The following is a 115343-nucleotide window of genomic DNA, read 5'->3' on the forward strand; positions in this document are numbered from 1 at the left end:
CGCACCGTGGGCGGCGCGATGAGCTGGGGAGAGCCCAAATCGCTGGCCCCCTTCCCCGCCGAAAGCCCGTTCTTCGGGCTGGCCGTACCCTCGGACGTCACCGTCAACAGTCAGGTCATGGCACAGCCTGACCCAACGCTGGCCGCGCGCGTAGCGGCGCAACTGTCGGATGGCACCCCGCTGGTCACGCGCAAATCGGTGGGACAAGGCCAGATCGTCCTGTTCCACGTCACCGCCAACGCCGAATGGTCGACCCTGCCGCTGTCGGGCCTCTTTGTGCAGATGCTGGAACGGCTGGCGGTCTCCTCCGCTGCCGCACAGCCAGAGATTGAGGATATGGAAGGCACCGTCTGGCAGCCGATCCGCGTGCTGGACGCCTTTGGCCGCCCACGTGAGGCCGGCACCCTGCCCGGTGTCGATGGTCCCGCCCTGATCGAGGCCCCACTGGGCCCCGATCTGCGCCCTGGCGTGTATCAGGGCGAGGATCGCAGCCTTGCCCGCAACGTGGTGACAGCGGACACAGAACTGACGCCGATGATCTGGCCCGAACGCATCCCGGTGCAGGGCATCACCCGTCCGCAGGAGAAACCCTTGGCCGGTTGGCTGCTGGCCGGGGCGATTGCGCTGCTGCTGGCCGATGTGATCGCCTCACTGATGCTGTCGGGCCGGTTGCGCGGCGCGGTGTCGGCGGGTGTCGTTTTGGCGGCGCTGATGCTGGTGCCGCAGGACGGACAGGCGCAAACCGCCGAGGAACGCGCCGCCATCGCCGCGACCTCGGAGGTGGTTCTGGCCTATGTGATCACCGGCGACGACACGGTCGACGACTTGTCCCTTGCCGGGCTGCGCGGCCTGTCGGAGACGCTGTATTTCCGCACCTCGGTCGAACCGAACACGCCTGTCGGTGTGAACCTTGAAATCGATGAACTGGCCTTTTACCCGATGATCTACTGGCCGATCACTGCCAGCCAGCCGACACCGTCCCGTGAGGCCTATGCCAAGCTGAACACCTATCTGCGCACCGGCGGCATGATCGTCTTCGACACCCGCGATGCGGACATCGCCGGGTTTGGTGCGGCCACCCCGGAAGGCCGCAAGCTGCAACAACTGGCCGCCCCGCTGGACATCCCCCCGCTGGAGCCGGTGCCAGAGGACCACGTCCTGACGCGCACCTTTTACCTCTTGCAGGATTTCCCGGGCCGCTACGTCGGGCGCGAGGTCTGGGTAGAGGCCGCGCCGCCGGATGCCGAACTGATCGAGGGCATGCCGTTTCGCGATCTCAACGACAACGTGACGCCAGTGGTGATTGGTGGCAACGACTGGGCCTCGGCCTGGGCGATGGACGACCGGGGCAACCCGCTGGTCCCGCTAGGCAGCGGCTTTACCGGCGAACGCCAGCGTGAGATCGCCTACCGCTTTGGTGTAAACCTTGTGATGCATGTTCTGACCGGCAACTACAAATCCGACCAGGTCCATGTCCCCGCCCTTCTTGACCGTCTGGGTCAATAAAACTGGGCCAATAAGCGAGAGCAGAGATGAACGGACAGATCGTATTCGACCCGCTGCTGCCTTGGGCGGTGATCGCCGTACTGGCCGCGCTGGCGCTGATCGGCACCGGGCTGGCGCTGTGGCGCGGGCTATCAGGCTGGGCGCTGCGCTTTCTGGCAGGGGTCGTACTGGTCGGCGCGCTGGCACAGCCCTCCTACCAGGTTGAGGACCGCGCCCCGCTGGCCGATATCGTGTTGATGTTGGTGGATGAGACCGCCTCGCAGATGCTGGCCGAACGGGCGCAGATCACGGCAGAGGCAGCCGACACGATGGAGGCGCGCCTGCTGGCCCGCCCCAACACAGAGGTGCGGCGCATTCCCGTACCCGACGGCGAAGGGGACGCGGGGACGCTGTTGATGACCGCGCTGTCCAACGCCTTGGCAGAGGAACCGCGCGGACGGATCGCGGGTGTTGTTCTGTTGTCCGATGGCCGTCTGCATGACCTTGAACGTGCGCCCGACCTGCCCGCGCCGATGCACCTGCTGCTAACAGGACTAGAAGAGGACTGGGACCGGCGGCTGATCGTGCGCAACGCCCCCGCCTTTGCCATCCTTGGCGAAGAGGTCGAACTGACCCTGCGGATCGAGGATGATGGCGCGGCGCCGGGCGATCTCAGCACGCAGATCCTGATCTCGATCGATGGCGCGGCGCCAGACACCTTTACCGTTCCTATAGGCGAGGATCTGACCCTGCCGATCACCCTGCCCCACGGCGGGCTGAACGTGATCGAATTCACGGTGCCCGAGGCCGAAGGCGAGTTGACCGACCGCAACAACAAGGCCTTGGTGCAGATCAATGGCGTGCGCGACCGGCTGCGGGTGCTGTTGGTATCGGGCGAGCCGCACGCCGGTGGGCGGACATGGCGGAACCTGCTGAAGTCTGACTCCAGCGTCGATCTGGTGCATTTCACCATCCTGCGCCCTCCGGAAAAGCAGGACGGCGTGCCGGTGAACGAACTGTCGCTGATCGCCTTCCCGACGCGAGAGCTGTTTCTGGAAAAGATCAACGACTTCGACCTGATCATCTTTGACCGATACAAGCGGCGCGGCATCCTGCCTGCGATCTACCTCGACAACGTGCGCAACTATGTCGAGCAGGGCGGCGCGGTGCTGGTGGCTGCTGGACCTGACTTTGCCTCGGCGGATTCGATCTATCGTTCACCTCTGGCGGATATCCTGCCAGCAGAGCCAACGGCGCGGGTGGTGGATCAGGGCTATCGCCCTGCCGTTACCGAGCTTGGCCTGCGTCATCCGGTAACCTCTGGCCTGCAGGGGGCGGACACATGGGGCCGCTGGCTGCGCCAGATCGAGGTGGAGCCGATCAAGGGCGATGTGGTCATGTCCGGCGTGGATGAGCGGCCCTTGCTGGTGCTGGACCGTGTGGGCGAGGGGCGCGTGGCGCTGCTGGCTTCGGATCAGGCGTGGCTGTGGAACCGTGGGTATGAGGGCGGCGGGCCGCAACTGGACCTGCTGCGGCGGCTGGCGCACTGGATGATGAAAGAGCCGGAGCTGGAGGAAGAGGCGCTGTGGGCGGAGCCTGCGGGGCAATCCATGCGGATCATCCGGCGGACGCTGAATGAATTTGTCGGCTCTGTGACGGTGATCACGCCCTCGGGCGATGAGGTTGAGGTGCCGTTGGAAGAGGTCAGCCCGGGGCGGTATGAGGCGATTTATGATGGCCCGGAGATCGGGCTGTATCGACTGGAAGAGAACGCTCTGTCTGCCGTTGTGGGCCTTGGCCCCTCGGCGCCGCGAGAGTTTATTCAGACCATCGCCAGCGGGGCTGCCTTGTCGCCGATGATCGAGGGCCTGCGGGGCGGGGTGATGCGGCTGGAAGAGGGGTTGCCCTCAATCCGAGAGGTGCGGGCCGGGCGGCCTGCGGCGGGGCGGGGATGGATCGGTCTGACCCCGCGCGAGGCCTATCAGACGCTGGATGTGAGGCAGACGCCTTTGGCCCCGGAATGGTTGGTTCTGCTGCTGGCCGCAGGGTTGATCGTGGGGGCCTGGCTGCGTGAGGGGCGGAGCTGACGGCCTTGGGTTTGGGAGGTGTGCCGGGCTGAAGCCCGGCCTACCGCTCGATAGGGATTTGGTCGTATGGGTTTTGCGGTGTCCACGCGTGGACAGCATCACGCACACGCAAAATCAATGGGTTACAGAGACGATTTAACCATTGGTTAGGAAACGACCCGCAGCAGATCCCGGTGAGACCCGGCGAGCGAGCGCCTAGATCACGGCAGCGTCAGAACCTGCGTGTCCTCTGCCCATCCATCGACTGAACATCTGGCGCGGATCATCACCTGTTCCGTTCCTTCGGGGATGCGGATGCCCGATTGGGACCGGGTAAAGGGCTGTTCCGTTTCATGCGGATGCAGCAACACGCGGGTTGCCAGCACCCGGCCCTCGGGCAGTTCCACTCGCCAGCCATCGGCGTAGTGGTCCCATCCGGTGTCCGGATGGCGCAGCGTGACGGAGACGGTCCAGACGTCGCCGCTGCGTTGGGCTGTGGCGCCTTCGATCTCGGGCGCTTCGGCAAAAAGCGGGGCCGCAAGAAGCAGCAGGGGAATCACATATCGCATGAAGTCAGCCTATCAGAGGGTTCGGAGCCAAGGCGATCCCGAAGAGCCGCCCTCGGGGATGTTGTGGCAACACAGCGGATGGTCGCTGGCGTCCAGCAGCACGGCCCGCGAGTGTGATGCAAACTCTCGCCGCAGAACCACCGACAGCGTCACCAGCGTGGTCAGCATCAGAACCACCGGCCCCAACAACCAGCCCGCCGCCGCGATGCCGAAATAGACCGACCGCAAGCCACGATTGTAGCTGCGCCCGCCGGTCACGTTGATCTCACCTGCCTTGCGCGCGCGGGCCAAAGTCACCGGATTTTCGGGGTCTTCGGGAACCGCAGCCATCAGCACCGAGGTGTAGCCGAACAGCCGATGCGACCAGACGAATTTCAAAAAGGCATTGGCGACGAACATCAGCATCAACATCAGCTTGATCTCAAACACCACCACCGGGTCTACGTCGGTGCCGAAGTCCTGCGCCACGCCACGCAACTGGTCCGCGTTGCCCATCAGGGCAAACCCGCCCCCGATGGCAATCATGCTGGCCGAGGCGAAAAAGGCGGTGCCCTGCCGCAGGCTGGCGACGATCTGCGAATCAAAGATGCGCGGTTGGCGGGTGACAAAGACCGTCATCCACGCACGACGATAGTCGGCCATCAGGAAAGAGGTGGATGGGTAGTTTTTCGGCGGATTCTCGATCACGCGGGAGGCCCCGGCCCAAGACAGCACCAGAAACACCAGCGCGGCAACATCCCAGACGGTAAATCCGGCGGTTAGAGTGTCCCAATCCATCAAAACGGTTTCACCACGACAACCCAGAGGATCGCAATCACGCCGACCACGCTGACCTCATTGAAGATACGCAGATACATGTCGCTTTCGCGGAATTCGCCGCGTTGGGCGCGGCGCACCAGACGCCCGGTCCACAGGTAGTGCCCCGCCAGCAGCAGCACGAGCGCAATCTTGACGTGGGACCAGACCGGAAAGCCCCAATCCCACGCCAGCCACAGCCCGGTGATCACCGCGATGGCCGCCAGACCAGCGGAAAAGCGGTACAGCCGATAGGTGAGATCGCCCAGCGGGCCGTTTTCGCCCAGCTTTGCGTGTTCCCGCTTCCAGTAGATCAGCGCGCGCGGTACGGCAAAGATGGAGGTCATCCAGCCCATGACGCACAGAAGATGTATGATCTTGACCCAATTCATGTCCGCACCTGACCCCTGCGACGCTAAAATGGCAAGATGCCGCGCCGCACTTGGCGGATTCGCTGTGGTGTAATGGCAGTTTTGGTTATATATTCTTACCAATCACGCGATATCGCCGCGCGCAGAGGAGAGCCCCATGCAGATGCCCGAGCCGAACAGATCCGTCCTTGCCCGAAAAGACCGGATTGTCGAGCGGTTGCGCAGCGTATTGCCCGCCGACCGGGTGATTTCCGATGAGGCAGAGACCCGCGCCTATGAATGCGATGCGCTGACCGCTTATCGCTGTCCACCTTTGGCCGCCGTATTGCCGTCCACGACCGAGGAAGTGTCGGCGGTGTTGAAGGTCTGCCATGAGGAGGGTGTGCCGGTGGTGCCGCGCGGGTCCGGCACATCGCTGGCGGGGGGCGCGCTGCCGACGGCGGATTCGGTGATCCTGGGCGTGGCGCGGATGAACGCGGTGCTGGAGGTCGATTACGCCGACCGCATCATCCGGGTGCAGACCGGGCGCACCAACCTGAGCGTGACCGGTGCGGTGGAAGAAGAGGATTTCTTTTACGCGCCCGATCCGTCGTCACAGCTTGCCTGCGCGATTGCGGGCAATATCGCGATGAACTCTGGCGGTGCGCATTGCCTGAAATACGGCGTGACAACCAACAACCTGCTGGGCGTGACCATGGTGCAGATGGACGGCACGGTGGTCGAGATCGGCGGCGCGCATCTGGATGCGGGCGGGCTGGACCTGCTGGGGCTGATCTGCGGATCAGAGGGCCAGTTGGGCGTAGTGACAGAGGCAACGCTGCGCATTCTGCGCAAGCCCGAGGGAGCGCGCCCGGTGCTGATGGGGTTCGATTCCAACGAGGTGGCGGGGGCTTGTGTGTCCGACATCATCAAGGCCGGTGTCCTGCCGGTGGCGATCGAGTTCATGGACCGCCCCTGTATCCGCGCGACAGAGGAATTTGCGCAGGCCGGATACCCCGATTGTGAGGCGCTGTTGATTGTCGAGGTCGAGGGCAGCCCGGAAGAGATCGACGAACAGCTGGGCAAGATCCTTGCCATTGCGCGGCGGCACGATCCGGTGGAACTGCGCGAGGCGAAAGACGCGGATGAGGCGGGGCGGATCTGGCTGGGCCGCAAGTCGGCCTTTGGCGCGATGGGAAATATCAACGATTACATGTGTCTGGACGGGACGATCCCGGTGAATGAGCTGCCGTTTGTGCTCAAGCGGATTGGCGAGATGTCCAAGGAGTTCGGGCTGGACGTGGCCAATGTGTTCCATGCGGGCGACGGCAATATGCACCCGCTGATCCTGTTCGACGCCAATAAGCCCGGCGATCTGGAACTGTGTGAGCAGTTCGGGGCGGAGATCCTGAAGCTGTGTGTCGAAGTGGGTGGCTGCCTGACCGGCGAGCACGGCGTGGGCATCGAAAAGCGCGATCTGATGCTGGATCAATATGCGCCGGCGGATCTGGAGGCGCAGATGGCCATGAAGGATGTGTTTGATCCCGATTGGCTGCTGAACCCGGCCAAGGTGTTCCCGCTGACCTCATCCGAGGCGCGGCGCGTGATGTGGATGGCGGCCGAATGAGGGGCGATTTTTCTACGAAACATCGGTGGGGGCGCTGCCCCCGTCGCCTGACGGCGACCCCCCCGGGGGTATTTGAACAGAGAAGAAGCCAGGAGCGTGGCGCATGAGACCTGAGAGCGAAGCGGAACTGGCGGAGATGATTGCCGGGGCGCGTGAGGCGTTTCACATTCGCGGTGGCGGGACGCGGGCGATTGGCGTGACCACCGCGCCACAGGTGTTGGAGACCGGCGGTTTGGCGGGAATCACCCTGTACGAGCCGGGGGCGCTGACGCTGGTGGCGCGGGCGGGGACGCCGCTGGTCGAGATCGAGGCGGCTTTGGCGGCGGAGGGGCAGCGGTTGGCGTTTGAGCCGATGGATCATCGCGGTTTGTTGGGGACGCAGGGTGTGCCGACGATTGGCGGCGTTGTGGCCGCCAATGTCAGCGGGCCACGCCGGGTGCAGGCCGGGGCCTGTCGCGATTTCATGCTGGGGGTGCGGTTTGTCGACGGCACCGGGACGGTGGTGAAGAACGGCGGGCGGGTGATGAAGAATGTCACCGGCTATGATCTGGTCAAGTTGATGAGTGGTTCGTGGGGCACTTTGGGTGTGTTGACCGAGGTCAGTCTGAAAGTGTTGCCGCAGCCGGAGACCGCCGCCTGTGTGATGATTGACGGATTGAGCGAGGCTGAGGCGCAGGAGGTCATGAGCCGGGCGATCACCTCACCGTTCGAGATCACCGGCGCGGCGCATGCGCCGGGGGATTCTGGGGACGTGCCCCTGACTCTGTTGCGGATCGAGGGATTTGCCGGATCGGTCAGCTATCGTCTGGGGCGCTTGCAGGAGATGTTTGCGGATCTGTCGGTGCGGGTGGAGACGGACCCGGACCGCGTGGCGGCGCTGTGGCGCGGGGTGCGCGATGTGGAGATGATGCAGGGCACTGGCGGCGATGTCTGGAAGCTGTCGCTGCGGCCCAGTGCTGCGCCGGGGCTGGTGGCCGAACTGCGGGCGCGGCATGAGGTGTCCCGTGTGCTGTATGACTGGGCCGGTGGGCTGGTCTGGATCGAATGCGTGCCGGGGACGGACCTGCGGCCCGAGGGCCTTGCGGGCCATGCCACGCTGATCCGCGCCTCAGAGGAGACACGACTGAGCCTGCCTGTGTTCCAGCCGGAGCCGCCTGCGGTGGCGGCGCTGACACGGGGTATCCGCGCAAGGTTTGACCCGAGGGGCATGCTGAACCCCGGGATCATGGCCTGATGGGGCATCCCGCGCTTATCGCCTTTGTCGTGGCCTTTGTGGCCGGGCCGCTGGTGGTGGCGGCGTTATTGCGCCTGTCCGCCACACTGCCGGTGCTGGTGGCGCTGTCGTTGACGGTGATCGGCGCGGCGGCTCTGGCGGTGGTGTTTCAGGGCCGCAGCCCGCTAACTTCACTGATTTTCTTTTGGTTTGGCTGGGTTGTGGCCGTGGCCGTGGCCATGGTGGCACAGGCATTGCGCCGCCGCCTACCCGGTCGCACGACCCGCCGCCTGACCCTTTTGGGCGCGCTGCTGGCGGCCCCCCTCCCCTGGTTCGGCCTTGCCACGGCCCAAATGATGGACTGACATGCAGACGAATTTTACCGACGAGCAACTGAAAGACGCGGGCACCGCGCGCGCCAACCAGATCCTGCGCAGCTGTGTGCATTGCGGGTTCTGCACCGCGACCTGCCCCACCTATCAGGTGCTGGGTGACGAGTTGGATAGCCCGCGTGGGCGTATCTATCTGATCAAGGACATGCTGGAGAATGAGCGTGTCCCGGACGAAAAGACGGTCAAGCATATCGACCGCTGCCTGTCCTGCCTTGCCTGCATGACCACCTGCCCGTCGGGGGTGCATTACATGCATCTGGTCGACCATGCGCGGGAGTATATCGAAAAGAACTATGACCGCCCGTGGCACGACAAGGCGCTGCGCTGGATGCTGGCCAAGATCCTGCCCTATCCGGGGCGGTTCCGGTTGGCGCTGCTGGGGGCCAAGATTGGCAAACCTTTGCGCCGCTTTGTCCCCGACGCGCGGCTGCGCGCGATGCTGGAAATGGCACCGGACACCATCCCCCCGGTCAGCCGCAACGACGACCCGCAAAGCTTTGCCCCCAAGACAGAGAAAAAGATGCGCGTGGCGTTGATGACGGGCTGTGCGCAAAAGGCGCTGAACACCGACATCAACGATGCCACGATCCGCCTGCTGACGCGGCTTGGCTGTGAGGTGGTGGTGGCCAAGGGCGCGGGTTGTTGCGGAGCGCTGACCCATCACATGGGCAAAACCAATGAGAGCCATGCCAGCGCCGCCAAGAACATCCATGCCTGGACAGCAGAGATGGCGGGCGACGGGTTGGATGCCATCGTGATCAACACCAGCGGTTGTGGCACCACGGTCAAGGACTATGGCCACATGTTCGCCCAAGATCCGCTGGCCGAGGATGCCGCCAAGGTGGCGGGCAAGGCCATGGACATCAGCGAATTGTTGTCACGGCTGGAGATCCCCGCAGGGGCGCCCAAGGGACTGCGCGTGGCCTATCATTCCGCCTGCTCATTGCAACACGGGCAAAAGGTCAAAACCGCCCCCAAGGATCTGCTGAAACGGGCGGGTTTTGAGGTGGTTGAACCTGCGGACAGCCATCTGTGCTGTGGCAGCGCGGGCACCTATAACCTTATGCAGCCAGAGATTTCCAAGCAGTTGAAGGCGCGCAAGGTGCAGACCTTGGAGGCGAAGGAGCCCGATGTGATTGCCGCCGGGAACATCGGCTGCATGATGCAGATCGGTGGCGGGACGCAGGTGCCGATTGTGCATACCGTCGAGCTGCTGGATTGGGCCACCGGCGGTCCCAAACCACGATCGTTGACATGACAAGAACAGACTGTCTTTAAGGCAAGTTTGCCACATTTCTGCCTAGATGCCGTGCGTATTTACATGCAGCTTTTGAGGGAGTTTTCGTGCGATTTTTTCTAGTTTTGTCTCTCTGGCTCTTGGGCAGCGCCGCAAGCGCCCAGGGCCTGTTCAGCATGGATTCGGCACAGGACGGGCGCGGCTGGGAGGCTGTCGGGCGGATTGAAATCGCCGACGCCGCCTTTTGCACCGGGGCGCTGATTGGGCCGCGTCTGGTTGTGACGGCGGCGCATTGCCTGTTTGACCCTGACACCGGACTGCGCGTGCCGGTGAACGAAATGCAGTTCCTTGCCGGTTGGCGCAACGGGCGCGCGGCAGCCTATCGGCGGGTGCGCAAGGCGGTGCCGCATCCGGGGTTCGCCTATGGTCAGGAGGCAAACGCCGACAGGGTGCGCCACGATCTGGCCCTGATCGAGTTGCAACACCCGATCCGCAACACCACCATCACCCCGTTCAACACCGACATCGGCCCCGAGACGGGCGATACCGTCGGCGTGGTGTCCTATGCCCATGACCGGTCCGAAGCGCCGTCGTTGCAGGACACCTGCGCGGTGCTGGCGCATCAGGACGGGATGCTGGTGCTGTCGTGTTCGGTAGATTTTGGGGCCTCCGGGTCGCCAGTGTTCCGAATCGGGGCGGACGGGTTGGCGCGGATGGTGTCGATCGTCTCGTCCAAGGCAGAGGCCAACGGCGCGCCTGTTGCGCTGGCCACCCCGTTGCAGGGGCCGCTGGCGGATCTGCGCGATGCGCTGTCTGCGGACCGCGATCCGGGCGCCGGGCTGGACCGGCTGACCGCCGGGACGCGGCGTGAGACCGGCGCCAAGTTTGTGCGGCCTTGAGGCGGCTGGCGGTCCTTCTGCTGTTGGGGCTTGCCGCCCCAGCTGCGGCACAGACCGCCTTTGATGTGATGGACCGGCGCGGCGAATTGCTGGGCTGGGAGGCGGTCGGGCGGATCGACACCGGACGTAGTTTTTGCACCGGGACGCTGATCGCGCGCGATCTGGTTCTGACAGCCGCGCATTGTGTGTTTGACCGCGACGGATCGCAGGTGCCTGCCGAGCGGATGCGGTTTCGCGCGGGCTATCATCTGGGCACTGAGATCGCGGCGCGGGGCGTGCGGCGCTATGCGGTGGCCGAGGGGTACAGGGACGGCGGCGGACAGAAATTGAGCGGGCGGATGATTGCAAGGGACCTGGCGCTGTTGCAACTGGACCGCGACATTCACGCCGCCGAGGCGGACCCGCTGATCGTTCATGACGCCCCGGTCGCCGACAGTGCCGTCAGCGTGGTGTCCTATGGCAAGGGGCGCGCCGATGTGATGTCGCGGCAGCGGCGCTGTGACCTGACAGAACGCTTTGCCGGCGGTGTGCTGGAGTTTGACTGCGACGTGACCTTTGGCTCTTCGGGGTCGCCGGTATTGGTCAAGGTGGACGGGCGGTTGCGCATCCTGTCGGTGATTTCGGCCATCGCGCCGAACCCGTCAGGGGAAAAGCGGGCCTATGGCATGGAGCTGTCCGATCATGTGGCGCGCCTGCGCAGCCGTCTGCGACGCGAGGAGACCCAGCCGCAGGCCGGGACCGGCGCACGCCGGGTGCATGTCGGCGACCGCAGCGGAACCGGCGCGCGATTTGTCCGGCCCTGAGGGTCTTGAAACCGCGCCTGCGCTTTCCAAATTCTAAGTCATCGGGACGCCTGCAACAGGGTCCCGGTTGATCAGGCGCCTGTCCCCGATGGGAAGGCGCGCAGACCCAAGGTATCGCTCAACGGAGGATTCCATGCGACATTTCGATTTTGCCCCGCTCTACCGTGCCACTGTCGGTTTCGACCAGATGGCTGACATGATGGACCGCGTTCTTGCCAATGAGACCGCACAGCCGGGCTATCCCCCCTACAACATAGAAAAAACCGCCGATGATGCGTATCGCATCTCTATCGCGGTGGCTGGCTTTGCCGAAGACGAGCTGTCCGTCGAGGTCAAGGAGCAGGCGCTGGTTGTCTCTGCCCGCAAGGCTGAGGCCAGCGAAGAGGCCAAGGCGTTCCTGCATCGCGGCATCGCCACGCGCGCGTTTGAACGCCGGTTCCACCTTGCCGATCATGTGCGGGTGCAGGGGGCCATTCATGAGAACGGCATGCTGCACATCGACCTCAAGCGCGAGATCCCCGAGGCGCTGAAGCCGCGCCAGATCGCCATTGCGCGGCCACAAAGCGCAGTGGCCGTCCAAAAGGATGTGGTGGACGCCGAAACCATCAACTGACGGCTATGCGCGGCGTTGGCTGCGCCACATCAGACGCAAGGCCCCGGATTTTCCGGGGCCTTTTTTGCATGAGCGATTGACTTTGATCGCCGGGTGTCCATGCATTCCCGTATGGATTGGCGCTCTGTTACCTTTGACTGGAACCGCGCGCGGGCCTTTTTGGTCACCGCCGAAGAGGGATCGCTGTCAGCGGCGGCCCGAGCCCTTGGCATGACGCAGCCGACACTGGGCCGGCAGGTGACCGCGCTGGAAGAGGAACTGGGCCTGATCCTGTTCGAACGCGTCGGGCGGGGTCTGGTGCTGACGCAGGCGGGCACCCAATTGATGAGCCATGTGCGCGCCATGGGCGAGGCAGCGGTGGGCGTGTCGCTGGCCGCCTCCGGGCAGGCGCAGGCCGCGTCGGGGCATGTGGCAGTGACTGCCTCAGAGATCTATTCCAGCTGGCTGTTGCCACAGATCGCCCTCCGCCTGCGCAAGGTCGCCCCCGGCATCACGCTGGAGGTGGTTGCCTCAAACGAGATCCGTGACCTGAAACGCCGCGAGGCGGATATCGCCATCCGCAATGCCCGCCCCGAGGAACCCGACCTGATTGCCAAGATGGTGGGCGAGGACGAAGGTGCCTTTTATGCCACCCCCGACTATCTGTCCCGGCTTGGTCCGGTGATCGACCCTGCGGATCTGGCCGGCGCAGAGTTCATTGGTTTCAAGGACAACGACAATTTCATCGCCGCCCTGCAAAGGCGCGGGATCGCGGTGACACCCGCGCATTTCCCGGTGCTGGCCTCATCCCATGCGGTGCATTGGGAAATGGCCCGCGCCGGTGTTGCCATTGGCACCGCACCGTGCGGGTTGGGCGAAACGACCCCGGACATGCGGCGCGTGTTGCCCGATCTCGGCTTTCGCTTTCCCGTCTGGCTGGTGGCGCACCGCGAATTGCGCACCAGCCCAAGGGTCCGCATCGTTTGGGAGTTGCTGGCAGAAATGCTGCCCGCGCTCTTGCGGCGACCGGAGTAAAAGCAGGGGCGTCATGCCCTAGGCATGCATGCAGCATAACCCCCCGGGGATATTCTTGGACAGAAGAAACTCGGGGGCCGGACGTGGAAAGACGCCCCGCGATTGGTCGCGGAGCGTCGATTGATGGTCGTCAGTTTTGGGCAAGCAGGATTTACAGCTTGCCGAAGGACCAGAAGAACGTCTCACCCGAGCTGTCGTCGACACCGTCGTTGTCGGTGGAGACCCAGACGGTTCCGTCAGCGAAGATGGCCAGACCTTCGATCTTGTCCACGATGTAACCGCCATTGGCTGCCAGATCGGGGATCAGGTCACGCACCAGTTCCTTGGTGACAACCGGCAGGTCGCCGCCCAGTTCCGCCGGGACCATGTCAGAGGCGGGGATGCGGTAGATCTTTTTGGTCACGGCATTGGCGCCGATCTGGTTGTCGCGTTCAACCACATAGACAAAGTCGCCGTGCGCGGTGATTTCCGACAGGCCGACCCAGCCAGTGGCGGGCTCTGCCTTGGCGTAGTGAACAGCCCCCCATGCACCAGTGGCGGTGTTGTAGGACACCAGTTTGACGTGGTTCTTGGGGTCGTCTTTCCACTCGCGCTGAATGGCCATCCACAGAGTGTCGCCGATCTTGGTGACGCCCTCAAAACCGTAGCGGAGCTCATTGGCCAGCAGGGCTTCGGGCAGCATGACCTTTTGGGTGATCTCGCCGGAGGCGTCGACATGGTAGAGAGCGTGGGGAATGTCGTGGTCTGTGCGGCCCTCGGAGGCGATCCAGAAGCCGCCATTGCCGTCCAGCGTGATACCTTCCATGTCCAGCTTCATCGCCGGGGCACCATCGCGCAGGACCGGCAGCGCGGCGGTGATGCGGGCCGGGGTCTGCGTGGTGTCGACGGTGAAGATGGTGGGCTGGTTGCCATAAAAGCTGTCGTTGACGAAGTAGACGATGCCGTCCTCACCCGCGACCATGCCAGAGTTCGCACCCCAGCCGATCAGCGTATCGGCACCCGCCGAGGTCAGCTGCGGATAGGCCGCCGGGGCATCCTGATACGCATAGATCATGACGTGGGCGCGGACGCCGCCGTCTTCGATCAAATCCGCCTCATTGGCGGTGACAAAGAGGTTGCGACCCGGGATGGCGATGGCCCCTTCGGGGGCGACGCCGGAGGGCAGCAGCTGTTTGAACACCGGGTTGGTCGGGTCGGTGGTGTCGTAGACCGATACGGTCGACGCGCGTTCGCCCAGCACAAAGGCGTAGGGCGTGCCGTCGAACACGGCAAATTCCATGCCTTCGGGTTCCACGCCTTTGGCGTCCGAGCGTTTATCCGGGTAGTGTCCGGCCTGAATGACGGCGGTTTCATAGTCAGAGCCGGATTCGAAAACCACGGTGCCGTCTTTCGAGAACACGGTGATGGAACGTGATCCGCCGTCCATGTCGCCCTCATTGGCGGTCATGAAATGGGTATCGTCGAGCCATTGCACGCCGTCAGGCTCACGCAGGCGGCCCATCTGTTCGCCGGTAAACATCAGCGAGGCGCGGTCGTCGTCAATGTCGATGCGGGTCAGATCAACGGCCCCGGCCGAGAAATGCGACATCACGGTGCCGTCGGTGCCGATCACAACCATGTGGTTGTTTTCCTGCATCGTGACGACGATTTCGCCCAGCGCGTTGACGTCGACAAATTCCGGTTCGGGATCGGTCGGGGCAACATCGGCAAGGCCGGTCACGTCGATTTTCTGGATCGTGTCGCAGGCCATGACGCCGTTGTCGACCATGACCTTGGACACATAGCCCGCAGGCATCTGCGGCACGCGGCCGTCACCCAGATCTTCGTCCCGTTCGTTTTCGATGGCGACAACCACAAAGGTGCCTGCGTCGTCATGCGCGGTCGAATCCGGCTGGCCGCCCAGATCGCAAGATCCGGTGATCTGGCGGGTGCCAAGGTCGATCGACAGCAGCTTGCCGCCGGGGGCGGTGTAGGAGGCAGAGGTGTTCACACCGACATAGGCGGTGGACCCGATCACGGTGACGGATGTCGGCTCTCCATCGAGGGCGATGTTGCCCAGCGGCTGCGGGTTGGCCGGGTCGGTGATGTCGATCAGGCCGACCACGCCCAGCGGGCTGTCGGTGTAGATCAGCGTCATGCCGTCGCCCGATGCGGCGATGATTTCGGCCGAGGTTTCGCGCGCGGTGTCCTCACCGGCCGCCATGTTCAGCGGCGTCGCGAAAGACGCGATACGGTTGAAATTCATGTCTGCGGCGGCGGAGGAGGCCGTCAGAGCCAATGCGCTAGTCAGGCATAGAGTGCGAAATTGCATGGGGCGTCCCTCTTGTATGGTTGAGGGGGGAGTGACGTGGGGGCGTAACATCTGCGTGACGTTCTGGTGACGGTAATGTCAAACTGGCCACCGGACCGGAAAAGAGCGCGCCATGTGTGCCGTGTTCTTGGTGATTGGGCAGGGGTAAAGCAAAGCCCCCCGCGCCGCACACGGAGGGCCATAGGCCCCGGGTCAGGCCCGGGGCGCGTGGGTCAGTTTTTCAGGCTCTCGGTCAGGCGCATCAGGGTGATCGCCTCTTGCCGATAGCCGAAGGGGTCATCGCCCTTGGAGGCCTGCGCCAATGCGATGGCGTCGCCCATGCTCCAGTCGCCGATCAGGTCGGACCCGCGCAGGATCTGGCCAAAACCGGCGATGGCCAGCGCCCAGTTGCCTTCGGCCAGCGGGGCAGCGTCGGCGTTGATCGGGGTTTCAATCAGCTTGCTGCTGTCCTCACCCGGCGTTTTGTAGCGCAGGCGCAGGAACCCCAATTCGCCGGTCTCATCGGCCACCGGCTGGGCGTCGCCAGCGGCATAGCGCAGCGGGTCCGTCATGCGGGCAGGAGAGCCGACGGGCGTAATCGCATAGATCGCCGTCACCTGATGGCCCGCGCCGATCTCACCGGCGTCGACCTTGTCGTTGTTGAAGTCCTCACGTTTTAGCGCGCGGGTCTCATAGCCGATCAGGCGGTATTCGGCGACCAGCGCCGGGTTCCATTCGACCTGGATCTTGACGTCGTTGGCGATGGGCACCAGCGCGCCGGTCAACTGGTCCACCAGCACCTTTTGCGCCTCGGCCAGCGTGTCGATGTAGCTGGCAATCCCGTTGCCGGTCTGCGCCAGCGCCTGCATGGTCGCGTCGTCCAGATTGCCACGGCCAAAGCCGAGAACGGACAGGTAGGTGCCCTCATCCCGCTTGTCGGCGATGAACTCCTTGAGCGCGTCGGGGTCACTGATGCCGACGTTGAAATCGCCATCGGTGGCAAGGATCACGCGGCTGACGGCCCCCTCTTCGCCATCCTTGGCCATCTTGGCGGCGGTGGCATAGGCCTGTTGCAGACCGGCCTGCCCGGCGGTCGATCCACCTGCGTGCATCGACTCTAGCGCGGCAAGGATGGTGTCACGCTCTGTCGCCTTGGTCGGCTCCAGCGCGAGGCCCGCGCTGCCCGCGTAGGTCACGATGGCGATGGTGTCGTTTTCACCCAGTTGTCCCAGCATCAGCCGAAAGCTCTGCTTCAAGAGCGGCAGCTTGGTCGGGTTGTTCATCGAGCCGGAGGTGTCGATCAGGAACACGAGGTTCATCGGCGGACGTTCGTCCGGCAACATGCCTTGCAGGCCAATGTGGACGATCTGTGTCCCGTCCACCCACGGGCTGTCCGACACCCCGACATGGGTGGCAAAAGGCGCGTCGCCCTCTGGCGCGGGGTAGTCGTAGGTGAAATAGTTCACCATCTCCTCGATCCGCACGGCACCCTCGGGCGGCAGCATGCCCCGGCTGAGAGAGTTGCGGATCATCGACCACGACGCGGTGTCCACGTCGATGGAAAAGGTCGACACCGGCGCCTCTGCCGTGACCTTGATCGGGTTGTCCTCTGCGTCGGGGAAGGCCTCTGTGTCGGGCTCGGGGCGGACGATTTGATCGGGGACGGGGATCGGCAAGGGACGGGTGGCGGGCGCGCCGCCCTCAAAGCTGAACACCCCGGTTTCAAGGCTGACCGACGGGGCCGCCCCCGGTGAGGCAGGCGCCGGTGCGCGCATCCGCGATGCCCCGGCTGGCGCCATGGGTTGCGGCGACGGCGCGACCATCGGACGCCCGACCTTGGCCGCACCGGCATCGGCGGCGCGTCTGTTCATCACAACCGGCGCGTCAAAGGCAAGGTCCAGCGTTTCCTCCAGCGCTTCGGGCTCCACCGGGGTCTGTGCTGGGGCAACGACAACACGGTCGTCAGCTTTGACATCAGGCTTGGCGACGGGTTCTGCGACGGGTTTGGCGTCCGGTTTGCTGGCCGGGATCAGGGTGACCTCTGGCGGCTGGCTGTTTTGCAATACGGGGATCAACGCCACCATGGCGACGGCGGCAATCGCCGTGGTTGCGGTCAGAAGTCCGCGATTTGAAATCTTGGCAAACATCAGTTTGGCTCCTCTGAAAATGCCCGCCTTTTCGGTGGGCTCAGAGGTCTGACGCGCCAGATCAGCCGTTTCTTGGGCGCGGTCGAAATTTTTCATCGCCAGCGCGATGGCGGCGGCACGCTTGTCCGGATCAGGCCCCGGCAGGCCCGCGTCGAATGCGCGCTTGAGATCGTCCAGATCGTCGCTCATGCCTCGGCCTCCTGCATCGCCTTCAGTTTCTTTTTGGCCTCCGAGATCCGCCAACTGACGGTCCCCTCGGACACCTCCAAAATCTGCGCCGCCTCTGCATGGGTCACCCCATCCAGAACCAGCGCAAGGGTTTCGCGCAGATCGACCGTGAGGCGTTTCATCGCCTCCATCAACCAGTCGATCCGCTCTGCCGTCTCCGAGATTTCGGCCCGGCGCGCCAGTTCCCAGTCACCCCAGCCATCAGCGGCGCGGGTATGGGTACTGTGACGCCGGAACCTGTCCCGGGCGGCATTCACCGTGATGCGATACAGCCATGTGGTCAGCTTGGCCTCTCCCCGATAGCTTTGCAGCTTGGCGGGCAGGGCGGCGCAAATGTCTTGCGCCAGATCCTCGGCCTCTGTCCGGCTGCCGGTGAGTTTTACCGCATAACCATAGACACGGCCGTAAACCCGGCCCACCAACAGGGCAAAGGCCTGCCGGTCACCGTCTGCCGCCGCGCGGGCAAGGGATTCGTCGCTAACTTCCATGCGCATCACATGAGTGAGACGCAGCCCGATCCGCAATCCTTGGATACCTTACCTATTTTTTCGCGTTTTTTCCGCGCCGCCGAAATCTGCGCCCGTCTTTTGCGCTTTTTCTTGGTCCAAATACTCAATCCAACCGCGCCACAGGCGGCTCAATCCGACAATAGGCGGGCCACCATCGCACTGTCCGGATCTGCCAAGGCGTCGATCACGTCGAAATGGTGTTTGCCTGCGTCCTCCACCAGATCGCACTGCCAGACCTTGGACAGCTTGCGCGCCTGATCCAGAAAGGCGGGGCGCTCATCGCTGCCAACCCAGACCGTCACCGGGCAGGCCGGCGGCGGGGTGTAGATCGGGCTTTCGGCGCGCGCCTCGGCCTCATCAATGCGCAGGTCCGCATTCATCGAGGTCTGCATCAGGGGTCGCAGGTCCGACAGCGGTGAGATGGGCAGGATATGCGCCAGCCGCGTCGCCACATCCGGGTCCAGCACCGCACCCATGCGCGCCGCCAGATGCCCGCCTGCAGAATGCCCCGCCAGCCGGATCGGTCCCGGTATCTCTGTCGCTGCTACCGTCACCGCACTGGCGACCTGCCGGGTGATGTCGGAAATGCGCACCCTGGGGCAAAGATCATAAGACGGCATCGCCACCGCCCAGCCGCGCGCGCGCGCACCCTCTGCCAGATGCGACCAGCTCGAACGATCAAACCGCAGCCAATAGCCGCCGTGGACAAACACCACCAACCCCTTGGGTGCGGTATCGGGCAGGAACAAATCCAGCGCGGCCCGCGTTCCATGACCATACATCAGCCCAAGACGCGCCCGCCCCGCCACCGACAGCCTTTGGCGATAGGCCTCGGCAGCGGCGGTCCAACGCGGGGGATAGGCATCGCTATCGGGGATATGGGCAGCATTGGCGTAGGCGTCGTCAAGGTCCATCGTTTTCTCCATTTTGGCCCTATACTTCCCCTGCAACGGGTGTTTTGCCTTGGGCAAGACCTGCACGGAGGATTTATCGAATGCGCGACGATGCGACCAATCTCAAGAGCCTATTGAAAGACCCCAGCCTGCTGGAGCCGCGTGCCTACGTCAACGGCGTCTGGATGGACGGAGATGCCACTTTTGACGTCACAAACCCGGCGCGCGGCGACGTGATCGCCGAAGTCGCGGATCTGTCGCGTGCGGACGTGGCACGCGCGGTCGAGGCCGCCTATGCCGCGCAAAAGGACTGGGCCAAGTGGACCGGCAAGGAACGCGCCAGCGTGCTGCGCACATGGTTTGAACTGATGATGGAACATCAGGACGACCTTGCCACCATCATGACCGCCGAACAGGGCAAACCGCTGGCCGAAGCCAAGGGTGAGATCGCCTATGGTGCCGCCTTTATCGAGTTCTTCGGCGAAGAGGCCAAGCGCATCTACGGTGAAACGATCCCCGGCCACCAGCGCGACAAACGCATCACCGTAATCAAACAGCCCATCGGTGTGGCCGCGTCGATCACCCCGTGGAACTTTCCAACCGCGATGATCACGCGCAAGGCCGCCCCTGCGCTGGCCGCTGGCTGCGCCTTTGTCGGGCGTCCGGCCGCCGAAACGCCGCTGTCGGCGACGGCCCTCGCCGTGCTTGCAGACCGTGCAGGCATCCCGGCAGGCGTGTTCAACGTCGTCACATCCTCGCGGTCCTCGGACGTGGGCAAGGAGTTCTGCGAGAACCCCAAGGTCCGCAAGCTGACCTTCACCGGCTCCACCGAGGTGGGGCGCATCCTGCTGAAACAGGCTGCTGATCAGGTGATGAAATGCTCGATGGAGCTGGGCGGCAACGCGCCATTCATCGTCTTTGACGACGCCGATCTGGATGCCGCGGTCGAAGGCGCGATTGCCTGCAAGTTTCGTAACAACGGCCAGACCTGCGTCTGCGCCAACCGGATTTACGTGCAGGACGGTGTCTATGACGCCTTCGCCGAAAAGCTCGCCGCCGCCGTGGGCAAGCTCAAGGTCGGTGACGGGCTGGAGGCGGGCACCGATCTGGGGCCACTCATCAACCAAAGCGCCGTCGACAAGGTCAAGGAACACATTGCCGATGTGACCGCACATGGCGGCACGCTGCTCTGCGGGGGGGAGGCACAAGAGGGCACCTTCATCACACCCGCGATCCTGACCGGCGTGACCCAGGACATGAAAGTCGCGCAAGAGGAAACCTTCGGCCCGATGGCACCACTCTTCCGGTTCAAGGATGAGGACGAGGTGATCGAGATGGCCAATGACACCATCTTTGGCCTTGCGTCCTATTTCTACGCCAAGGATCTCAGCCGCGTGTACAAGGTGGCCGAGGCGCTGGAATACGGCATCGTCGGCGTGAACACCGGCATCATCTCGACAGAACTCGCCCCCTTCGGCGGGGTCAAACAATCCGGCCTTGGCCGCGAAGGCAGCCACCACGGCATCGAGGACTACCTCGAGATGAAATACATCTGCATGAGCGTCTGATGACCGGCCTCCTCGCGCCCAATTCCGGCCCGTCGCAAAACGATCTTGCGGCTTGGCGCGAGGACGCCCGCCACGGCGAAGGATCGCCCTGGCTCAAGGCAGCCCAGGCCGATGCCCTGGCCCGCTACGCGCTGAAATACGGCGAGGGCGTCCACATGATGGAGGCCATCGCCCCCCGCTTTCGCGAACCGCCCCGCGATGTGTCATGGGAAATCCTCGGAGACGATCCCGAGGGTGACAACTGGGACGACCACCAAAATCCGCAACAGGCCTATAGGCTGTTCCAGAAAAAACTGCATTGGGCGCAGCGCGACGGCGCAGTTCTGCACTACAAAATCTGGCTAAAAAAGGCCGGACACTAAGACTCAGGGCCCGGCCCCCGTTTCTTCTGTCCGGAAATATCCCGGGGAGCGCGAGGGGCTGGCCCCTCGCTCCCGAAAACGACACGCGCGCGCCGCTGACAGACTTGCACCCGCGCCCGCATCGCGACAATCTGCGCGCGGGCCGACGATGGCGTCGTCACCTGTGCGCCCCCCTTTTTTCGTCCTGAACGCCGGGATCTTGCTTTGCCAGCGCGGCGAGCAAAGAGCCGTCGCGCCTCAGGAGGATCATCATGCACCGTCCACAGTTCCACCGCTTTCATCAGGGGGACCGTGTTCTCCCCTTTACATCGCAAGAGTATGACGTCCGGCTCAAGGGGCTGCGACAGGCCATGGCGCAAACGGGGCTGGATGCGGTTGTTCTGACCTCGATGCACAACATCGCCTATTACTCGGGTTTTCTGTACTGCGCTTTCGGGCGCCCTTATGCCCTCGTCGTGACGCCCACCGACAGCGTGACGATCAGCGCGGGCATCGACGCGGCGCAGCCGTGGCGGCGCGGCCACGGCGACAACATCACCTACACCGATTGGGAGCGGAACAACTACTGGCGCGCGATTGCATCTGTCACCGGCGCAAACACGGCGCTGGGATATGAGGCCGATCACATGACGCTGGCGCAAAAGACGCTGATGGACTCGTTTCTGTCCCCTACCCGCGCCATTGACGTGGCCCCGGCCACCATGCGGCAGCGGATGCATAAATCGCCTGCCGAGATCGACCTGATCCGGCACGGCGCGCAAGTGGCCGATGTGGGCGGCTATGCGATCCGCGAGGCCATCAAACCCGGCGTGCGGGAAATCGACGTCGCCATGGCGGGGCGTGACGCAATGGAGCTGGAAATCGCCCAACGCTTTCCCGATGCGGAATACCGCGACACATGGGTCTGGTTTCAGTCAGGCATCAACACCGATGGCGCGCACAACCCGGTCACGGCGCGGGTGCTGGAGCGCGGCGATATCCTGTCGCTGAACACATTTCCGATGATCTCTGGCTACTACACCGCCTTGGAACGCACGCTGTTTGTGCAAGAGGTCGATGACGCCAGCCGCGCCATCTGGGACTCGAACGTCGCCGCCCATGAATACGGCATGAGCCTGTTGAAACCGGGGGTCTCCTGCGCGGAGGTGACCGAGCAGATCAACGTCTTTTTCGCCGAGCGCGACCTGCTGCAGTACCGCACGTTCGGGTACGGGCACAGCTTTGGCATCTTGTCCCACTACTATGGACGTGAGGCCGGTCTGGAACTGCGCGAGGATATCGACACGGTGCTGGAACCGGGCATGGTGATCAGCATGGAGCCGATGCTGACAATCCCCGAAGGCGCGCCCGGCGCGGGCGGCTACAGAGAGCATGATATTCTGGTCATCACCGAAGACGGCAATGAGAACATCACCGGCTATCCCTACGGGCCGGATTTCAACGTGGTGGGGTAAGGCACCTTCTGTCAGCGCGGGCGGCGCGGGGGTCATGCCCTCGCCACCGCCCGCGTCCCTTACAGCCCGAAATTGGCCATATCAGCGAAATCCATCGCCTCTAGCAGGGGCCGGGTCTGATCCGGGTCGCCCTCCGTCTGCACAAGGATGCGGTTGGCGATCAGCGCCATCATCTGCTTGTCCTGAACCGCGAATTTCTGACGCTGGATGCGTTCTGTCTTCATGCCCATAACGGCGGCATTGGCGATCATGCCGGACATGCTCATCACCATCGGGTTGTCTGCCATCAGCGTAATCTTGACCCGCGCGCCACCCGCATCGGTATAGGTCGCCTCTGCGCCGACGCCGCCGCCCATCATGGCCAGTCCAGCGCCCATTTCGGTGCTCACCTCACGGGTCCAGCCCTCGGGCGCCTCGGGCAGATAGCTGCCAAGGCTGGCGGTCTTCATGTCCAGCAGCGCGCGGCGGGCCATGTCCAGTTCATCAAGGGCGTATTGGATGTCACCATCCTCATACGCCTTGAGCGCGGATTCCATCAGGTCGGAGACATCGTCTGCCTGTGCGGGCAGGGCCAGCGAGGACATCATCAGAACGGCAAAAATACGGGTCACGGAAAACTCCCTTCGTTAAATCACTGGACGCATTCTGTCAGACGATCCGCCCTTCGGGCAAGTATGGGAATCGGCATACCGTTGCGCCGGCGGCGTTCTGCCCTCATGACTGGGGCCATGATCGCAGACCTCCTTTTGCCCTCTCTGGGCCTGATGCTGTTGGCCTTTGTCGTGACACGCGGGGTCGAGATGCTGGTGCCGGAAACCGTGCTCGGGCTGGCCGTCATGGCGCTGGTGTCAGCTATGCTGTGCTGGGTACTGGCCTCGGCAGGATTTGCCGTGCTGTACGGGGTGCAGGACGGGCGCATTCTGGCGCTGTTGGGACAAACACCAAGCACCTCTGCCGGGCATTTCCTGCGGTTGGGCGCCAAAGCGGCGCTGCTCTGGGCGCCGATCCTGCTGCTGACCGTATCGACCGCGCCGCGGCGCTGGAAAACCGCCGTTTGGTGACCCGTCTGCGCCAATCGCGCCCGCGCGGCACGTCCGGGCGCATTCCCCGTTGATTTTTGCCGCCACCCGTATCACGTCAAATACAGGAGGTAGAGCATGTTGGCACTGGCGCGGTTCCTGATCATGGCGGCGGTCGTGCTCACGGTGATCTACGGGTCGTTGTGGTTCTACCTGCGTTCGCGGCGGCGTGATCTGCTGGAGACTGACTGGGCCGCCGACCCGTCCGAGACGCGCAGTCAGGACGATTATGTGCGTGACGGACTGGAAACCTACGACAAGCGGCGGCATCGCATGCTTGTGCTGCTGGTCTACATCGTGCCTCTTTGCCTTGTGAGCCTCATCGTGTATCTGACCAACTTCAACTAAAAGGCGCCGCACGCATGAAATACGTCAAATGGACCCTGATCGTTCTGTTCTGGACGCTGGTGGCCGGGTTTCTGCACTATACCTTGCCGCAGCATGACGTGGTGCGGATCACCGACACCTATGAAACCCGCGTGAACCCGGGGGAGAACCGTTGGTTCTGGACTCAGGCCGATACGGGCGACGACCCGCTGGCCGCGCGCGATGTGTTCTTTATCCAGACTCGGCGCGCCAACGATTCGATCATGGTGTACCGGAACGAGGACACCGGCTGGGGCTGGCCGCCTTATTTCAAGTTCGACACCTCGAACCTGCAGGCAGAGGCGGCGGATCTGAAATCGACCTCGGACAATCCGAAATGGGCGGTGATCCGGCACTATGGCTGGCGGAATGAGTTCATTTCGATCTATCCCAACGCGGTGTCGATCCGCCCGGTGGATGGCCCGGACGTGACGATCATCCCGTGGATGAACATCATCCTGCTGAGCGCATTGGTGGCGCTGTTCTGGGCGCTGCGCGTGCGCTGGCGGCGGTTCTGGTCCAGCCGGGTGGACCCGGTTCTGGAAAGCGCGGGCGACAGGCTGGATGAGGGCGGCGACCGCATCAAGGGCCTGTTCAACCGGTCGAAATAGCCCCCGGTCCGATGCAGTGTGAATCTCGGCCAACACTGGCCGAGGTTCTTGGTCAGTTAGAGCCCGTTGTCCCGCAAAAAGCTTTCATACCGCCTGACCAGTTCTGGATCTACCGGGTTGCCGCCGCGATTGCAGGCACCGTTTTGTGTCCGGCCCCACACGTCTTTCAAAGTCTCTTGCGGGATACCGTCGAATGAAAAAGCCCGGTGCCTTGCATAGATGTCGGGATCACCATGCTCGGCTGCGCCGTATTCCATGCAGATACACATGGCGACGGCCCCGCGGTCGGGAACATTTCGCCCCTGAATGCGGGCCTCTTGCATATAGGCCGGATAACACTGCGCCATGAATTGACGCCAATCCGGCTGAAAGCCCGTCGCTGCCGCGGCGGCCAGTTCTTCCGGGAGTAGCGCCACGCCGGCAAGCCTTGCAATCCCGGCTTTCAACTTTCGGACATTCGGGCCATCGCACCCTTCGAGTTGCACGAGCCGTGCGGCGGCGGCATCAATCACGCCGATTGATTCAGGCGATGACCAAGAGGCGCTCATGGATCGGACGAAAGGTTCGAAACGCTCTTCCACGAACAAGGGATCGACGCTGGATGCGGAAAAGGACGTCCTGCTCTGGCCCTTCAGATTGCGCTCGTTCATCTCGATGGTGGTCCGGATGTCGATACGCACAACGGGCGCGATCAGGCAGTTGCGCGCGTTCGGATTGTAGCTCCAGCCTTCCAACACGCGCAAAGCCGCAACGCGCAGTTCCTGCTCTGTGGCCATGTCCGGTTTGTCCCGCAGAAGGGACATTAGCCCCTTTTCATCGGTCAAGCCCGCAAGCGGCGCGGGCAGGGCAACGTCGCCTGGCTGTGCTGTCCCGGCGATCCGGATGATCCCGTCAACGACCGTGAGCGGACCTTCACGGGGCACCAACCCGCCCTCGGTGTCCCAGCGGTCATCTGGACTGGCCCGCCAGAACAGCTGGAGCGGCTCGCCCGTCATGACCTTTTGCTCAAGCAGACCGACCAAGGCGCGGGAGTCCCCAACCCGAGACATTTCATAGCCCGCGCGCAGACCGGCACGATGGGCCGGGCTCAAAGGATCCACAGCCTCAATGATCCGTGTGTTCATCTCTTGCGCGTAAAGGATACCCGTTTTGGCATAGACAACCTGACGCGCCCGTTCATTTGCCAGCTCATAGTTGTTCCCGCTGAGCGCGACCATGAACGCCTCGCCGCCCTGCGAATCGGGCGGTATCGGACGGCCGCCGGGCTGTATGAATTCCACCCCGTCTCGCAGCGCAGTGTCTACGCAGGCCAAGTCAAAACACCCGAAATCCTCCCCATCCAATGGCCGTATCCTGAAGCCGGGAAAGACGAGGCCTGTCTGGAACTGCGGCTCAATACGCGGGACAAGGATATTGTAGTTCCCGAAGGTAAAGCCGTCCGGGCCGTGCGCCAGCTCAAATCCCATGATCTGACGCACCACAGCAGAAGCGTCCGGCAGCGGGTCAGCCTCTTGAAATGGCTTTAGGTTTTCGGTCTGGGCCGCCGCGCCGGTTGCGACGGAAAACGCGGATATGATAGCAGCAATAATGTTCTAAATTGGCCCTCGTCTGTTGCGCGGTTGCTGACCGACCATCGCTTTGATGACTTCGAACATTCATTTCCCTCCAATTTCCATATTGAAAATTGCGAGAAAAAGGAACTTTGGGGCCGGGCAGCGGCCTATTGGCCCGTCCGACACCCAGAATTGTCTTCGAAACGGCGATTTTTTTTCAAGGTTCGCAATGAAAGGGAGGCGCTCAGCGTTTCCCGTAGTAGAGGCCAACAACGTGTTCGGCCTCTGCAAAGAACAGCCAGCGCGACACCAGCACGCCCGCCACATGGGACAGCACCGCGACCACGGCCAGCAGATGCCCGAAGGGCAGCAGCAACAGAATTGCAGGCAGCACCGCCATCAAGACTAGCGCGATCAGGCGCAATTTCTGCCCGTGTTTGCGCCCGACGACAAAGACCATCTCGCGCAGCAGGTAGTTGGAGCCGGTGTGCGGCGGTTCAAACGCGCGGACCTTGCCGATGTGGCCGAGGCCGGTGGCGCTCTCGATCGTTGTGCCCGACGTCGCCAGCCGCTGATCCCCCGCCAGCCACCAGCCCGCCTGCGCCAGTGCGGCCAGCACGATCAGCACAAGGCCGGTGGTGACACGCCCCGACAACAGCGCGCCGCCGCCCAACGCGTAGAGTTGGAACAGCACCGGCGTCGACCAGTGGTGCCAGCGCGGCACGGTCTTGAGCTGAGTGTAAATCATCGAGGTAGTAAAGACGGTCGCCAGACAAAGCGCCGCGCCCAGCCAGCCCAAAACGGTGATCTGAAGGTTCAGGAACACCAGCAGTGCGGCGTAAATGCCCATGACGGTCAGCGCCGCCACCGCCATCCACGCCTCGCGCGACAGCCAGCTTGACCGCCACTGAGTAAACGCCTTGAGCGCGCGTTCGGGCCGACCAAGGTGCAAAGCCGATGCCATCAACCCACCCACCGCCAGCAGGTAGCCGATGAGGAAAAAGGCAAAAGCGACCCAGCCGGTTGGCGCGGTCGGGTCGATCCCCAGCCAGAACAGCAGGCCTAGCCCGAGGCCGGAAAAGGTGGTGAAGGCGATGATAGACGGAGCCGGATGCATCAGAGTTTCTCCAGCGTCTTGTCGATCCACGCGAGAAAGCCCTTGGGTTCCTCGGCCACGGGTTCAAGGAAGGGGGCCAGCACGTCGACCTCTCCCTGCCACGCATCCTTGGGGCGCGGCGGCAGGTATTTGTTGACGGGTTTGGTGCCCTGTTCGGGCATCAGGTCCATGCCGCCGCGTTCGGCGACCAACTGGCTGACATCGCTGTCGGGGTCGCCCAGATCACCGAAATGCCGCGCGCCCGCCGGGCAGGTGCGCACACAGGCGGGGGTGCGGTCCTCTTCGGGCAGATTTTCGTTGTAGATGCGGTCCACGCAAAGGGTGCATTTCTTCATCACACCTGCGGCCAGATCCAGTTCCCGTGCGCCGTAGGGGCAGGCCCACGCGCAAAGACCGCAGCCGATGCAATCGGTCTCATTCACCAGAACGATGCCGTCCTCAGTGCGTTTGTAACTGGCCCCGGTGGGACAGACGGTGACGCAGGGCGCGTCCTCACAATGCAGGCAGGATTTGGGGAAGTGGATCAGTTGGGCGGGGGCATCCTGTGGTTGGACCTCATAGCTGTGGACACGGTTGAGGAAAGTGCCCGAGGGGTCCGCGCCATAGGGGTGCTGATCCGACAGGGGGGCGCCGTAGTTTTCCGTATTCCAGCCTTTGCAGGAGATCACGCAGGCATGGCAGCCGACGCATGTATCGAGGTCGATTACAAGGCCGAGTTTGCGGTCGGTGGTTTCGGGGAGGACGGTCATTGCGTGCCCCCGTGATCCAGCGGAGCCGCTGTCGCGGCACAGGTTTTATTGGGCTGGGGGCGCTGCCCCCGTCTCCCTGCGGGAGCCTCCCCCGGGATATTTTTGGACAGAAGAAGCATCAGGACGGAATCTTCCATTTGAGTTGGTCCGGGCCTTGGCCGACGGGAGACATGAGTTTCTCGAAAGCGGGCTGCGCCTCTGCCGGAGGGGCGATTTTCTCGATACGGACACGCAGGTCGAACCACGCGGCCTGCCCGGTGACCGGATCGGAGTTGGACCACCTGAGGCCATCGCCTTTGGGTGGCAACAGTTCGTGGATGATGTGGTTGAGGAGAAAGCCCTTGGTCGCCTCAGGCGCGTCGGGTTTCAGGGCCCATGCGCCTTTGCGTTTGCCGATGGCGTTCCATGTCCAGATCGTATTTGGGTTGAGAGCGGCCATTTCAGCCACCGGCACCGTGATGTCGCCGTGCGGCGAGGTGATGCGAGCCCAATCGCCGTCCTGCAAGGCGTGGTCGCGCATCAGGCGTGTGGGCAGGTACATCGGGTTGTGGCCGTGCAATTGCCGCAGCCACGCGTTCTGACTGCCCCAGCTGTGGTACATGGCCATCGGGCGTTGGGTGAGCGCGTGGATGGGGTAGCCGTCCGGGTCGTCCGTTTCCGGCGCGTACCAGATTGGCAGTGGGTCGAGTTTGTGGGCGATTTGCGCGCGCAGGTGTTCCGGGGGCAGGATGTCGCCCTTGCCCTCACCGGCGCGCTGGAAGCGGCGCAGGGGTTCGACGTAAAGCTGGAAGATATAGGGCGTGGCGGCATCGAACAGGCCGGTTTGCACCGCCCAGTCCTGATAGGCCATGTTCCACGGTTTGTAATACGCCGCCTCTTCGGGGATGTGCATGGTCCAGAAGCCGCCATTCGCGATATAGCTGTCGATCTGTGCCTCATTTGGGGCGCCACGCCCGTGTGTCAGGCCGGTCTCTGCCATACGCCAACCCGCCAGCGGGCCGATGCCCGGTTTGCGTTCGTGGTTCATGATATAGTCGGCGTAATCCGCGTATTTTGGCGCGCCCGTGTCATCGACCATGCCAGGCAGGCCAAGCCGTGCGCCGAGGTCTAGCAGGACAGACTGAAAGCCACGCACGTCGCGATCCGGTTCCACCACCGGCCAGCGGATTGCATCGGCGGCAGCATCAGGTTCCGAGATCGGGCGGTCCAGCAGCGAGATACAGTCGTGCCGTTCCAGATAGGTGGTGTCGGGCAGGATCAGGTCGGCGTAGGCGACCATTTCCGAAGAATAGGCGTCCGAGTAGATGATGTTCGGGATGACGTAGTCACCATTCTCATCCGTGTCGGTCAGCATCTCCATCACGCCGCTGGAATTCATCGAGGAATTCCACGCCATGTTGGCCATGTACAGGAACAGCGTGTGGATCTTGTACGGGTCCCCGGCATGGGCGTTCGAGATCACCATATGCATCAACCCATGTGCGGACATGGGGTTTTCCCATGTAAACGCCTTGTCGATGCGCAGCGGGCTGCCGTCCTCTGCCAGGGCCAGATCCTCGGGGCCGTGCGGATAGCCAAGGTGCGGGCCGTTTAGAGGCTTGCCGGGGGTCGCCTTGGCATGAGGGCGGGGGTGCGCCTCGGACGGTTTTGGGTAGGGTGGTTTGAAGCGCATCCCGCCCGGCGTTTCGACCGCACCCAGCAGGATTTGCAGCACATGCAGCGCGCGCGCCGTCTGGAACCCGTTGGCATGGGCAGAAATGCCGCGCATGGCGTGGATCGCCACGGGGCGACCGATCATCGTCTCGTGCCGTTCGCCGCGGAAATCGGTCCAAGGGCGGTTTAGGGTGATTTCCTCGTCAAAGGCGACGCGGGCCAGTTCGGCGGCCAGCGCGTGGATGCGGTCCGGGGTCAGTCCGCAGCGGTCTGCCACCGCCTCGGGTGTGTATTCGTCCGCCAGGTAACGGTCGGCGATCAGATGCATGACAGAGGTATGCGTGACGCCGGCGCGGCGGATATGGCCGGTCAGGTCGGGGCGCACGCCGGGGGTGTCCCATGCCATCAGCTTGCCGGTTGGACGGTCGATCACCTGCGGCTTGCCGTCCTCATCGCGCAGGAACAGGCCGTAATCGGGCGATTTTTCATCGCCATTCAGCAGCACCGGCGCATTGGTGAACTGCGCGAGGTAACCGAGGTCGATCTTGCCCGCCTTCAGCAGGCAGTGGATCAGCGACAGGATCAGCAGCCCGTCTGTACCTGGCGTGATGCCGATCCAGTCATCCGCCACCGCGTTATAGCCCGAGCGGATCGGATTCACGCCGACGATCTTGGCACCGCGTTCCTTGAGCCGCCCAATGCCCATCTTGATCGGGTTGCTGTCGTGGTCTTCGGCCACGCCGAACAGCAGGAACAGCTTGGCGTGTTCCCAGTCGGGTGAGCCGAACTCCCAGAACGCGCCGCCCATGGTGTAGATGCCCGCCGTCGCCATATTGACCGAGCAAAAGCCGCCGTGCGCGGCAAAGTTCGGCGTGCCGTAGTTTTGCGCCCACCAGCCGGTGAAGCTCTGCGATTGGTCGCGCCCAGTGAAGAAGGCCAGCTTTTCTGGCGCTGTCTCGCGCAGGGGTTTCAGCCAGCTTACAGCGGTTTCCAGCGCCTCATTCCAGCTGATTTCTTCGAACTGGCCGGACCCGCGTGGGCCGACCCGGCGCAAGGGTGCGCGCAGACGCGAGGGCGCGTTGTGCTGCATGATGCCCGCGCTGCCCTTGGCGCAGAGCACCCCCTTGTTGATCGGGTGATCTCGGTTGCCCTCGATATAGGCGACCTTGCCACCTTTCATGTGCACGTTGATGCCGCAGCGGCAGGCGCACATGTAGCAGGTGGTCTTGCGAATCTCGTCCGAAACCTTGGGCGATGTGTCAACCTGCGGCTGTGCCATGTCCCCTCCCATCGGGCTCCGGCCCGTCGCGCGCCGGATCATACATCATTCGTAAATCAATTCCGCCAATCCGCAAGCGGTCCCCAATCTGTTTCAGTTTCTGCAAAAAATCGAAACCATTTTCCCGAATAAAGACCAAACTTCGGGGCGTTGGCGCGTTTGGCCAACGCGCTTGATCATGGCGTGTCGGTTCCTGCATTCTCCGCCGAAAGGGAACAGGAAAGTGACCGGGCATGGGTGTATTGGACCGCGCAGTTGATCGGGCAAGGGCACGGCAGGCGCGCGTCGTCTTTCCTGAGATGGCGGAGCCGCGTGTGGCGGCGGCCTGCGCCCGGTTGACGGCCGAAGGGCTGGCGCAGCCGATGGGCCTGATCCCCCCGTCCGATGCCATGCTGGCAGCCCTGGTCGAGGGGCGCGGCCTCAAGGAACCCGTGGCGCGGCGGATGCTGGAGCGGCCGCTGTACCGCGCTGCTGCCATGGTCGCCGCCGGAGAGGCAGAGGCTATGGTGGCCGGGGCCGACGCGCCCACGCGGCGGGTGATCGAGGCGGCCGCCATCGGGATCGGTCTGGCCGAGGGGGTCACGCTGCCGTCGTCGTTTTTCCTGATGATCCTACCGGATGGGCGCGAATTGATTTTTGCCGATTGCGCGGTGAACGTGGCCCCGGATGCTGACGGGCTGGCCGCCATTGCGCGGGCATCAGAGACCACGGCAAAGGCGCTACTGGGCCGGGCGCAGGTCGCCCTACTGTCGTTTTCCACCGGCACCAGCGGCGCGGGCGACAGCGTCGACCGGGTGCGCCGGGCGGCAGAGATCACGGGCTTTGCCGGACCATTGCAAGCGGATGCGGCGTTGAATCCGGTGATTGCCGCAAAAAAGGGGTTGGGCGCGGGCGATGCCAATGTGCTGGTCTTCCCGGACCTCGATTCAGGCAATATCGCGTACAAGTTGACGCAGGAACTGGCCGGGGCGCAGGCGTTGGGGCCGATCCTGCAAGGATTTCGTCGCCCGGTCTGCGACCTGTCGCGCGGCACCACCGTGGACGATATTGTCGCCGCGACGGCGGTGACGCTGGCGCTGGGTTGAACGGTCATGCCATGATCACAAGATCGCGCGCGGCCTGAGCGATCATGCGTTCCTCTTCTGCCGGTAGCACCCAAGCTGTGACCAGTGTGCCGTCGTCGTGTAGACGCGGCGCGTGCCGCGAGTTTTTTGCTGGGTCATAGCGCGCACCAGCCCATGTCAAACCGTCAAGGATACCCGCCCGGATCATTGCAGAGTTTTCGCCGATGCCGCCGGTGAAGACGATGGCATCCAGCCCTTGCATCGCGGCAATCAGGCTGCCGGCGTGGCGGCGCGCCCAATAGATGAAATGGTCGATGGCAAACCGGCTGGCGGGGTCGCCACGGGCCTCTAGCGTGCGCATATCGGATACCCCGCCCGACAGGCCCGCAAGCCCGGACCCGTGGTCCAGCAAGTGCCGCGCGCCGTCTATCCCGCGCTCTTCGGCCAGCCGCAGTACGACACTGGGGTCGATGCTGCCGCATCGTGTGCCCATGGTCAGCCCGTCAGTGGGCGAATAACCCATCGTCGTTGCCACGCTGTGCCCGCCCCGAATGGCACAGGCCGAGGCGCCGTTGCCAAGGTGAAAGGCCAGCACGCGGTCGGGCAGCGCACCGGCGAGCGTTTCCAGCCGCTCTACCAGACCGGCATAGCTGAGCCCGTGAAACCCGTAGCGCCGCAGGCCGTTGTCGGCCAGTTCCTGCGGCAAAGCATAGCGCAGCGCGACCTCTGGGTTGGTCGCGTGAAATCCGGTGTCGAAACAGGCCACCTGCGGCAGATCGGGGGCCAAGGCGGCCAACGCGTCCATGGCGGCAAGGTGGTGGGGATTGTGCAAAGGGGCCAGCGGCGTGCAAAGGGCAATCTCGTCTCGGACTTGCGGCGTGATCCGCACCGGCTGTGTCAGGCGGGGACCGCCATGCACGACGCGATGCCCCACCACACGCAGGTTGCCCAGCAGCACCCCCTGCGCATCCAGCGCCTCTAGCAGCACCGCCAGAGCCGCGCGATGGTCGCACGCCTCCACATCCCTGCGCAGGACGCCAAGACGCAGGGTCGCCTGCGGCCCCAGCCCTTCGATCCCGCCGCGCAAAACCTCGTGCAGGACGCTGTCAAAGACGGCGCATTTGATCGATGACGACCCGACGTTCAGGACAAGGACGTCACCACACGTCGGGTCACTCATGAATTATTCCGCAGCCTTTGCAGGCTGTTGCGGAACCATATCAGCGGCATTGATGCCCGCGACAGAGACGGGTTTCTTCATTGCGTCGCGGCGGAACGGCTCTCCGAGTTCCTGATTGATCATCGCCTCGATCAGGGTGGTTGTGCCGTGCTCCATCTGGTCCTTGATCGCGGTGTTCAGCGCCTCGGTCAGTTCGTCCATCGTGCGGGTCACAACGCCCTTCAACCCGCAGGCCTTGGCGATACCGGCATAGCTGACCTGCTCATCCAGTTCGGTGCCGACAAAGTTGTCGTCGAACCAGAGAGTCGAGTTCCGCTTTTCCGCGCCCCACTGGTAGTTGCGGAACACCACCTGCGTGATCGCCGGCCAATCGCCGCGCCCGATGGCGGTCAGTTCGTTCACCGCGATGCCGAATGCGCCGTCCCCGGCAAAGCCCACCACCGGCACATCCGGGCAGCCGATCTTGGCCCCGACGATGGAGGGCAAACCATAACCACAGGGGCCGAACAGGCCGGGGGCAAGGTATTTGCGCCCCTCGTCAAACGACGGATAGGCGTTGCCGATGGCACAGTTGTTGCCGATGTCCGAGCTTATGATCGCCTCGCGCGGCAGCGCGCTCTGAATCGCACGCCATGCCATGCGGGGGCTCATCCAATCCGGCTTGTCCGCGCGGGCGCGCTGGTTCCATGTGGTGCCCGGATCGTCGTCCTCATGGGTCATTTCGGTCAGTTGCTGCGCCCAGCGCGACTTGGTCTCGGCGATTTTGGCCTTGCGGTCGGCGCGGCCTGCATCGCCCGCCGTATCGGACAGTTGGCCAAGGATGCCGCGCGCCACCTTGGCCGCGTCCCCTACGATTCCGACGCTGACCTTTTTGGTCAGGCCGATGCGGTCGGGGTTGATGTCGACCTGAATAACCTTGGCGTCGTTCGGCCAGTAATCCATGCCATAGCCCGGCAGAGTCGAAAACGGGTTGAGGCGAGTGCCAAGGGCCAGCACCACGTCGGCGTCCTTGATCAACTCCATCGCCGCCTTGGAGCCGTTGTAGCCCAGCGGCCCTGCAAACAGAGGGTGCCCGCCAGGGAAAGCATCATTGTGCTGGTAACCGACGCAGACCGGCGCATCCAGCCGTTCGGCCAGCGCCATCGACGCCGCGATCCCGCCCGCCGACAGCACCACGCCCGCGCCGTTCAGGATCACCGGGTTCTTTGCGTCGGACAGCAACGCCGCCGCCTGCGCCACTGAGTTCTCACCGCCGGAGGAGCGTTCAAAGTCGATCGGCTCGGGGATTTCGATGTCGATCACCTGAGTCCAGAAATCGCGCGGAATGTTCAACTGGGCCGGACCGCTGGCGCGCTTGGCCTGCGCGATGACGCGGGTCAGCACCTCGGCCACGCGGGTCGGGTCACGGACCTCTTCCTGATAGGCCACCATGTCCTCGAACAGTTTCATCTGTTCGACCTCTTGGAAACCGCCCTGACCGATGGTCTTGTTCGCCGCCTGCGGCGTGACCAGCAGCAGCGGCGTATGGTTCCAGTAGGCGGTTTTGACGGCGGTGACGAAATTGGTGATGCCGGGGCCGTTCTGGGCGATCATCATCGACATCTTGCCGGTGGCGCGGGTGTAGCCGTCGGACATCATACCGGCGCTGCCCTCATGGGCGCAGTCCCAGAATTTGATCCCGGCCTGCGGAAACAGATCGGAAATCGGCATCATGGCAGAGCCGATGATCCCGAACGCATGTTCGATCCCGTGGCGCTGAAGCACCTTCACAAAGGCTTCTTCGGTGGTCATTTTCATAGGCCGCGTTCCCCAAGCAAAGGCGCCGGCAAAAAGCGCCGGCGGTTTTGGGGCAATCTACCGGCGGCTCACGCCGCCGGATAGGGCCAGTTGAAAGGCCCGATTAAGACCAGATTGCGATTACAGCCGCGACAGCAGTTCGGACTTCTTCGCGGCGAACTCATCCTCGGACAGGATGCCCATGTCCCGCAGGTTACCCAGCTTTTCCAGCGCGGCAAAAATCTGGTCCGAATTGCCGCCCTGCTGCGCGGGGGCCGGGCTTTGCTCCATCCGCATCGGCTCTGGCTGCTGGACAGGCTCAGGTTCGACAAAGGTCGGCTCGGGCTGGGTGGTGAACGACGGCTCGGGCGTGGATGCACCGGAGTTTTGCCCGGGAACAATCGGCAACTGGTTCAGGTAGACGGTGCCGAACTGGCTGGTAAAGGTCCAACTGGCGTCGCCCGATTGCTGCTGACCGACGCCGCCAATCAGGTGGTCGCCAGTGTCGTAGACGGTGACCTGACCGTTTAGGTTCACGGCCAGACGCCGCGACTGCGGGAAAATGGCGTAGCTGAGGTTGTTCTGCGAGCCTTGCGAAGACGGCTGACCCAGATCGGACGGCCACCATGAGCCAAAGCTGCCACCAGAGAAGGTCATCGACGCGCCGCCCTGCTGCTGGCCTTGATAGCTGCCTTGCGGCTGCGGTGTCGGCGCGTAGAACGCACCTTGGAAATAGGCATTGGAGATCTCGCCACACAGGTTGTTGACCGTGTTTTTCAGACCATTGTTGAACATATCGCCAACCATGGTCATGCCGCCGGCCTGCCATTGGCCCATGCCGCCCAGTTCAGGAATGTTGAACTGCGCCTGCGAACCGCCGCCGCGCGATACGGCATCCATCATGGATTGAACAGCGTCAAGGCTGAGGCCATAGTTCTGGCTCAGGCGGGATTGCACGGCTGCGCCGTGGTCGGTGAGGGGGGACATGTAAGGCTCCAGCCGATTCTCGGCATCCAAAGGTTTCGCTGCGCCGTAGCATAAACATGGTCTAAGGGCCACCCGGCGCTGTTTCACAGCGCCGTCATGACCCCAATTCCGCCGACGAGCCCCAAACTGACTGCCCAGAAAACGTCCAGAGAACGTCCAGCTTGAACCAGCCTCGGGTCTGAAACCTCATCCGACCCAGTGGTAAATCGTCAGCGCCACGCGTTTGCGTTCCATCAGCGCGGCCGACACCGCCAGCGGCCAGCCCATCCCCGGTTTCATCCCGTGATATACCCCGGGCAGCGACACCGCGCGCCGCATCGCAAATTCCGAAGGGATCATAGCCTGCCCCACGCCGCATTGCAGCACGCGTAGGCCCGCCGACGCCCCATATTCAGGCCGCCGTGTCCGACGACCCATCACGCTTGCGCGCCACGGCCTCTTGCAGCAAATCGGCGGTTGTCTGCCCCCAGGAATCCCAGTTCAGTTGCGTTTTGAACTCTTCGCGCGCGGACTGGCAGAGCCGGGCATAGGACGCAGGGTCATCGAGATAGCCAAGGATTTTCTGCGCGAAATCGGCCGCGTCGGCCCCCGGCGGCAGGGCGTGTCCCGTGATCCCGTCGCGTACCGGCACACCGCCGACCCGCAGGCACAGCGACGGCAACCCATGCGCCGCCGCCTCGCAAAAGGCGAAGCCGTAGGATTCGAACGATGGCATCACCATGAAGTGCGCCTCGGCCAGCGCGGCGTTGAACTGTGCCAGATCCGCAGGTACCGCCTTGTTAAGTTGCGAATGCACGGTCACATGCGCATTGCAATGAACCCTTGGCGGCTGACAGCCGATCACGGTCAGCCGCGCATCAACGCCCTGCGCACGCAATTCCATCATCGTGTCAAACGCCTCTGGCCCGCCTTTGGCGGACCAGTTTCGACCGATCACCAGCAGCCGGACAGGTGCGTCCCGCCGCAATGTGTTGGATGCGGCGGGCGGTGGCGTTGCGATGTTGGCCCCCCATGGCACCAGATGATTGCGCCCCGGGTCGACGCCATAGCGCGCCGTGACCGCGTCCTTTAACCAGGCAGAGGGCCACAACAACAGGTCGGCCTGCGCCAGAGCCGCGCGTTCGCGCCGTTCCACCCATTTGTCCAGCAACGGCCCCACCACAAAGACCCGCTTGTGCGCCCGCCCCACCTCTGACAGGCGATAGACGGTCTGCGTCGCGTCCGAGGTAAAGGCCGTGACCATGCCCGTAGGTGTCCGGACTCCGGCCAATGCGTGCAGAGCATAGGCGCCAAACAGCACGTCATACCCGCCGCGCTGCAATTCCGCCTCGATCCCACGTGCAATCACCCGGCGCAGCGCATATTGCGCCCGCCAGCGCGCCCGCAGGTTCAACGCCTCCGGCATTGCATGGATCAAGCGCCGCACAGGTTCGGCCCGCGCCCAGGTCTGGGGCAGGATGGTCACGTCACCCGCGTGCTTTTGCAGAGCGTCGTGAATCCGCGCATTGCCACCGGAATACAGTGTCCGGTCCAGCGGAGACATGTCGCAAAGATAAGCAATGCGCAGCCGTTCGCGGGTCATTTCTCCTCCAGGTTGCTCTCGATTGCCCTGCAATGCTAGCACATCCGGGCAATATTGCGGCCAAGCAACGACCATAGACAGGTTTTGCGCCTCAATTACACGTTGCAGCCAATTTCACGGTTTTGCTGCAATGCAGCCGCGACTTTGCCTTTGCCGATTGGTAGGAACACACAAACCCGGCGCACGCGTGCGTCCCAACCGCAAAGCGACCATGCCCAACCAGATCGCCTTCCTTGCACTGGCGGCAAGCCCGATCTTCGTGGCCGTGATGTTGTCACGGCTGTCGGTAGAGCGTGCCTTCATCTGGTCGATGATGCTGTGCTACCTGTTCCTGCCCGAACCGCCGGCCGTCTTCGATTTTCCGATGATGCCGCCGCTGGACAAGCACAATCTCCCCGCGCTCATGGTCTTTGCCATCCTGCTGGGACGGCGTGAGCCCAGCGGCTCGCTGCTGCCGGACTCTGTACTGGGCAAGACCCTTGTGCTGACTTTTGTCTTTTCGCCGATCATGACGGTGATCAACAACGGCCAACCGGTCTTTTTCGGCCTCGTCGGCCTGCCCGCTCTGGGCCTTAAGGATGCCGCCGCGCTTGTACTGGAACAATTCCTGCAAGTGTTGCCGTTTCTGCTGGCGCGTCAGCACCTTGCCACCGGCGGTGCGCAAAAGGAACTGTTGTGGGCACTGATGATCGGCGGTCTGGTCTATACGCCGCTCATGCTGATTGAGACGCGCCTGTCGCCCCAACTAAACAACTGGGTCTACGGCTATTTCCAGCACTACTTTGCGCAGACCATCCGGTTTGGTGGCTACCGGCCCATTGTATTTCTCTATCACGGCATCTGGGTCGCCTTTTTCCTGATGACCTCGGTTGTGTCGGCCTTTGCGCTGTGGCGTTGGCACAAGGGGGACGGGCGGTGGAAACTGCTGGGCGTGGCGCTGTATCTCACGCTGATCCTCGTTTTGGCCAAATCGCTGGGGTCGCTGATCTTCGTGGTGCTTCTGGTCCCGCTGGTCGTGCTGTTGGCACCGCGCACGCAGGTGCGCATTGCCGTGCTGATCGGTGCGATGACCCTAGCCTATCCGCTGCTCAAGGGGGCCGATCTGGTTCCGCAGGAACAGATGCTGGAACAGGCGACCAAGATTGACCCGGACCGCGCCGGATCACTGCGCTTTCGTTTTCACAATGAGGACCAGTTGCTGGAGCGCGCTTATATCAAGCCGATCTTTGGCTGGGGCAGTTGGGGGCGCAACCACATCCTTGACCCCTATAGCGGAGCGATCCTGACCGTCACCGATGGCTTTTGGATCATTTCCATCGGCACCTATGGCTGGATCGGGTTCCTTGCGCAGTTCGGCACGTTGCTGTTGCCGCTGGCGCTGATCTGGCGGGCGATGGGCAGCCATCGCAATGACGCCATTTCCCCTTTTGTCGGACCGTTGTCGCTGATGCTTGCCATCAACGTGTCTGACATGATTCCCAATGCCACGCTGACCCCGCTGACCTGGCTGCTGGCCGGGGCGCTGACCGGCTACGCCGAAAAACTCCGTCAGGCCGCCCCCACCCAGCGTCGGGGCCATGCCAACCATACCGCCGAAACCCGGCGCCGCACGGTGATGTAGAAAGGCTGCTCATGACCCAAAGGCTTCGTGTTCTGCTGGTGGCGGACGAGTGCAATCCCGAATGGCCCTCGCTGCCCATTGTCGGATACAAATACGCGCTGGAGATCGGCAAACTGGCGGATGTGACCGTGGCAACCCATGTGCGCAACCGCGAGAACATTGAGAAATCCAGCCCCGGCATCCCCTTTGCCTATATCGACAACGAATGGATCGCCTCGCCGATGTACCGGCTGGCCCGGATGATCCGGGGCGGCGATGAGGTCGGCTGGTCGACCTCGATGATCTTCAACTATCTGCCGTACCTGGCCTTTGAGCGCGGCGTCTGGCGGCATTTCCAAAAGGAACTGACATCAGGCGGGTTCGACATCGTGCACCGTATCACACCGATGTCGCCCACCCTACCCAGTTGGCTGGCGCACAAGGTGCCGCAGCCCTTTGTGATCGGGCCGCTGAACGGCAACCTTGACTGGCCGCGCGCCTTTGCCGCCGAACAAGCGCGAGAGAAAGAGGGGCTGCGCAAGCTGCGCAATGCCTACAAATACCTGCCCTACGCGCGCAGCACTTATGACGATGCCGCCGCCGTGCTCTGCGCATTTTCCCACACCCGCGCCGACCTGCCGAGGGTCGAGGACGCGCGCATCGTCTCTTTCCCAGAGATCGGATTTGACCCGGCGATCTTTCACGCGACGGGGGCCAAACCAGCAGGCAGCCGTGGCGAAGGGAGGCTCAATTTCCTCTACGCCGGGCGCCTTGTACCTTACAAATTACCCGAACTGCCGCTGCGCGCCTTCGCGGCGTCAAGCACCCTGCGCCGCCATCACCTGCACATCGCAGGCGACGGGCCAGAGCGCCCAAGGATGGAGGCGCTGATCGCCGAACACGGCCTGCAGGACTGCGTGACGATGCACGGGCGCAAATCACAGGCAGAGGTCGCCGACATGATGCGCGCCTCAGACGCCTTTGTCTTTCCCTCGATCCGCGAACTGGGCGCTGGCGTGGTGATAGAGGCGATGGCCTGCGGATGTCAGGTCATCGTTGCCAACTACGGCGCGCCGGGCGATCTGGCGGATGAGGGGCGCGGCGCACGGGTGGACATGGCAGGGATCGACCGGATGGTCGACGGCTTTCGCCTAGAGATGGAGGCCTGCGTCGAAACCCCAGCCAACGTGGCAGACACCGCCGCCCGCGCCAAAGCCTATGCCGACGGGTTTTTCCCCTGGGCGCGCAAGGGCGAAAAAACGATGGCGGTCTATGAAGCGCTTATGGCGGGAGAACCTTTGGCCGGATTGGGCTATTGACCGCGTTCACCACCCCACACCTGACGGTTCGCCCTTGGGAACCCGTATTGGACGTCACAGCGGCGCGCCACCTGTTGGAGGCACGTTTGCCCACCCTGCTGACTCCTGCGGTGCTAGAGCACCTGCCGCCCGATTTCGGCCGGGAAAGTGGCCCATGCGGCATTGCCCACTGGATCGAAGCCCGCCGCAAAAAGGCGCAGGTCAGCCTTGTCGAACGAAATTCGGAGCTGATCGGCCTGCTGTTCCTGTTTTCGCCGGAAGGCGAGACGACACGCCACCTCGGCTACTTGCTGTGCGAGGACGGTTGGGGGCAAGGCTATGCGTCTGAACTGGTGCAGGGCCTTGTGGCACACTTGCAGAACGGTCCGCCCCAGATCCTGCACGCTGGTGTCACTTTCGACAATCCGGCCTCCGCCCGCGTCTTGCTCAAGGCCGGGTTCAGCGAAGACCGGCCCAACACGCAGGACGACATACGCAGGTTCACCTTTGCCATCGATTAAAACGCCCACCCCAAGACGTGACTCGGCCTTGCGCTTCTTCTGTCTAAAAATATCCATTGGGGCGACCGTAGGGAGACCGGAGCGCGCTCAAAACACTCTCCCGGCAAGACGCCCCCTACCCGCCCGAGATCACCCGCGCCGGCACCCCGGCCACCGTGGCCCCGGCTGGCACATCGCGCGTCACGACCGCATTTGCCCCGATCACCGCGTGATCGCCCACCGTCAATGGCCCGATCAGCTTGGCTCCCGCGCCCACATCCACATGACCTCCCAACACCACCGGACCCGCCAGCGTCACCTGATGAAAGATCATACAATTCACACCGATCCTTGCGCCTGGATGGATGATGATCCCGGTTGGATGGGTCAGCCGCAGCCCGCCCCCCACCTGCGTGGTCAGATGCAGCTCGCTCTGGCACATCAGCGACCAGAACCAGTGATTCAAGACCCAGTAACGGGACAGGCCCCGACCAAGCACGCCGCGCCCGCGACAGGCCTGATAGCGGCGCACAGCACGGATCATCTTTTTGCCCGGCTCCCAGAAACGCTCTATCCGCTCCCGCGACCAATCCGGCACCTGTGCCGATATGCCCGTATCCGCCATGTCCGCGCCAATGCCCGTGATCTGCCATATTCCTGCCCTGAAATGCGGTATCCTAAGCGATATGGCAACACTCTGAGCGCAGACTGCCCGCCAAGCAGGGCGCCGGACATCTCCGGAGAACCCGGAAGGACAGACATGACGCGCCTGCGCGACGGACGAGGATACAGCCCGGCATGAGCGCACCGGCGCATAACCCACTCCCTTACCGGGGAGACATCGACGGGCTGCGCGCTGTCGCCGTTTTGGCCGTGGTATTGTACCACTTTGGACTGCCGCTGGACGGCGGGTTTGTGGGCGTCGACATCTTCTTTGTGATCTCCGGCTTTCTGATCGGCGGCATCCTGTGGCGCGAATACGATGCCACCGGCCGCATCAGCCTGCGAAATTTCTATATCCGCCGGCTTCGCCGCCTCGCCCCCGCCTTTTTCGCCATGCTGCTGGTCACAACCGCACTGGGCTGGGTGATCCTGCTGCCGTTCGAGTTTCGCGAGTACGGCAAGGCGGTGATTGCCTCGACGGTCTATCTGTCAAACGTGCTGTTCTTTCGGCAGGCGGGCTATTTCGACACCGCGTCCGAAGACAAACCGCTACTGCACACATGGTCACTGGCTGTTGAGGAACAGTTCTACATCTTCCTGCCGCTGCTGCTGATCGTGCTGGCGCGATGGCGTTGGGGGCTGATCGGCACGCTGGTGGCGTGCTGGGCCGCCTCACTGATCGCCTGCGTACTGCTGACCCCGCTGTCACACACCGCCGCGTTTTACCTGTTTCCCTTCCGCGCGTGGGAGCTGTTGTCCGGCGTCTTGCTGGCGATCTGGGGACAGTCGCGGGGCAGCAATTGGCGCGGCCACCCGGCGTTTTCCTCTGTCGGGATCGTCATGGTCAGCGCGTCGATCTGGTTCACCCCGGCGGGGCCCTTGTTCCCCGGGCTGTTGGCGGTCCCGCCCGTCCTTGGCACGCTGTTGCTATTGTCGTCGGGCAACGGCGACAACCCGGTGAACCGGATGCTGACCATGCCGGTGATGCGGTTCTTCGGGCTGATCTCGTATTCGCTCTACCTGTGGCACTGGCCCGTCTACACGCTGGCCTCTGCGCTGCGCGGGGATATGAGCCTGCTGGAATCGCTGGTCTGGATGACCGTGTCGATCGGCCTTGGCTGGACGTCATGGCGATTTGTCGAACAGCCCGTGCGCCATGCCCGCCGCCTGACCGGGCGCGCAGTGTTTGGCGGTATGGCGCTGGCGTCGCTGGCAGCACTGGTGGTGGGCTTTGCCCTGTTCACCCGCGACGGGCTGCCGGAACGGTTCGGGACACAAGCACGGGTGCATATCGCCGCCTCCGGCGATTTCCTTCAGGACTGGAGCAGGTGCCGCATCGCCGACAGCGGCCCGCTGGACGGGCTGGAGGTCTGCCCGATCGGTCCAGACGGCCCTCCCCGCCTGCTGGTCTGGGGAGACAGCCATGTGCGCGCGATGAAAGAAGGACTGGATGTCGCCGCGCATGAGGCAGAGGTGCCCGCCATCCTGATATGGCGCGCAGGATGTGCGCCGCTCTTTGGTCTGCGCAAGGTCGAAAGCGCCGCCACCCCGGCACAGGACACTGCCTGCACAAGGGCCAACAAACAGATCCGGCAGGCCCTGCCCGCGCTGAACAGCCTCGACTCCGTGCTGCTGATCGGGCGGTGGAGTTATTATGCCACGGGTGAGGGCGTCGGGCTGAATGCCCATGACCGGATCGCACTGTTTCCCACCGACCGGCCCGCGTCGACCGGGACGCGACAACCGCAATTGCTGGCCAAGGCGGCGCGTACCACGGTTGAGGAACTGGGCCATCTAGTCGATCACGTCCATGTCCTGCGCCAACCCCCCGAAATCCCGTGGTACAACAGCCGCTTTGCCGCGCGCGAGGCGGCGCATGTGGGCCTGCCCCTCGCCGCACCGGCGACCACGAAGGCCTCTGTTCCCGCTGAGGCCATCGTCCTGCGCGGCACCCTTTCGGATTCCCCGTGGCTGCCGCTGGTCGATGAGGGCCGCATCACCTTCCTCGACACTTGGCCGTATTTCTGCGCGGACGGTCTGTGTTCTGCCGTTCAGCAGGGGCAGGGCCAGTATTTCGACAACAATCACCTGACCAACAGCGCCGCGATCCGCATACGCGACGTTTTGCGCCCCGTCTTTGCACCGCTGCAACCAGCGGTTTCCATGAACGGGGCCTCAGACGGATGACATCGGTCTTTGACACGCACTGGGATGCCATCGTGATCGGCGCGGGCATGGGCGGCGGTACGCTGGGCCGCGCGCTGGCCGAGGCAGGCCAAAAGGTGCTGTTTGTCGAAAAGGGTACACCGGGTTTGCGCAGCGAACGCAACGGCCTGACAGAGGTCTTCGTGCCAGAGGCACGCGCTGCGCGGGGCCTGTGGCCTGATCCGCTGCATGTGTCGCTCGACGGCGTTCAGACCAGCTTTTTCGCACCGCTGGGCAGCGGACCGGGGGGCAGTTCGGTGTTCTACGCCGCCACGCTGGAACGCCCCGAACGACACGATCTGGACGATCTGCCCGGCCAGCCGCACCCAACCGGCGGCTGGCCGGTGGGATTTGACGAAATGGCCCCGTGGTATGACCGCGCCGCCCTGCAATTCCGCGTCCACGGCACGCCCGATCCCCTGTCGCCTGAGGCCTCGATGCCACTGGAAATCCCGCCACCTCTGCGCGAGGCAGAGGCCGGATTGACCGACAGCCTGCGCGCCGCCGGGTTGCATCCTTATCGCACGCATACGGGCATCGCCAATGTCGGGGGCTGTGAGAATTGCCTTGGCCGCAAATGCCCCAAGGTCTGCAAAATGGATGGCCGCTCTGCCGGGGTGGAACCCGCGCTGGCCAGCGGCAATGCGCATCTCTTGACCGGCGCAAATGTCATCCGTCTGCACACCCAAGGCAATCGCATCACCAGTGCCGAGGTGCGTATTGATGGCGAAATCCGACATTTGCGGGCGGGTCGTTTCATCCTTGCCGCCGGGGCACTGCATTCGCCCCGCCTGCTGCTGGCCTCTGCGTCAGAGGACTGGCCCGAGGGGCTGGCCAATCGGTCCGGATGTGTCGGAGCCAACCTGATGCTGCATGTCGATGAACGCTTTGCCCTTTGGCCGAAACGCGGCACCCCGGACAGTGGCGCGACCAAGGCGATATCCTTTCGCGACTTTTACCACCGTGAGGATATGCGGCTGGGGTCGGTACAGGCCATGGGCATCCGCGCCTCGTATGGCGAGATGGTGCATTTCCTGAATCGTATGTTCGACCTGCGCGGGCAGTCCCGCCTGCGCACTCTGTCACGCCCCATGGCGGCGGTGGCGCAGGTATTTCTGGGCCACGCACATCTGTTTGTCGGGTTGATGGAGGATTTTCCCTACGCCCAAAACCGCGTGCTGTTCGATCCCACGCAACCCGACAAACTGTCCGTCACCTACACCCTGTCAGATGAACTGCGCACGCGCCGCCGTGCCTTTCGCAAGGCTCTGAGGCGCGGGTTGCGCGGGCACCGGCACATGTTCCTGTCGATGACTCCTGAATTGAACTGGGGTCATCCCTGCGGCACGCTGCGGTTCGGGCATGATCCGGCGACATCCGTCACGGACGCGGGCGGGCGGGCGCATGATCTGGCCAACCTTTGGGTGGCGGATGCCAGTTTCATGCCCACCTCCATGGGGGTCAACCCCAGCCTGACCATTGCCGCCAACGCCCTGCGGGTGGCGGACCAGATCCTGAAGGACCGGACATGACGCAGATCACGCCACAGGACGGTTTTGCCGTGGTCACCGGTGCCGGATCCGGTCTGGGCCGCGCGCTGGCGCAACAGCTCTGCGCGCAGGGCTTTACCGTGGTCGGCACCGGACGCAGGGCAGAGGCGCTGGAGGAAACCGCCGCGCTGTGCGGGGGCCGTTTTGACGCTGTACCGCTGGACGTGTCCGATTTCGACGCTGTGACGACCGGATTTACGGAAATGACCAGCCGTCATGGACCGCTGGCGCTGCTGATCAACAACGCCGCCGTCTATCCCAAGCGCGATGTGCTGGAGGAAACGCCGGACCGCTTTTGGCACAGCATAAAAATCAACCTTGGCGGGGTTTATGCCTGTTCATGGGCGGCGCTACAGGACATGGCCCCGCGCGGCAAAGGCCGTATCCTGAACGTGGCCAGCTACGCCGACATTGCACCCCTGCCCGCATCAGCGGCCTATTCCGTATCCAAGGGCGCGCAGCGCATTCTGACGCGGGCGCTGATCGCCGATCTGTTTGACCGTTTCCCCGGTATCGTGATCAGCGACTGGCTGCCCGGCGCGCTGGCGACCGGCATGGGCATCCCCGACGGCCTGCCGCCAGACGTGGCGGCAAAGTGGGGTGTGAAACTGGCGCTGATGCGCGACACGGGCCTGAACGGCACGACGTTTGAGCGCGACATGGAATTGCTGCCGCCGCGCGGGCTAAAATCCAAACTAAAGGATGCTCTGCTGTTGCGCCGCCCCAAACCCAGGCGCCTGTGATCAGTCGCGCCTGTCACTAAGGCGCAGCAGCAAGGCCCGCACGGTCAGACCCGGCAGCGCAAGGGCGCATTTGAAGTAACGGCCAAACAGCCGCCTTGGGTCCAGCATCATCCGCCACAGCCATTCCATCGCAATCTTGCGCACCCAATTTGGGGCGCGCTGCTGCGTTCCGGCAAAGAAGTCCAAGCCCGCCCCAATCGAGGCAAAGCCGATGTCCGGGGCAATCCTTCGCCCCGTCGCGGCGAAACTTTCCTGCTTGGGCGCGCCCAGCGCGACAAAACACAGCCGCGCGCCAGAGGCGGAAATCTGGCGCAGCATCTCCTGCGCCTCAGCGCCAGCGGGGTCAAAGCCCATCGGTGGAGCAATCTGGCTGACCACCTCCAGATCGCGGACCTCACGCTCCAGGTATTCCGCCGCCGCTGCCAGAACCGGCGCGCTGGAGCCGAACAGCGCAACCGTGACTCCTTGTGCGGCCGCAATACGGGCAAGCGGCAGAATCGCCTCAGACCCCGGAACCAACGCGACGGGCCGTCCCGCCAGTCGCGACAGCCAGACGATGGGATAGCCATCGGCCACGACAAAATCCTGCGCGGCATAGACCTCGCGGAAGGCATCAGAAGCCTGCAGCTTGACGATGTGATCCAGATTGATTGTGGCCAACGCAAATCCGCTGCGCCGGGCAAACCGTTCGCGCACGCGGGCCTCCAGCACGGCCCAGCTTGGCACGTTCACGGTGATCGTGTCGTCGCCTATTCGAAAATCCATGTGAACACCTTGGCCCCCCGGGGCCCCCCGGCTATGGTCTAACGTGAAAGCCGCGTGTTTTCAGTGCCCTTTACGGCACACATCGCAAGTTTCGAAACAACTGGTGCCGCGCTGCCGCAATTATCCGGGCCATGTCGAATTGTAGCCATGTTCTCTTGCCAAAGAGAGCGAAACCAAGGGCGGGCCATGGGTGGCACAGTGAAACCGAATAGCGCAGGGGCGGATAGCCGCGCGGCAGGGCAGGTTGTCCTGCTGGGCTGTGGCTTTGTCGCGGACCTATACATGCGCTCATTACAGGCCACGCCGGGTATCGAGGTTGCGGGCGTCTGGGACAGGGATGCCACCCGGCTTGCCGCCTTTTGCACCCATTGGGATGTCCCCGCGCGCGACGGTCTAGCCGCGCTGTTGGCGCGAGCCCCGAATGCGCTGGTCCTGAACCTAACCAATCCCGCCGAACATTTCGAGACCACGAAAGCCTGTCTTGAAGCGGACCGCCACGTCTACTCGGAAAAACCTCTGGCGATGATGCTGGACGACGCCAAGACCCTGCATACGATGGCCGCCGAAAAGGGCCTGATGCTGGCCTCTGCCCCGTGTTCGGCGCTGGGTGAAGCGGCACAGACCCTTGGGCACGCGATCCGCAGCGGCATCGCGGGCACACCCCGCCTGATCTATGCCGAGCTTGACGACGGCTTTGTCCCGCAGGCCGCCTACGACAAATGGCTGACCGAATCCGGCGCGCCTTGGCCCTATGAGGATGAGTTCCGGGTGGGCTGCACGCTGGAACACGCTGGCTATTATCTGACATGGCTGATCTCTTGGTTTGGGCCGGTGCGAACGGTGGTGGCCGCCTCTGCCGAGACGATCCCGGAAAAAGAGGGCGCTGGCCCCTTTGCGCCGGATTTCGCTACCGCGACGCTGTTCTTTGACAATGGCCCGGTGACGCGGCTGACCTGTTCCATCGTCGCCCCGCATGACCACGGTATCCGCATTGTCGGCGACAAAGGCGTGCTCAGTTGCAAGGCTGCGTGGGACAATTCCGCCAAGGTCCGCTTTGCCCGCCGGATCAACCTGCGCCGCCGGTTGATGGAACATCCGTTTCCGCAAACCGTCCGCCTGAAACAGCCCACCCACCCCAAGGTCAAACGCTGGGGCGCTGCGGCGATGAATTTTATGCTTGGCCCCGTCGAGGTGCTGGAGGCCCTGCGCGACGGCCGCCCGTGTCGCCTGACCAACGATTTCGCCTTGCACCTGACAGAGGTCACGCTGGCGATCCAGAACGCAGGAGAAACCGGCGGCGCGCAGACTATGACCACCACATGTGACCGGATGGAACCGATGCCATGGGCGAAGTGACACCAAGGCCAAACAATTTGCGCGAAGTGAAAAGGCTAGGCAGCGAAGGCGACGTGACCTGCATCCTGATCACCGGGGCCAATGGCTTTGTCGGCAGCGCCTGCGTGACTGAGGCGCGCGCGCGCGGGATTGAGGTGATCGCCCTGTATCGCCGCGCGCCCTTGGCCAAATGGGCCAACGACCCCGGCATTTACCCGCTACAGGCGGACCTGTCAGATCCCGCCATCACCGCCCCCTTGCAAAACGCCACCGCGAAAGCACAGTCCGTGATCCACGCCGCCGCGCACCTCGGCGGCGACGCCGCCAGCCACGCTCAGGACACGCTGCGCGGCACGCAAACCTTGTTGGACGCAATGGCAGGCGGTGGCACGCGGCTGGTCCTTGTCTCCTCCATCGCAGTTTACGACACGATGCAGATCGTCCCCGGCGCGGCGCTGGACGAAACCGCGCCTTTGGACGATCCCGATCATCCCCGTGACGCCTACGCTGGGGCCAAACTGCGTCAGGAACAGATGTGCCGCGCCTCTGGTCTGCCGCTGTGGATCCTGCGACCCGGCGCAGTCTGGGGGCCAGGACGAACATGGAACGGGCTGCTGGGACTTTGGGCCGCCAAATTACATGTCCAGATCAACTCGGGCGGGGAACTGCCCCTGACCCATGTGACGCACACAGCCTGGGCATTGGTCGAGGCGGCGATGCGCGCCCCGCAAGGCACAGCCGCCCTGAATGTCCTGGACGATGACCGCCCCACGCGCGCCCGTTTCCTGCGCGCGCATCGGCGGATGTCGGGTTGGCCACGCCTGACCCTGCCGATTCCCTACAACGTCTGGATGGCCTTAGTTCACCTGCTCAAACCGCTGTCGTCCCGCCTGCCCGGTCTGCTGCAGGAGCCCGTCGCCCGCGCCCGCCTGTTGCCGCTGACATGGCCCAACACCGCCCTGCGCAGCACGTTGGGCGGCGAGGATACCGACACATTTGAGGGGATGCTGGCCCGCACTTTGGGGGATAACAGCCCATGACGCTGCCGAAACTGGCCTATCTGACCGGCGAATACCCCCGCGCCTCTGATACCTTTATCCAGCGTGAAGTCGCCGCCCTGCGCGCCCTTGGGCATGAGGTCGACACCTGTTCGATCCGTACTACGGGGCCAGAGCACCTAGTCGGCCCTGAACAGCGCGCCGAACATGCCCGCACGTTCAAGGTGCTGGATGCTTGCAAACGCCCTATGACCTTGATCCGTGCCCACCTGCACTGGATGCGCGCGCCGCGCCGATACCTGAGGGCGTTGAAACTGGCATGGGCAACCGCGCCCAAAGGCGTCAAAGGGCGGCTGTATAACCTCATCTATTTTCTTGAGGCCGGGGTGTTGGCGGCCCATTTGACAGATAAGGGCATCGACCACCTCCACAACCACATCGCCAAGGCATCCTGCACCGTGGCGATGCTGGCCAGCGCGCTGTCGGGCATCCCCTACAGCTTTACCATCCACGGGCCGGACATCTTTTTTGAACCGCATCATTGGCGCATCGACGAAAAGGCCGCCCGCGCGACCTTTGTTGCCTGCATCAGCGACTTTTGCCGCTCACAACTCATGTGTTTCGCGGATCAGGCACACTGGGACCGCTTTCACATCGTCCATTGCGGGGTAGAGCCTGACCGCTACACCCCAATTGAGCGCGAAGAAAAGTCGCGCACCGATCTGGTCTTTGTGGGCCGTCTGGCCGGGGTCAAAGGCGTGCCGCTGCTGCTGAATGCCATGCGCCGCCTGCAACAACCGCCCGCCACCGACGACCCGCACCGCGCCTTTGACGAACCGCCCGCCGTCCACCTGACTATCGTTGGCGATGGCCCCGACCGCGCGGCGCTGGAACAGCAGGCAGCGGGGCTGCCCGTCACCTTTACCGGATACCGCAGCCAGTCCGAGGTGGCAGAAATCCTGTCCAAGGCCGACATCTTTGTCCTGCCCAGCTTTGCCGAGGGGCTGCCCGTCGTGTTGATGGAGGCGATGGCCGCTGGCCTGCCCGTCATCACCACCCGCATCGCCGGAGTGCCGGAACTGGTGACCCACGGCTATAACGGACTGCTGGTGCCGCCGGGCAATGAAACCGCGCTATTCGCCGCGATCAGCACGTTGGTTGAAAGCCCCGAATTGCGCGCCCAAATGGGCGAGACAGGGCGGGAAACCGTAAAGGCCGACTTCGATATCGCGACCGAGGCAAAGAAACTGTCGTGGCTGTTTCAGGAATACTCCGCAGGGCGGCAACCCCGATGGACTCGCCCATGACCGGCACACCCGTGGATGTCGTCCTGATTGGCCGCAACGAAGGCGACCGCCTGAAGGCCGCGCTGGCCTCTGTGGCCGGGCAGGCGCGGCAGGTGGTCTATGTGGACTCTGGGTCCACCGATAACAGCGTGGCCGAGGCACGCAACAGCGGTGCCACGGTTGTCGCGCTGGACATGTCCATCCCCTTTACCGCAGCGCGCGCGCGCAATGCCGGGTTTGATGCGCTGGACGATCCGCAGATCGTGCAGTTCATCGACGGCGATTGCAGCCTGATCCCCGGCTATCTGGTCGCGGCACGGACCCACCTGGAGACACATCCAGAGCTGGGGCTGGTGACAGGGTGGCGGTCGGAAATGCACCCTGAGGCATCGATCTACAACGCGATCTGCGACTGGGAATGGCATCGCCCCGCCGGGCAGATCCTTGCCTGTGGTGGTGACATGATGGTGCGGGCAGAGGCATGGGCAGAGGTCGGCGGCATGAACCCCAGCGTGATCGCCGCCGAGGATGATGAGTTCTGCACCCGCCTGCGCAAGGCAGGCTGGCGGTTAGAGCGCCTGCCGCTGGAAATGACCCGCCATGACGCCGCCATGACCACCTTTGGCCAATGGTGGCGCCGCGCCGTGCGCACCGGTCACGGCTTTGCCCAGGTCGGACATCTGCACCCAGAGTATTTTCGCTCCGAACGTCGTCGCGTGCTGGTCTTTGGCCTGCTGCTGCCCGTTTTGTTTGTCCTTGGTCTTTTTGCCACACCCATGCTGAGCCTTGTGGTTGTAGCGCTCTATCTCGTCAGCCACCTACGGTCGATCCGGGGGTTGCGCCGTGACGGTCTGCCGCCACGCAGAGCGCGCCGGTTGGCGATCCTGTTGACGCTGTCCAAGTTCCCGAACCTGATCGGCATGGCGACATTCCACGCCCGGCACCTATCTGGTGCCGACATGCGGATTATCGAATACAAATGAGGTCTTAGAGATGCCCACCCCCATTCGCGTCGGTCTGATCGGGGCCGGATACATCGCCGACTGGCACGCCGACGCGCTGCGCGCCACGACTGACGTCAAGATTACCGCCGTCTGCGATCTGAGCGAGGCCGCCGCCCGCGCCATCGCCGACCCGCTTGGCGCGAGGGTGTTCACAACTGTGCAGCACTTGATTGATTCGAAGGCCTGCGACGCTGTCCATATCTTGACTCCGCCAAATATACATAAGGATATCGCGACTCAGTGCCTCGCCGCTGGGTTGCATGTGCTTGTGGAAAAGCCTGTGGCTGAATCCGCAACCGAGACCGCAGAAATCCTTGCCGCCGCCGATTTCGCAGGCCGCCATTTCCACGCCGGACACAACTTTCTGGGCCTGCCCTCTTACATCCGGATGAAGGCTGCGATGCAGGCGGGCGACTATGGCCGAGTCTCTGGCGCAGAGATCACATGGGCGCTGCCACTGTCGCCGTTGCGGTCCGGTCCGTTCAATCTGTGGCTGCTGCGTCAACCCAAAAACCTGCTGCTGGAACTGGGGCCGCATCTTGTCGCTTTTGCACATGACCTGTTTGGCGAGGTCGAAATCCTGCACGCCGAGGCCGCGCATCCCGTCACCCTGCCGGGGGACGATCCGCGCCCGCAAAGCTTTCGCATCCTCGCCCGCGCAGGCCATGTCGAGATCACGTTCACCATCGCCCTTGTCGAGACGATCGACGACAGGTCCGTTACCCTGCGCGGATCGTCGGCCCGCGCGCGGCTCGACTATGCGCAGGACGTGCTGGTGGTGGAACGCGAAAACGCCGCCGATCTGGTGGCCAACCCGCTCAGAAAACAGCGCGAGCTGGCGCATCAACGGCTGGTTGAGGGGTTCTCCAACGCCTTCACGCAGTTCAGATCGCTCAACACGCGCAACCCCTACGGCCTCAGCTTTCGGGGCATGACCGCAGCGATCTATAGTGCGCTGGCCGAAGGAAAACCGCAGGACCCGCGGTTTTCCGGGCAAACCGCCGTCACTGTCATGCGGACCATCGACGCAATCATTGCGAAGCTACCCGATAAGGTGCTGCAAACCGCTGCTCCTGCGGTACAGACCCGCGCCCCGAAACCGACCGCCTTGGTCATCGGCGGCACCGGGTTCATCGGGCGGGCGCTGACCCGGCGTCTGGTGGCGGACGGACGGGACGTGCGGGTGTTGTCGCGGGGCAAATCCGGCCCCTTCCCCGATCTGCCCGATCGTGTCGAAACCGTCTCTGCCTCACTGCACGATCTGGATGCGCTGACAGCGGCGATGCGGGGCATCGAGGTGGTGTTCAACCTTGCCAAATCACTGGACGATACGTGGGCCGATTGCCTGAAAAACGATGTGGGCGTTGCGCTGCGCATCGCCATGGCTGCGGAACAGGCGGGTGTGAAACGGCTGATCTATACTGGCACCATCGCCAGCTACGACATGTCCGATCCCAACGTGCAGATCACCGAGGACACCGGTTTTGCCGAGGATATGACTGACCGCAACCTGTACGCCCGGTCCAAGGCGGAATGCGAACGCAAGCTGTTGGAATTGCACCGCACCCGTGGCCTGCCACTGGTCATAGCCCGACCCGGCATCGTTGTGGGCAAGGGCGGGCCGCTGCAACATTGGGGGATTGGGCGGTGGCATGGTGCGGGCGCTGTGCGCATCTGGGGACATGGGCGCAACATCCTGCCGTTTGTGCTGATCGACGACGTGGTTGATGGGCTGGTGCGGATGATCGACGCGCCAGTCGTCGGTCAGAGCTTTAACCTTGTGGGGGAACCGATGCTGTCCGCGCGCGGCTATTTCAACGCCATCCATGAGGCTTTGGGCGCAAAGATCCGCGTTGTGCCAGGCAATCTGACCGCGTTTTACGCGTCGGATTCGGTGAAATACCTGCTCAAGAAATACGCCCTGCGCAAACAGGGAGTCATCCGCCCGTCACGCGCGGACTGGCAAAGCCGGGCGCATTTTTCGCCCTTCATCAACACCCGCGCCAAACAGGGTTTGGGCTGGCAGCCGGAACACGAGAAAGCGCGCTTTGTTGAAAAGGCGATCACAAACGCCAATCTCTTTGGCTTCTAGGGCGCGTCGTCAAATCACCTGCGGTTGGTGAACAATAGGGACAAATCCACCTTATTCTGGCCAAATTTGACTGGTTAAAGAGGCGGTAAGCCGGGGTCCGTTCGGGATCAGTGGCGATTTAGATGGGGTCGGATCAGGTCATGAACCGGGACAAGCGCACAGGTCAGACAACGGCGCAGGTCAGCGGCGGCATCTGGCACGTCACGGAGCAAGGGGCATGAACATGATGGACAGCCCGAAATTCAGACGCAAACGCACATCGGCCACGGCTCACCCCCCTGCAGCCGCTCCGGCATCGCCGTACGCGGCCGTCAAGGCGGCGTCGCAAGAGGCCGCGCACCTGCGAGTTGAGGCCGACGAACGCGCCCGCGCCGAGGCAGAGACACAGCGCATCGCCAAGGCCGCCGAACGAGCTAAGTTCGAGGAAAAAGCACGCCGCAAGGCCGAGTTTGAGGAACGCGCTCAGACTGAGGCGCTGCGCCGGGTCAAGGCGGCCCGCGAACAACGCGCGGCGGATGCTATGAAAGCCCGCGAAGACGCGGAACGGCAGGAAAGCGCACGCCAGCACCGCGAAGCCGAAGAAGCCCGCTCTCGTCAGGAGGCGGCCGCAAAGGCGGCGCAAGACGCCGAAGATCACCGGCAACAAGTCGAAAAGCGCGCCGCTGAAGAGGCCGCGCGGCGCGAAAAGGCCAAACGCGATGCCGAGGCACGCGACGCAGACGCGCGACGCACCGAGGAAGACGCCCGCCGCAAGGCGCAGCCCCCTGCGCCCGTCTTGCCGTTGACCGACATGATCCCTGTCACACGCCGCGCCGAACCAGCCCCGACGACAGCACCCGTGACACCCACCCCAAAAACCATCGTGGACGTCGAACACGCCTGGTCTGGTCTGCCCGAACTGACCGTCGACAAGGCGCATCTTGCCCGCAATCGGATCATTACCGCCACGCGTGAAGATCCGGCACATGGTGCATTCGACGTATTGCGCACCCGGCTGTTGCAGACCCTATCGGAAAACGGCTGGCGGCGGGTGGCGATCACTTCGCCGGGCAAGGACTGTGGCAAGACCTTTACTGCTGCCAATCTGGCAATCAGCCTGTCACGGCAGGAAAACTGCCGCACGCTGCTGATGGATCTCGATATGCGCAGGCCCAGTCTGCATCACGTTCTGGGGGTCGGCTCACCGGGATCGGTGGGCGACATGCTGCGTGGCATGATCCCGCCAGAGACGCATTTGCACCGAATGGGCCGCAACCCGATCAACGCCGGGCGCAACATCGCCTTTGCGCTGAACGACCGCCCCGAGGCATATGCCTCTGAACTGTTGCAAGATCCGCGCAGCGCGGAAACCCTGCGCGCCATTGATGAGCACTATGCGCCCGATGTGGTGCTGTTCGATCTGCCGCCGGCGCTGTTCTACGACGATGTGATTGCCGCCAGACCGCTGTTCGACGGTGTGCTTTTGGTGGTTGGCGGTGGTCTGACAACCGAAAGTGAGATTTCTGAAGTCGAGCGCCGCCTTGGCGACTCCATGCCCGTTCTGGGCATGGTTCTGAACAAGGCAGAAGGCACCGACATCAGCCGCTACACCTATTAAACCCAGTAAGCCCCGCCGCTCCAGCGACCGCCGCTAGTGGCGGATCGCACGAGGCAAGAACCGCTCCGCAAAACCGGCCAGCACCGGAGAGCGTTCCCAGATCAGCCGCAGCCCCAGCCCGGCAAGGGCAAAGATCACCAGCAGTTTCGCCAACACCTTTAGCCCGCCGCGGCTGCGATCCTGCCGGGTGGTCACAACCGGGATAGCAACAACCGGCTGAATGCCCAGCATCCGTTCCATCTGTGCCGCCGAGCGGATCACCGGGTTCATCGTCTCGACCACAAAGGCGGCGGCAAGCCCCGCCAGCACGCTGGCCACGCCCCCCATCAGGGCAAGTTTCTTGCGGCTGCGCGAGACGGGAAATTCGGGAGGCAGGGCTGTTTCCAGCGCCTCGAACCTGTCGGTTGCCTGACGGTTCTCCAGCATCTGACCCAGTTCCGCCTCGGCCTTGCGCCGTGTGATCACCTCATACTGTTCGCGCAACATCGTCATCTCGCGTTCCAGCCGGTTGAACTCTCGCTCAACCTCGGGCGCGCCAAGGATCAGCCTCTCAATTTCGGTAATGCGTGAGGCGATAAGCGCCTTTTGCTCCTGCAACGCCGCGATCTGGCGCAACCGCACATCGTCCCGCGTCCGGTCGCTGGAGGTTTCGATGGTCAAGATCTGCTGATCAAGGTCCAAGTCGGTGGCGCGCAATGTGCTGAGTTGCGCCCGCAGGTCCACCACGCCCGAAGGCAGCTGCTCTGCATTTTTACGCTTGAAGGCGGCCATTCGACCCTCAAGATCCTCGATTTCGGCCCCGACTCGGGCCTCTTCGGTGGCGAAAAAGTCAAAGGTATCACGCGCACGGCTGACGCTGCGCGAGCGCGATTGGTCGATCACAAGTTGCATCAGTTCGTTCGCCACATTGGCGGCCTTGTCCGGATCGTCCAATCGAACCGTGATCATCAATCCCGAAGGCGCATTGCCCCCTGGCGCAAAGGTCTGCGCCTGGCTGACCAGCTGCTGGATGCGCACGGCGTCCCGCATCCATCCCACACGTTCCGTCATGGTCATCGCCGGATTGTCGGCGAACAGCACATGTTTTTCCATTACCCGCACAAGATTGTCGCGTGCCATCAACCGCTGTTCGATCAATCTGATCCGGCGGGCGGCGTCTGTATTGGTGGCCAGCGCTCCGGCCAGTTGGTCCGGCACCTGCGCATCTTCGATCTGTACGACGGCGGTGGCCTCATAGACCTTGGACTGGCCCAGCGCATAGTACAACGAGCCAAAGCAGCCCAGAAAGGTCACTACAATAATCAAAAGTGCGCGACGCCGGAGGGCCGCGAGAACTTCGCCAATCGACTGAAACTGCATCATCTCAATAACTCCCGCAAAACCGCCCCCGGCGCGGAGACAACATCCCAGGCCATCCGGCCCAATCGCGTCGTCTTCTGGCCCCAACCTATCGAAGTTGCCTAAATTTTGCCATGAGATTGCCGTGGAAATGCAGGAAACAATGCGTGTCCCAGACGGGAACCACGGTCATATTTTTGCCTCATTTCTAGCAGGATACAGGTGTATACCGGGAAACTGCAGCATGATTGTGGCTTAGTTTGAAGACGAGTGGGCGGGTGTAGCGCTAAGTGACAGGATCAGCCCACCACCCGCAGCCTGACGTATGAGCAGATCCATGCGCGATTCGGGCGGAATTGCGGCAGCATCCAGGTGATCGGTAGCCGCGCACAGCCCTTCGACAGATCAACCGCAAGCGCGTGAAAACCGAACACATGCTTCGCCATTGGACAATGCGTCTTGTAGGCGGCTTCCTTGGCCGAAAACAGCCGATTGTCCAGCGTAGGGTGAGCGGCGTTCGGCAGCGTTCTCTGCCCGGCGGGCAGGACGCGCACGGGTCATCGCGGCGGCCTCCTCGGGGTACAGATCATCCTCGCCGAGGACCGCATCGCGTCAGGCCCGGCGCCGCGCGCGCATTTCCCGGCGGCGCGCCATTGCGTCGCTGCGCGATTGGGCGCGGGTGACTGCTTCCACAGGCGCAGGAGCGGCGGATTTCGCCACCATTGGCCCGTCAATCAACCCAGCAACCCGGCCTGCCAGATCAGCCAGCACCGGAAAGCGGAAGATGTCGGTGATGGACAGTTTCAAAGCTCCCAGTTCCTCGCGGATGGCGCGGTGCGCCTGCACCGCCAGCAAGGAATGCCCGCCAAGATCAAAGAAATTGTCGCGCCCCGTCGCGCTGACGCCCAGAGTGCGCTGCCAGATCGCAGCAATCGCGGCCTCGACCTGTTGCGCGTCACCAGAGCCTGCAGGCGCAACCACCGGAACAGCCACAGGTTTCGCCTGTGCCGCTTGCGGTAGGGGCAGCGCCTTGCGGTCAACCTTTTTGTTGGGCGTCAGGGGGAACGCATCCAGATGCACAAACCGTCCCGGCACCATAAATGCGGGCAAATCCCGCGCCATTGCCGCTTTCAGCGCGGCCTCTGGTTTCGATATGCCCGTGTAGTAGCCCACCAGCCGCACGTCGCCGGGCGTATCCTCCCGCGCTGCTACTACTCCCTGGGTCACGCTATCCAGCGCCTCAAGACAGGCCTCGATTTCGCCCAGTTCGATCCGGTGACCGCGCAGTTTGACCTGATGATCCACCCGCCCGACAAAGTCGATCTTGCCGTCAACACGCCGCCGCACCAGATCGCCGGTGCTATACATGCGACCGGGATGGAACGGGTTGTCGGTAAACTTTTCCGCCGTCAGATCGGGCCGCTGCCAATAGCCGCGCGTCACACCCTCACCGCCGATCCACAATTCGCCTTCCTGGCCAATACCGACAGGCTTGCGCTCTTCGTTCAGAACGTACAGATGCTGGTTCGCCAAAGGTGAACCGATATTCACCACTGCCTCACCCGGCGCGGCCCGCGTGCAAGAGGACCAGATCGTCGTTTCCGTCGGCCCGTACATGTTGGTCACGGTCGCATCAGTGATCTGGGCGAACTCCTCAACCAACGCTCCCGGCAGCGGCTCTCCGCCCAAGTACAGATGTTGTACGCTATTCAGGGCAAAGCGTGCCTCGTCGTTCATGGCGATCATCCGCGCCATCGACGGAGTGCATTGCAGATGGGTGACACCGTGGCGCACGATCTGCGCCGCGATGCTGAAATCATCGTCGGCCAGTTCTGCGGCACCGCCCGCTTGGGCGACCACATCTGCCAAGGGCCGCAGCCCCGCCATCACCGTCCCACGGTCAATGCCATAGTCGATCAGACAGGCGATTTCGGTGACGCCGATGGCCTGCACCTGCTCTGTCCGCGCCAAGGCATCCTGAACCGTGCCGAACAGCCCGCTGTCGTTGAAATACCGCTCAAAGGCGAAGTCGAGGATAGCCTCAAGCTCATCCGGTTCCAGCCCGTCCAACTGCAAGTCAAAGGCATTGGACGCGCCTTCGGGACGTTTGAACGCCGGAAAGGCCCAAGCGTATTGCTTGATCAGCCCCGCCGCCGACCGCAGGTAATCCTTCATCGGTTCACGAGCGATTTCGCGGGCGTGGTCGCGGCTGTCGGACAGGAAAGTGTGCAGCATCAGCGTCACTGTAAACTGCGCCGGATCATGGCCCGCCTCACGCAGCGCGGCGTGGTAGAGTTTGATCTTTTCGCCGACTTCATCGACCGTCTGACCCAACAGGTGAGTCAGCACGTTGCACCCCGCGCGCCCCGCCTCTTGCCAAGTCTGCGGGTTGCCTGCGGTCGTGACCCAAACCGGCAGTTCTTTGGACACCGGGCGCGGTTGCGTCACTACCTCATGCAGGGTGCCATCCTGACGGGGAAAACCAACCGCCTCGCCGCGCCACAGCTTTCGCACGATCTCAAGATCGCGCATCATGGCGGGCTTGTTCTCGGGCGGGGTGTTTTCGGGGCGCAGGACAAAATCGTCCGGCTGCCAACCGCTGGCAATCGCCATGCCTGCGCGCCCGTTGGTCAGGTTGTCGATCACCGCCCATTCCTCGGCGATGCGGGCGGGATGGTGCAAAGGGGCCACAACAGAGCCGCCGCGCACACCGATGTTCTTGGTCACGCCCGCAACCGCCGCGCCGGTAACGCTAGGATTGGGATAGGGGCCGCCAAAGGCATGAAAATGCCGCTCCGGTGTCCAGACGGCGACAAAACCGTTTTCGTCCGCGAACTGCGCCCCCTCCAGCAGCAAGGCGTATTTATCTCTGCCCGCGCCGTCGTCATTGCCCCAGTAATACAGCGAGAATTCCATACCGTTGCCGCGCGGCATCGGCCCGTTGGAAATCAGGCCCCGGTCCTCATCGCCCGTCAGCACCACGGTCAGCCCGCGCGCCGTCGTCCAGAACAGTTCCAGCACAGAGATGTCGAACGACAGCGAAGTCACCGCCAGCCACGTCCCGCCATCATGCGGAACATGGGCGTCCATTCCGGTGTAGAAGTTGCAGACATTGCGATGCTCGACCATCACGCCCTTGGGTTTGCCGGTCGATCCGCTGGTGTAGATCAAATAGGCAAGATCTTCGGGGCCGCTGGTGTCGGGCAGGTTGTGGTCTGGCTTCGCGGTCAGGCGCGGCTCTGCGTCCAGCACCAAAAGCTGAGCATCGTGGCGCGGCAGCGCCGGTTCAATCGCCGCCTGAGTGACGATGACCTGTGCGCCACTGTCCTCAACGAAATGCTGCAAACGGTCGGCGGGGTAGCCGGGATCCATCGGCAGATAGGCCCCCCCCGCCTTGAGGATCGCCAGCGCGCCGACCATCAGATCGACAGAGCGGCGACAGCACAGGCCCACCACCTGCCCCTTTGTCACGCCCATGTCGCGCAACACATGTGCGGCCCGGTTGGCACGCGCATTCAGGTCAGCATAGGTCAGGTTCTGGTTCTCAAAGATCAGCGCGACGGCGTCCGGCGTGCGCGCGGCCTGCACCTCAAAGGCGCGGTGCATGGTCAGAGTGCGGTCATGCGCCGTCTCTGTCACGTTCCATCGGTTCAGCACCAGATCGCGTTCAGGATCGGGCAAGTCCTGTTCCGGCGCGACCGCCATCAGTTCCAGCCGTGCGGCCAGCAGTTCCGCAAAGGCAGGCGGCAACCGTCCGGCATCATAGCTGAGTTGGACCTCATCGCCAAAGATCACCGTCACCACGGTGCCGGGCACATGGCCCGCACCATCCACAGCGACACCAATCTGCGGCACGTCCGGCCAGTTCAATTCCGGGGCGCGGACAAAGAGATCCGTCGCCACCGGGTGCCGCGCCCGCAGCGGGGCCCAAGGCAGCACCAGCCCACCAGCCGCCATTCGCACCAGCGCGCCGTCTGCCCACGCCAGGTCCGCCCCCCGCCCGGCCAGATGGTCCGCCCAACGGGATACCAGAGCAACTCCATCCTCCCCGCCCGGCACGTTCAGCGTTCGGGTTTCCAGCACGGTTTCGCCTGCCTCCAACCCGCTCAATTCCGCGGGTTGCAAAGACGCCATGACTGTCCGCATCCGACCTTCATGGCGGGCGACCTTGCCCATCTCCGCATCAATCGTGGTGCGGGTGTCCGCATCCGGCAAGTCCAACACATCCCCAACGGCAACGATCTGATCCGCCCTGACCGGCGCACCGCAGAGGCGCGTCAGTGCCGACAACACCAGCGCGTGTTCTCCGCACGCCACGGTCAGATGGTCATCACCAACCTCCAGCACAGTGCCGGGCGCGGCGTGCGCCTCTGTCAGGCGCGCACGACCGACCAACCAGACAGACCCTCGCGCGCGGATTTTCGGCGTACAAAGCGGGTTCCAATACGGCCCATGATCCAGTGCGCGCACCATCCGTTCCAGCTCAGCTGCAGAGCGACGGAAATCCAACAACCCAAACCCCAAAGGACGCTTAGCGAGCGCATGGTAGCTGCGTTGCGACAAGTCCTGCTTTACCCGGCGCAAATCACCGCTTTCAAGCTGGTCCAGCAGCGCAGGAAACGACCCCATCGCCGCCTCATAGGCCTTTGCGTTCAGGGTCAGCGCCGTGTCCTGCGCCGCCACGTCAAACCCGGCCTGAACAAGGATATCCCCCTTATCCACGCCGCCTTCGATCATGTGCCAGGTGATGCCGTGCCGCGTCTCGTCCTCGATCAACGCCCAGATCGGGGCATTCAGCCCGGCGTGACGCGGTAAAGGGCCGTCGTGGAAATTCACCGCGCCTTTTGAGGGCAACGCCAGCACGTCGTCGGGAATGATTGACAGGTTCGCGATGGACAAAAGCCAGTCAAAATCCCCTGGCAGGCGCGCCGCCAGATCCTGTCCCGGTGACTCAACCCGCAATCCCGCAGCCTCGGCCCACCGACGCACTTCGGCGCTGTCGGTCACCACTGCAGCAACGGTGTTGCCCCGCGCGCGCGCCATCTCGGCACAGTGCACCAGCAGCGATTCATTGCCCCAGACGACGCAGGAAAACCCCATTTTCTTCACTCCGCTTCCAGTTCAGCCGCGACCCGCACCCTTGGTGGGGCCGCTTTGCGCTTTTCCGGCGGGGGCCGGAACAGCACCTCGATGTCATGTACCAGCAGATCACGCAGAAAATGCGGCGGATCGGCAGGCGTCTTTCGCTGCAGCAGGACGCGCAGCCGCCAAAACGCCCCGCCCACCCCGTGCATAAGCGTTGCCAGCGCAGCATAACCCCGCCCGTGGTTTTTGGAGAAATAGTGCCATCGGCTGTCCAGCCAGAACCCCGGGATGCGCTTCCATTTCTTCATACCAGTCGAAACTGACCCGATGTGGGCGACCTCACTCTCGCGTACATAATGGGTCTCATACCCCGCCCGCGCGGCGCGCAGGCAAAGGTCGGTTTCCTCGAAGTACAGGAAGAACAGCTCATCAAAGAGGCCGATCTCCTTCAGCACGCTGTGCCGCATCATGATCGACGCCCCGGCCAACCAATCGACCCGCCGTGTGGCCTCTGGCACGCCAATCGGCACAGATTTTTCCGCCAACCAACGCGACACAGGGCCAAAGCGCATCGCCCCTTCAAGTTCAGACCATATCGACGGAAACCGAAAGGCCGTCACATGCGCATCGCCGTCTTCGCCGTGGATGTAACTGCCGGCAAAGCCCGCCTCTGGATGGTTTTCCAGATGGTCGTGCAAGTGTCGGATCGCATCGGGCGCAGGGAAGGCATCGGAGTTGAGCAGATAGACGTAGTCTGGGACTCTGCCATCCGATATCGCCGCGCGAATACCGACGTTGTTGCCCGCGCCGAACCCGCCATTCACGCCCGATTGCACCACCCGGATTGGCGCACCTTGTGCCCAATCCTCGGAAGCAACCGCCTTGACGATCCGCTCATACGACCCATCACCTGAGGCGTTGTCGACCACCACCAATTCGGCATCCATACCGTCCATAGCGCGCAATGCGGCGCGCATGGACCGCAGCGTCATCTCTGCCGTCCTGTAGTTCAGCGACACCACCAGAACCCGCGCCATGCCGATCACTCCGCCGCGTGGCTGGGAAAGGCCACCACTTCGCCATTGCCGCCAGATGCCGCCTCTGCGCCGTCGATCGCGTCCCGCATAATTGCAGCCAGCACGCGCACGTTAGGCTCTAGCACCATGCTGTCATGGTCGCCGGGCACCTCGTGCACCTCAACCCCCGGCACCATCCGGCCCCAGTCGTTGTCATGGGTCACATAGGTCCGCTCCGAGTTCACCAGCGCACCGTTTGAAACCGCCCATTTTCCCACCAGCGGCGGACGACACAGCACCACGCGCCCATCCCAAGGCCGCACCGTGTACCCGGCGATGGCGCGGTAGAACGCCGCTTCGATTTCGGCGTTGTGGAAACCGTGCTGCGGACCTGTAGCCTCTGCCTGCCGCCGTTTGGCGATCTCCCATTTGATGCGGTTCTTCAGCCAGATGAAGGGATACAGCGGCCCCTTTTCGCGGGCCTGATGCCATTGGATGATCAACCGATCTTGCCGTGACAAAGCCCGCCGCTGCGGCAAAGGCGTGTCCAGCATGACCACCAGAGAGACCTCTTCGCCCATGATCTCCAATTGGCGCGCCACCTCATAGGCGGTAATTCCACCGCCAGAGAACCCCCCAAGCATGTAGGGACCGTTCGGTTGCACTTGCCGCATCTCGGCGATGTAATCGCGCGCCGCCTCTTCGATGCTGTCGTGCGGGGCCTCGCCGCCATACAGGCCCCGCGCCTGAAGACCGTAAAACGGCCGGTCCGCGCCCAACAGATGCGCAAGGTGGCGCAGGTTCAGCACGTTGCCAAACATCCCTGCGATCAGGAAAAAGGGCCGTCGCGCGCCACCGTCGCCGTCATGCATCGGCACCAAATGCGTGAAACGACGCTCTGGCGTGGGTTTGGCACCGGGCTCGGCATCAACGGGGCCAATCTGCGCCTCAATCAAGGCGGCGCATTTGCGAATGGTCGGCGCCTCGAACAGAACAGAGATCGGGAAATCCACGCGGAACGCCTTTTTCACCATCGCAAACAGACGCACCGCGATCAACGAATGCCCGCCAAGGTCGAAAAAGCTGTCTTCGGCACCGACGTTTTGTACGCCCAGCAGTTCCTCCCAGAACCCGGCCAGCCGCTGCTCTATCTCACCCTCAGGGGCGACATAATCGCTTTCCAATTGCGGCCGATCAAAGGTCTGCCCGCTTGTCGCCTCTGCCACCGAGGCCGCCGCCTGACGCGTCAGTGCATCCAGATCCATCGAGGACACCACCACCTGCCGCGCGCCCAATGCGAGCGCCCGATGAAACGCCTCAATCCCCTCGTCCGGCAAGATGCCTTGGCTCAGGTTATGCGCCAGACGCTCTTCGGCGGCGGACAACGGATGCAAGATGTCGGTGTCATCCAGTTCCAGTTCGGCAGCCGTCAGCGGAGGGGCGGCCTTCAGCACATTCGCCGTGGCCAATTTGCGGATGGTAAAGCCCGTGACCTCGACCAGCACCTCTCCTGCGGCGTCGCACAGCGTGATGTCAAAGCTCGCCGTCTCACGGTCCGCGCGGTTTTCAGCAGCATTGCGGACCCAGGACACAACGCGATCCGGTAGCGCCCCATGTACCCGCACGCGGCCATAGCGCACCGGCACCCACAAATGCGTCGGCTGATAGCCCGCAATCAGATCCATCGCCCATCCGGTGGCAATGTCCATCAGCGCCGGGTGCAGCAGAGTTTCGGGCGCAGAGGCATTCGCGAGCAGCGACAGGTCGGCAATCCCTTCCCCTTGCCCCAGCGCGCGGGCATCCAGCACCCTCCAACTGTCACCAAACGCCAGATGCACCTCCTGCGCCGAAGTCAGCTTGGCCCCGTTGCCGTCCACATGGGCCGGGCATCGCGCCCGGATCGCGTCCAGATCCAGCCGAGCGGGCCGCGCCATCGGCATCAGCGACAGCGCCCCCTGCGCCGTCAGGGCAAAGCCGTGGCGACCATTCAGTGTGGCATCCCCCAGCACGTCAAAGTCATAGCCCTCGTCAGAGCGTGTCAGCCGCAGCCGCACATCCCGCGCGCCACCATCGGCCACCCTCAGGGGGCGCAGGAACGACAGGTCGCGGATCTCGAACACGCCGCTTTCGCCATGGGCCTGCAGCGCTTGGGCTGCCAGCGATAGATAGCCGGTGCCCGGCAACAGCGCATCGCCCGCCTTGGTGCGATGCTGATCGATGAACCAGTCGTCAGTGGAATAGCGCGCGGAAAAGATGCGGTTGCCGTGGTCGTCGAAACTCGCCTCGGCCAGCATCTCTTGCGCCACCGGCGTCACCGGGGGTTTCGGCAGGTCGCCAGTGCGCGCGGCGACTGCCTCGGCCGCCATGCCGACCTCGTTCCAGATACCCCAGTTGATCGCGACGATCCGCGTCTTTCCAGTGCGAGCGCAGGCAAAGGCGTTCAAGAACTCATTTGCGGCGACGTAGTCCACCTGACCCGCCGGTGCGGTGACGGTGGAAGAGGAACTGAACAGCGCCATCCAGTCCAGCGCACCGTCAGGGAAAACCTCTCCCAATACCTGCGCTCCGTGGATTTTAGGGGTGAATACGTCCTCGACGCTGGCGGACGTTTTGGTCAGCAAAGGAGCATCGTCAATGACGCCCGCGCCATGAATCACGCCGGTGATCGGACCAAATCGGTCCTCAACCGTGCGCCGTACTTGCTGCATCTGGCCAAGGTTGCAAACGTCTGCGGCCAACACCATGACCTCTGCCCCGGCCTCTTCCAAGGCCTGAACGGATTTGATCCGCCGTGCAATCCGGTCCTGCGGTGCGTGGCGATGCAGGTAATCGGGCCAGTCGGCACGATCCGGCAGCGCCTTGCGCGCCAATAGCACCAGTTTTGCCCCCCGTGAGGCGAAATCCTGCGCCAATGTCAGACCAATTCCGCCAAACCCGCCGGTGATCAGAACAACGCCGCCCCCTTCGACCACGGGTTCCTCGCGCAGTGCCACGGGACGCAGCGCGCATTCGAAACGGCGATCGCCGCGCAGGGCCGCGATGCGATCCCCCGGTTCACTGAGCAGTTCCTCCAGAACGCGCAAAGCCAGCGCCTCCTGCGCGGCGTCCTGTGCCGCCTGCCCCTTGGCCCGCGACCAGAATGAAGCCTCCAATGGGTTTGGCAATGTCACGTCCAGAGTCGAGACGCTTACGCCCGGTAGTTCGCGCGGGATCACCCGGGCAGGCCCCGCGATGGTCGCCTTTTCAGGGTAGGGCAGCGCCTCATCCCGCAATTGCGCAGCGCCATTCGTCACGACGGTCATATGCAACGGACGCGGCAGCCCCTCAGTCTCCATCGCCTGCGCAAGGAACATCAGCGCATAGAATCCTTGCTCTTGCACGCGGTGGAAAAAGCTGGACCCGGGACGATGGGTTTCCCCTTCTGTCAGCAACCAGAAATGCCCGATCCGTGTGGGCACGATCCCACGCAGACCAAGGTCCTGCAACAAAAGGTCATATCCTTCGCGCCCGCGTTCTGGTGCCAGCACATAACCCTCGCCGACACGCGAGAATGCGTCGCCGGGGCGCACCTCGACCACAGCATGGCCAGCCTTGCGCAGACGATGCACCGAACGCATCGCCACGCCAGCCTCATCCATAAACATGAGCCAGACCTGAGGTGTGGCCTCATGCAGGCCCTCCACCACGTCCACTTCGACCGGGGCGGACCGGGGCCGCCAAACCGGCTGCCAGCCCCATTCGGACAGGTCGTCATTGCGCATCAGGAAACTGGGCGCGCTGTCTGTTGCGGCCTTGCCCGGAGCGATGAAATAGGGGCTGCGCTGAAAGGCATAGGTCGGCAGAACCACGCGGTTGCGCCGCGCGTCGCCCCAGATCTGCCCCCAGTCAATGTCCACGCCCAGCGCGGACAGCCGCCCCAGCACCTCGAACATGTGCTTGTCGTCGGCGATCGCTTCTTCGGGATGGCGCAGCGACGACAGCACCTGATTGCCGGAAACCTCGGCGTGTTGCCGCGCCAGAGAGGACAGCGCCTTGCCCGGTCCGACCTCAAGAAAAACCCGGTTGTCCGCAGCCAAGGCCCCCACGCAATCGGCGAACAGCACCGTGCCGCGCAGATGCGCAACCCAATAGTCCGGGTCCGTCGCCTGTTCCGCCGTCATCATCTGGCCGGTCCGATTCGATGTCAGAGGAAGCCGCGGCGCGTGCAGATCTATCGACCGCAAGTATTCGCCAAATTGCGCCAAAATCGGCTCCAGCATGCGGCTGTGCGCCGCGATGTCGATGCCGATGCGGGTGTTTTGCACCTCACGCCGCTCCAACTCTGCCTGCAAGACATCCAGCGCCGCCTGCGGCCCGGACGCCACCGACAGTTCTGGTCCGTTCACCGCGCCCAGATCCAGATCATCGCCCAACAAGGGCTGCAGTTCATCCGCAGGCAGGCCCACTGACAGCATCCCGCCCGCAGGCACCGAGTCAAACAGCCGCCCGCGCAGGTGCACCAAACCGATGCAATCCTCAAATCCGATCACCCCCGCCACGCAGGCGGCGGTGTTTTCGCCCATGCTATGACCGGTCAGCGCGACAGGCGTCACGCCCCAACTTTGCCACAACTGCGCCAGCGCATATTCCGTGATCATGATCAGCGGCAATTGCAGTGAGGGCGTCAACAGCGCGGCATCCGCTGCCGCCTCTTCCCCGCGCGGGGGTAGCCAAAGATCCCGGACCCCCGGCTTCTTCTTGGCAGAAATACTCACTTCGGCATCGCCACCCGCGATCCGCTCAAGATGGTCCAGCCCCCGGTCCATCCACTCAGCAAAAACCGGCTCTGTCTCATACAGATCACGCGCCATGCCTGCGTACTGCGCGCCCCCGCCGGGAAACATGAACACGACCTCAGGCCGGTCCAGCGCTTGATGGTCGAACACCCGCCGCGCCTCGACGCCTTCCAATAGGCGCGCCGCCTCTTCGTGAGAGTTCGCCACAACGACCCGGCGCTTTTCAAACGCGCGCCGCCCCTCTTTCAGGGTCCAAGCGACATCCGCCAGATCCTGTTCCGGATGCGCCCGCAGATGCGTGGCCAACCGGGTGGCATTGCCGTCCAGCGCCAGTTTGCTCCGGGCGGAGATCGTCAGAATTTGGAACGGCCAGTCAGATTTCGCGCTTGCCGCGCGCTCCGGTGCCTCTTCGAGAACCACATGTGCGTTGGTCCCGCCCACCCCCAAAGAGTTCACCCCGGCGCGGCGCGGATGCGTCAATCGCGGCCAGTCGCGCAAACGGTCGTTCACCGCAAAGGGCGACCCATCAAAGTCAATCGCGGGGTTCGGGGCCTCAAACCCCAATGAGGGTGGCATCTGCTGGTTGTGCAGGGCCAGGGACGCCTTGATCAAGGACGCCACACCCGCCGCCGTATCCAGATGCCCGATGTTGGTCTTGACCGATCCGATGCGGCAATGACCAACAGCATTCGATGTCTCGGCAAAGGCCTGTGTCAGTGCGGCCACCTCAATCGGGTCGCCCAGATAGGTGCCGGTGCCGTGGCATTCGACGTAATCCACAGTATCCGCCGTAACCCCCGCAATGGCCTGCGCCTCCGCCACGGCCACGGCCTGTCCCTCGACGCTGGGCGCGAGGTATCCGGCCTTTTGTGCGCCGTCATTGTTGACAGCGGACCCCTTGATCACCGCCCAGATGTGGTCGCCATCAGCCGCCGCATCTGCCAGCCGCCGCAACACCACAACCCCCGCGCCAGAGCCGAACACCGTGCCTTGCGCGCGATGGTCAAAGGCGTGGCATTGGCCGTCCGGAGACAGGATTTCATTCTCCTTGTAGAGATACCCGCGCCCCTGCGGCAGTTCGATGGTCACGCCGCCCGCAATGGCCATGTCGCATTCACCGTTCAGCAGCGCTTGCGCGGCGTAGTGTGTCGCCACCAACGAGGTCGAACACGCCGTCTGAAGGTTGATCGACGGCCCGTGCAGATCCAGCACATGGCTCAGCCGCGTGGTCATGAAATCCTTGTCGTTGCCAGTATGGCGCAGCAAGAACATGCCCGTATTCTCGACCAGATCCGGGTTCGAACAGACGTTGAAATAAAAGTACGACCCCATGCCACAACCGGCAAAGACACCAACCTGACCGTCGAATGTCTCGGGCACATGACCTGCCGTCTCCAGCGCCTCCCAGGCGCATTCCAGGAATTGGCGGTGCTGCGGGTCCATGATCGCCGCCTCCTTTGGACTGAATCCAAAGAACTCGGCATCGAAGTGGTCAAAATCATCCAGAGGCGCGGCAAAAGGCACATAATCGCGGTGCCGCATCAGGCCGGGGTCTTCGCCCGCCGCGCGCAAATCGTCCTCAGACAGACGCCGGATCGACGACACGCCGTCACGCAGATTTCGCCAATAGGTCGCGATGTCCGCAGCCCCCGGCAAATGCGCCGCCATCCCCACGATGGCGATATCGTTTTCACCAATGCGGGCGTTGTCATCGGTCATTGCTGACTCCAAATGAATTCACGCCGCCACCCACCGTCTCATTTGCCCGGCGATTGCGGCGATTTTTAGGAGTTTCCGCCTGAATCCGCCCTATTGGCGACAAGATATGGGGATAACTGTAACGACGCCTAGACAAACAGCCTATCCTTTTCGGGATTGTTTCCTAACGGGAAAAATGGGCCTATCCTCCCTGCAGGACCAGTTGCAGAATCGGGCCCCAGTTCAGCCAAAGCGCCAGTGCCGACAGCATCAGGCCAACCCCAAAAAACACCGCATCATGCAGCCTGTCCCACGCCCCCGAGCGCCGCGCCAGCCAGACAACCGCCGGATATGCCAGCGTAAAGGCCGCCGCCTGCCCGATCAACGCACCGATCAACCCGGCCGCCTGCAATCCGATCAGAACGCAGCCCACCATCAGGACCGCGCGCGCAAAGGCGAGATAGAAATAGCGCCGCGAATCCCCGGCCGCCAAGGCCGCCTGATCATAGGTCATCACAATCAGCATCGGGATTTGCGCACAGGCCAACACCACGGCCACAGCCCCTGCCTCATCATAGCGTACGTCATATAGCGTCTGCACCAACCAGACCCCGAGCAGGGCAAAGACCGCCACAAACCCGATCAACAGCGACGAGACGGCAAACCGCATCTTGCGCAGCTTGAGGAAGTTTTCCCGGCTTTCGGTAGGCGGGGTTTCCCGGTAGACAGGGATCAAGATTTTATGCGTCACCAGATTGCCCAGCATCAGCGGGAAAGACGCCCAGAAAAACCCGATATTGTAGACTCCAAAAGCGTCCAGCGCGATAAACTTGCCAATCAGCATCTTGTCGGCTTGGGTAAAGAAGAACCCGCAGACCGTGGCTAGAAACACCCATTTGCCAAAACCAATCAGCTCTTTTGCCGCCGCTTTTTCCCAGCGCAGCCGGTTGCCTGGCCCAGGCAGAAAGCGCCAGTTCAGAACAACCTCGATCAGAGCGCCGATCACGCCTGACACTACCAGCGCCCAGATTGACCCCCACCACCAAGCCAGCAGGACCGCGGTGAGCATTCCGGCCACTTGCGTCCCGATGTCCAGAACCGTCACCCGGCCCAGCATCAGGTGTCGGTTGGCGGTGATCATCCGCGTCGGTCGAAACCCGGTAATCAGCAGCGTCAGCGCAGAGACTGGCAAGATTTGCGCCAGCATCGGTTGGTCATAAAACCACGCCATCGGCCAGGCCAATGCGCAAGCCACCAGCCACAGCCCAACGCCACGAAACGCCTGAATGGTCCATGCGGTATCCAGAAAGCGTTGATCGTCGCCGCGTCTGGATTGCATGATCGATGGGGTCACTCCGACGTCGGAAAACTGCCCCAACCCCATCAGGAACACCATGACCAAGGCCATCAGGCCAAAAGCCTCTGGGAACAGCAGGCGGGTCAGAATCAGGTTTGACGCCAGACGCAAGACTTGGGCAAAACCAAAACTGCCCATCGTGAGCAGCGATGAACGCATGGCGCGTGCGGTGATCGACCCGCCTCGGAGCGCGGCAAGCGTGCTCATCGTCCCCGGCTCCAGTCCTGATTGCTGCGCGGGGTCAATTTGACCGCCAAAGCGACCCCGGCATAGATCAAAAACCCCAGCGGATCACTCAGGGCGATCCCCAATTTTTCCGCTGCTGGAAAATCAGGCTTGTCCTCGTTACGGATGAGGTCGGGGTAACGCGCGGCAATCTCATCCACACCCGCGTTCTGCCGCCGCCGCACCCTGACCAGATTGCGCCACCCTTCGGCTATCGGCCAACGGTAAGAGGAAGGCACGCCAACGCGTTCCTTGGGATCAAAGTGCAGGCGCACAAAAACGTCGTCTGCGATGATGTGGGGAAAGCTCCCCCAGCGCGCGCGCCCCGCCGCGTTCACGGCAAACAGTCCGCACCCCGGCACCACATCTCGCATAAACGGCACGCGCCGCCAGATCCGCGCATAGGCGCGGCTGATCGGCGTTGTCGCGACGATATGGACCGCACCACTTGCGTAGCGTGGCGTGGCGGCGTCCAAGGCAGCGAAAAGCTGCCCCAACAGATCAGGCGTCACCGTCACATCGGCATCCAGATACACACGGACAGGCCCCTGCGCCGCCGCATCCCCTGCGTTCAGCGCACCCGGCTTGCCGCCCTCCGCGCGTTCTATCACCGCAAGGGTCCAGCCCATGCCCGCCGCCTGCGCCGCAAATGACCGCGCCACCGATGCGGTATCATCCACGCAGCCGTTGGCCACCACGATCACCTCGGCGCAGCCGGAAAACCGTGACGCCAGCAACGCCTCAAGGCAGCCGCCGATCAGCGCCGCCTCATTGCTTGCTGGCACGATCACAGTGACGTCCGTGCCGCGCGATTGATAGTCTTGATCCATATCCCTGCCCACACCCGTACCCATGTGGCCACACCTTGAAAAAATACGCCATGCCCCGCACTGGAAACTGCCCCGGAACTGTGGCCAAAGCGTGAAATCACTTAGGTTTGTAAGAGACCAACGCCCTAGCGGCGGTGCGGCTGCCATCTCAAGGACTAACAGGTGACGCAAGGATTGCGTATCGGGTATATCGTCCCGCAATTCCCGGGACAGACACATATTTTCTTCTGGCGCGAAATCCAGGCGCTGGAAGCGATGGGGCATGCCGTTCACGTTTTTTCCACCCGCAAGCCGCCGCGCAAGCTGATTTCACACGACTGGTCGGCCGAGGCGATCGCCCGCACCACCTATCTGGGCCGGGTCGATCCGATCCCCGCCGCCATCGGCCTTGCCAAGATGTCGGCCAAGGGCCTGCCACTGTGGATGCTGCGCGAGGGGACGGGTTTTGCCCACGACGCATTGGTCACGCTGGCGGCTGCCGAACGGTTGCGGAAAGAGGCTGCGGCCCGCGGCCTAGACCACATCCACGCGCATTCCTGTGGCCGCTCCGCGCTGATCGCCACCTTTTGCCACCTCATGGGCGGACCGACCTATTCACTGACGTTGCACGGTCCGCTGTCCGATTATGGCCCCGGTCAGCGGGTCAAGTGGCGACACGCCAGTTTCGCCACCATCATCACCCGCAAAATCCTGAACGAGATCGAGCAGAGCCTTGCAGGCTATCTGCCCGAGCGCCGCATCATTCGCGCCATGGGGGTCGATACAGAGGCGCTCAAACGCATCACGCCTTACGTCCCGCCCGAACATGGTCGCCCGATCCGCCTGTTCAGCTGTGGGCGGCTGAACGTGGTCAAGGGCCATCAGGATGTCATGGCCGCCACCCGGCAATTGCTAGATCAGGGCGTTGACGTCCGTTTGGAAATCGCCGGAGAGGACGACGCGGGCGGCACCGGCTATCGAGCCGAACTGGAAGACACGCTGAAAAAGCTGCGCCTTCAGGATCACGTCAAACTGCTGGGCGCGATCGACGCCGGTGCGGTCAAGGCCAAGCTAGAACAGGCGCATCTGTTTGTGCTGGCCTCGTGGCATGAACCTCTGGGCGTTGCCTATATGGAGGCGATGTCGATGGGCGTGCCGACCATCGGCACCGATGCGGGGGGCGTGGCCGAATTGATCACCGATGGCTCGACCGGCTATCTGGTGGAACCGAAGAACCCCGGCCAGTTGACCCGCACGATCCGGTCGCTGGTCAATGACCCCGACGCACTGTTGCGCTTGTCGCAGGCAGGACGGGAACATGTGGTGGAAAACTTCCGCGCCTCGCTGGGGGCAGATGTTCTGGTGGAAGAAATCCAGCGCTTGAAAGGCACTAGCCAAATGCCTGATCCAGCGGCGGACACGCAGGAATCATAGCCCCGCGACGGGTACTTCCACTTCTGGGGCGTCCTGAAACACCAGCGCATCAACCCCGATCATCCGCACGGGGCCATCCGGCCCCACCGCCACCAATCGGTCGCTGTCCTGCGTGATCTGATAGGCGTCGCGCGCGCTGGGCAGCACCGCAACGTCGCGGCCCGGTCCACCGGCCAGCACATCCGCGCCTCCGCCGGACACCAGAATATCATCGCCATCGCCCGCGACGATGTAATCCTCCTGCGGCGTGCCTTCGATCCGGCCAACGCCGTCCAGAACCCTGGACCCGTTCGCAAAGGCCCGATCATCGCGGGTCTCCCAAGAGTTTGGACCGGAGGCGTTGAAAGCCATCAACATGTCCCAGCGCGGGTTTTCATCCTCAAGATATCGCTTGGCACCCCAACTGCCCCACATCGTCGCCGGGGCCACATCCACAAAGGCGTTGAACAGCACACCGCCCGCATCGACCCAACCCGCCAACAACTGCTCATACAGCTTGGCCATTTCTGGCGTATAGCTGAAGGCATTGAAGAAGTCGGTCAGCCGCTCATCATTGACCCGCGCGCCGTGGCCGACAAGATGCGTGCCGCCCTCGTACATGATCAGGCGCAAGTTGTTCTTGCGCGCGACGCCCGCGTGATAGGGAAACACCTCTTGCACGATCTGCCGCACCGATCCCTCTGCCAGGGCCTGAGCCACCGGCGCGACTGCCCCGTCAAAGCGCCGCTCACGGACGTATTCGCGCAGGGCGACCCGCTGCAGGCCCTCTGCCTCACCGGCGTCGCGCGCCATCTTTTCGGCGGCGTCCAGCCAGCCATCCATCCGCTGCGCCATCTCGGCACCGCCGATCTCATAGCCGAAATAGCCGGTCACGGCGTAGGCATCGAAACTGTCCACCGGCATACGCCCCAGTTCCAGAAAGGCCAGCGGTGCTTGCAGTATCTGCTGTTCCAGTCCCGGCCAGCCGGTGTGCGTGGCCACCACCCGCACCAGCCGGTCCGACACTTCGCCAAAGACCTCTGTCCAGATATCCATGATCTGTGCCGATCGCAGGCCATAGAACTGGGTCCATCCCTCACCTGTCGCACCCCAGCGCGCGTCTGCCTGCTGGCGCACCCAAGTGGCCTGCGGAAAGCCAAGGTTCCAGACCTCATTCGAGAATTCCACATAGGCCTTTAGCCGGGGGTCCAGATCGCGTTCCACCACCTCGGCGAATTTGCGGATATAGGTGTCATCGACAAGGTGGGGCATGTTGAACCACGGATCCGCGCCGGTCACATTGGCCAGTCGCACCATCACCTCGACCGGGACGCCCCATTCCGACCAACTGGCCGTCGCCATAGTCGGGCGCGCATCCCATCCTGTTACCGGAGAGCCGTTGGTGATCATCCAGTCCATAAAGCGCAGCACGCGCATATCCTCGATCTGATCAAGGAACGCGGGGTTGAACAGCGCCCCGGCCTGATGCAACGCCTGATGTTCCTTGCGCAGGATAACGATGTTGCGGATCGGGTCCTTGGTGTCGATGCCAGTGATCGACAGCGCCACCAGCCCCTCCCCCGGATCATAAGAAAAGGTGATGCGGCCGTTTTCGCGCCGCACACGTTTGGCCCGCCCGACAAGCTTCACGCGGGCATTGCCGTCATAGGTCAGCACATAGTCACCGCGCAGCGACTCGGCTCCGATCGGCTGGTTTGTCAGGATCACGGTTTCCAGCGCATCGACCCCGTCTGGCATCCGCAACGGCCAGTCGTTTTCGTCCAGATCGCCGCGTTCGCGCAGTTCCTCTGTGCGGACCGCGCCCCATGTGTCCCCGACATTACCGACCCAGCCGCGTGAGGATTTCATCAGGTCCAGAAAGGGATGCTGCGTCGACCAGTCGGAAATACCGTTTAACCCCATGGCCAGCGCCGGGATGCCATCCGGGCGGATGCCACTGGGGGGCAGGGACACCGGCTGGCGTTCCGGCAGCGCGGGCGCGACCGGCGTTTCAGGGTTCACCACCAACGCACGCGCCTCACGTTGCGGGACCGCCTGCCAGATCGCCTTGGCCAGCGCGTCATAGTTTTCCACCACATCGGGGTGCAGCGTGGCGGGGGGGATAAATTCGGCGGGCGGCGGGGCATCATACAGCCAAGCATAAGTGACCATGGCGGCCAGCATGTACAGAGTCGGCGTACCATGCGGAGCGTTATCGGTGTACAGCGCCTCCGGCGGCACGCCCTCCAACAGTCCCCCCTCGGCCAAAAAACCCGCCAGAACCGAGGCAACCGGGATCAGTTCGACCTGCGTATCCGGCCGCGTGATTGTCAGGACGTTCAACAGGTCGCGATACCACTGATGGTATTCGCCCGTGTTGTAGGCGTGAAACTCCTGCGTTTCCTGCGCGTTGGGGGGAAAGACGGCGACAATGCCGTCCATCGTCGACCAGCCTTCGTAGATGAACAGGCGTGTGCCGGGGCTATTGGTGCCGACCCAGTCAAACAGGCGTTGCAACGCGCCCAGCGGGCTTTCGTCGGTTGGGTTGTCGCCGTCGTAGGGCACATCCGGCAACTGATACTGGATAAAGTTTGCCGGCGTCACGATCACCGCGTCAAAACGCCCGTCGCGGAAACTGCCCTGCCCGGGCGACCACGCGCCCGACACACCCGGAAAGCCCCAATTCGCCGTTGGCGGCAAACCATCCGCAAAGTTCCGCAAGAACCCCCACTGACCGTCCAGCGCCAGCGTCCTCCCGTCAGCCTTGGCCATTTCGTTCAACCAATGCGGCACGTTGGTAAGGTCGGACGTCTCGCTAAGATGGTGGACCAGAGAATTGCCAAAAACGTAGACGCGCGCCTCGTCCCGTTCTGCCGCCGCGACGCTTGCCCATAGCGCCACTAGCGCCGTCAGGATCCGTTTCATGCCCTGCCCCAATTTTTTTTATGCCTCGGGGTCAGTATGCCTGATGTTTCACGCTGAGCAAATGGGGCGCGACGCGCCCCATTCAGAGACAACAGACTATTGGTCCGACGCGTCCTCATAGGTGCAAGTGCTGCACAACTCATCAGCGCAATACCCGGGTATGCAGACAGGCCCGGTGTAACCAGACGGCGCATCACCGACACAGAGATATTCCGCTGTAAAGGTCGACCCGTCGCAGGTGCCGGATTCAAGACAGCTGGTCCCAGTCCCGGTTGAGAATTGCCACAACGCACGCGAGGTGTAGCTTCCGCTGGGGTCACAGGTGGCGGTGTAGTTCTGCGCCACCGACTGTGACAGCGCGCTACTATAGGCATAAGACCCTGCATAGCTCTCCGCGACAGAGGCCGATGCCTTTACGCCTGTGCCAAAGATCGTCAGGCCCGCCTCCATTGATTCGGTAACTGTAACGCTCCATTGCTGGGTTGTGGTCCAACTGTTTGTGCGCTCTGTCCCGACAGAGATCTGGTGGCTGATCGGGCAATTGAGCCCGTCACAAGAGATTACCTTTTGCCAGCGGCCCACCGTGTTGACCGAAACCGGCACCTGTGCCTGATAGTAACACCGCTTGTTGGTGCGGATCGGGTCGACACCAAAATAGTTGTTATTGCAGGGAAACTTATTGCCCGTGTGGTGAATGAAACGGATGTCGTACCGTTTGTCCGCCCCGTACCGCGCCATGACAACGTCTCCGACGTCCATCTGGCAGTCACGGTCTTCGGTGGCGCATTCCACGATGTCCCCTTCGCTAAGGGTATATGCGCCGCCTATCTGGCAGGTCTTGTCTGTGCCCTTGGCCGGATCAAATCCGAAATAGTCGTTCGTGCAGGCCAGCTTTTGCTGATCAGATCCTTCAATCAGCGTGTAAGTCCACTTGCCATCCGCGCCGTAACGGACCCAGCGGAAATCACTGTTGGGGTTGGTGAAATCCTTGCCTTCGTCGGCCACTTTGGAAAACGTGTCGTCCGCCGGGACACCGAACAGGTTCTCCAGGATAAAGGCGCATTCCTTGTCTGTCCCCTTTGAGGGGTCGCCCCAGAAATTCTTGCACGGCACTTTTTCAATGCCCTTGGTGACGAAAAAGGTGAAATCTTCACTGATGCCGTAGCGCACGATTACCAGATCATCGGTGTCCGGGGCGCAGTCCTTTCCTTCTTTGGCGCAATTGACCCATTGCTGCGTGGTGACTGTGGCCAATTTCGTGACGCTGTCACCATAAACAGGCTGCGCCACAACAGGTGGAGCCATACAGAGAGCGGAAATCAAGATAAGAATACGTTTCATGCGTGCCAGGGCCTCCCGCCCAAATGGAATCAACTTAAGAGAGAATAAGTATAGTGCGATTCTCGCAAATAGTGATCATTGATTTCCACCTAAACGGTATCTATTTATATTTCATTCCCCCTTAAGGCGTGCAATCACTCTCGACGATTTCGTGCACAAGGTGGGTTTTCATTTGAAAATCGCGGCGTATAGTGTCGTCCATGATCGTTGACCGCCATATCCCCCGCTTGACCCGCCTTCCGGCGGCCGTCGCGTATGGTGCCGATCTGCTACTAACTCGCCTCTGAGCGTGGCCCCCTCGGCGCGCGTGCTCAGAGGATGTGTGTGACGCGCCGAAGACCCCCACACCCGAGTTAGGACAAACCCATGAACGCGATCAATCTGGCTGAAAAGCTGGCGCTGTTTTCCACCCATTGGGATCCCCATGTGGTGGCCGGTTACAACGGCAACGACGTGATGGTGGTGAAATTCCAAGGTGAGTTTCCATTCCACAAACACGAGGACACCGATGATTTCTTTCTGGTCCTCGAAGGGGAAATGCAGATGGATTACCCCGACCGTGCGCCTGTGACAGTGCGAGCCGGGGAAATCGTGATCGTGCCCGCAGGTCAGATCCACCGCCCCCGCGCCGCCGCTGAGGTCAAGGTGCTGCTGATCGAACCCAAGGGCGAACCAAACTCCGGGGACGCGGATATTCCGCCTGCTCCGAAACCAAGTATCTGAGGATCTCACACCATGACTGAACAGAACAAGGACAAGGTCGTCATCTTTGACACCACGCTTCGCGACGGTGAACAATCGCCCGGCGCCACCATGACCCATGCCGAAAAGATCGAGATTGCCGAACTGTTGGACGACATGGGCGTCGACATCATCGAGGCCGGTTTCCCCATCGCGTCCGAAGGCGATTTCCGCGCCGTGTCAGAAATTGCCGAACGGTCGAAGAACTCGGTGATCTGCGGCCTTGCCCGTGCGCAATTGCCCGACATCGATCGCTGCTGGGAGGCGGTGAAAAAAGCGGCCAAGCCGCGCATCCACACCTTTATCGGCACCTCGCCCCTGCACCGCGCCATCCCCAACCTGACGATGGACGAAATGGCCGACCGCATCGAACAGACCGTCAGCCACGCCCGCAATTTGTGCGACAACGTGCAGTGGTCTCCGATGGACGCCACGCGGACCGAATGGGACTACCTTTGCCGGACCGTTGAAATTGCCATCAAGGCAGGCGCGACCACCATCAATATCCCCGACACCGTGGGCTATACCGCACCCGTGGAAAGCGCCGATCTGATCAAGCGCCTGATCGAAACCGTGCCGGGCGCAGATGAAGTGATCTTTGCCACCCACTGCCACAACGACCTTGGCATGGCGACGGCGAACGCACTGGCCGCCGTGGCTGGTGGTGCGCGTCAGATCGAATGCACCATCAACGGGCTGGGTGAACGCGCGGGCAACACCGCGCTTGAAGAGGTGGTTATGGCGCTGAAGGTGCGCGGGGACATCATGCCCTTCTACACTGGCATCGACACCAAAAAGCTGATGCACATCTCGCGCCGCGTCTCGACCGTGTCCGGCTTTCCGGTGCAGTTCAACAAAGCCATCGTCGGCAAGAACGCCTTTGCACATGAAAGCGGCATCCATCAGGACGGCATGCTGAAAAACGCCGAAACCTTTGAGATTATGCGCCCCGAGGATGTGGGTCTGGCAGGCACCTCACTTCCGCTTGGCAAACATTCGGGCCGCGCCGCCTTGCGCGCCAAGCTCAAAGAGCTTGGAACCGAAGTGGGCGATAACCAGCTCAAGGACATCTTTGTGCGGTTCAAGGATCTGGCCGACCGCAAAAAAGAGGTGTTCGACGATGACATCCTTGCGCTTGTCTCCGCCACAACGGATGGCCCCGAGGCGCTGCAACTTGTCAATCTGCGCGTCATCTGCGGCACCGGCGGTCCCGCCGAGGCGCAGATAGAGATGGAGATTGAGGGCAAGGACCTGTCAGCCACCTGTGAGGGCGACGGCCCGGTAGATGCCTCTTTCAAGGCGGTACGCGAGGTGTTTCCGAACAAGGCAGCTTTGCAACTCTACCAAGTGCACGCCGTGACAGAGGGCACCGACGCGCAGGCAACAGTTTCCGTGCGGCTGGAAGAGGACGGCATGATCGCCACCGGCCAATCGGCGGACACCGATACGGTTGTGGCTTCGGTTCGGGCGTATATTCAGGCGCTCAACCGGCTGATCGTGCGCCGCAACCGTGTCGGCCCGGGTGTCGACACGCGTGAAATCAGCTACAAGGACGTGTGATTGCAGCGCAGGCCGTCGGGGACACCCCGGCGGCCTGCTCGCCTCAGCTTTTCTTGACGAACTTCGTCAGAATCACGATCCGCTGACCTTCGACCCGGCCAGAGATGTGTTCGGCATTGTCAGCCTCCAGGCTGATCTTGCGCACCGCCGTGCCTTGCTTGGCGGTAAAGCCCGCGCCTTTGACTGGCAGAGCTTTGATCAGGGTCACGGTGTCGCCGTTCTGCAAGACGGTGCCGTTGCTGTCGCGGTGCACGATCTCATCGCCTGAGGGCACGCCCGCCTCCGCCCATTCCAGAACCTCTGGTTCCAGATAGGCGATGTCCAGCAGGTCATTGGCCCATGCCGCGTCCAGACGTTTCAACAGCCGGTACGCCAAAACCTGTTCGGCGGGTTCCGTGCTCCAGATCGCCTCATTCAGACATTGCCAATGCGGGCCGTCCTGCGGCCCTTGTTCAACGCCTGCGGAGCAGGTCGCACACAGGGCGACCTCAACATCCTTAGGGGAAACGGCAACAGGCACGGCATCCTCTGCTTTGCACAAAACGCATTGGGTCATGGCCGGGTCTCCTTGTTTGACCCGGCCTGTCAGATCGTGTGGAAGCCGCGCTGTCCATGCGTCGAAATGCGCGTCACTCGCCCAGCGCGATTCCCTCACGCCGGGGATCCGCACCACCTTGCAACCCGTCCGGCCCAACGGCGATGGCGTGCAACCCAGAGGTCAGATCCCGAACGCTGACCTCAAATCCCAGCGCCTCCAACGGGGCCTGAAGGGCCGCCATGTCGGTGCCTTCTTCCAGATCGAAGGTGCCAAACCGGTTCAGCCCGTGCGGCGTTGCCACTGCTTGCTGCACGTCCATACCCCAATCGATATAGGCAAGGATCGCCTGTGCCACATACCCGATGATGCGCGACCCTCCCGGCGATCCGATCACCAGAACCGGCGCGCCGTCCTTGCGGACAATTGTCGGTGCCATCGACGACCGGGGACGTTTGCCCGGTGCCACCGCATTGGCAATCGGCACCCCGTCGGCATGTGATCGGAAAGAGAAATCCGTCAGCTCATTGTTCAACAGGAAACCGTTGGTCATGAGCCGAGAGCCAAAGCCGTTCTCAATGGTCGTCGTCATCGAGAGCGCGTTGCCATATTGATCCACGATCGAGATATGCGAGGTCGACGGCAGTTCGATGCTTTCGTCATCGGCCCACAGCATCGCGTGATCCCACGCGGGCATCCCCGGCGCCACCTCTGGCAAGGCATCGTCACCCGCCAGCAGCTTGGCCCGTTCAGCCAGATAGGCCGGATCAACCAGCCCTTTGGTCGGCATCGGGACAAAATCGCTGTCAGCCATGTAACGACCCCGGTCCGCAAAGGCGAGGCGCGAGGCATCGCCGATCTTCCGCCATGTATCGACATCGCCCGGATCGCCGGGTGCAGAGGCATCCAGCAGCCCAAGGATCTGACCGACCGTCAGCGCACCAGACGATGGTGGGCCCATGCCGCAAACCTCATGCCCCCGAAACGGGGCGCAGACGGCGGGGCGTTCCTTGACCTCATAGGCCGCCAGATCGCGTAGCGTCATGACGCCGGGATTGGCTGAGAACCCCTGCACCGTGTCCACGATGTCCTGCGCGATGGGACCTTCGTAGATCGCCGTCGCGCCATCCGCCGCCATCGCCCGCATGACCGCCGCATAGGCAGGGTTGGTCAGCATCGACCCTTCGGCAATCGGTGCGCCGCCGGGGTAAAAGTAATCCTTTGTTGGCCCGTGCTGGCCTAGCCTGTCAGCATCCCCTGCCACTAGCCCGGCAAGGCGCGGCGACACAGCAAAACCACCTTCGGCCAATCGCGTGGCTGGATCGAACAGGTCCGCCCAGTCGGCCTTGCCCCACTTTTCATGCGCGGCCTGCATCAATGCGGGTGTGCCCGGCACACCGACAGAACGCCCCCCCACAACCGCATCCCAGAACTGAAGCGGACTGCCCTCGGCGTCCTGAAACAGCCGGGGTGTTGCGGCCAGCGGCGCGGTTTCGCGACCGTCGAGCGTTGTGATCTCTCCCGTTGCCCCGTCGTGCCAGACAAGGAAGGCCCCTCCGCCCATGCCCGAGCTTTGCGGCTCGACCAGACCCAGCACGGTCTGCACGGCAATCATGGCGTCCGCCGCCGTGCCCCCCGCCCGCAGCACCTCGGCCCCGGCTTCAACGGCATGGGGATTCGCGGCGGCGACCATCCATGTATCGGCCATCACAGGCTTGCCGGCTACTTTGGCCGCCAAAGCCTCCCCGACCGGGGCAGACATCGCGGCAAACCCGCTGTCTGCCACCGCCTGTTCAGGATCGACAGCGTCGGCCGCCTGTTGTGCCAGACCCGCAGACCCCAACAGACCCGCGACGGCAAAAGACATGATGAAACGCATGGTGCGAACCCCTCCCTTGATAAGCAAAATACACCCGCAGCTTTGCATCTTTGCCGCGAATCTCAAGCGCGGGTTTCCGCCGATAGGTGTTCCGACACAAAACAACCGGAAGAAAGTCAGCCTTTGCAACGGACTTGGCGCTATACTGCGGTGCAGAAACCGATGCCCACACCTGTCAGACAACCCGAGTATTGCCGTGCCCCTCGACCTGACGTTCTTTCCGCGCTGGAACCTCGTGCATGCCGATTATTTCGGCTGCACAACAGTCGGGGACATCGTACGCAGCTATTCCGACATGCTCTCACACCCCCAGTCAGATTGCCTGCGATATGCCATCAACGACATGCGAAGCCTGACAAATCTGAACGTGTTCTATGAGGGTATGTCCTTTTTGGCCCGGACCATTTCAGCTGATGCCGCCCTGCGGGCCGCCCCATGGGAAATCGCCTTTGTCGCGCCTCAACGGGACATGACACCCATCTTGACGGACTATTGCGCGCAGGTGTCACGCGCGGGCACCGCACGATGTGCGCGGTTTGCGGATATTCCTGCGGCGATCGATTGGCTTGGTCTTCCGCGCGGCGTTATGGACCTGAGCGTGGCCAACGGTCGACGCATTGAGGATGCCCGCGCATCGGCCACGGCCCCTACAGCATCGCGGGCACAACCTGATCCGGCGGACGGTGACCATCGTCAAAAGTCTTGATGTTGATGATCACCTTTTCGCCCATCTCGACGCGGCCTTCCTGCGTGGCCGATCCCATGTGCGGCAGCATCACCACGTTGGGCATATCACGCAGTTCGGGATTGCCCGCCAGCCCCTGTTCGTAGACATCCAACCCTGCGCCCGCCAATTGCCCGGCCTTGAGCATCCGCGTCAGCGCGTTTTCGTCGATCACCTCTCCGCGTGAGGTATTCACGATCACGGCGCTGGGTTTCATCAGTTGCAATCGGCGCGCGTTCAGCAGGTGATAGGTGCTGGGCGTTGACGGGCAATTGACGCTGATCACGTCCATCCGCGCGACCATCTGGTCAAGGCTCTCCCAATAGGTTGCCTCCAGCGCGTCTTCAATCTCGGGGCGCAGGCGATGGCGATTGTGGTAATGCACCTGCATGCCAAAGGCGGCGGCGCGGCGCGCCACGGCCTGACCGATGCGACCCATGCCAAGGATACCCAGACGACGACCACCCAGACGCCCACCCAGCAGTGCGGTGGGCGCCCAGCCTTGCCAGCTGCCCTCCTGCATCACCTTCATGCCCTCCTGAATGCGGCGGGTCACCCCCAGCATCAGGGCCAGAACCATGTCGGCGGTGTCCTCTGTCACAACGCCCGGCGTGTTCGACACCAAAATTCCGCGTGATCGGGCCGTGGCCACATCGATGTGATCGAATCCCGCCCCGAAATTTGCGATCAGTTTCAGCTTTTCTCCCGCCTGACCGATCAGCCCGGCGTCGATCCGGTCGGTGACCGTGGACACAAGGACATCTGCCTCCTGCATGGCGTCCACAAGCTCACCCCGGGTCATGGGGCGGTCATCTTCGCGCAGCTTGGCGTCGAACAACTCGGTCAACCGAGTCTCGACGACTTCGGGCAAGCGTCGCGTCACGACAACACTCAGACGTTTTGATGGCATGCAGCCTCTCCCCAAACTTCCCCATCGGGGCACTTGGGCGGTAGACTGCGTCAGGACAGGACGGGGCGCAAGAACCCCGCCGGAAAAACTGAGCAGGATCAGAGACCATGTTCAAGAAAGCGATCGCCATGGCGATGGCGCTTGGCCTGTTTGCCGCGCCTTTGGCCTCGGCGCAGGACAAGGGGCCAGAGACAAACCTGCCTTTGCCGCGGTTTGTGTCGTTGAAGGCGTCCGAGGGCAACGTGCGGCGCGGGCCGTCGCTGACGCATCGGATCGACTGGGTGTACAAGCGGCGGTCGATGCCGCTGGAGATCACCGCCGAGCATGGCCATTGGCGGCGCGTGCGGGACCGCGACGGGGCCGGGGGATGGGTGCATTATTCGCTGCTGTCGGGGTCGAGGACGGTCATCATCGAGCAGGACATGTTGAGCCTGTATCAGCGCGAAGATCCGGACAGTCCGGTGGTGGCGCGGCTGGAATTGGGGGTGATCGCGCGGCTGGGCGATTGCGGTCCGGATTGGTGCAAACTGACGGCAAAGGGCTACAAGGGATGGGCCGACAAGACCGCATTGTGGGGGGTCAAACCGGACGAGATCCGCGAGTGATTTTGGGGCTGTCCACGCGTGGACAACAACCCGCCCAAATGATTTCAATGGCTTGCAGAGGCGTTTTTATAGTTTGTTAGGGAACGGGTAGGCCGGAACGAGCCTGGACCCACCCCAACCATAGGCCCCGGATCAGGTCCGGGACGGGGATGTCATGGAACACCCGTTTTCGCTCATGCCGCCTCGTGCATCAGGATTGCAGCCTCGGACGCGGACAGGTTGCGCCGCGCGTAGGCACCGTAGGATTGCGGGTTGCCTGCCACGCCGGGCAGGGTTTGCAGCAGGCGCGTGCGGTCGGCGCTGTCCATCGAGGACAGCGCGGCGTTGGCGGGATGAAAGCTCTCGGTTTCGACGCCATCGGCAAACAGCACCTCGTGCCGGGGCAGCAGGAGATGCACATAGGTCACCTCTTTGATGTCCATGTCCTGCACGATGCCCTGCCCGTCCACCAGATCGCGCGCGGCGACCAGCACCTCTGGCGTGTTGAACAAGGCCCGCGCCGCAGCGCCGCGCACCACCATGCGATGCTCTGGCGAGACAAGGATGTCGCAATTGGGCTGATCCAGCCCCAGCGCCCCGGCGCGCAGGCGGATCGGGCGCAGCGAGGGCATGGCAAACAGCCGCGCGCCCGACATGCGCCGGCTGCCAATCCAGCAAACAGGCTGTGCGCCGCTGTCTTTGGTCTGCACCAGATCCCCCTCACGCAGAAGACCCACAGGCATCGACCCGGTGGGAGTGAGGATTCGGGTGCGCGGCGTGAAACAGATCACCGCCCCACCGGGATCGAAGGGCATTTCCAGCGGTTCGACCGTACGAGCGTGGTGAACCACCCAGAGATCGACCGCAGAGGGCGGCACCTCATCCAGGAACATCAGCAAAGGCGGCACATGTCGTCCAACCGGGATCAGGGTCACGGTGTACCCCTTGCGCCCATCAGTCACGACAAAACAGGAATCGCCATGCCGGGGGTCGCCGTCGTCCACGACGTCAGATGATCGTCCGGGCGTGTCGCGTTCCAGCGCCGCGCCCACAAGACGCCGCACCATGCGCGCCGCGCGCGGACGAATGTTTGCGTCGCCACTCTCATCGCCCAGTTGCAATACCGACGCGGGCCCATCCACCCGAACCGGCTCTCCGGTCCAGGACCACGCGGCCCCGACCTTAAGCGCCGGAAGAGGCGCGTCCTGCACCCCGTCGATTTCCGTCTGTGCCCACGAGATGACGAACGTGCCACGATAGCCCGTTGCCATATCTGTTTGCCTGCCTCAGTCTTTTTTTATTAACAATTAGGCTACAGCGCCGCTGGCGTATCTCAAAGCGGAACCCGGCATGGGGGTTGACCTTCCGCAAGGAAAACCCGTGCTTATGTGGCCGGAAAGCAACGACTTCTTACCCAAAAGGTTAGTCCAGAGGGCGGTTGATGGGCACAACGCCGTCCCGTCAGACGCAAAACGCCGCCCCGAAGGGCGGCGTCTGGATCGGCGGGGCGCGTTGCCCAACCTTAGCTGGTCAGGCCGACACGACCGATGCTTTCATAGGCGGTAAAGCCTGCTGCCGCCGCATCCGATGCCGCGTAGATGTTGCGCAGGTCGGCCAGTTTGGCCTGCGCCATGGACCCGGCAAGGCGCGACAGGTCCAGCGCGCGGAATTCGTTCCATTCGGTCAGGATCACCAGCAGATCGGCACCCTTGGCGGCGGCATAGGGGTCCTCCTCCCATGTCACGCCGGGCAGCAAATGCTCACCTTCGCGGCGGCCTTGCGGATCGACAACGCGGACCTTTGCCCCGCCACCCACCAACGCAGGCACGATGGTCAGCGACGGCGCGTCGCGCATGTCATCGGTGTTGGGTTTGAAGGTGACGCCCAGCACGGCGACCGTCTGGCCGTTGAAGCCGCCGTCACACAGATCGGCCAGCTTGTCGATCATGCGGCGCTTGACGTCCTCATTGACCTTGATGACCGTCTCGACAATCGAGATGGGGGCCGCGTGTTCCTGACCGATGCGGGCCAGTGCCATGGTGTCCTTGGGGAAACACGACCCGCCATAGCCGGGACCGGCATGCAGGAACTTGTTCCCGATGCGGCCATCCATGCCCATGCCCTTGGAGACGGATTTCACATCCGCGCCGACCTTTTCGCACAGGGCGGCGATCTCATTGATAAAGGTGATCTTGGTCGCCAGAAACGCGTTGGCCGCGTATTTGATCATCTCCGCCGATTCCAGATCGGTGGTGACAATCGGGAAATCGCGCAAGTACAGCGGGCGGTAGATATCCGCCATCACCTGCTTTGCGCGGTCGCTTTCGACGCCGACAACCACACGGTCCGGTTTCATAAAGTCGTCGATGGCCGCGCCTTCGCGCAGGAACTCCGGGTTCGACGCGACGTCGAAGTCAAGGCCGGGGACAGCGGCGGAGATCACCTCTTTGACCTTGCGGTTGGTGCCGACGGGCACTGTCGATTTGGTCACGACAACCATATAGCCGGTCGCCGCCTTGGCGATTTCCTCAGCCGCAGCCATGACATAGGTCAGGTCCGCATGGCCGTCACCGCGCCGGGTGGGGGTGCCCACGGCGATGAACACCGCATCCGCGCCGTCGATGGCGGTCTTGAGGTCCAGCGTGAAACTCAGGCGGCCTGCCTCGACGTTCTTGTGCATCAGCACGTCAAGGCCGGGCTCGTAAATCGGCACCTCGCCGCGTTCCAACATTTCTATCTTGCGGGGGTCTTTGTCCACGCAGACAACTTTGTGTCCAAAATCCGAAAAACAAACTCCGGAAACGAGGCCGACATAGCCCGTTCCGATCATGGCAATTTTCATGGTAGCGATCCCTCGACCGGTCTATATGGCGACGACATGCGGCGGTGAGGGGGCAAATGTCAACTTGCGCATGCCGCGTCGCGGCAAACTGTTGCGCGATTGGACAAGGTCCGGCAGAGGCGCTAAAGCACGCAGGCTGACAACAGCCGAGCAGACAATCATGACAGACAGCCCTTCCCGGGTCGCCCGCACCGTCCTAGCCACCGAAAGCGCCGCATTGGCGCGGCTGGGCGATGAACTTCCCGACAGTTTTGACGCCGTCGTTGCCCGGCTGTTGCAGGTGCAGGGGCGCGTGATCGTGTCCGGCATGGGCAAATCCGGCCATGTGGCCAACAAGATCGCCGCCACCTTTGCGTCGACCGGCACGCCTGCGCAGGGCGTCCATCCGGGAGAGGCGAGCCATGGCGATCTGGGCATGATCACGCCGTCGGACGCGGTGATCCTGATTTCGAACTCTGGCGAGACGCGGGAACTGGCCGATATGATCGCCCATTGCGCGCGGTTCTCGATTCCGCTGGTGGCGATGACCAAGGGGGCGGACAGCACCCTGTCACGGGCGGCGGATTTTGTCCTGCTGATGCCCGACGCGCCAGAGGCCTGTGCCATCGGCATGGCGCCGACCACCTCGACGACGATGGCGATGGCGCTGGGGGATGCGTTGGCGGTGGCGATGATGCAGAGCCGGGGGTTCGACCGCTCCAGTTTCGCGGCCTTCCATCCCGGCGGGACTTTGGGGGCGCAACTGCTGCATGTCTCTGCCGTCATGCACCGGGGTGAGGAACTGCCACTCGTGCAAGAGGACACGCCGATGTCCGAATGCCTGCTGGTGATGAGCCAGAAGGGGTTCGGCGTGGCCGCGCTGGTCGATGAGGGTGAGCGGCTGATGGGCATCATCACCGACGGCGATTTGCGCCGCAACATGGAGGGGCTGATGGACCGCCGTGCGGGGCAGGTTGCCACGCGTGGACCGCTGGTCACCGCCCCCGACACCCTGCTGATCGAGGCGCTTGGCATCATGAACACGACGAAACGCACGGTCCTGCTGGTGACCGACGGTGACCGGCTGGTTGGCCTGCTGCACATCCACGACGCGCTGCGGGCGGGTGTGGCATGAGCGCGGTCATCTTCATCCCCGCGCGCTATGCCTCGACCCGGTATCCGGGCAAGCCGCTGGTCGAACTGACGGGCGCGACGGGTGAGGCGAAATCGCTGATCCAGCGCAGCTGGGAGGCGGCGAAGGCGGTCAAGGGGGCCGACGCGGTCTATGTGCTGACCGACGACAGCCGTATCGCCGAGGCGGCGCGCGGCTTTGGCGCGGATGTGCTGATGACGTCGGAACACGCGCGCAACGGCACCGAACGCTGTGCCGAGGGCGTTGCGCAACTGCAGCACACCCCCGACTGCGTGGTGAACCTGCAAGGGGACGCGCCGCTGACGCCCGCGTGGTTCGTCGAGGCGCTGATTGAACGGATGGCCGACCCGGCGGTGCGGATGGCCACGCCGATCCTGCGCTGTGATGCCGAGACGCTGACCAATTTCGTGACCGACCGCCAGAACGGCCGCGTTGGCGGCACCACCGCCGTCGCCCGCGCCGATGGCACTGCGCTATATTTCTCCAAGGAAGTGCTGCCCTTCGTCGGATCGCTGGAGACCCCGCCCGAGGTCTGGCACCACGTCGGCGTCTATGCCTATCGCCCCGAGGCGCTGGAGGCCTATATGTCATGGCCCGAGGGGCCGCTGGAAAAGGCCGAGGGGCTGGAACAGCTGCGGTTCCTCGAAAACGGCGTGCCGGTGACCTGTGTTCCGGTCGAGGGCAAAGGCCGGGTATTCTGGGAACTCAACAACCCTGTGGACGTGGCGCGCATCGAAGGCGTGCTGGCAAAGGAAGGCATCGCATGACGGACGTTTCAATCGGGGACTATACCGTCTCCAACGCCGCCCCTTTCACCCTGATCGCCGGTCCCTGCCAAATCGAGACGCTGGATCACGCGCGGATGCTGGCCGAACGGATCGCGGCGGCAGCAGAGGCCGCAGGCGTGAACTGGATCTTCAAGGCCAGCTACGACAAGGCCAACCGCTCATCCCTGTCGGGCAAGCGCGGTATCGGCATGGAAGAGGGGCTGCGCGTCCTATCGACTATCCGGTCAGAATTCGGGGTTCCGGTGCTGACCGATGTGCACGCGCCCGACCAATGCGCCACTGTCGCCTCTGCCGTGGACGTGCTGCAAATCCCGGCCTTTCTGTCGCGGCAGACCGACCTGCTGCTGGCAGCCGGCGAAACCGGGGCCGCGATCAACGTCAAGAAGGGGCAGTTCCTGGCCCCTTGGGACATGGCCAATGTCGCGGCCAAGATCGCCTCGACCGGGAACGAAAAGATCATGCTCTGTGAGCGCGGCACTTCGTTTGGCTATAACATGCTGGTGTCGGACATGCGGTCGCTGCCGATCATGGGCGAGACCGGCTATCCGGTGGTCTTCGACGCAACCCATTCGGTGCAATTGCCCGGCGGACAGGGAACATCCTCTGGCGGGCAGCGCCAGTTTGTCGAACCGCTGGCCCGCGCCGCGCTGGCCGTGGGCTGCGCCGCTGTGTTTATCGAGACGCACGAAGACCCGGACAACGCGCCCAGCGACGGGCCGAACATGGTGCCGGTCGATGATCTGGCGCGCTTGTTGAAGGGTTTGGCGGCGGTGGATGCGCTGACCAAGGCGGGCTGATCGCAGCGACGCCCGGTTGATTGGGGTATTTTGACAGAGAAGAAGCCGCAGGGAGTGCTCCTTGCGGCTTTGTTCGTTTTTATCAGGCGCTGAGCGTTGCGCCCAGTTTGCCAAGGTAGGTGTCTACCAGTGCGGTGGCGGTGTCCCGCGATCCGGCCTCTGCATAGCAGCGAAATTCTGGCGCGTTGCCCGAGGGGCGCAGGTGGACCACGTCGCCATTGGCGAAGGTCACGCGCAGCCCGTCGGTTGTGTCCAGCGCGGATTCCGGGCCGGTCGCGGCGAAGAAGGCCGCGCGGGCGGCGGCATCCTCGGTCAGTTTAGCGATGAACGCCTTGGAGGTTTCCGTGGCAATTCCCTGAATGCGGTCGGCGGCGGTAAAGCGGGGCGGCAGCGCGTCCAGCAGGGCCGACAGCGGCTGACCGGCGGCGCGGGCGGCAACCAGCGGGGCGAGGTTCGGCAGCAGGCAGTCGCGGGTCATCAGCGGCGCGAGCTTTCCGGTGGGTGCTTGGGCGGCAAAGCCCAGCAGGAAGCCGCCGTTTGCCTCATACCCCACGACGCGGGCGGCGGGATCGGCCTGCAACGCATCCTCCATCGCAGCGATCACAAAGGGAGAGCCGATTTTGGTGCGGGTGATTTGCGCAAAGTCAAAGACACCCTCGGCGTCGATCATGGTGTTGGAGGAGACGGGCGTGCAGATCACCTTGGCCCCCAGTGAGGCAGCGGTCACTGCGCCCAGAACGTCGCCCGGTACGACGCGCTGCGCATCGTCCACCAGCATCGGGCGGTCGGCGTCGCCGTCGGTCGAGATCAGCACTTGCAGGTCGTGTTCGGCGAACCATCCAGCGAAGAGTTTCTTGGTGTCCGGGTCGAGCGCCTCTGTATCCACCGGGATGAATTTGTCTGAGCGGGCGATGGCGATGGCGGTGCCGCTCAGCGCCTGAACCACGTCGATCATGATGTCGCGCGCGACGGAACTGTGTTGGTAGACGCCAACGCGAAGCCCTTGCAGGGCCTCGGTTCCGTAGGCGTCCGTGTAGCGGGCAACATAGGCGGCGCGCGCGTCGGCCTGTGTCAGGCTGCCTTGTTCGGCGTCGGGGGCGGTTTGGCCGAGGGCCCTGTTGATGAGCGCCTCATCCTCTTTGGAGATCTCGCCGGTGGGGACGTAGAATTTCAGCCCGTTGCGGTCAGCAGGAATGTGGCTGCCGGTGACCATGACCGCCGCCGCGCCCGCGTTCAGCGAGGACAGCGCCAGCGCGGGTGTCGGGACCGCGCCGCAGTCCACCGCTTTGAGGCCCGCCGCGCGGATGGCGTCGATCACCCAGCCTGCGATCTGCGGCGACGAGGGGCGCAGGTCGCGGCCCACATGCACCGCGCCGCCGTGGGGGCAGGCGCTGAGAAAGGCGGTGACGTAGTCGTGCACCAGCGGTTCGGTCAGTTCCACGACGAGGCCGCGCAGGCCGCTTGTTCCGAATTTGGGGGCCATTCTGTAATCCCTGTCCTTGAAATACGTTGCGTGCCGATGCCCGCGCGCGGTTCTTTTCCCGAGTCTCGCCCGCAAAGGCAAGGGCGGGTTCCGCTGCGCGGCCTTGCGGCCTAGTCTGTGGCCATGAAACGCGCATTTGCCCTGATCCTGTGTCTGTCTACCGCGCCATTGGCGGCGGCCCCTTATGCCGAGCATCAAGAGGCGCGGCCGGATCTGTTTGACCCCGCGACGGGGTATCGCGTTGGGCGGCAGAGGGCGCCGACGCCTGACGACATTCCCGCGCCTGCGGTTCTGGTATCGCCGGTCGAGGCGCGCGACCTGCTGGCGGCGGGGGCCGTGGCGCTGGATGTCTTTGGCGCACAGCAGTCGCGGTTCGATGAGTTGGATGGCACCTGGCTGGTGTCGCAACAGCGGCTGAGCCTGCCCGGCGCGATCTGGCTGCCCGAGGTGGGGCGCGGGCAGTTGAGCGCGGTCATGCAGCGCTATCTGGCAGAGGGGCTGACGCAGGCGACGGGCGGCGACATGGCGCGGCCCTTGGTGGTGTACTGTGTCGCCGATTGCTGGATGAGTTGGAACGCCGCGCAGAGGATCGCAGCGATGGGGTATGCGCGTGTGCACTGGTTCCGGCTGGGCACGGACGGGTGGCTGGACATGGGCGGGGTGCTGGAGCCGGTCGATCCGGTGCCGGTCAACGTCGACTAGTTGCCGCGCGGCAGCTCTTCCAGTTCGATCCCCGGGAACAGGTGGGTGACAGAGCGCTGATACTCTTGCGGCTGCGCGCCCATGGTGGCGAACCGCTCTGGCAGGGGGGTGTCCATCAGTTCGACCATGTCCAGACCGGACTGGGCGCCGTCGCGCAGCGCGGTGTCGAGCCAGCGCAGGTAGTCGCGGGTCTGGGTGATCGCCGCCCCGGTCGGGTCGGCGGGGCCGTGGCCAGGAAGGATCAGCGCCGGTTTCTGCGCGTCCAGCGCATCCAGTGATGCGATCCAGCGCGGCAAGTCGGCGCTGGGTGTGGTCGGCGCGCGGTTGTGGAACACAAGGTCGCCCGCGATCAGAGTGCCTGTCCGGCGGTCCAGCAGGGCAAGATCCGCCGCCGTGTGTCCGCCCAGCGGAAGAGCGAGGAAATCGCGGCCGTCCAGACGGATATCGCCGCCCGCGATCACATCCGTTGGTGGCACCACCTCTGTGCCGCGCATCCAGTCGCCCAGAATACGATACATGTTGTCGGCAAAGCCTTCGCCCTCTGCCAGCGCGGCCTGTCGCGTCTCGCCCAGCGCAAGGATCGGCGTCCCGGCAAAGACCTGATTGCCAAAGAAATGGTCGGGGTGATGGTGGGTGTTTACCACGGTCGAGATGCCGCGAATGTCCAGACTGCGGGCGAGAGTCACCAGCGCCTCGCCATAGCGGCGCGATGATCCGGTATCGATCAGAATCAGCCCGCTGTCGCCCTTGATCAGGGTGATGTTCACAATCGCGCCGCCGTTCTGCATCGAGAAGTGGTCGGTTGCGCCTTCGACCATCCAGATACCATCGGCCAGCGGCTTGGCGACCAGATCATAGGACAGACGGGCCTGTGCAAAGGCGCGCGGGGCCAGCGGCAGAGCGGCCAGCGCGCCCAGAATCGTGCGACGTGTCAGCATCAGTTCAGGTCACCTTCGCTCAGAACGCCGCGGATGCGGTTGCCGTTGTTGTCGCGCCCGACCACCTTGACCGAGGCGGGCAGTGCGCCCTTGGCAAAGTAAAAGGTAAAGGCCGGGTCCTCATTCACCGGCTCTGCCAGTTCCAGCCGCGCCAGTTGCGTGCCGTCATCCCGTTGCAAGGACAGATCCTGAATGATGAACACCGGGATGCCATCGGCCAATCCGGTGTCCATCGGGTGATCCACGATCAGGCGGGCGCGCCCGGCGGCGGACCAAAGCCGCCCGTGTACCTCACCCAGTTTCTCTTCCCAATCGTCGTTGGCATAGGCGTGGGCAGGCGCAGTGCACCCACCGCCCGCCGCGTCGATATAGATTGAACCGACATGCCATGCGCCGGAGTGCGTCTCGACGCTGGCGCGGATGGCGGTGGCCTGATCAATCTTGAACCGCAGCGACAGCTTGGCGTCGGCCTGATCGGGGTAATAGGTCAGGATGTGCGGGATCGGGCCGTAATCGGCACTGACCACGATACGTTTGACGTCCGGGATCGCCGTGGCGTCGACCAGCAGGGGGACATTCAGGCTATCCTCGGCCGAGGCGGGCGCACGCAACACCACGCGATCGTCAAAGCGGATGTCGGCGGGATCACCCAAAAGCCCCTTCTGGTGATAATCCCACATGCCCGACTGCATCGGATCGCTCAGCGGGGTCTGTGGATCGTCCAGCGCGATAGCCGCCCCCGCAAAGAGACCCAGCAGCGCAACCAGCGTTGTGCGAAGAAACATGGCGGACCCTCCCCGTCGTGCCAGATTTGGGGGGCAGGCTAACACGGGGGTCGCGCCGTTTCACCGCGCCTATAGTCGTAGATCCCTGCGCCGCACCCTAGGCTGTGGTCCGTCGCCGCCGCCCATTGGACCAAGGTCGCATTTGGGCAGGTTGCGGGCGCGTCATAGGCTGCGCCTCATGCGATATGTCCTTGTTCTGCTGGCGTCCTGCCTGATCCATTTTGCGGGCCTTGCGCAGGCCGAGACGCTGAGCCGCGACGCCTTGGCAGAGCGGGTTATTCCGCCTTTCATTCTGGGCGAACCGGTGAACGACAAAGGCGTCTGGACGCTGGAGAATGCGGGCGGGATCACCGCAGGCTATATTTTTGAAACCGAACCGCTGGCCCCCCTGCCCGGCTTTTCCGGCGCGCCGATCAACGCCTTGGTGTTGCTGGACCTTGAGGGGCGGTTCATGGATGTCCAACTGGTCAGCCATAACGAGCCGATCTTTGTGTCCGGCCTTGGGCAGGCGGCGTTTGAGGCGTTCTTTACCCAGTATCGGGGCCATTCCATCGCCGCGCCGATGGTGGTGGGCACGCCCTATGGCGACAGCGGCGGCACCGGCGCGTTGGTCTATCTGGACGGTGTGACCAAGGCGACCGCCAGCGTGCGGATCGCGCATGAATCGATTCTGGCCGCGACCTTGCAGGTGGCGCGGGAAAAGATGCAGGGCGTATCCGCCGGCCCGCCCGCCTATCCCGATCCTGCGGTGGATGAAGCCCTGACATGGGACGATCTGGTGGCGCAGGGGCTGGCGACCCGGCACCGTGTGACCAACGCCCAGATCGAGGCAGAATTTGCCGGAACGCTGTGGGAAGATGACGACCCGGCGGCCAAGGAAGACCCTGAAGGGGCCTATCTGGATCTGTGGATTGTCGATCTTGGCCCGCCGTCGATTGCGCGGGCGGTGCTGGACGGGCCGTCCTTTGCCGAGGTGCAGGAGTTCCTGACCATTTCGACCTTTGATGAGCCGATCCCGTTGATCGAGGCGGGGCGGCACGGGTTGATCACAGAGGATTTCGTGCGCAACACCTCGCCCGATCTGCTGACAGCCGAACAGTTTGGCCTGCCGATTGCGTTGCGGGACAGCGATCTGCTGTTTTCCTTGCGCGACGACCTGCCAGAGGCGGTGCGGGACGGGAAGGCGATGATCCTGCGCACCGACAGGCGGCTGGGGTTTGACCCGACAGAACCCTGGACGCTGCATGTGGAGGCGGTGCGCAAGCACGGCTCTTTCATGCCGCAGGTGGGCAGCGTCGCGCTGTCATCCACGCAGGCCACCGACGCCCGGTTTTTTGCCCGCGCCGAGGCACCGCGCGCCCTGCCGCCGTGGCGGGCAGCGCTGCGCGAACGGCAAACTGACCTGATTGTGCTGGGCCTTGGTCTGGCGGGGCTGTTGTCGGTGCTGTTCTGGCGGCAGTCGGCGCTGGCCGGTCTGCGGTATTTTACGCCTGTGCGGCTGGCGGTGCTGGCGGTCATGACGGGGTTTGTGGGCTGGTGGGGACAGGGGCAACTGTCCATCGTCACGGTGATCGGGGTGATCCGCACGGCGTGGGAGGGCGGCAGCTATGCCTTTCTGCTGTATGATCCGTTTTCGCTGCTGGTCTGGGGCGCGGCGATTGTCGGCTTTGTCGTCTGGGGGCGGGCGCTGTTCTGCGGCTGGCTGTGTCCCTTTGGTGCCATGCAAGAGTTTGCGCATCATCTGGGGCGGTTGCTGCGCCTGCCGCAGGTGACGGTGTCGGCAAGGTGGGATGCGCGGTTGAAGCTGGTGAAATACGGCGTGTTGGCGGGGCTGGTGGGGCTGGCCTTTGTCGCGCCGGGCGCGTTGGACAAGGCGGCAGAGGTGGAGCCGTTCAAGACCGCCGTCACCACGTTCTTTGTCCGTGAATGGTACTATGTCGCCTATGCGGTGGGGCTGTTGCTGCTGTCGGCGGTGCTGTTCAAAGGGTTCTGCCGCTACATCTGCCCGCTCGGGGCGCTGATGGCGCTGGGCGGGCTGTTGCGCGGGCGCGACTGGATCGCGCGGCGGGCAGAGTGCGGCAGCCCCTGCCAGCTTTGCTCTGTGCGCTGCAAGTATCAGGCGATCCCGAAGGCGGGCCCGAAAACCGGCAAGATCGACTATGGCGAGTGCTTTGGCTGCCTGGATTGCGTCACGATCCACGACGATCCGGCACAATGCGTGCCGCTGGTTTTGAAGACACGCGAACGGAGGCGGGCAGCATGAAGCGACGGCGTTTCCTGACTCTCTCCGCCGCTTTCGCGAGCGCGCCCAGCCTAAGCCGGGCCGCACCCTATCGCGGAACATGGACGGGTCAAGCCATGGGGGCCGATGTCAGTGTGACGCTGAAAGGCCCAAGACAATTGGTGCAGCGCACGTTGACGACAATCCCAGCACATCTGGACGATATGGAGCGTGCTTTTAGCCTGTATCGGTCCGACTCCGCGCTTTCGCGCCTTAACCGCAACGGATTCCTCAGGTCACCTGCCGACCTGCGGGGCATTCTGGACGATATCGACGCCGCATACGCGCTGACAGACGGATTGTTCGATCCGACAGTTCAACCACTGTGGAGAGCGTTGGCAGACGGGCGTGACACGGCCGAAGCCCGCAAATTGATTGGGTGGCGCGGGGTCATCAATAGTCAGACCGACGGGATTCGCCTGCGGGCTGGTCAGAAACTCACACTGAACGGAATCGCGCAGGGATTTGCGACAGATTTTGTGCGTGGTCACCTCAAGGCCGCAGGGTTTGACCATGCGCTGATCGACATTGGCGAACAGGCGGCGTTGGGAGGCCCCTTCACGCTAGGACTGTCCGATCCGGAACAGGGGATCGTGAGCACGTTGGCCCTGAGTGACCGTGCGATTGCAAGCTCTAGCCCCGCCGCGCTGCGACTAGGAGACCAATGGCACATCCTTGCCCCGGACGGGCGGCCACCGCTTTGGTCTACGGTCAGCATAGAGGCCGCAAGCGCGACTTGGGCGGATGCGCTGTCCACGGCCGCGGTGTTCATGGATCTTAACCGGCTTCGCAGGTTGAAACGGGAGGCCGGACTGAACCGGATCACCGCAGTCGATGCGGAGGGCAATCTGCGGACGGTCTAGGGCGCCTGCCCCCGACGCTTATTCCAGACAGAAGAAACGCCAGAGACGAAAAGACCCCCGGCGATACCGGGGGTCTTTGAGGTCACGCAAAGGCGGCTCAGCTAGCCGCGGCGACCGCGCGTTTGGTCATCACGCCGACAAGATGGGCGCGGTAGGCGCCGGTGCCGTGCAGGTCGGAGATCATGTCGTCGCCCGACAGCGACAGACCGGCCACCGCATCGGGAGAGAAGTTGGACGACAGCGCGGCCTCTGCCTCGGTCCAGCGGAAGACGCCGTTTTCGGACGCTCCTGTCACCGCAACGCGCACGCCGTCGGCGTATTTCGCCACAAAGACAGCCGTCAGCGCGAAACGCGAGGCGGGCTGTTCGAACTTGGCGTAGCCTGCGACCTCTGGCACCGGGAAGCGGACCGAGGTGATGATTTCACCCTCTTCCAGAGCGGTGGTGAACATGCCCTGAAAGAAATCGTCTGCCGCGATTTCGCGGTTGTTGGTCACGATCGTCGCGCCCGAACCCAGCGCCGCCGCCGGGTAGCAGGCCGACGGGTCGTTGTTGGCAATGCTGCCGCCGATGGTGCCGCGATTGCGGACCGCCGGATCGCCGATGCCGCCGGCCAGTTTCGCCAGACCGGGGTAGATCGAGGCCGCCTCTGCCGCGACGGTAGCGTGGGTGGTGCCGCCACCGATGGCAAGGTCACCGCTGTCTTCGCGGCAAACGCCCTTCATGTCCGCGATGCCGGTCAGGCTGACCAGAACCGAGGGGCTGGCCAGACGCTGTTTCAGCGTCGGGATCAGGGTTTGACCACCGGACAGCGCCTGAGCGTCTTCCTGTCCAAGGGCCGAAACCGCGTCGGCCACACTGGTGGGCCGGACCATATCGAATGAATACATTTCTTGTCCTCCTGTTGAGTTCCCCCGGCCCTGTTGTCAGGCCGGGGGCAGGCATTATCCGTTGATCGCTGCCCAAACGCGCGAAGGCGAAACCGGCATGTCGATATGGGCTACGTTATGACCGCCGGAATTCAGCGCGTCGAGCACTGCGTTCACAACTGTCGGAGGCGAGCCGATGGCACCGGCCTCACCGCAGCCCTTCACACCCAGCGGGTTGTGCGTGCACGGTGTCTGGCACGAATGGTCCACCTGATAGTTCGACATCTGCGGCAGATCGTCGGCGCGCGGCATGGCGTAGTCCATGTAGGACGCGCTGAGCAACTGGCCGTTTTCATCGTAGGAGCAGTTTTCCAACAGCGCCTGACCGATGCCCTGAGCGATACCACCATGGACCTGACCTTCGACGATCATCGGGTTGATGACGTTGCCGAAGTCGTCCGCAGACACGAATTTTGCAATCGTGACCTTGCCGGTTTCCGGGTCAACCTCGACCTCGCAGGCATAGGCACCAGCGGGGTAGGTGAAGTTGGCCGGATCGTAAAAGGCGGTTTCCTCAAGGCCGGGTTCGATGTCCTCAAGCGGGTAGTTGTGCGGCACATAGGCAGCAAGGGTCACATCCCCCCAAGCCACGGATTTATCCGTACCGGCAACGCTGAACTGACCGTCTTTCAGTTCGATATCCGCCTCGGACGCCTCAAGCAGGTGACCGGCGATCTTCTTGGCCTTATTGATGATCTTTTCGGTCGCACGCACCATGGCCGATCCGCAAACCGCCAGCGAGCGTGAGCCATAGGTGCCCATGCCGAAGGGGATCTTGGAGGTGTCGCCATGCACGATATCGATCATCGATTCGTCGATGCCCAGCATTTCCGCAACCACCTGCGGGAACACCGTTTCGTGGCCCTGACCGTGGCTGTGTGCGCCGACCATGACACTGATCGACCCGGTCGCATTCACCCGCACGGTGGCGGCGTCATACAGACCGGCGCGCGCGCCCAACTGACCCACAAGGTTCGACGGCGCGATGCCACAAGCCTCGATGAAGCAGTTGATGCCCAAACCGCGCAGCATGCCCTTGGATTCAGATTCGGCGCGGCGGGCGGGGAAGCCTGCGACGTCGATCATCTCTTCCATCTTGTCCATCGTCGCGACGTAGTCGCCGGTGTCGTATTCGACGGCAACCGGGGTCGCATAGGGGAAGGAAGTGATGAAGTTCTGGCGGCGCAGCTTGATCGGGTCTGCGCCCAGTTCGCGCGCGGCCTTGTCGATCAGGCGTTCCAGCGAATAGGTCGCTTCGGGGCGGCCCGCTCCACGGTAGGCGTCCACCGGCACGGTGTTGGTAAAGACGGCCTTTACGTTCACCTGCACCGCCGGCGTGCGGTAGTTGCCGGCCATCAGCGTGCCGTGCAGCCATGTCGGCGTACACGAGGCGAAGGTCGACAGATAGGCACCCATATTGGCATAGGTGTTGGTGCGCACAGCGGTAAAGTTGTTGTCTGCGTCCAACGCCAGTTCGATCTTGGTCACATGGTCACGACCATGGGCGTCCGACATGAACGCCTCTGACCGGGAGGCAGTCCATTTGACGGCGCGGTTGATCTGACGCGACGCGAAGGTGCAGAAGGCCTCTTCGGCGTAGTGAAAGATCTTGGTGCCGAAACCGCCGCCCACGTCCGGGGCCACAACGCGCAGCTTGTGCTCTGGGATGCCAAGGACAAAGGCGCCCATCAGCAGCCGGATCACATGCGGGTTCTGCGAGGTGGTGTACAGCGTGCTTTCGTCATTGGCACGGTTGTAGTCGCCGACCGCAACGCGCGGTTCCATCGGGTTGGCGACCAGACGGTTGTTCACCAGTTCCAGCGTCGTCACATGCGCCGCGTCGGCAAATGCCTTGTCGGTGGTTTCGGTGTCGGTGCCGAACTGCCAATCATAGCACAGGTTGTCGGACAAATCGTCATGCACCAAGGGGCTGTCAGCCTGCAACGCGCGCGGCATGTCGACAACGGCGGGCAGTTCCTCGATGTCCAGCTCGATCGCCTCGGCGGCATCGCGCGCCTGTTCCAGCGAGTCAGCGACAACGGCGCAAATCGGGTCGCCAACGTGACGGACCTTGCCCTGAGCCAGAACCGGGTGGGCCGGTTCCTTCATCGGGTCGCCGTTCTTGTCGGTGATCTGCCAGCCGCAGGGCAGGCCGCCCACGCCCTCAAAATCCGCACCGGTGAAGATGCGCACAACACCGGGCATGTCAGCGGCCGCCGCCGTGTCGATGTTGTTGATCTTGCCGTGCGCCATATCGGAGCGCAGGAAATACACGTACGCTTGGCCGTGTACGTTGATGTCGTCGGTATAATTACCGGCACCAGTCAGAAAGCGAACGTCTTCACGCCGCTTCGGGCTTGCGCCAATGCCATGATCTTTGGGCATGGGGTCTCCTCCCTAAAGTCGGTGGGCTGAAACCCACCCTACGGAATTGTCGTGGGCAGAACCTGAGTCCGCCCCCGTAACAGATCACTCTGCAGCGATGGCCGACACGTCCTGACCGGATGCTGCCAGGATCGCCTTGACGATGTTGTGGTAGCCGGTGCAGCGGCAGATGTTGCCTTCGAGGTAATCGCGCACCTCGGCCTCGGACGGCTTGGGGTTTTCCTTGAGCAGCGAGGCCGCTGCCATCACCATGCCGGGCGTGCAAAAGCCGCACTGCAGGCCGTGGTGGTCCTGAAACGCCTGCTGGATCACGTTCAACGTGCCGTCAGCAGCGGACTGGCCTTCGATGGTCGAGACCTCGGCGCCTTCGGCCTCGGCGGCGAACATGGTGCAGGCTTTGACCAGCGACCCGTTCACATGGATATTGCACGCGCCGCACTGTGAGGTGTCACAGCCCACATGGGTACCAGTCAGCCGCAGTTCATCGCGCAGGAAATCGGTCATCAGGGTGTTGCCCTTGACCGACTTGGTGACGGCTTTGCCGTTCACCTTCATCGTTACTTCTGCCATTGCTATCCTCCCTGGATAAATCTTGTCTGGGTCTATGGATCTTGCCGGTGTCAGCCCTTTACGAGGCGCTTGAACCAGCCTTTCTTGTGGTTGTCGTCGCCGTCGGGCGCGGCTTCGACTTCTTCGCCGTCGACCGGAGTCTCCAGCGCGTTCTGGAAATTGGTAAAGAACTGGTCGGCCATCTTCTTGGCAAAGCCGTCGATGATGCGGCTGCCCAGCTGCGCCAGCTTGCCGCCGACCTTGGCGTCAACCTCGTAGGTCAGCAGGGTGCCATTCTCAATTTCTTCAAGGTCGACCTTGGCGCCGCCCTTGGCGAAGCCGGCGGCACCGCCTTTGCCCTCACCGGACAGCGTGACCGAATTGGGCGCGTCCATCGCCGACATGGTCACTTGGCCCTTAAAGGTCGCCTTCACCGGGCCGACCTTTTGCACCACCGTGGCCTCAAAGCCCTCTTCGGCGGAGCCGGTCATCTCTGTACAGCCCGGCACACACGACTTGAGCACCTCAGGGTCGAGAATCGCCGCCCATACAACGTCCCGGGGGGCCGCGATCTCGCGGCTGTCTTTCATCTGCATCTCTCAACCCTCTTCGTTCTGCGGAACGCCATAGCGCCCCTTATCCTTGCCCGGCACACTCAACGCTCAGGCGGCGTGAAACTCAACCCGTAGCTTTCGAAAATAGCCGCGATACGGCCATCTGAAAGCGCAGCATAAATCGCGTCGTCCACCGCATAAGCCAATGGGCGATACCGGAAATTGACGCCCAGACCGATGGTCCAGTTTCCGACCGCAAACCCCGGAAGCGGCGGCTGATGTACGGCCAGATCATCAGTCAGACCATACTCCAGCTGCGCCTTCGGTCCCATGGCAGCCTTGACCTCACCCGCCGCCAGCGCAGCCATGACCTGTGTCATATCGGGAAAGCGTCGGATGTTATCCTTCAGTTGCCCGCCCGCAAGCGAGGTCAGGTAGAAATCTGCAATCGAATCGTTCTCGACTGCAACCGTATCGAACCGAAAATAGGCCGGAACGGGCTTTTCCTCGGGGTAGGCTGCCTTGTTATAGGCAATGGCGATCCCCTCTGTCTGATACTGGCCGGTAAAGACCACCTGTTCTACCCGGCAGGTGAAGGCGCTGTCATAGGGCACACGCAACATCACGTTCGACACCGCGCCACCCACAACCGGCCCCTGCCACAGGGTGTTGCGCAGATCGGCGTCCAGGTTTTCCCCCGCCGCTACCAGCTTGAACCGGGGAGCGACACCAAGATCCTCGGCGATCAGCTTGCCGATGTCGATGTCGATGCCGCGCGGCTGGCCGCCTTCCTCGAACGAATAGGGCGGGTAGTCGTCAAAGACCGCAAACTCGATCCAGCCCCGGTCCAGAATGACATCCAGTTCCTGACCAACGATGTCACGGCTGGCATTCTGCGGCTTGGGCTGCGGCACCCAGTCTTCGCAACGCGCAGTCGCCGTGGTCGCCAGCCCTGCCAACAGGCCCAGCGTCAAGACAACAGAACGGAAAGCACGCGCTGCGATCATGGTCAGTGCGCCGCCGACAAGCCGATGGTCAGCGCCTCTGCGGCCTTGCGATAGCCGTCAACGGTGCCATCCAGCACAATCACAGCCCGCGAGGCGGCACTGTCGGCAAAAGGCGCGCCGCTCAGCGTCTCGATGCTTTCGGCGAATTCGGTCAATTTGGCGGTCATGCCTTCGGGATCGGCCCCTTCGGGGTTTTCTGCCCAAGCGGCCAGCTGATCACGCAGCTCCTTCAACTCGGGTGTCAACTCGGCCATCTGCTCATCGTCCGGGCGCGCCTCGACATAGGTACGGATCGCCCAAGCCGCCTTTTGACCCAGCAACTCGCCAAAGGCGGGCATCTTGGTCACGCCGTTCTGGGTGTAGCCAGTGCGGAACCGCTCCATGAACCACTCATCGCCGTATTCCTCGGCCTCAAGAAACCGCAGGTCAGGGGCCAGCCCGCCCGAGATCACCTCAAGCCCGTGACAGCGGGCGCAGTTCTGGTTGTAGCCAGAGGCACCAATCTCGATCGCAGCCTGATAAATCTCTGGATCCATCGCGCGATAGGGATTTTCGATCAGCCATTCCTCGCCCACGTCCGGCAGCGCGTCCGTATTGACAGGCTGCGGGGCAACGTCCCCGTGCGACAGGGCCATGGTGGCACCCATCATCAGCGACAGGGTCAGGGCGGTTGTCTTGCGGGTCATGAAACTTCTCCTCCTCGGTACAGCTGTCACGTTGATAAAAGCGCCCCCTGCACAAGGGCTATTGGACCTAAGTCCAAATGCCTGCGGAACCACGACCAAGGTCTTATTCCGCCCATCCGGCGCGTGCCTATTTTGACGTCAATGGGAGGAATTTCACACATGTTTTTGCGCACAGCCTTGACGCTATGCCTGTCCGCGACGGTCGCAACCGCCGACGTTTCTGTCGAGATTCATTATCTTCGACAAGAGATCGAACAGCCGCCTGTCCTGTCCAACCTTGACCCGATCCCTGCGGATCTGGGGCTGCGGGGCGCGGAATTGGCGGTCACGGAAAATACCACCACGGGGCGGTTTCTGGGCCAGACCTACGCGATGGAGGTGACAACTGTGCCACCCGGCGGCGATCTGACCGCCGCCGCACGCAGCGCACTGGCGCACACGGACCTGATCGTGCTGGACGCCCCGGCAGAGGCGCTGCTGGCGGTTGCCGACCTGCCCGAGGCCGCAAACGCGCTGATCTTTAACGCCGCCGCACCGGACGACTCCCTGCGCGGTGCAGATTGCCGCGCCAACCTGCTGCACAGCCTGCCCAGCAACGCCATGCGCACCGACGCGCTGGCGCAATTTCTGGTCAAACGGCGTTGGGATGATCTGGCGTTGATCGAAGGCACCCATCCCGACGACATCGCCTTTGCCGATGCCCTGCGCACCAGCCTGACCAAGTTCGGTCTGCGCCTGAGATCGGAAAAGACATGGGCCTTTGACGCCGACATGCGCCGCACCGCCAGCCAGGAAGTGCCGCTGTTCACCCAGGGCCTGCGCGACCACGACATCCTGCTGATCGCCGATGAAATCCACGATTTCGGACGCTACATCGCCTACAACACATGGGAACCACGGCCCGTGGCCGGGTCCGAGGGGTTGGTGCCGGTGACCTGGTCGGACGTTGTTGAACAATGGGGCGCGGCGCAGTTGCAATCGCGCTTTGACAAACTTGCGGGCCGCCCGATGCGGTCACGCGACTACGCCGCTTGGGCGGCGGTGCGCAGCATCGGAGAGGCGGTCACCCGCACCAATTCCGGTGACACCGCCACCCTGCGCGCCTTCCTGCTTGGGCCCGACTTTGAACTGGCCGGTTTCAAGGGCCGCCCGATGTCCTACCGCAACTGGAACGGCCAACTACGCCAACCCATTCCGCTTGTCACCGACCGCGCGCTTGTGGCGCAGGCGCCGCTTGAGGGGTTCCTGCACCAAACCAGTGAGTTGGACACCCTTGGGCAGGATCGCCCCGATTCGGCCTGCACCGCCTTTTTAAACTGAGGATTCAGCATGCTTCTTCTTGGAAAACATACTCAAAAATCTATCCTCTCTGCTGGTCTTGCGGCCTGCCTTTTGGGCGGTCCCGCACAGGCCGAGGAAATCTGGATCTCCAACGAAAAGGACGACACGATCAGCGTGATCGACGTCGAGACGTTAGAGGTGATCCGCACCCTGCCCACCGGTGAACGCCCGCGCGGAATTGTTTTCAGCCATGACTACAGCGTGCTCTATATCTGCGCGTCGGACAGCGACACGGTGCAGGTCATGGACCCGGTCACCGGGGAGATCCTGCATGATCTGCCTTCGGGCGAGGATCCTGAACAGTTTGTCCTGCACCCGGATGACCGGCATCTCTACATTGCCAATGAGGACGACGCGATCACCACCGTTGTGGATGTCGTGAGCCGCACCGTTGTGGCCCAGATCGACGTCGGAATCGAACCCGAGGGGATGGCCGTTTCCCCAGACGGGAAATATGTGATCACCACGTCCGAGACGACCAACATGGCACATTGGATCGATACGCAGACTCAGGAACTCGTCGCCAACACGCTGGTCGATTCTCGTCCCCGCCATGCCGAATTTACCAAGAATGGCACCCAGCTTTGGGTGTCGGCGGAAATTGGCGGGACGCTGTCGGTCTTTGATGTCGAGACAAAGGCCAAGGAAGTTACCCTTGAATTTGCGATCAAGGGCGTCCACCCCGACCGCGTGCAGCCGGTCGGTTTTGAATTCACTGCGGACGAAAAGACGGCCTTTGTCGCCCTTGGCCCGGCCAACCATGTGGCGGTGGTCAATGCCGACACCTATGAGGTCGAAGATTACATCCTTGTCGGCCGCCGCGTCTGGCACATGGCATTCAACGCCGACAAGTCCCTTTTGTTCACCACCAACGGTGTTTCAGGCGATGTGACAGTGATCGACGTGGCCAAACGTGAGTCAATCAAGACCATCAAGGTTGGGCGTTTTCCCTGGGGAGCAGCCTTGCGGCCCTGAGTCAGTCTGGTGGCGGGCCTCACCCGTGCTGTTCGAAACGGACCGCGCTGCGCGTCGGGCCGGATACGACCAAAGCAGCGGATGGATTTTGCCCGCCAAACCCACAGGATCGCGGAACAGGACACCGGATTCGCGCGCCTCACGGGAGACCTGACATGAAACTGACCATCCTTGCAGCCGCCGCCCTTTTGGGCGGTCCGGCCTGTGCCGACACCTATGCGGATATCAAGATCTCCGCCGGAAAGGCCCTTTTCGACGCCGAATGCCGTCGCTGTCACGCGGTCGACGCCGACCACGCCTCATACGGCCCACCGCTTGAAAACGTGGTTGGCCGCGCGGCGGGCAGCTACGAAGGATACGACTATTCCATCGCGCTAGAGGCCAGCGGCATCGTCTGGACTCCGGCGGCCTTGCGGGCGTGGATGGAGGATAACGCCGGTTTCATGCCCGGCACCAAGATGCGGCATGTCGGCATCGATGACCGCACGGTGCAGGATTTCATCCTGTCATACCTCACTAGCATCACCATTCGGGACAACTCGGCGATTTCAAAGTGAGCCACGTTTTTCGATGACCGGGACGGGCAGCCAGCGGCTGCCCGGATTCCGCGTTCGTCGCGCATAAATCACCCCGACGACAGGCGACCACGCCGACAGATCAGCGCGAGATTCTGCATGGTCCTGCGTCACCGAAAGGCGGCTGTGAACCGCACCCAAACCACATGGGACCAAAGTCGCGAACCCTGCCATGCACCTGACTTTGCACGGAAATGCCGATTCATCGGCGGTCCTACGACCTTTGTGTAATACCTCTTACGGCGGCTTGGCTGAATACTACAGGAGGTGCCCGGGAGGGGTGCCATAGCATCCACGTCGCCCCGGCGATGAAGGGAGGAAAACTCATGAACCGATTCATTCTGGCAGCCACCGCCAGTATCCTGCTGACCGGTACCGCCGCCACAGCACAAGTCTCCGAGGCCGATCTGGCCGATGACCAGACGCTTACAGCCCAGATCACCACCAACGGCATGGGCCGCCACCTGCAACGCTATAGCCCGCTGGACACGCTGAACAAAGACAACGTCAAGTTCCTGCAAGCCGCGTGGGCGTTCAGCTTTGGCGGTGAAAAGCAACGCGGGCAAGAAGCTCAGCCGCTGATCTATGACGGTGTGATGTATATCACCGGGTCCTATTCGCGCATTTACGCAATCGACCTGATGACCGGGAAGGAACTGTGGCAGTACGATGCCCGCCTGCCCGAAGGAATTTTGCCCTGCTGTGACGTGGTCAACCGGGGCGCTGCGATCTACGGCGACATGGTGATCTTTGGCACGCTGGACGCGCGGCTCGTGGCGCTGAACAAGGACACAGGCGACGTTGTCTGGCGCGACAAGATCGCGGACTACAAGGCCGGGTATTCATACACCGCCGCGCCGTTGATCGTTGATGGCCTTGTCATCACCGGCAACTCTGGCGGCGAATTTGGTGTGGTCGGATCGGTGCAGGCCCGCAACGTCGAAAACGGCGATCTGGTCTGGGAGCGTCCGGTGATCGAGGGTCACATGGGCATGCTGAATGGCGAGCCTTCGACCATGACCGGTGAGCTGAACGCCACATGGCCGGGCGACATGTGGAAAACCGGCGGCGGGGCCACATGGCTGGGCGGGTCGTATGACGCGCGCACCGATACCCTGATCTTTGGGGCAGGCAACCCGGCGCCGTGGAACAGCCACCTTCGCGGTGCGGGCACGCCCTCTGAGGATGGCATGGGCGACAACCTGTACGCCGCCAGCCGCATCGGCATTGACCCCAAGACCGGCGAGATCAAGTGGCACTTTCAAACCACCCCGCGCGAAGGCTGGGACTATGACGGTGTGAACGAGGTCGTGGCCTTTGACGGGCCAGACGGTGAGGCGCTGCTGGCCACCGCAGACCGCAACGGCTTCTTCTACGTTCTGAACGCCGAAGACGGATCCTTTGTGAATGGCTATCCCTTCGTCAAGGACATCACCTGGGCCGAAGGTCTGGATGAGAATGGCCGCCCGATCTATGTCGAAGGCAACCGCCCCGGCGATCCGACTGCTGCGGCTGATGGCAAAAAGGGCGAGGTCGTGTTCTCGGCGCCGGGCTTCCTCGGCGGCAAGAACTGGATGCCGATGGCCTACAGCCAGAACACCGGCCTGTTCTATGTGCCCTCCAACGAATGGGGCATGGACATCTGGAACGAGCCGATCACCTACAAAAAAGGCGCGGCCTACCTTGGCTCGGGCTTTACCATCAAGCCGAACTACGAGGACCACATCGGGTCGCTCAAGGCGATCGACCCGGCCACCGGCGAATGGAAGTGGGAATTCAAGAACAACGCCCCGCTCTGGGCCGGCGTGATGACCACTGCAGGCGGCCTGGTGTTCACAGGCACGCCCGAGGGTGAGTTTATCGCGCTGGATGACGAGACCGGCGAGGTTCTGTGGTCCTTCCAGACCGGCTCTGGCATCGTTGGTCAGCCTGTGACCTGGGAAATGGAAGGCGAGCAGTACGTTTCGATCGCCTCTGGCTGGGGTGGTGCTGTGCCGCTGTGGGGTGGCGAAGTGGCCAAGAAGGTGAACTACCTCAATCAGGGTGGCACTGTCTGGACCTTCAAACTGCCCAAGCAGCTTGCCAGCATGAAGTGATCCTAGACGGATCGTGACAGACAAAGGGGCGTCCTGCGGGGCGCCCCTTTTTGTGACCGGGTTTATGTTCGGGCACGGCCGTTGACGTGGATCAACGCGCATATGCGCCACGGCGCATACTCTACCCTCATGCAGAAAATTCTTAACGCCCTTTGCGATTCGACCCGCCGCGCTGCGCTTGCCGTTCTTTGGGACGGCGGCGAACATTGCGTCTGTGAGCTGATGGCACGGCTCGACGCCAGCCAAAGTCGCATGTCCCGACATATGAAAGTGCTGCGCGAGGCCGGTCTGGTTATGGATCGGCGTGACGCGCAATGGGTGCGCTATCGGCGCAATCCCAGACTGTCCCCCGATATCATGGCCGTCATCACCGCTGTTTTGACCGCCGAACACAGACTTGAACAGGAAATGGCATGACCACCGAAACCCATGTAACCGCGCCGCATCACCAGCGGCCAGATTGGCTGTGGTATGTGGGAGTTGCCGTTGTCGGTACGCTGGGGTGGCTGATCTATGGCCAGTTGATTCCGATGTCGGAATGGGTGACTTCGCTGTTTCCAGTGGCGCGCGACAGCCACACCGGAGAGGCCATCGCTTTTTTCGTCTATGATGTCCCCAAGGTGCTGTTGCTGCTGACCGGGATCGTCTTTGTCACCGGTGTCTTGCGCAGTTGGTTCAGCCCGGAAAAGACCCGCGCCATCCTTGCCGGGAAGCGCCAGATCTGGGGCTATCCCTTGGCCGCGCTGCTGGGCGTGCTGACGCCGTTTTGTTCGTGCTCATCGGTGCCGCTGTTCATCGGTTTTGTATCGGCGGGCATTCCGCTGGGGGTCACGTTTGCCTTTCTCATCGCGGGACCGATGGTGGGTCCGGTGGGACTGGGCCTGCTGTATGGCCTTGTCGGTTGGCAGATTGCGACGATCTATCTGGTGTTTGGGTTCTCCATCGCCACCCTGTCGGGTTTTGTCTTGGGCAGGATGGGGCTGGAGAGGTATCTGCAGGACTGGGTGCGCGATCTGAATGCTGGCCCGACAGGCGATCTGCCTGAGACGCAGTTGACACTGGTCGACCGGCTAAGGATCGGGATCGAGCAGGTACGTGAGATCGTCGGCAAGGTCTGGATTTGGGTGTTGGTCGGCATTGGCATCGGCGCCGCCATCCACGGCTATGTCCCCGAAGAGATGATGCTACGCATCATGGGCGGTGAGGCGTGGTGGTCGGTTCCCGCCGCCGTGACCGTGGGCGTGCCGATGTACACCAATGCCGCAGGCGTCATTCCAATTGTCGAGGCTTTTCTGGGCAAGGGTGCGGCCCTTGGCACAACGCTGGCGTTCATGATGTCGGTGATCGCATTGAGCTTACCGGAAATGATCATCCTCAAACAGGTTCTGACGCTGCGTTTGATCGCGATCTTCATCGCCGTTGTCGCGACCGGAATCCTTGCCACCGGCTATTTGTTCAACTTTCTTCTGTGACCGACCCGGTCCCCTCACATCCCTGAAAGGAACCCGTTCATGAAAACCGTCAAGGTATTCGGCCCCGGCTGCAAACGCTGCGAAGCCACCGAGGCATTGGTCAAACAGGTCGCGTCGGACCTTGGTATCGCGGTCGAGATCGAAAAAGTCTCGGACCCGAAATCCATGGCCATGGCGGGCGTCATGTCGACCCCCGCCGTTTCGGTGGACGGTAAGATGGTGCATTCAGGCGGGCTGCCAGAGGCTGCACATCTGAAACAATGGCTATTAGCCTGACGCGTCGGGCCCCTACCCCTCTGCCACGCAGTCGGCGAAGTATTGCAGGCGTCCGTTTTCGTCCTTTTCCTGCACAAGGCCGTGAATATCCGTCTCAAACCCCGGACATTCCTGCGCAAAGGTCCGGTTGAACTTAAGGTATTCGACGATCTTCCTGTTGAACACTTCACCCGGGATCAGCAACGGGATGCCCGGCGGATAGGGGGTTACAAGGCTGGTTGTGATGCGGCCCTCGAGCTCATCAATCGGAACCCGCTGGGTCGACCGCGCGGCGATATGTGAAAACGCATCTGTGGGCTTCATCGCCGGGGTCAGGTCGCTGAGATACATCTCTGTCGACAGGATCGCGACGCCGTATTTCGCATAGAGCGAATGCACATGCTGACACAGATCGCGCAGGCCCATGCCCTCATAGTTCGGGTGTTTGGCGCAGAATTCGGGCATGCAGCGCCACATGTGCTGGTTCTTGTCGTAGTCGTCCTTGAACTGCTGCAATTCGGTCAACAGCGAGTTCCAGCGTCCTTTGGTGATCCCGATCGTGAACATGATGAAAAAGCTGTAGAGGCCGGTTTTTTCCACCACAACGCCATGTTCGGCCAGATATTTGGTAACGATGGACGCCGGAATGCCCGTTTCTTCAAACCGACCGTCAAGGTTCAGGCCGGGCGTGATAATGGTCGATTTGATCGGGTCCAGCATGTTGAACCCCGGCGCCATATCGCCAAACGCGTGCCAGGATTCCTCTCCGTCCGAGGCCTGAACCCCGTCCGCATCGGTTTTCTTGAGCACCCAGTTGCCGGGATCGTCAACGCCTTCGTCATCCAGCTTTTCCGGTCCCCAGACCTGAAACCACCAGTCGTCGGCACCGTATTCATTGTCGACCTTGCGCATGGCGCGGCGGAAATCGAGCGACTCGAGAATGCTTTCCTCAACCAGCGCACGGCCCCCCGGCGGTTCCATCATCGCCGCCGCCACATCGCAGCTGGCGATGATGCTGTACTGCGGGCTGGTGCTGGTGTGCATCAGGTACGCTTCATTGAAAAGGTGGCGGTCCAGTTTGGTGTCTTGACTGTCCTGCACCAGAACGTGGCTGGCCTGACTGATCCCTGCCAGCAATTTGTGAATGGATTGCGTGGCATAGGTCACGGAATGGCTGGGCCGCGTGCGTTTGCGGCCCATCGCGTGAAAGTTGCCGTAGAACGGGTGAAACGCTGCGTGCGGCAGCCATGCCTCATCGAAATGCAGGTTCTCGACGTAGCCGTCCAGCAGGTCCTTGATGGTTTCGGTGTTGTACAGAACGCCGTCATAGGTCGACTGCGTCAGGGTGATGATGCGCGGTTTGACGGTGTCCGCATCCACATGCGCCAGCAGCGGGTTGGCGCGAATCTTTTCCTTGATCGCCTCAATCTGGAACTCTGATTTCGGGATCGGGCCGATGATACCATAGTGGTTGCGCGTCGGTTTCATGAAGACGGGGATTGCCCCGGTCATGATGATGCTGTGCAGAATGGATTTGTGACAGTTGCGGTCCACCACCACCACATCGCCGGGCGCGACGGTGTGATGCCAGACCATCTTGTTCGAGGTGCTGGTACCGTTGGTCACAAAGAAACAATGGTCGGCGTTAAAGATCCGCGCCGCGTTGCGTTCCGAGGCACCTATGGCGCCGTTGTGGTCCAACAACTGGCCCAGTTCCTCGACCGAATTGCACACATCCGCGCGCAGCATGTTTTCGCCGTAGAACTGGTGATACATCTGGCCAATCGGGCTTTTCAGAAAGGCCACACCGCCGGAATGTCCCGGGCAATGCCACGAGTATGAGCCGTCTTCGGCGTAATCCAGCAGCGCCTTGAAGAATGGCGGCTGGATGCCTTCTAGATAGGCCTTGGCGTCGCGGATGATGTGGCGGGCAACAAACTCCGGCGTGTCCTCAAACATGTGGATAAAGCCGTGCAGCTCACGCAGGATGTCGTTGGGCAAATGGCGGCTGGTCTTGGTCTCGCCGTAGATATAGATCGGCACGTCTTCGTTCTTCCACCGCACTTCTTCGATGAAATCACGCAGCTTGACGACCGCCGGGTCCAGATCCGGACCCGGAGTGAACTCTTCATCATCGATGGACAGGACAAAGGCGCTGGCACGCGATTGCTGCTGGGCGAATTGCGACAGGTCGCCATAGCTGGTTGTACCCAGCACCTCAAAGCCTTCGGTCTCGATTGCCTGCGCGACCGCGCGGATACCCAGCCCGGAGGAGTTGTCTGAACGAAAGTCCTCATCGATGATGACGATCGGAAAACGAAATTTCATGGAACACTCCGAAAGGAAAACAGGGGCTGACCTCTTGCAGGCAGACGCTGCGCGCCGACTGTACACCGCTTTGGTGCCCGTGGCGCAGAACACACAGCCTGAACTGTTCTCAATTGATTTGAGCCCCGTCAAGGGTCGCTGGTTACAACGCGGACGGGTTTGCCCGCGTCACAGCGGTATTTGGCCGGGCATCTGCCGGGCTGAATGCTCTAAGACCTTAGGACAGGTTCGCGGTTTGTGGTGCTTTGCTAGGATCGAATGGTATACCAACAAAGGATGGGTTGATGAGGAGCACAGTGATGGCACAGATTGAGCCTCAGCGGCATTTCGCCTCTGCGCTGATCGTCGACGACCACCCGCTGTTTTGCGACGCGCTGGCAATGACGTTGAAGACCGTGGCCGGGATCGAAGACATTGAAACCGCCAGCTTGTTGTCGGACGCATTGGACGCGCTGGCCGAAGGCGCTGCACCGGATGTGATCGTGCTGGACCTGAACCTGCCCGATGTGAACGGGTTGGACGGGTTGATCCGTCTCAGGACTGCGGCCGGAACGACGCCGCTGGTGGTGGTGTCCTCCATGGCGGACAACCGCATGGTCAGCTCTGTCATGCGGGCCGGGGCCAACGGCTTTGTCCCCAAACACAGCCAGCGCGGCGTCTTTCGACAGGCCTTTGACGCGCTGGTGCGGGATGAGGTGTTCCTGCCAGAGGGATTTGTTGACGTGGCCGATGCCGGGCAGTCAGCGGACGCCGGAGAGGACGCGGTGGCGCGGCTGTCGACGCTGACCAACCAACAGGCGCGCATCCTGCAATTGATCTGCGAGGGCAAGCTGAACAAGCAGATCGCCTATGACCTGTCGATCGCCGAAACCACGGTCAAGGCGCATGTCACCGCCATCATGCGCAAGCTGGGGGTCCAGAGCCGCACTCAGGCGGTGCTGATCGCGGGCGAGGCCAGTTTTTCGAACCTCTTGCCAAGGGGCCCGGACACTCCGTAGTCTGTTCGAAAATCTACAGACCACATGGGAGGAGACCCGATGGACGGACCACCCTCTCCGTCCGCGGGAGGTGTCGACAGTGACGCCATTCTGCGGACTGCTTGCGTCGATTGCGATGCTCCGGACCTGATTGACCAGTTGGACAAGGGCCTTGGCACAGGGCCATTTTCGCTGGTGATGATCTTTTGCAGCCCGGCAGCGCCTTTTGAACGGCTGCTGGCCGAGGCACAGACCCGGTTCGGCGCGGCCCCGGTTATGGCCTGTACTACCGCAGGCGAAATCGCCATGGGTAGCGGCTATGCCGAGGATTCCGTGTTGGCCATCGCGCTGCCAGAGGATTTCTTTGAGGCCGAGGTGCTGCTGTTCGGCAATCTGGATGAACTGTCCGGCGATGACCTGACCCAGCAGACGATCCGCGCCCGGGCCGCCCTGTCCCAACGGGCGGCGGACATGGAGCACGAGTTCGCCTTTCTCATGGTCGACGGGCTGTCGATGCAAGAGGATCGGCTGGCCTCGTCGCTGGCCGCAGGGCTGGGCCCGACGCAATTGTTTGGCGGATCGGCGGGCGACGGTGTCCGGTTTGAACATACCTTTGTGGCGCTCGACGGGGTTTGCTACGAAAGGGCAGCGGTGATGGCCGTGGTGCGCAGCCGCTGCCGCCTGCGGGTGTTCAGCGTCAACCATTTCACACCGACCGATTTGCGCATGGTGGTGACACGGGCCGATCCGTCACGTCGGCTGGTCTATGAGATCAACGCAGAACCCGCCGCGCGGGAATTGGGCCGCTTGTTGGGCAAAGACACGCACCAGATCGACACCTTTACCTTTGCCGACAACCCGATGGTCGTGCGACTGGGCGGGAGCCACCACGTCCGCGCCATCAAGCGGGTGACAGACGATGGCGCGCTGGAATTCTTTTCCGCCATCGACGAGGGACTGGTGCTGACGTTGGCCGAGGCGGCGCATATTGTCGAGCACCTCGACCAACAGCTTGCCGCTCTGGCCAGTGATACCCCACCGGCGGCGATCCTTGCCTGTGACTGCATCCTGCGCCGCATCGAGGCAGAGAAAAGACAGCTCAAGCGCCCGCTGGACGAGGTGCTGGCGCGGCACAAGGTGACCGGGTTTTCAACCTACGGGGAACAGATCAACGGCATGCACGTCAACCAGACCATGACCGGTGTCGCCTTTTACGCACCCGAGGACCCGTGACAACAGAAATGACCCACTACCTGATCGACCCGAAAGACCCGGTCGAACGGCAAAACGAAAAGCTGCTGCGCATCAGTGAGGCGCTGATGCGTCGGGTTGAGCAGGACACCGACCAGACTGGCGCGGCCTACGCCCAGTTCGAGCGCGCCGCAATGCTGGAGGATCAGGTCCGTCAGCGCACCCGCGATCTGGAATACACTCTGGATCTGCTGAACCAGTCCAACGCCGCGCTGGCCCGCGCCAAACATGAGGCGGAACACGCGCGCAAGAACCTGGCCAATGCGATCGAAGCGGTTCAGGAAGGCTTTGGCCTGTTTGACAGCAACGACCGTCTGGTGATGTGGAACAGCCGGTTCACTCTGCCGTTGCACGATGTCCAGCCATGCCTGTCAGAGGGGTTGCCGTTCAACGACTATGTGACGGCGATCAGCGAAAGCCGGTTCCTGCAACTGCCCAATCTCGTGACGCCCGCGCAATGGGCCGAACAGCGGCTCAAGCGGCACAAGGATCTGCACGCCATTTTCAACGTCAGCCTGATCTGGGACCGCTGGTTGCAGGTCAGCGAACATCGCACGCCCGATGGCGGCACTGTGGTCTTGCAGACCGACGTGACCGACATCATGCGACTGGAACGGCAAGAGCGCGGAAAACTGCTGGACAGTCAGGCACGCATGCTGCGGGCGACACTGGATCACCTCAATCAGGGGGTGTGCATCTTTGATGCAAACGCGCGGCTGGTGGGATGGAACGACCGCATCGGAGAGATGCTGACAGTACCAGTCGTATCGCTGCGGTTGGGGGTCGATTTTGACCGACTTGTGGATCTTCTGGAGCCGCGATTTGTTTCTGATGTGGTAAGCTCTCGAGGTCTGCGCGACTGGGCACATCAGGACCGGGACCGCCGTCCACTGCGGTTTGAGATCCGCGCAGAGCCAGACACCACGCTGGACGTCTTTGCCCAGGAAATGCCCGACCGGGGCTTTGTGATTTCCTTTACCGACGTGTCGGTGGAACGGCAGGCCACGCGGGCGCTGGCCGAAGCAAACGAACTGCTGGAACGGCGGGTGATGGAGCGCACGCTGGAACTGGAAGATGCGCTTGTCACAGCAGAACGGGCAAATTCGTCAAAGTCGCGGTTTGTGGCCGCCGCCAGCCATGACCTCTTGCAGCCGCTGTCGGCCGCCAAGCTGTATGTCGCAGCCGTTTCTGAAAGCGGCGAGAGTGGCGAGACGGTACAGGCCGCCGAAAAGGCGCTGAGCGCGTTGGGCAGCGTCGAAAACATCATCGACGCGTTGCTGGATATCTCAAAG

The 115343-nt window shown here is 62.9% G+C and carries 93 protein-coding genes (2 of these 93 cut by a window edge); 50 read left to right on the top strand and 43 right to left on the bottom strand.

Translation table 11 applies throughout. From position 1 onward, the window contains the following. Positions 1 to 1506, top strand: the 3' portion of a protein-coding gene (locus ANTHELSMS3_RS04120; protein WP_094033769.1) for a DUF4159 domain-containing protein. It extends 1257 nt beyond the left edge of the window; the window shows 1506 of its 2763 coding nt (coding positions 1258-2763); its start codon lies beyond the left edge, outside the window; the stop codon is at positions 1504 to 1506. A gap of 26 nt (positions 1507 to 1532) precedes the next feature. Then, positions 1533 to 3572 carry a glutamine amidotransferase gene (locus ANTHELSMS3_RS04125; protein ID WP_094033770.1) on the top strand — a complete coding sequence of 680 codons (2040 nt, stop codon included), beginning with the start codon at positions 1533 to 1535 and terminating at the stop codon, positions 3570 to 3572. A gap of 200 nt (positions 3573 to 3772) precedes the next feature. Here the strand turns inward: ANTHELSMS3_RS04125 and ANTHELSMS3_RS04130 are convergent, their stop codons facing one another. Genes ANTHELSMS3_RS04130 through ANTHELSMS3_RS04140 form a run of 3 tightly spaced genes read right to left on the bottom strand, consistent with a single transcriptional unit; the run spans position 3773 to position 5307 of the window. Further along, positions 3773 to 4120 (bottom strand): hypothetical protein, encoded by a 348-nt coding sequence (locus tag ANTHELSMS3_RS04130; RefSeq protein WP_094033771.1) that lies wholly within the window; start codon positions 4118 to 4120, stop codon positions 3773 to 3775. A 12-nt stretch (positions 4121 to 4132) separates the two neighbouring features. After that, a complete protein-coding gene (locus ANTHELSMS3_RS04135; protein ID WP_094033772.1) occupies positions 4133 to 4897 on the bottom strand; it encodes a DUF599 domain-containing protein in 765 nt (254 codons plus the stop codon). Continuing rightward, complete coding sequence (locus ANTHELSMS3_RS04140; protein WP_094033773.1) at positions 4897 to 5307, bottom strand: CopD family protein; 411 nt, start codon at positions 5305 to 5307, stop codon at positions 4897 to 4899. The genes ANTHELSMS3_RS04135 and ANTHELSMS3_RS04140 overlap by 1 nt, the downstream gene beginning before the upstream one ends. Before the next feature lie 136 nt (positions 5308 to 5443). Here ANTHELSMS3_RS04140 and ANTHELSMS3_RS04145 point away from each other — a divergent pair, with 136 nt between their 5' ends. The 8 genes from ANTHELSMS3_RS04145 (at position 5444) to ANTHELSMS3_RS04180 (ending at position 13063) form a co-directional block, all read left to right on the top strand. Then, entirely contained in the window at positions 5444 to 6892 is a 1449-nt protein-coding gene (locus ANTHELSMS3_RS04145; protein WP_094033774.1) for an FAD-linked oxidase C-terminal domain-containing protein, read from the top strand. A 103-nt stretch (positions 6893 to 6995) separates the two neighbouring features. Then, entirely contained in the window at positions 6996 to 8126 is a 1131-nt protein-coding gene (locus tag ANTHELSMS3_RS04150; protein ID WP_094033775.1) for an FAD-binding protein, read from the top strand. Then, complete coding sequence (locus tag ANTHELSMS3_RS04155; RefSeq protein WP_094033776.1) at positions 8126 to 8470, top strand: hypothetical protein; 345 nt, start codon at positions 8126 to 8128, stop codon at positions 8468 to 8470. Before ANTHELSMS3_RS04150 ends, ANTHELSMS3_RS04155 begins: the two co-directional genes overlap by 1 nt. Position 8471: 1 nt before the next feature. Beyond that, positions 8472 to 9755 (top strand): glycolate oxidase subunit GlcF, encoded by a 1284-nt coding sequence (gene glcF, locus ANTHELSMS3_RS04160; protein ID WP_094033777.1) that lies wholly within the window; start codon positions 8472 to 8474, stop codon positions 9753 to 9755. A 155-nt stretch (positions 9756 to 9910) separates the two neighbouring features. After that, positions 9911 to 10633, top strand: coding sequence for a trypsin-like serine peptidase (locus ANTHELSMS3_RS04165; RefSeq protein WP_094036916.1), 723 nt, complete (start codon positions 9911 to 9913; stop codon positions 10631 to 10633). After that, positions 10630 to 11436: a trypsin-like serine peptidase gene (locus ANTHELSMS3_RS04170; RefSeq protein WP_254694839.1), complete on the top strand. Its 807-nt coding sequence runs from the start codon at positions 10630 to 10632 to the stop codon at positions 11434 to 11436. The genes ANTHELSMS3_RS04165 and ANTHELSMS3_RS04170 overlap by 4 nt, the downstream gene beginning before the upstream one ends. Before the next feature lie 133 nt (positions 11437 to 11569). Next, the gene (locus ANTHELSMS3_RS04175) at positions 11570 to 12049 is read left to right on the top strand and encodes an Hsp20 family protein (protein WP_094033778.1); all 480 of its coding nucleotides are present in this window, start codon (positions 11570 to 11572) and stop codon (positions 12047 to 12049) included. 99 nt (positions 12050 to 12148) lie between these two features. After that, the gene (locus ANTHELSMS3_RS04180) at positions 12149 to 13063 is read left to right on the top strand and encodes a LysR family transcriptional regulator (protein WP_094033779.1); all 915 of its coding nucleotides are present in this window, start codon (positions 12149 to 12151) and stop codon (positions 13061 to 13063) included. 151 nt (positions 13064 to 13214) lie between these two features. On the opposite strand, the gene ANTHELSMS3_RS04185 is transcribed toward ANTHELSMS3_RS04180, so the two are convergent. From ANTHELSMS3_RS04185 to ANTHELSMS3_RS04200, 4 genes are all read right to left on the bottom strand, one after another. After that, positions 13215 to 15374 carry an esterase-like activity of phytase family protein gene (locus ANTHELSMS3_RS04185; RefSeq protein WP_094033780.1) on the bottom strand — a complete coding sequence of 720 codons (2160 nt, stop codon included), beginning with the start codon at positions 15372 to 15374 and terminating at the stop codon, positions 13215 to 13217. 212 nt (positions 15375 to 15586) lie between these two features. After that, positions 15587 to 17689 carry a vWA domain-containing protein gene (locus tag ANTHELSMS3_RS04190; protein WP_094033781.1) on the bottom strand — a complete coding sequence of 701 codons (2103 nt, stop codon included), beginning with the start codon at positions 17687 to 17689 and terminating at the stop codon, positions 15587 to 15589. Then, entirely contained in the window at positions 17686 to 18216 is a 531-nt protein-coding gene (locus ANTHELSMS3_RS04195) for an RNA polymerase sigma factor (protein ID WP_094036918.1), read from the bottom strand. The genes ANTHELSMS3_RS04190 and ANTHELSMS3_RS04195 overlap by 4 nt, the downstream gene beginning before the upstream one ends. Before the next feature lie 149 nt (positions 18217 to 18365). Beyond that, the gene (locus ANTHELSMS3_RS04200) at positions 18366 to 19151 is read right to left on the bottom strand and encodes an alpha/beta hydrolase (protein WP_094036919.1); all 786 of its coding nucleotides are present in this window, start codon (positions 19149 to 19151) and stop codon (positions 18366 to 18368) included. A gap of 80 nt (positions 19152 to 19231) precedes the next feature. Here ANTHELSMS3_RS04200 and ANTHELSMS3_RS04205 point away from each other — a divergent pair, with 80 nt between their 5' ends. The 3 genes from ANTHELSMS3_RS04205 to ANTHELSMS3_RS04215 all read left to right on the top strand — a co-directional run bounded on the left by ANTHELSMS3_RS04205 (position 19232) and on the right by ANTHELSMS3_RS04215 (position 22514). Further along, a complete protein-coding gene (locus tag ANTHELSMS3_RS04205; RefSeq protein WP_094033782.1) occupies positions 19232 to 20698 on the top strand; it encodes an NAD-dependent succinate-semialdehyde dehydrogenase in 1467 nt (488 codons plus the stop codon). Beyond that, entirely contained in the window at positions 20698 to 21060 is a 363-nt protein-coding gene (locus ANTHELSMS3_RS04210; protein ID WP_094033783.1) for a hypothetical protein, read from the top strand. Before ANTHELSMS3_RS04205 ends, ANTHELSMS3_RS04210 begins: the two co-directional genes overlap by 1 nt. A 251-nt stretch (positions 21061 to 21311) precedes the next feature. Then, positions 21312 to 22514 (top strand): aminopeptidase P family protein, encoded by a 1203-nt coding sequence (locus ANTHELSMS3_RS04215; protein WP_094033784.1) that lies wholly within the window; start codon positions 21312 to 21314, stop codon positions 22512 to 22514. A gap of 59 nt (positions 22515 to 22573) precedes the next feature. On the opposite strand, the gene ANTHELSMS3_RS04220 is transcribed toward ANTHELSMS3_RS04215, so the two are convergent. Continuing rightward, a complete protein-coding gene (locus ANTHELSMS3_RS04220; RefSeq protein ID WP_254694840.1) occupies positions 22574 to 23125 on the bottom strand; it encodes a hypothetical protein in 552 nt (183 codons plus the stop codon). Positions 23126 to 23242: 117 nt separating this feature from the next. Here ANTHELSMS3_RS04220 and ANTHELSMS3_RS04225 point away from each other — a divergent pair, with 117 nt between their 5' ends. The 3 genes from ANTHELSMS3_RS04225 (at position 23243) to ANTHELSMS3_RS04235 (ending at position 24570) form a co-directional block, all read left to right on the top strand. Continuing rightward, on the top strand, positions 23243 to 23575 hold the full coding sequence (locus ANTHELSMS3_RS04225) for a hypothetical protein (protein WP_157733392.1): 333 nt from the start codon (positions 23243 to 23245) through the stop codon (positions 23573 to 23575). 96 nt (positions 23576 to 23671) lie between these two features. Next, complete coding sequence (locus ANTHELSMS3_RS04230) at positions 23672 to 23941, top strand: hypothetical protein (RefSeq protein ID WP_094033786.1); 270 nt, start codon at positions 23672 to 23674, stop codon at positions 23939 to 23941. Positions 23942 to 23955: 14 nt separating this feature from the next. Then, positions 23956 to 24570 (top strand): DUF1523 family protein, encoded by a 615-nt coding sequence (locus ANTHELSMS3_RS04235; protein WP_094033787.1) that lies wholly within the window; start codon positions 23956 to 23958, stop codon positions 24568 to 24570. Between the two features lie 56 nt (positions 24571 to 24626). Here the strand turns inward: ANTHELSMS3_RS04235 and ANTHELSMS3_RS04240 are convergent, their stop codons facing one another. The 4 genes from ANTHELSMS3_RS04240 to ANTHELSMS3_RS04255 all read right to left on the bottom strand — a co-directional run bounded on the left by ANTHELSMS3_RS04240 (position 24627) and on the right by ANTHELSMS3_RS04255 (position 30921). Further along, positions 24627 to 26036, bottom strand: a complete 1410-nt coding sequence (locus tag ANTHELSMS3_RS04240; RefSeq protein WP_157733393.1) for a hypothetical protein — start codon at positions 26034 to 26036, stop codon at positions 24627 to 24629. Between the two features lie 331 nt (positions 26037 to 26367). After that, complete coding sequence (locus tag ANTHELSMS3_RS04245; protein WP_094033789.1) at positions 26368 to 27240, bottom strand: dimethyl sulfoxide reductase anchor subunit family protein; 873 nt, start codon at positions 27238 to 27240, stop codon at positions 26368 to 26370. Beyond that, positions 27240 to 27989: a 4Fe-4S dicluster domain-containing protein gene (locus ANTHELSMS3_RS04250; protein WP_094033790.1), complete on the bottom strand. Its 750-nt coding sequence runs from the start codon at positions 27987 to 27989 to the stop codon at positions 27240 to 27242. Before ANTHELSMS3_RS04250 ends, ANTHELSMS3_RS04245 begins: the two co-directional genes overlap by 1 nt. A gap of 118 nt (positions 27990 to 28107) precedes the next feature. After that, positions 28108 to 30921, bottom strand: coding sequence for a molybdopterin oxidoreductase family protein (locus tag ANTHELSMS3_RS04255; protein ID WP_094036921.1), 2814 nt, complete (start codon positions 30919 to 30921; stop codon positions 28108 to 28110). A gap of 233 nt (positions 30922 to 31154) precedes the next feature. Between ANTHELSMS3_RS04255 and ANTHELSMS3_RS04260 the strand changes: the two genes are divergently transcribed. Then, entirely contained in the window at positions 31155 to 32006 is an 852-nt protein-coding gene (locus ANTHELSMS3_RS04260) for a phosphate acyltransferase (RefSeq protein WP_094033791.1), read from the top strand. A gap of 4 nt (positions 32007 to 32010) precedes the next feature. Here the strand turns inward: ANTHELSMS3_RS04260 and ANTHELSMS3_RS04265 are convergent, their stop codons facing one another. The 5 genes from ANTHELSMS3_RS04265 to ANTHELSMS3_RS04285 all read right to left on the bottom strand — a co-directional run bounded on the left by ANTHELSMS3_RS04265 (position 32011) and on the right by ANTHELSMS3_RS04285 (position 37510). Beyond that, positions 32011 to 33165, bottom strand: a complete 1155-nt coding sequence (locus ANTHELSMS3_RS04265) for an acetate/propionate family kinase (protein ID WP_094033792.1) — start codon at positions 33163 to 33165, stop codon at positions 32011 to 32013. A 3-nt stretch (positions 33166 to 33168) separates the two neighbouring features. After that, complete coding sequence (gene xsc, locus ANTHELSMS3_RS04270) at positions 33169 to 34962, bottom strand: sulfoacetaldehyde acetyltransferase (protein ID WP_094033793.1); 1794 nt, start codon at positions 34960 to 34962, stop codon at positions 33169 to 33171. 120 nt (positions 34963 to 35082) lie between these two features. Next, positions 35083 to 35928, bottom strand: coding sequence for an SHOCT domain-containing protein (locus ANTHELSMS3_RS04275; protein WP_094033794.1), 846 nt, complete (start codon positions 35926 to 35928; stop codon positions 35083 to 35085). 186 nt (positions 35929 to 36114) lie between these two features. Next, a complete protein-coding gene (locus tag ANTHELSMS3_RS04280) occupies positions 36115 to 36267 on the bottom strand; it encodes a hypothetical protein (RefSeq protein ID WP_157733394.1) in 153 nt (50 codons plus the stop codon). Between the two features lie 52 nt (positions 36268 to 36319). Continuing rightward, a complete protein-coding gene (locus ANTHELSMS3_RS04285; RefSeq protein ID WP_094033795.1) occupies positions 36320 to 37510 on the bottom strand; it encodes a glycosyltransferase family 4 protein in 1191 nt (396 codons plus the stop codon). A 211-nt stretch (positions 37511 to 37721) separates the two neighbouring features. On the opposite strand from ANTHELSMS3_RS04285, the gene ANTHELSMS3_RS04290 reads away from it, so the two are divergent. The 3 genes from ANTHELSMS3_RS04290 to ANTHELSMS3_RS04300 are packed head-to-tail and all read left to right on the top strand — an operon-like array spanning position 37722 to position 40929. Further along, on the top strand, positions 37722 to 39131 hold the full coding sequence (locus tag ANTHELSMS3_RS04290) for a hypothetical protein (protein WP_198319876.1): 1410 nt from the start codon (positions 37722 to 37724) through the stop codon (positions 39129 to 39131). Between the two features lie 11 nt (positions 39132 to 39142). Next, positions 39143 to 40429: a glycosyltransferase gene (locus ANTHELSMS3_RS04295; RefSeq protein ID WP_094033796.1), complete on the top strand. Its 1287-nt coding sequence runs from the start codon at positions 39143 to 39145 to the stop codon at positions 40427 to 40429. Continuing rightward, complete coding sequence (locus ANTHELSMS3_RS04300) at positions 40426 to 40929, top strand: GNAT family N-acetyltransferase (protein WP_157733395.1); 504 nt, start codon at positions 40426 to 40428, stop codon at positions 40927 to 40929. Before ANTHELSMS3_RS04295 ends, ANTHELSMS3_RS04300 begins: the two co-directional genes overlap by 4 nt. 115 nt (positions 40930 to 41044) lie before the next feature. On the opposite strand, the gene ANTHELSMS3_RS04305 is transcribed toward ANTHELSMS3_RS04300, so the two are convergent. Next, the gene (locus ANTHELSMS3_RS04305; protein ID WP_094033798.1) at positions 41045 to 41533 is read right to left on the bottom strand and encodes a serine O-acetyltransferase; all 489 of its coding nucleotides are present in this window, start codon (positions 41531 to 41533) and stop codon (positions 41045 to 41047) included. A gap of 173 nt (positions 41534 to 41706) precedes the next feature. On the opposite strand from ANTHELSMS3_RS04305, the gene ANTHELSMS3_RS04310 reads away from it, so the two are divergent. From ANTHELSMS3_RS04310 to ANTHELSMS3_RS04320, 3 genes are read left to right on the top strand one after another with little or no spacing between them, the layout of a single operon-like run. Continuing rightward, complete coding sequence (locus ANTHELSMS3_RS04310; protein ID WP_094033799.1) at positions 41707 to 43758, top strand: acyltransferase family protein; 2052 nt, start codon at positions 41707 to 41709, stop codon at positions 43756 to 43758. Further along, a complete protein-coding gene (locus tag ANTHELSMS3_RS04315; RefSeq protein WP_094033800.1) occupies positions 43755 to 45308 on the top strand; it encodes a GMC oxidoreductase in 1554 nt (517 codons plus the stop codon). Before ANTHELSMS3_RS04310 ends, ANTHELSMS3_RS04315 begins: the two co-directional genes overlap by 4 nt. Further along, positions 45305 to 46069: an SDR family oxidoreductase gene (locus tag ANTHELSMS3_RS04320; RefSeq protein WP_094033801.1), complete on the top strand. Its 765-nt coding sequence runs from the start codon at positions 45305 to 45307 to the stop codon at positions 46067 to 46069. The genes ANTHELSMS3_RS04315 and ANTHELSMS3_RS04320 overlap by 4 nt, the downstream gene beginning before the upstream one ends. Here ANTHELSMS3_RS04320 and ANTHELSMS3_RS04325 read toward each other — a convergent pair whose 3' ends face one another. Beyond that, positions 46070 to 46834, bottom strand: coding sequence for a WecB/TagA/CpsF family glycosyltransferase (locus ANTHELSMS3_RS04325; RefSeq protein WP_094033802.1), 765 nt, complete (start codon positions 46832 to 46834; stop codon positions 46070 to 46072). A gap of 282 nt (positions 46835 to 47116) precedes the next feature. Here ANTHELSMS3_RS04325 and ANTHELSMS3_RS04330 point away from each other — a divergent pair, with 282 nt between their 5' ends. The 6 genes from ANTHELSMS3_RS04330 (at position 47117) to ANTHELSMS3_RS04355 (ending at position 55146) form a co-directional block, all read left to right on the top strand. Continuing rightward, positions 47117 to 48190, top strand: a complete 1074-nt coding sequence (locus ANTHELSMS3_RS04330; RefSeq protein WP_254694907.1) for a Gfo/Idh/MocA family protein — start codon at positions 47117 to 47119, stop codon at positions 48188 to 48190. A 26-nt stretch (positions 48191 to 48216) separates the two neighbouring features. Continuing rightward, positions 48217 to 49209 (top strand): NAD-dependent epimerase/dehydratase family protein, encoded by a 993-nt coding sequence (locus ANTHELSMS3_RS04335; protein ID WP_254694908.1) that lies wholly within the window; start codon positions 48217 to 48219, stop codon positions 49207 to 49209. After that, entirely contained in the window at positions 49206 to 50474 is a 1269-nt protein-coding gene (locus ANTHELSMS3_RS04340) for a glycosyltransferase family 4 protein (protein ID WP_094033805.1), read from the top strand. Before ANTHELSMS3_RS04335 ends, ANTHELSMS3_RS04340 begins: the two co-directional genes overlap by 4 nt. After that, the gene (locus tag ANTHELSMS3_RS04345; RefSeq protein ID WP_094036922.1) at positions 50471 to 51436 is read left to right on the top strand and encodes a glycosyltransferase; all 966 of its coding nucleotides are present in this window, start codon (positions 50471 to 50473) and stop codon (positions 51434 to 51436) included. The genes ANTHELSMS3_RS04340 and ANTHELSMS3_RS04345 overlap by 4 nt, the downstream gene beginning before the upstream one ends. A 10-nt stretch (positions 51437 to 51446) precedes the next feature. Beyond that, positions 51447 to 53549, top strand: coding sequence for an NAD-dependent epimerase/dehydratase family protein (locus ANTHELSMS3_RS04350; protein WP_094033806.1), 2103 nt, complete (start codon positions 51447 to 51449; stop codon positions 53547 to 53549). A 217-nt stretch (positions 53550 to 53766) separates the two neighbouring features. Continuing rightward, on the top strand, positions 53767 to 55146 hold the full coding sequence (locus ANTHELSMS3_RS04355) for a nucleotide-binding protein (protein WP_254694841.1): 1380 nt from the start codon (positions 53767 to 53769) through the stop codon (positions 55144 to 55146). A 33-nt stretch (positions 55147 to 55179) separates the two neighbouring features. On the opposite strand, the gene ANTHELSMS3_RS04360 is transcribed toward ANTHELSMS3_RS04355, so the two are convergent. From ANTHELSMS3_RS04360 to ANTHELSMS3_RS04390, 7 genes are all read right to left on the bottom strand, one after another. Continuing rightward, positions 55180 to 56508 (bottom strand): GumC family protein, encoded by a 1329-nt coding sequence (locus tag ANTHELSMS3_RS04360; RefSeq protein ID WP_094033807.1) that lies wholly within the window; start codon positions 56506 to 56508, stop codon positions 55180 to 55182. 275 nt (positions 56509 to 56783) lie between these two features. Then, positions 56784 to 57038, bottom strand: coding sequence for a 4'-phosphopantetheinyl transferase superfamily protein (locus tag ANTHELSMS3_RS04365; RefSeq protein ID WP_094033808.1), 255 nt, complete (start codon positions 57036 to 57038; stop codon positions 56784 to 56786). A 58-nt stretch (positions 57039 to 57096) separates the two neighbouring features. Next, positions 57097 to 61584 carry a MupA/Atu3671 family FMN-dependent luciferase-like monooxygenase gene (locus ANTHELSMS3_RS04370; protein WP_094033809.1) on the bottom strand — a complete coding sequence of 1496 codons (4488 nt, stop codon included), beginning with the start codon at positions 61582 to 61584 and terminating at the stop codon, positions 57097 to 57099. 5 nt (positions 61585 to 61589) lie between these two features. Continuing rightward, positions 61590 to 62606, bottom strand: a complete 1017-nt coding sequence (locus tag ANTHELSMS3_RS04375; RefSeq protein ID WP_094036924.1) for a glycosyltransferase family 2 protein — start codon at positions 62604 to 62606, stop codon at positions 61590 to 61592. A 5-nt stretch (positions 62607 to 62611) separates the two neighbouring features. Beyond that, positions 62612 to 69079 (bottom strand): type I polyketide synthase, encoded by a 6468-nt coding sequence (locus tag ANTHELSMS3_RS04380; protein ID WP_094033810.1) that lies wholly within the window; start codon positions 69077 to 69079, stop codon positions 62612 to 62614. Between the two features lie 181 nt (positions 69080 to 69260). Then, positions 69261 to 70622: an oligosaccharide flippase family protein gene (locus tag ANTHELSMS3_RS04385; RefSeq protein WP_254694842.1), complete on the bottom strand. Its 1362-nt coding sequence runs from the start codon at positions 70620 to 70622 to the stop codon at positions 69261 to 69263. Next, positions 70619 to 71470 (bottom strand): glycosyltransferase family 2 protein, encoded by an 852-nt coding sequence (locus ANTHELSMS3_RS04390; protein WP_094033811.1) that lies wholly within the window; start codon positions 71468 to 71470, stop codon positions 70619 to 70621. The genes ANTHELSMS3_RS04385 and ANTHELSMS3_RS04390 overlap by 4 nt, the downstream gene beginning before the upstream one ends. Positions 71471 to 71632: 162 nt before the next feature. Between ANTHELSMS3_RS04390 and epsE the strand changes: the two genes are divergently transcribed. Beyond that, positions 71633 to 72883 carry an exopolysaccharide biosynthesis GT4 family glycosyltransferase EpsE gene (gene epsE / locus ANTHELSMS3_RS04395; protein ID WP_254694843.1) on the top strand — a complete coding sequence of 417 codons (1251 nt, stop codon included), beginning with the start codon at positions 71633 to 71635 and terminating at the stop codon, positions 72881 to 72883. On the opposite strand, the gene ANTHELSMS3_RS04400 is transcribed toward epsE, so the two are convergent. Both ANTHELSMS3_RS04400 and ANTHELSMS3_RS04405 read right to left on the bottom strand, forming a co-directional pair. Continuing rightward, complete coding sequence (locus ANTHELSMS3_RS04400) at positions 72878 to 75787, bottom strand: type I secretion protein (RefSeq protein WP_094033813.1); 2910 nt, start codon at positions 75785 to 75787, stop codon at positions 72878 to 72880. The genes epsE and ANTHELSMS3_RS04400 overlap by 6 nt on opposite strands. Before the next feature lie 96 nt (positions 75788 to 75883). After that, positions 75884 to 77128, bottom strand: coding sequence for a hypothetical protein (locus ANTHELSMS3_RS04405; protein ID WP_157733396.1), 1245 nt, complete (start codon positions 77126 to 77128; stop codon positions 75884 to 75886). Between the two features lie 366 nt (positions 77129 to 77494). On the opposite strand from ANTHELSMS3_RS04405, the gene ANTHELSMS3_RS04410 reads away from it, so the two are divergent. Further along, complete coding sequence (locus tag ANTHELSMS3_RS04410; RefSeq protein ID WP_094033815.1) at positions 77495 to 77851, top strand: cupin domain-containing protein; 357 nt, start codon at positions 77495 to 77497, stop codon at positions 77849 to 77851. Between the two features lie 12 nt (positions 77852 to 77863). After that, the gene (locus ANTHELSMS3_RS04415; protein WP_094033816.1) at positions 77864 to 79429 is read left to right on the top strand and encodes a 2-isopropylmalate synthase; all 1566 of its coding nucleotides are present in this window, start codon (positions 77864 to 77866) and stop codon (positions 79427 to 79429) included. A 43-nt stretch (positions 79430 to 79472) separates the two neighbouring features. On the opposite strand, the gene ANTHELSMS3_RS04420 is transcribed toward ANTHELSMS3_RS04415, so the two are convergent. Continuing rightward, the gene (locus ANTHELSMS3_RS04420) at positions 79473 to 79985 is read right to left on the bottom strand and encodes an alkylphosphonate utilization protein (RefSeq protein WP_094033817.1); all 513 of its coding nucleotides are present in this window, start codon (positions 79983 to 79985) and stop codon (positions 79473 to 79475) included. 73 nt (positions 79986 to 80058) lie between these two features. Beyond that, a complete protein-coding gene (ggt, locus tag ANTHELSMS3_RS04425) occupies positions 80059 to 81843 on the bottom strand; it encodes a gamma-glutamyltransferase (RefSeq protein WP_198319877.1) in 1785 nt (594 codons plus the stop codon). Between the two features lie 196 nt (positions 81844 to 82039). On the opposite strand from ggt, the gene ANTHELSMS3_RS04430 reads away from it, so the two are divergent. Next, positions 82040 to 82549, top strand: a complete 510-nt coding sequence (locus ANTHELSMS3_RS04430; protein ID WP_094033818.1) for a hypothetical protein — start codon at positions 82040 to 82042, stop codon at positions 82547 to 82549. On the opposite strand, the gene ANTHELSMS3_RS04435 is transcribed toward ANTHELSMS3_RS04430, so the two are convergent. Then, on the bottom strand, positions 82491 to 83477 hold the full coding sequence (locus tag ANTHELSMS3_RS04435; RefSeq protein WP_094033819.1) for a 2-hydroxyacid dehydrogenase: 987 nt from the start codon (positions 83475 to 83477) through the stop codon (positions 82491 to 82493). The two genes, ANTHELSMS3_RS04430 and ANTHELSMS3_RS04435, sit on opposite strands and share 59 nt — an antisense overlap. 107 nt (positions 83478 to 83584) lie before the next feature. On the opposite strand from ANTHELSMS3_RS04435, the gene ANTHELSMS3_RS04440 reads away from it, so the two are divergent. Then, positions 83585 to 84082 carry an SH3 domain-containing protein gene (locus tag ANTHELSMS3_RS04440; RefSeq protein WP_094033820.1) on the top strand — a complete coding sequence of 166 codons (498 nt, stop codon included), beginning with the start codon at positions 83585 to 83587 and terminating at the stop codon, positions 84080 to 84082. A 173-nt stretch (positions 84083 to 84255) separates the two neighbouring features. Here the strand turns inward: ANTHELSMS3_RS04440 and ANTHELSMS3_RS04445 are convergent, their stop codons facing one another. Both ANTHELSMS3_RS04445 and ANTHELSMS3_RS04450 read right to left on the bottom strand, forming a co-directional pair. Then, positions 84256 to 85332: a Hint domain-containing protein gene (locus ANTHELSMS3_RS04445; protein WP_094033821.1), complete on the bottom strand. Its 1077-nt coding sequence runs from the start codon at positions 85330 to 85332 to the stop codon at positions 84256 to 84258. Positions 85333 to 85583: 251 nt separating this feature from the next. Then, the gene (locus ANTHELSMS3_RS04450; RefSeq protein ID WP_094033822.1) at positions 85584 to 86903 is read right to left on the bottom strand and encodes a UDP-glucose dehydrogenase family protein; all 1320 of its coding nucleotides are present in this window, start codon (positions 86901 to 86903) and stop codon (positions 85584 to 85586) included. A gap of 160 nt (positions 86904 to 87063) precedes the next feature. Between ANTHELSMS3_RS04450 and ANTHELSMS3_RS04455 the strand changes: the two genes are divergently transcribed. From ANTHELSMS3_RS04455 to kdsA, 3 genes are read left to right on the top strand one after another with little or no spacing between them, the layout of a single operon-like run. Next, positions 87064 to 88017 (top strand): KpsF/GutQ family sugar-phosphate isomerase, encoded by a 954-nt coding sequence (locus tag ANTHELSMS3_RS04455; RefSeq protein WP_198319878.1) that lies wholly within the window; start codon positions 87064 to 87066, stop codon positions 88015 to 88017. Continuing rightward, the gene (locus ANTHELSMS3_RS04460) at positions 88014 to 88802 is read left to right on the top strand and encodes a 3-deoxy-manno-octulosonate cytidylyltransferase (RefSeq protein ID WP_094033823.1); all 789 of its coding nucleotides are present in this window, start codon (positions 88014 to 88016) and stop codon (positions 88800 to 88802) included. Before ANTHELSMS3_RS04455 ends, ANTHELSMS3_RS04460 begins: the two co-directional genes overlap by 4 nt. After that, the gene (gene kdsA, locus ANTHELSMS3_RS04465) at positions 88799 to 89620 is read left to right on the top strand and encodes a 3-deoxy-8-phosphooctulonate synthase (RefSeq protein ID WP_094033824.1); all 822 of its coding nucleotides are present in this window, start codon (positions 88799 to 88801) and stop codon (positions 89618 to 89620) included. The genes ANTHELSMS3_RS04460 and kdsA overlap by 4 nt, the downstream gene beginning before the upstream one ends. 82 nt (positions 89621 to 89702) lie before the next feature. Here kdsA and ANTHELSMS3_RS04470 read toward each other — a convergent pair whose 3' ends face one another. Beyond that, positions 89703 to 91103 (bottom strand): phosphomannomutase, encoded by a 1401-nt coding sequence (locus ANTHELSMS3_RS04470; RefSeq protein ID WP_094033825.1) that lies wholly within the window; start codon positions 91101 to 91103, stop codon positions 89703 to 89705. A gap of 123 nt (positions 91104 to 91226) precedes the next feature. Here ANTHELSMS3_RS04470 and ANTHELSMS3_RS04475 point away from each other — a divergent pair, with 123 nt between their 5' ends. Further along, the gene (locus ANTHELSMS3_RS04475) at positions 91227 to 91805 is read left to right on the top strand and encodes a rhodanese-like domain-containing protein (RefSeq protein WP_094033826.1); all 579 of its coding nucleotides are present in this window, start codon (positions 91227 to 91229) and stop codon (positions 91803 to 91805) included. On the opposite strand, the gene ANTHELSMS3_RS04480 is transcribed toward ANTHELSMS3_RS04475, so the two are convergent. Next, a complete protein-coding gene (locus ANTHELSMS3_RS04480) occupies positions 91802 to 92743 on the bottom strand; it encodes a quinoprotein relay system zinc metallohydrolase 1 (protein ID WP_094033827.1) in 942 nt (313 codons plus the stop codon). The two genes, ANTHELSMS3_RS04475 and ANTHELSMS3_RS04480, sit on opposite strands and share 4 nt — an antisense overlap. Beyond that, positions 92743 to 93528 (bottom strand): quinoprotein dehydrogenase-associated SoxYZ-like carrier, encoded by a 786-nt coding sequence (locus tag ANTHELSMS3_RS04485; protein WP_094033828.1) that lies wholly within the window; start codon positions 93526 to 93528, stop codon positions 92743 to 92745. The genes ANTHELSMS3_RS04480 and ANTHELSMS3_RS04485 overlap by 1 nt, the downstream gene beginning before the upstream one ends. Before the next feature lie 178 nt (positions 93529 to 93706). Between ANTHELSMS3_RS04485 and ANTHELSMS3_RS04490 the strand changes: the two genes are divergently transcribed. Continuing rightward, positions 93707 to 95791, top strand: a complete 2085-nt coding sequence (locus ANTHELSMS3_RS04490) for a 4Fe-4S binding protein (RefSeq protein WP_094033829.1) — start codon at positions 93707 to 93709, stop codon at positions 95789 to 95791. Further along, positions 95788 to 96672 carry an FAD:protein FMN transferase gene (locus ANTHELSMS3_RS04495; RefSeq protein ID WP_254694844.1) on the top strand — a complete coding sequence of 295 codons (885 nt, stop codon included), beginning with the start codon at positions 95788 to 95790 and terminating at the stop codon, positions 96670 to 96672. The genes ANTHELSMS3_RS04490 and ANTHELSMS3_RS04495 overlap by 4 nt, the downstream gene beginning before the upstream one ends. Positions 96673 to 96769: 97 nt before the next feature. On the opposite strand, the gene ANTHELSMS3_RS04500 is transcribed toward ANTHELSMS3_RS04495, so the two are convergent. The 6 genes from ANTHELSMS3_RS04500 to pedF form a co-directional block, all read right to left on the bottom strand. Further along, positions 96770 to 97561: an FAD binding domain-containing protein gene (locus ANTHELSMS3_RS04500; RefSeq protein WP_094033831.1), complete on the bottom strand. Its 792-nt coding sequence runs from the start codon at positions 97559 to 97561 to the stop codon at positions 96770 to 96772. Positions 97562 to 97615: 54 nt separating this feature from the next. Then, positions 97616 to 99985: a xanthine dehydrogenase family protein molybdopterin-binding subunit gene (locus ANTHELSMS3_RS04505; protein WP_094033832.1), complete on the bottom strand. Its 2370-nt coding sequence runs from the start codon at positions 99983 to 99985 to the stop codon at positions 97616 to 97618. An 84-nt stretch (positions 99986 to 100069) separates the two neighbouring features. Beyond that, a complete protein-coding gene (locus ANTHELSMS3_RS04510; protein ID WP_094033833.1) occupies positions 100070 to 100555 on the bottom strand; it encodes a (2Fe-2S)-binding protein in 486 nt (161 codons plus the stop codon). 50 nt (positions 100556 to 100605) lie between these two features. Beyond that, positions 100606 to 101130 (bottom strand): CoxG family protein, encoded by a 525-nt coding sequence (locus ANTHELSMS3_RS04515; protein WP_094033834.1) that lies wholly within the window; start codon positions 101128 to 101130, stop codon positions 100606 to 100608. Positions 101131 to 101189: 59 nt separating this feature from the next. After that, entirely contained in the window at positions 101190 to 102095 is a 906-nt protein-coding gene (locus ANTHELSMS3_RS04520; RefSeq protein ID WP_094033835.1) for a substrate-binding periplasmic protein, read from the bottom strand. Between the two features lie 2 nt (positions 102096 to 102097). Then, the gene (gene pedF, locus ANTHELSMS3_RS04525) at positions 102098 to 102781 is read right to left on the bottom strand and encodes a cytochrome c-550 PedF (RefSeq protein ID WP_094033836.1); all 684 of its coding nucleotides are present in this window, start codon (positions 102779 to 102781) and stop codon (positions 102098 to 102100) included. Positions 102782 to 102940: 159 nt separating this feature from the next. Here pedF and ANTHELSMS3_RS04530 point away from each other — a divergent pair, with 159 nt between their 5' ends. From ANTHELSMS3_RS04530 to ANTHELSMS3_RS04565, 7 genes are all read left to right on the top strand, one after another. Continuing rightward, positions 102941 to 104101 (top strand): ABC transporter substrate-binding protein, encoded by a 1161-nt coding sequence (locus ANTHELSMS3_RS04530; protein ID WP_094033837.1) that lies wholly within the window; start codon positions 102941 to 102943, stop codon positions 104099 to 104101. A gap of 9 nt (positions 104102 to 104110) precedes the next feature. Further along, on the top strand, positions 104111 to 105097 hold the full coding sequence (locus ANTHELSMS3_RS04535; RefSeq protein ID WP_094033838.1) for a YVTN family beta-propeller repeat protein: 987 nt from the start codon (positions 104111 to 104113) through the stop codon (positions 105095 to 105097). A 155-nt stretch (positions 105098 to 105252) separates the two neighbouring features. Further along, on the top strand, positions 105253 to 105654 hold the full coding sequence (locus ANTHELSMS3_RS04540; RefSeq protein WP_094033839.1) for a c-type cytochrome: 402 nt from the start codon (positions 105253 to 105255) through the stop codon (positions 105652 to 105654). A gap of 344 nt (positions 105655 to 105998) precedes the next feature. Further along, positions 105999 to 107768, top strand: a complete 1770-nt coding sequence (locus tag ANTHELSMS3_RS04550) for a PQQ-dependent methanol/ethanol family dehydrogenase (RefSeq protein WP_094033841.1) — start codon at positions 105999 to 106001, stop codon at positions 107766 to 107768. 129 nt (positions 107769 to 107897) lie between these two features. Further along, a complete protein-coding gene (locus tag ANTHELSMS3_RS04555; RefSeq protein WP_094033842.1) occupies positions 107898 to 108185 on the top strand; it encodes an ArsR/SmtB family transcription factor in 288 nt (95 codons plus the stop codon). Further along, positions 108182 to 109240, top strand: coding sequence for a permease (locus ANTHELSMS3_RS04560; protein WP_094033843.1), 1059 nt, complete (start codon positions 108182 to 108184; stop codon positions 109238 to 109240). The genes ANTHELSMS3_RS04555 and ANTHELSMS3_RS04560 overlap by 4 nt, the downstream gene beginning before the upstream one ends. Positions 109241 to 109279: 39 nt before the next feature. Continuing rightward, complete coding sequence (locus tag ANTHELSMS3_RS04565; RefSeq protein ID WP_094033844.1) at positions 109280 to 109516, top strand: thioredoxin family protein; 237 nt, start codon at positions 109280 to 109282, stop codon at positions 109514 to 109516. Positions 109517 to 109528: 12 nt separating this feature from the next. Here the strand turns inward: ANTHELSMS3_RS04565 and ANTHELSMS3_RS04570 are convergent, their stop codons facing one another. Next, positions 109529 to 111823, bottom strand: coding sequence for an arginine/lysine/ornithine decarboxylase (locus ANTHELSMS3_RS04570; RefSeq protein ID WP_094033845.1), 2295 nt, complete (start codon positions 111821 to 111823; stop codon positions 109529 to 109531). Positions 111824 to 112122: 299 nt separating this feature from the next. Here ANTHELSMS3_RS04570 and ANTHELSMS3_RS04575 point away from each other — a divergent pair, with 299 nt between their 5' ends. The 3 genes in view from ANTHELSMS3_RS04575 to ANTHELSMS3_RS04585 are tightly spaced (at most 39 nt apart) and all read left to right on the top strand, a layout consistent with a single transcriptional unit that may run on beyond the window. Next, on the top strand, positions 112123 to 112821 hold the full coding sequence (locus ANTHELSMS3_RS04575; RefSeq protein ID WP_254694845.1) for a response regulator: 699 nt from the start codon (positions 112123 to 112125) through the stop codon (positions 112819 to 112821). Between the two features lie 39 nt (positions 112822 to 112860). Beyond that, positions 112861 to 114033: an FIST N-terminal domain-containing protein gene (locus ANTHELSMS3_RS04580; protein ID WP_094033847.1), complete on the top strand. Its 1173-nt coding sequence runs from the start codon at positions 112861 to 112863 to the stop codon at positions 114031 to 114033. An 8-nt stretch (positions 114034 to 114041) separates the two neighbouring features. After that, positions 114042 to 115343, top strand: partial view of a hybrid sensor histidine kinase/response regulator gene (locus ANTHELSMS3_RS04585; RefSeq protein WP_094033848.1) — the 5' portion only. It continues 918 nt past the right edge of the window; 1302 of the gene's 2220 nt are visible here — the first part of the coding sequence; its start codon is at positions 114042 to 114044; its stop codon lies beyond the right edge, outside the window.

The organism is Antarctobacter heliothermus, from assembly GCF_002237555.1.
GTDB lineage: Bacteria > Pseudomonadota > Alphaproteobacteria > Rhodobacterales > Rhodobacteraceae > Antarctobacter > Antarctobacter heliothermus_B.

What these genes read in the sequence shown, in the direction of transcription:
- ANTHELSMS3_RS04205 (WP_094033782.1), top strand. Translation starts at nt 19,232, where the DNA reads ATGCGCGACGATGCGACCAATCTCAAGAGCCTATTGAAAGACCCCAGC.
- ANTHELSMS3_RS04390 (WP_094033811.1), bottom strand. Translation starts at nt 71,470, where the DNA reads ATGGATCAAGACTATCAATCGCGCGGCACGGACGTCACTGTGATCGTG.
- ANTHELSMS3_RS04470 (WP_094033825.1), bottom strand. Translation starts at nt 91,103, where the DNA reads ATGGCCCCCAAATTCGGAACAAGCGGCCTGCGCGGCCTCGTCGTGGAA.
- ANTHELSMS3_RS04500 (WP_094033831.1), bottom strand. Translation starts at nt 97,561, where the DNA reads ATGTATTCATTCGATATGGTCCGGCCCACCAGTGTGGCCGACGCGGTT.
- ANTHELSMS3_RS04560 (WP_094033843.1), top strand. Translation starts at nt 108,182, where the DNA reads ATGACCACCGAAACCCATGTAACCGCGCCGCATCACCAGCGGCCAGAT.
- ANTHELSMS3_RS04210 (WP_094033783.1), top strand. Translation starts at nt 20,698, where the DNA reads ATGACCGGCCTCCTCGCGCCCAATTCCGGCCCGTCGCAAAACGATCTT.
- ANTHELSMS3_RS04240 (WP_157733393.1), bottom strand. Translation starts at nt 26,036, where the DNA reads ATGGGATTTGAGCTGGCGCACGGCCCGGACGGCTTTACCTTCGGGAAC.
- ANTHELSMS3_RS04275 (WP_094033794.1), bottom strand. Translation starts at nt 35,928, where the DNA reads ATGTCCCCCCTCACCGACCACGGCGCAGCCGTGCAATCCCGCCTGAGC.
- ANTHELSMS3_RS04295 (WP_094033796.1), top strand. Translation starts at nt 39,143, where the DNA reads ATGACCCAAAGGCTTCGTGTTCTGCTGGTGGCGGACGAGTGCAATCCC.
- ANTHELSMS3_RS04475 (WP_094033826.1), top strand. Translation starts at nt 91,227, where the DNA reads ATGAAACGCGCATTTGCCCTGATCCTGTGTCTGTCTACCGCGCCATTG.
- xsc (WP_094033793.1), bottom strand. Translation starts at nt 34,962, where the DNA reads ATGAAAATGACCACCGAAGAAGCCTTTGTGAAGGTGCTTCAGCGCCAC.
- ANTHELSMS3_RS04350 (WP_094033806.1), top strand. Translation starts at nt 51,447, where the DNA reads ATGCCCACCCCCATTCGCGTCGGTCTGATCGGGGCCGGATACATCGCC.
- ANTHELSMS3_RS04290 (WP_198319876.1), top strand. Translation starts at nt 37,722, where the DNA reads ATGCCCAACCAGATCGCCTTCCTTGCACTGGCGGCAAGCCCGATCTTC.
- ANTHELSMS3_RS04460 (WP_094033823.1), top strand. Translation starts at nt 88,014, where the DNA reads ATGAGCGCGGTCATCTTCATCCCCGCGCGCTATGCCTCGACCCGGTAT.
- ANTHELSMS3_RS04190 (WP_094033781.1), bottom strand. Translation starts at nt 17,689, where the DNA reads ATGAGCGACGATCTGGACGATCTCAAGCGCGCATTCGACGCGGGCCTG.
- ANTHELSMS3_RS04225 (WP_157733392.1), top strand. Translation starts at nt 23,243, where the DNA reads ATGATCGCAGACCTCCTTTTGCCCTCTCTGGGCCTGATGCTGTTGGCC.
- ANTHELSMS3_RS04310 (WP_094033799.1), top strand. Translation starts at nt 41,707, where the DNA reads ATGAGCGCACCGGCGCATAACCCACTCCCTTACCGGGGAGACATCGAC.
- ANTHELSMS3_RS04515 (WP_094033834.1), bottom strand. Translation starts at nt 101,130, where the DNA reads ATGCAGATGAAAGACAGCCGCGAGATCGCGGCCCCCCGGGACGTTGTA.
- ANTHELSMS3_RS04215 (WP_094033784.1), top strand. Translation starts at nt 21,312, where the DNA reads ATGCACCGTCCACAGTTCCACCGCTTTCATCAGGGGGACCGTGTTCTC.
- ANTHELSMS3_RS04580 (WP_094033847.1), top strand. Translation starts at nt 112,861, where the DNA reads ATGGACGGACCACCCTCTCCGTCCGCGGGAGGTGTCGACAGTGACGCC.
- ANTHELSMS3_RS04490 (WP_094033829.1), top strand. Translation starts at nt 93,707, where the DNA reads ATGCGATATGTCCTTGTTCTGCTGGCGTCCTGCCTGATCCATTTTGCG.
- ANTHELSMS3_RS04380 (WP_094033810.1), bottom strand. Translation starts at nt 69,079, where the DNA reads ATGACCGATGACAACGCCCGCATTGGTGAAAACGATATCGCCATCGTG.
- ANTHELSMS3_RS04195 (WP_094036918.1), bottom strand. Translation starts at nt 18,216, where the DNA reads ATGGAAGTTAGCGACGAATCCCTTGCCCGCGCGGCGGCAGACGGTGAC.
- ANTHELSMS3_RS04360 (WP_094033807.1), bottom strand. Translation starts at nt 56,508, where the DNA reads ATGATGCAGTTTCAGTCGATTGGCGAAGTTCTCGCGGCCCTCCGGCGT.
- ANTHELSMS3_RS04455 (WP_198319878.1), top strand. Translation starts at nt 87,064, where the DNA reads ATGACAGACAGCCCTTCCCGGGTCGCCCGCACCGTCCTAGCCACCGAA.
- ANTHELSMS3_RS04140 (WP_094033773.1), bottom strand. Translation starts at nt 5,307, where the DNA reads ATGAATTGGGTCAAGATCATACATCTTCTGTGCGTCATGGGCTGGATG.
- ANTHELSMS3_RS04235 (WP_094033787.1), top strand. Translation starts at nt 23,956, where the DNA reads ATGAAATACGTCAAATGGACCCTGATCGTTCTGTTCTGGACGCTGGTG.
- ANTHELSMS3_RS04150 (WP_094033775.1), top strand. Translation starts at nt 6,996, where the DNA reads ATGAGACCTGAGAGCGAAGCGGAACTGGCGGAGATGATTGCCGGGGCG.
- ANTHELSMS3_RS04255 (WP_094036921.1), bottom strand. Translation starts at nt 30,921, where the DNA reads ATGGCACAGCCGCAGGTTGACACATCGCCCAAGGTTTCGGACGAGATT.
- ANTHELSMS3_RS04340 (WP_094033805.1), top strand. Translation starts at nt 49,206, where the DNA reads ATGACGCTGCCGAAACTGGCCTATCTGACCGGCGAATACCCCCGCGCC.
- ANTHELSMS3_RS04125 (WP_094033770.1), top strand. Translation starts at nt 1,533, where the DNA reads ATGAACGGACAGATCGTATTCGACCCGCTGCTGCCTTGGGCGGTGATC.
- ANTHELSMS3_RS04345 (WP_094036922.1), top strand. Translation starts at nt 50,471, where the DNA reads ATGACCGGCACACCCGTGGATGTCGTCCTGATTGGCCGCAACGAAGGC.
- kdsA (WP_094033824.1), top strand. Translation starts at nt 88,799, where the DNA reads ATGACGGACGTTTCAATCGGGGACTATACCGTCTCCAACGCCGCCCCT.
- ANTHELSMS3_RS04575 (WP_254694845.1), top strand. Translation starts at nt 112,123, where the DNA reads ATGGCACAGATTGAGCCTCAGCGGCATTTCGCCTCTGCGCTGATCGTC.
- ANTHELSMS3_RS04535 (WP_094033838.1), top strand. Translation starts at nt 104,111, where the DNA reads ATGCTTCTTCTTGGAAAACATACTCAAAAATCTATCCTCTCTGCTGGT.
- ANTHELSMS3_RS04355 (WP_254694841.1), top strand. Translation starts at nt 53,767, where the DNA reads ATGAACATGATGGACAGCCCGAAATTCAGACGCAAACGCACATCGGCC.
- ANTHELSMS3_RS04155 (WP_094033776.1), top strand. Translation starts at nt 8,126, where the DNA reads ATGGGGCATCCCGCGCTTATCGCCTTTGTCGTGGCCTTTGTGGCCGGG.
- ANTHELSMS3_RS04200 (WP_094036919.1), bottom strand. Translation starts at nt 19,151, where the DNA reads ATGGACCTTGACGACGCCTACGCCAATGCTGCCCATATCCCCGATAGC.
- ANTHELSMS3_RS04510 (WP_094033833.1), bottom strand. Translation starts at nt 100,555, where the DNA reads ATGGCAGAAGTAACGATGAAGGTGAACGGCAAAGCCGTCACCAAGTCG.
- ANTHELSMS3_RS04370 (WP_094033809.1), bottom strand. Translation starts at nt 61,584, where the DNA reads ATGGGGTTTTCCTGCGTCGTCTGGGGCAATGAATCGCTGCTGGTGCAC.
- ANTHELSMS3_RS04385 (WP_254694842.1), bottom strand. Translation starts at nt 70,622, where the DNA reads ATGAGCACGCTTGCCGCGCTCCGAGGCGGGTCGATCACCGCACGCGCC.
- ANTHELSMS3_RS04450 (WP_094033822.1), bottom strand. Translation starts at nt 86,903, where the DNA reads ATGAAAATTGCCATGATCGGAACGGGCTATGTCGGCCTCGTTTCCGGA.
- ANTHELSMS3_RS04250 (WP_094033790.1), bottom strand. Translation starts at nt 27,989, where the DNA reads ATGACCGTCCTCCCCGAAACCACCGACCGCAAACTCGGCCTTGTAATC.
- ANTHELSMS3_RS04315 (WP_094033800.1), top strand. Translation starts at nt 43,755, where the DNA reads ATGACATCGGTCTTTGACACGCACTGGGATGCCATCGTGATCGGCGCG.
- ANTHELSMS3_RS04415 (WP_094033816.1), top strand. Translation starts at nt 77,864, where the DNA reads ATGACTGAACAGAACAAGGACAAGGTCGTCATCTTTGACACCACGCTT.
- ANTHELSMS3_RS04565 (WP_094033844.1), top strand. Translation starts at nt 109,280, where the DNA reads ATGAAAACCGTCAAGGTATTCGGCCCCGGCTGCAAACGCTGCGAAGCC.
- ANTHELSMS3_RS04420 (WP_094033817.1), bottom strand. Translation starts at nt 79,985, where the DNA reads ATGACCCAATGCGTTTTGTGCAAAGCAGAGGATGCCGTGCCTGTTGCC.
- ANTHELSMS3_RS04540 (WP_094033839.1), top strand. Translation starts at nt 105,253, where the DNA reads ATGAAACTGACCATCCTTGCAGCCGCCGCCCTTTTGGGCGGTCCGGCC.
- ANTHELSMS3_RS04130 (WP_094033771.1), bottom strand. Translation starts at nt 4,120, where the DNA reads ATGCGATATGTGATTCCCCTGCTGCTTCTTGCGGCCCCGCTTTTTGCC.
- ANTHELSMS3_RS04505 (WP_094033832.1), bottom strand. Translation starts at nt 99,985, where the DNA reads ATGCCCAAAGATCATGGCATTGGCGCAAGCCCGAAGCGGCGTGAAGAC.
- ANTHELSMS3_RS04230 (WP_094033786.1), top strand. Translation starts at nt 23,672, where the DNA reads ATGTTGGCACTGGCGCGGTTCCTGATCATGGCGGCGGTCGTGCTCACG.
- ANTHELSMS3_RS04405 (WP_157733396.1), bottom strand. Translation starts at nt 77,128, where the DNA reads ATGAAACGTATTCTTATCTTGATTTCCGCTCTCTGTATGGCTCCACCT.
- ANTHELSMS3_RS04375 (WP_094036924.1), bottom strand. Translation starts at nt 62,606, where the DNA reads ATGGCGCGGGTTCTGGTGGTGTCGCTGAACTACAGGACGGCAGAGATG.
- ANTHELSMS3_RS04320 (WP_094033801.1), top strand. Translation starts at nt 45,305, where the DNA reads ATGACGCAGATCACGCCACAGGACGGTTTTGCCGTGGTCACCGGTGCC.
- ANTHELSMS3_RS04280 (WP_157733394.1), bottom strand. Translation starts at nt 36,267, where the DNA reads ATGATCCCTTCGGAATTTGCGATGCGGCGCGCGGTGTCGCTGCCCGGG.
- ANTHELSMS3_RS04400 (WP_094033813.1), bottom strand. Translation starts at nt 75,787, where the DNA reads ATGAAACGGATCCTGACGGCGCTAGTGGCGCTATGGGCAAGCGTCGCG.
- ANTHELSMS3_RS04285 (WP_094033795.1), bottom strand. Translation starts at nt 37,510, where the DNA reads ATGACCCGCGAACGGCTGCGCATTGCTTATCTTTGCGACATGTCTCCG.
- ANTHELSMS3_RS04480 (WP_094033827.1), bottom strand. Translation starts at nt 92,743, where the DNA reads ATGCTGACACGTCGCACGATTCTGGGCGCGCTGGCCGCTCTGCCGCTG.
- ANTHELSMS3_RS04245 (WP_094033789.1), bottom strand. Translation starts at nt 27,240, where the DNA reads ATGCATCCGGCTCCGTCTATCATCGCCTTCACCACCTTTTCCGGCCTC.
- ggt (WP_198319877.1), bottom strand. Translation starts at nt 81,843, where the DNA reads ATGCGTTTCATCATGTCTTTTGCCGTCGCGGGTCTGTTGGGGTCTGCG.
- ANTHELSMS3_RS04555 (WP_094033842.1), top strand. Translation starts at nt 107,898, where the DNA reads ATGCAGAAAATTCTTAACGCCCTTTGCGATTCGACCCGCCGCGCTGCG.
- ANTHELSMS3_RS04325 (WP_094033802.1), bottom strand. Translation starts at nt 46,834, where the DNA reads ATGGATTTTCGAATAGGCGACGACACGATCACCGTGAACGTGCCAAGC.
- ANTHELSMS3_RS04485 (WP_094033828.1), bottom strand. Translation starts at nt 93,528, where the DNA reads ATGTTTCTTCGCACAACGCTGGTTGCGCTGCTGGGTCTCTTTGCGGGG.
- ANTHELSMS3_RS04520 (WP_094033835.1), bottom strand. Translation starts at nt 102,095, where the DNA reads ATGATCGCAGCGCGTGCTTTCCGTTCTGTTGTCTTGACGCTGGGCCTG.
- ANTHELSMS3_RS04530 (WP_094033837.1), top strand. Translation starts at nt 102,941, where the DNA reads ATGTTTTTGCGCACAGCCTTGACGCTATGCCTGTCCGCGACGGTCGCA.
- ANTHELSMS3_RS04570 (WP_094033845.1), bottom strand. Translation starts at nt 111,823, where the DNA reads ATGAAATTTCGTTTTCCGATCGTCATCATCGATGAGGACTTTCGTTCA.
- ANTHELSMS3_RS04145 (WP_094033774.1), top strand. Translation starts at nt 5,444, where the DNA reads ATGCAGATGCCCGAGCCGAACAGATCCGTCCTTGCCCGAAAAGACCGG.
- ANTHELSMS3_RS04265 (WP_094033792.1), bottom strand. Translation starts at nt 33,165, where the DNA reads ATGAGTGACCCGACGTGTGGTGACGTCCTTGTCCTGAACGTCGGGTCG.
- ANTHELSMS3_RS04185 (WP_094033780.1), bottom strand. Translation starts at nt 15,374, where the DNA reads ATGCAATTTCGCACTCTATGCCTGACTAGCGCATTGGCTCTGACGGCC.
- ANTHELSMS3_RS04495 (WP_254694844.1), top strand. Translation starts at nt 95,788, where the DNA reads ATGAAGCGACGGCGTTTCCTGACTCTCTCCGCCGCTTTCGCGAGCGCG.
- ANTHELSMS3_RS04435 (WP_094033819.1), bottom strand. Translation starts at nt 83,477, where the DNA reads ATGCCATCAAAACGTCTGAGTGTTGTCGTGACGCGACGCTTGCCCGAA.
- ANTHELSMS3_RS04260 (WP_094033791.1), top strand. Translation starts at nt 31,155, where the DNA reads ATGGGTGTATTGGACCGCGCAGTTGATCGGGCAAGGGCACGGCAGGCG.
- ANTHELSMS3_RS04175 (WP_094033778.1), top strand. Translation starts at nt 11,570, where the DNA reads ATGCGACATTTCGATTTTGCCCCGCTCTACCGTGCCACTGTCGGTTTC.
- ANTHELSMS3_RS04440 (WP_094033820.1), top strand. Translation starts at nt 83,585, where the DNA reads ATGTTCAAGAAAGCGATCGCCATGGCGATGGCGCTTGGCCTGTTTGCC.
- ANTHELSMS3_RS04180 (WP_094033779.1), top strand. Translation starts at nt 12,149, where the DNA reads ATGCATTCCCGTATGGATTGGCGCTCTGTTACCTTTGACTGGAACCGC.
- glcF (WP_094033777.1), top strand. Translation starts at nt 8,472, where the DNA reads ATGCAGACGAATTTTACCGACGAGCAACTGAAAGACGCGGGCACCGCG.
- ANTHELSMS3_RS04550 (WP_094033841.1), top strand. Translation starts at nt 105,999, where the DNA reads ATGAACCGATTCATTCTGGCAGCCACCGCCAGTATCCTGCTGACCGGT.
- ANTHELSMS3_RS04135 (WP_094033772.1), bottom strand. Translation starts at nt 4,897, where the DNA reads ATGGATTGGGACACTCTAACCGCCGGATTTACCGTCTGGGATGTTGCC.
- ANTHELSMS3_RS04165 (WP_094036916.1), top strand. Translation starts at nt 9,911, where the DNA reads ATGGATTCGGCACAGGACGGGCGCGGCTGGGAGGCTGTCGGGCGGATT.
- ANTHELSMS3_RS04410 (WP_094033815.1), top strand. Translation starts at nt 77,495, where the DNA reads ATGAACGCGATCAATCTGGCTGAAAAGCTGGCGCTGTTTTCCACCCAT.
- ANTHELSMS3_RS04330 (WP_254694907.1), top strand. Translation starts at nt 47,117, where the DNA reads ATGCGCTCATTACAGGCCACGCCGGGTATCGAGGTTGCGGGCGTCTGG.
- ANTHELSMS3_RS04445 (WP_094033821.1), bottom strand. Translation starts at nt 85,332, where the DNA reads ATGGCAACGGGCTATCGTGGCACGTTCGTCATCTCGTGGGCACAGACG.
- pedF (WP_094033836.1), bottom strand. Translation starts at nt 102,781, where the DNA reads ATGACCCGCAAGACAACCGCCCTGACCCTGTCGCTGATGATGGGTGCC.
- ANTHELSMS3_RS04305 (WP_094033798.1), bottom strand. Translation starts at nt 41,533, where the DNA reads ATGGCGGATACGGGCATATCGGCACAGGTGCCGGATTGGTCGCGGGAG.